An 82863-nucleotide genomic window follows, 5' to 3' on the forward strand; every position below is an offset into this window, starting at 1 on the left:
TGGGGCATGGCGTCGTTAGGGTTCGTTTATTTAGCTCGCTAAACCGCACTCACCCTGCCTCGCCCTGCCCCAAAACTCGGCCCGGCGCGACCGGAAACAAAACGTCAACAGAGCCTAGGCATCATGGAAAGCAAAAAAGAACGAATGAAGCGAGTGCTGGACGAATGGCGACGTCAGCACCCAGCGCAGTGCCATATCTGTGCTACGCATAAACAACCGTTGGTTCTGCGTCAAAGTCGATGGCTGTGTACCAGCCATGCCATGGAAGCGCATCCTGCCAATGGCCGCCGCGATGATCGTCAGTGGATATAAGCGCGGCTGCAAACCATATTTGATCAGGGGTTTAAACAATGCATCACGATCGTAGCGTAGATCTTTCAGGGTTGAATTGCCCGCTACCGATTCTGCGAGCCAAAAAAGCGCTGGCAGATATGACGAGTGGTCAGGTTCTGCATCTGATATGTACCGATCCGGCAACGCCAACTGATTTTTCAGCTTTTTGCGAGCAAACCGGCCATCAATTGCTGGAGCAGCGCAGCGAAGACGGAAAGTTTCTGTTCTGGTTGCAACGTCGCTGAGCCAGGGGCGATAACGCGCCCACAGAGCTTATTGGCCAGGTCTGGTGATCGGTCATAGGGCTTATGGGCCGGAACGGCTTATCACTTGTAACGGGCGGGGTGCCTGCTAGGCTGAAAGAGGTTTTTTCAGGTAGCCGTTTATGCCGTTCCCCGGTTCTCAAGGCAAGGAGCAGGTCTATTCGCCTGCGCTTTGCTCATCTCCCGTCACGCCATTGCCGTCGCACGAGATGCTGGCGGAGGGCATGCGCCTGCTGCATCAACCTTGCAGCGACCATGAAGATGTCCTGCAGCGATTTGTGGTGCAGGCCCGCGAGGGCTTGGGGCTGGCGGCTTGTGTCGTCTTCCGTTTGAGTCGCAGCGATGAGAGTCTGATTGAGCTGGCGGTGTCAGTACGGCCGGCAGAGCCGGATCTGGTGATTCCCCTAGCGCTGGTGCAGGCTGCCGTGGCCGCAGGCGTGGCACAACAATGCCACGCGGATGAGCATTACTGGCTTGCGTTGCCGCTGATATTTGAGGGTCAGCTGATCGGCGCTTTCGGCGTCGCTTCGACGGTGCAGGCGCTGGCGGCAGATTCGCTGGCAATCTTGCAATTGCTGACTTTGCCGCTGGCCGAGCGGCTTGGACGAAAAGAGCTGCTGCGCAGCGTGCAGCAACGCGACATGCAGCTGAAGCAGTTCGATGAAAACATCCACGATCTGATTGCCGTCATTGATCTGGGCGGGCGGCGCATCTATGCAAATGCTCCCTATCGCAAGCTGTTTGGCGGTGCGCACGAGACTCGCTACGAGTCGGCTTTCAATACCATCCATCCTGACGATCTGCAGAAAGTGACCGAGCGGTTTCATCTGGCCATGCAGACGGGGACGGTGGTGGTCGGCGATTACCGCTACGTTCTGCCCGACGGCAGCGTGCGACATATCCATGCCCAGGGCTCGCCATTGCCTGACGAACAGGGGCGGCCGTGGCGGATGCTGGTGGTGGGGCGGGACATCACGGAGCGCAAAGAAGCAGAACTGGCGCTTAAACGCAGCCAGGAGCACCTTGAGCATGCCCAGCGGCTAGCCAATATCGGCAGCTTTCAGCTCGACTGCGTGCAGCGCAAGGTTTTCTGGTCGGCCACCATGGCCAAGCTGTTTGCTGTCGAGCAGGCGGACGATCCGCGCCTGACCAATCTGGACTACCTCGAAGCCGATAATCCCTGGCTGCAGCGCATACATACCGATGATCGTCTACGCGTGCTGGCGCGTTACAAAGCCAGCCTGCGCGGTGAATGCGCTTATGTGATGGATTACCGGATCGTGCTGCCTGGCATCGGCCTGCGTCATATCCATGCCGAAGCGCTTGCTGAATGCGACGTGGATGGAAAGCCCCTGCGGCTGGAAGGGTTTGCCCAGGATGTGACCAGCCGGCATCTGGCCGAGCTGCGCTCGCAGGATATCCAGGAGGAACTGGAGCGGCGGGTGGCAGAGCGGACGCATGCGCTGGAGCAACTGAACAACCAGCTCAAGGCTGAAATCGCCCAGCGTGGGATTGTTGAAGAGGCTCTGGAGCAGAGCAGCGAACGCCTCGGGCGTATTCTGGAATCGGCGATTGATGCGGTGGTGTCGATTGATGGCCAGGGGCATGTGGTGGACTGGAATCGCCAGGCGGAGCTGACCTTTGGCTGGAATCGCGACGAAGCCTTCGGGCAAGACATCGCCGAGCTGATCATTCCGATGCGCTACCGGTCCTTGCATGCGGCAGGGTTGGCGCGCATTGCCCATCGCGACATTACGGCGATGCGGCCGCAGCAGTTCGAGTTGGAAGCCATTCGCCGTGATGGCAGCGAATTTCCAGTCGAAATCAATATCTGGCCAATTCGAGTGGGCGGTAACGTACTGTTTTCCAGCTTTATCCGCGATATCAGCGACCGCAAGCAGCTTGAAGCCGAGTTGCAGGCCAATCTGGCGCAGCGAGAGGCGATTCTGCAGACCGCGCAGGTCGGACTGCTGCATTTCCGGGCCGGGCGGCTGGTCTGGTGCAACCATATTGTTGAAGACCGGTTTGGCTACACCGCTGCAGAATTGGTCAGTCTGGAGCTGGATTGCCTGTTCGAAAACCGGCAGGAATTCGAGGCATTCAATGCTGCGGTGATGCCTGCCTTGCTGCGTGGCGATACGGTGCAGGTTGAGCATACGTTTTATCAGCGCAATCGTGAGCCGGTGTGGTGTCTGGCTACGGGGCGCTTCATTGATCATGACGATCAGCAGAAAGGCACGATCTGGGCGCTGGTCGATCTGACCTGGAAGAAACATCTGCAAGACACCCTGCAAGCCAATCTGGCTGAGCGCAAAGCCATTCTGGATACCGTTCAGGTGGGGCTGCAACTGGTGCGCCAGGGCTACCACGTCTGGTGCAACCGGCAGATGGAAACCATCATGGGTTATCAGAATACCGACCTGCAGGGGCGCCATATCAGCGAGTGGTTTGGTGATCCTGAAGGGTTGCCGGCGATTCTGGCCAACGAAGTCCGGCGCATGGATCGTGGCGAGACCGTACAGTTCGAGCACGCCTATCAACACCCGGACGGCAGGCTGCGCTGGCATTTGGTCACTGGGCGTCGCATCGACAGCAACGATCCGGCCAAAGGGGCGATCTGGTCACGGGTGGACCTGTCATCGCAAAAGCAGGCCGAGGAAGAAATCAAGCGGGCGTTGGCCAGGGAAAAAGAGTTGTCCGACCTGAAAACCCGCTTTGTCAGCATGGCCTCACATGAATTTCGCACGCCCTTGTCGACGATTCAGTCCTCGGTCGAGCTGTTGTCGCATTACCGTGATGAGTTGCCGGCTGAAGAGCAGGCTGAGCTGTTCACGGCGATTGAGGATGCGGTGCGGCATATGACGCAAATGATGGAAGACGTGCTGCTGCTCGGCAAAACTGCAGAAGGCAAGCTGCGACCCAACCCGGCGCCGATGCCGCTGCGAACATTTTGCGAGAGCCTGATCCACACCCAGCAACGTTTATGCAATGGCAGTCACCTGCTGCAGCTCGATTACGCCGGGCCGGAAGGCCTGGTCATGCTCGACCAGAAACTGCTGCATCTGGTGCTGAACAATCTGCTGCGCAATGCAGTGAAGTACTCACCGGGTGGGCGCGAGGTCGAATTCAAAGTCTGGCAGTCCGATGCTTGGCTGCGGCTCTCTGTGCGAGATCGGGGGATAGGCATTCCGGCTGAAGATTTACCGCATCTGTTTGAGAGCTTTTTCAGGGCCAGCAATGTGGGGCGCATTTCAGGCACCGGCCTGGGTTTGCATATTGTCAAAAGTGCAGTAGAGGCCTGCGGTGGCCAGATCGACGTGGACAGCGTTGCCGGGGAGGGCACCCTGTTTACCGTGCAATTCCCGCTGATTCCGGCTTGACCCGGCTGCCGGTCGCGGCGATAGTCGGCGCTTTGTCCGTTACCGAGTCATCCATCATGAGCCTGACCCTGATCCGTCCTGACGACTGGCACCTGCACCTGCGCGATGGTGCTGCCCTGGCTGCCGTCCTGCCCGATACCGCCCGCCGTTTTGGCCGGGCCATCGTCATGCCCAACCTCAAGCCGCCGGTCCGTACGGTAGAAGAAGCCGCTGCCTACCGTGAGCGCATTCTGGCAGCGCTGCCTGCCGGCATGTCATTTGAACCTTTGATGACGTTATATCTGACCGACGTCACCCCTCCTGAAGAGATCGCCAAGGTCAAGGCCAGTGGTTTTGTCAAAGCGCTCAAGCTGTACCCGGCCGGTGCGACCACCAATTCCGATGCGGGGGTGACGGATATCAACAAGGTTTTGCCAACACTCGCCGAGATGGCCAGACAAGGCATCCCGCTGCTCGTTCATGGTGAAGTCACCGACCCCTCGGTCGATGTGTTTGATCGCGAGGCCGTCTTTATCGAGCGGGTGATGAAACCCTTGCTGGGCAAACTGCCAGATCTGAAAGTCGTGTTCGAGCACATCACCACCAAACAGGCTGCCAACTTTGTCTGGAGCGCCGGTGCCAACGTGGCGGCTACCATTACCGCGCACCATCTGCTGCTCAACCGGAATGCCTTATTTCAGGGCGCTTTACCCCAGCATCACTACTGCTTGCCGGTGCTGAAGCGGGAATTGCACCGCGAAGCCTTGATGGATGTCGCGATTTCCGGGAATCCGCGTTTCTTTCTAGGCACAGACAGCGCCCCTCACGCCCGAGGCATCAAGCAAACTCTGTGCGGTTGCGCGGGCATCTATACCGCCCACGCAGGAATCGAGCTGTACGCCGAGGCGTTCGAGTCGGTCAATGCGCTGGACCGGCTTGAAGGATTCGCCAGCCGCTTTGGCCCGTTGTTCTATGGACTGCCTGCCAATGCCGACACCATTACCCTGGTGAAAGAGCCAGTGGCCGTGCCGGCCGAGATTCCGTACCTGGCGGACGATGTTCTGGTGCCTATGCGGGCGGGCGAAACCGTGGCCTGGCGTCTGCTGGATTGATTCTGCCTGGGGTCGGTTGGCGCGTTATGGCGAGACCGCAAGTCGACTGCCAACCGGGCCGGAAGTGGATAGGGCTGCCGCCGGCAGCGGGGCTGAATCGCTGTCTATACTCATGAAACCGTGGTCGGCGCCTCCTCGCGTCGATCGCCTTCCTCTGATCGTGCTTTGATCCCGCCGCATTGCAACCGTCGGGAAACTGAGTCGTTTGCCTGTGCCACAACTGGCCGGCGGAACCTCAAACGAAGCGGATCAGCATGCCAACCACGCATCTGGAGGTTTCATGAGCAAGCCACTTGTAGTGATTACCGGGGCCAGTTCCGGCATTGGCCAGGCAACGGCCCAGCTGTTCTCGCGTTTGGGCTATCCCCTGTTACTGCTGGCTCGGCGTATTGAGCGCATGGAAAAACTCGGCTTGCCGAATACCCTGTGCCGGGCAGTGGATGTTACCCAGCGTGACCCGTTGCGGGCTGCAGTCAAAGAGGCCGAGGCGAAGTTTGGCCCGGCTGATCTGATCGTCAACAACGCTGGCGTGATGTTGCTCGGCAACGTCGCCAGACAAAGCCCGGAAGAGTGGGATGCCATGCTGGATGTCAACGTCAAAGGCTTGCTCAATGGCATCCATGTGGTACTGAGCGGCATGGTCGAGCGTCGTCACGGCACCATCATCAATATCAGCTCGATTGCGGGGCGCAAGACCTTCCCCAATCACGCGGCTTACTGCGGCACCAAGTTTGCCGTACACGCCATCTCGGAAAACCTGCGGGAAGAAGTTGCCATGAGCGATGTGCGGGTGATTACGATTGCACCGGGAGCGGTTGAAACCGAATTGCTATCCCATACCACTGATACCGACATCAAATCCGGTTACGAATCCTGGAAGGAAGGCATGGGGGGCGTGATCGCCGCAACCGACATCGCCGAAGCCATCCGGTTTGCTTACGAACAACCCCAAAATCTGTGCATTCGCGAAATTGTGCTGGCTGCCACGCGCCAACAGCCATAGCGCTTTTACTGTTGCGCAGTTGGCGTCTCCACTGCTGCAATCCTCACCAAAAAGTGTATCGGTCAGCGTCGAATCGCCAGTCACCGGCCGTGGCATGGTAGAATTCACTTGCGAAGTTGGCCGGACAGTCGCTGCTCAGCTTGCTGGGGAGAGGAAAGTCCGGGCTTCATAGGGCAGGATGCCGGTTAACGGCCGGGCGCCGCGAGGCGACGGAAAGTGCAACAGAGAACAGACCGCCGAACTCCGGGTAACCGGGGTGGCAAGGGTGAAACGGTGGGGTAAGAGCCCACCGCGGACGTGGTAACACGGACGGCATGGTAAACCCCATCCGAAGCAAGACCAAATAGGCAGGCGTTGAGGGGGCCCCCGGAGCCTGCGGGTAGGTTGCCTGAGGCGTGCGGTAACGTACGTCCTAGAGGAATGACTGTCGGTGGCGGCGCAAGCCGCCATGTCACAGAACCCGGCTTACAGGCCGACTTCGCAAATCCCCCCGATTCTTCCCGCAATATCCCCTAGGCAAATCACACGGACCCCCGCCCAGTACCGCTTGGCGAGGCATTGGCCCGACTGGCTGATCTGGCTTGGCGCCAACGCTTGGCGAAGCGCATCGCCGGAGTTTCGACCAGATGGTAGCTAAGCGCAGAGGCGCAAAGCACCATCGTCAGTATCAAAGTGAGGGCGGTCAGCCCCTTCAGGCTCCAGTAGTGAAACACCAGAGAGATGATCGGTACGTGGTACAGATAGGTGGAAAACGAAACCTTACCTAGCCAGACGAGGGGGCGCGGCACAGGCAGGGGTTGACGCAAAGCCAGCAGCAATAAGGCGCCCAGGCCGATGGCTACCGCCAGCACCGCCCATGGGGTGATACGAGTCCAGACAGCAATCGTCCCCAGGCTGCCTGCCAATGGCAGCAACAACCACATGGGCAGACGCTGTAGTGCGGGGCGATAGTGCGCGATCGCCACTCCCGTGATGAAAAAGGGCAGTTGTCCAATCACATTGAGTTGCAGAAAAGACGGGCGATACCACGCTATGCTGCGGCTGGGGTCGGTTTGCAGCACCTTTTCAATGCCGAACATCAGCCAATCCAGCTGCCCGGTTCCGGCGGCACTTCCCCACACCAAGCCAGCGGTAACCAGTAGCGGCAAGATTGGCCAGTAGCCTCGTCGCAGCCCGACCGCCACGAAGGGGGCCATGCCGTACCACAACACCTCGCTGGTCAAGGTCCAGCTGACATGGATGGAATCCAGGCGCATCAAGGCTGGCAAGTAATGCAGCTGCAGATTTGCGAGATTGACGAGCAGCAGTAACGGCTGTTCTATCAGCGAGGCCCGCCATTCCGGCTGCAGCAGGCCGGCACCCAGGAGCGCCACCCAGTAGGCAGGGTAGATGCGTAACAGGCGGGCCATTGCATATTCGCTCAGTTTGGCTTTGCTGGCGCTCAGGTGAATCAGATAGCCGCTTAGCACAAAAAACAGCTGCACCCCCAGCACATTGCCGTGGTTACCCAGAAATGGCGTGTGAAATCCGGTCAATACCTCCAGGTGATAGAGAAAGACGGCTAGGCAGGCGAGGCCACGCAAGGCATCAATTGACGCGAGGGGCTGATCCACTGCGGGAGTATTGGGGGTGGGGAGGGGGGAGAGGGGCTCGCGAAGTGGGTCTGGACGCTGTTGAGGTTTCATTTCTGGCGTGCGTTTGGTTGGAGTGGGGCCCGGTGTGCGGTAAAGCGCACCGCAGCGATGCTACCGCAAACCAAGCATCCACAGCGCCTGGCGGCCTACCGGACTTTCGGGGGAAGGTCTGACCGCTATTGGCGGCTGCCTGAGCTTTCCACTGGCGTGACCATTTTTTCCTCCGTCACGGCTTTATCGGTCGGTTGCTTGCGGCTGTGCGCACGCAGTTCGGCTTCGGTAGGTTTGAAGTCAACGCCATACCAGGTTTGCATCGCAAATTTGCATTCCCGATAGTCCTCGGGTGTCGGGCTGGCGGCGCTGGGGTTCATGCCACCTTGCCAATAGCTCATTACTGAAGACTTATCGAGATGGTTATGGGGCATGCCGAGGGTGTGGCCCATCTCGTGCAGGATCATGTGCTTGAACCAATTCTGGTTATAACGGCCACCCGGCCGCATGCGGATGCCATCGAGCATGCCGCCCGTCGCAGGCAGGGCGCTGCCACCCACTGTGGCAGGGTGCGACATGTCCAGATAACTCTTGTCCCACCGCACAATCAGGCCCTGCTCGGGCTTGATTGCCCTGAGGGATTTTCTCCCGCCGTATTCAATCACTACCGGGCAGCCGCGCATCCACTGGCTGGCTGCCAGTTTGATTGCCTGCTCGACATCTTCAGGCGGGATGTCCGGGTGGGCGTCCTCAGTATCGTAAAAAAAACGGATGACCGGCGGCTTGCCGCCGTTGTAGAGCGGCAACCTGCCTGCGGCTGGGGCGGCGGGGAGGGGTGCTGCAGCAGGGCGATTGGTGGGTGCGGCTTTGGTTGGCGGTGGCGCGGCTGGCGCTAACGGTATTTCCAGCGTTGATTCCTTGCCCTGTACGCCGATCTTGTTGCAGGGGCTATCACTGAACGTGGTTTTCCCCTTGGCATCGGTACACCGATAGACCGTTTGCACCTCGGTTGCGGCACAGGGCATGCACAGAGCAAGCAGGGCAATCAGCGGGAGCGGATGGGGTGGCGTGGGCCGTGTCATCGTCTGCGTCTCGGAAATCGCGGTTCGGGAGGGGGCGGACCGCAGGGTGGAGGTCGGGTGCTCGGGAGGTAATGATTTGAATTTTAGACGCTGTTGACGCATTTCCGGCGAAACCCTTCGAGCCGGATCGGCTTTTGCGGCATGCCAGTGTTGCAAAGCCCTTGCCTGGCGTGACAGTGCGGCCGGCCTTGGGCGGGGAGTAGCGGTCGAGGCGGTTGTCTGTCGATCGGCTGCCGTGGCGTGATGTGCCAGACCATTCATGGCTGATTGTCAGCGCATTGTCAGAAAAAGCTTGCTTTGATCTACATCAATTTTTAGAATTCCAGTAATTACTGGAAATCAAAGAAATGAAACTGACACCGCTTGCAGAACGATTTGTCCTTCACTTTGGCGAGATGGGCTCGCGTTGGGGGGTCAATCGCACCGTTGGCCAGATCTACGCCCTGCTCTATATCAGTGCCAAACCGCTCAATGCCGACGAGATCGGCGATGTTCTTGAATTTTCTCGCTCAAATGTCGGTATTGGCCTGAAGGAGCTGCAAGCTTGGCGTCTGGTGAAGCTTGTCCACCTGCCAGGGGACCGACGTGACTACTTCGAGCCACCGAAAGACGTCTGGGAGATCTTCAGGGTGCTGGTGGAAGAGCGGCGCCGCCGTGAGATCGAACCCACCCTGTCGTTGTTGCGTGACGCCATGCTGGAGCAGCCGGGGTCGGAGGAAGATCGCGTTGCCCAGGCCAAGATGCGGCAGATGTATGAGTTGATTGAACTCACCACGGGCTGGCTGGATGAAGTGCAGCGGCTGTCGCCCGAGACGGTGATCAATCTGATGCGAATGGGGGCCAAGGTGCAGAAACTGCTGGATTTTGCCGACCGGCTGAAGTTTGGCCGCAAGGACGATGGCAAAGGAGACCTGCCATGAAGCCACCCCTTAACCGCAGTCTGCTTGGCGCAGCTGGCCTGGCGGGGCTGACTGCGCTGGTTCATACCTTTGCCGGGCAGGCGGATGTGGTGTCGCCCTTCCTGGCGTCATCGCTCGATGCCACCCTCAAATACACCCTGCTGGCTTGCTGGCATATGGTGACGGTGGCTTTGTGGTTGAGCACGCTGGGTCTGCTATGGGCCAGCCGCGCCCAAGCCGGAGCGGCCCGGCCACTCGTGCTGTTGCTGGCTACCGCCTGGTTGGGCTTCGCGCTGGTATTCGGGCTGGTGAATGTCTGGTTTGCGGGCCAGATTCCGGCCTGGGCCTTGCCGCAGTGGATATTGCTGCTGCCCGTGGGCGCGCTCGGCTTGTATGCCGGGCATCGTCTGGAGGCGCAGACATGAACCCCGACCCCGACGGACCCCGACTTTCGCCGACGCTGGTCATTATTGTCCTGATAAAAATTGCGCTTTTGCTAGTGGCTAAACATCTGTGGTTTAGCCAGCCCATTGCCCACCATATGAACGTCGAGCCGCAACGGCTTGACCAGCAGTTCCTGAACACTGCGCCCACCCCGATTTCAGCACCCTCCGGAGAACATCATGCTCGCCCCCTCTGACGTGGTCGACCTGTCACGCCTGCAATTTGCGCTGACGGCTCTGTTCCACTTCCTTTTCGTGCCGCTCACGCTGGGCTTATCGTGGATTCTGGTGATCTGCGAAGCCGTGTATGTGATGACCGGGCAGACCATTTACCGCGACATGACCCGCTTCTGGGGCAAGTTGTTCGGCATCAATTTTGCGATGGGCGTTGCCACCGGCCTGACGCTGGAATTCCAGTTCGGCACCAACTGGGCTTACTACTCCCACTACGTCGGCGACATTTTCGGTGTGCCTCTGGCCATTGAAGGGCTGATGGCGTTCTTTCTGGAGTCCACCTTCGTTGGCCTGTTCTTCTTTGGCTGGGATCGCCTGTCCAAGGTCCAGCACCTTGGGGTGACGACGCTGCTGGCGCTGGGCACCAATCTATCGGCGTTATGGATTTTGATCGCCAATGGCTGGATGCAAAACCCGGTCGGGGCGGAATTCAACTACCAGACGATGCGGATGGAGCTGACCAGCCTGAGTGCGGTGTTCTTCAATACCGTGGCACAGGTGAAGTTCGTGCATACCGTGGCGGCCGGGTATGTAACCGGCGCCATGTTCGTGCTGGGCATCTCGGCCTGGTATTTGCTCAAGGCCCGCGACACGGGCTTTGCCTTGCGTTCGTTTGCGGTGGCGGCCGGGTTTGGTTTGGCTTCGGCGGTATCGGTAGTCGTATTGGGGGATGAGTCCGGTTACAGCACCGGTGAAGTGCAGAAGGTCAAGCTGGCAGCGATCGAAGCAGAATGGGAAACCCACCCGGCGCCAGCGGGTATTACCGTCATCGGCTGGCCCAATCAGGCGGCAGAACGCACAGACTACGCACTCAAGATTCCGTATGTGCTCGGCTTGATTGCCACCCGTTCGACCGACACCCCGGTCATCGGTATCAAAGATCTGAAAAAAGGCCACGAGCTGCGCATCCGCAGTGGTATGCAAGCCTATGCAGCGCTGGTTCGATTGCGGGCGGGCGACCGTTCGGATGCCGTGCGGCTGCAGTTCGAACAGCACAAGGCGGATCTGGGCTATGGCCTGCTGCTGAAGAAGTACACCCCTGCGGTTGTCGATGCCAGCGAGGTGCAGATCATGCAGGCCGTCAATGACACCATCCCCAAGGTCTGGCCGCTGTTTTTCGCCTTCCGTGTCATGGTCGGGCTGGGTTTGCTGTTCATCTTCATTTTTGGGGTGAGCGCCTGGTCGCTGGCCCGCAAGCAGCTCGCGCCCCGGCGCTGGCTGTTGCGGCTGGCGGTGTTGTCGGTGCCGCTGCCCTGGGTAGCGGCCGAGTGTGGCTGGATCGTTGCCGAATATGGCCGTCAGCCCTGGACCATCTCGGGCATTCTGCCCACCCATCTGTCAGCTTCCAGCATTGACGCCAGCCAGGTCTGGGCCAGCCTGATCGGCATCGGCAGCATCTACCTCGGTCTGTTCGTCGTCGAGCTGTATCTGATGCTCAAGTACATCCGCCTGGGGCCGGCCTCACTGGCGACCGGCCGCTATCACGGCGAAATGCGACCGCAAACCTAACGTCAATAGAACCTGGGAGCCCGCTATGCCCGACTATTTCACGCTCAAACTGATCTGGTGGTTGCTGATACTGGTGCTGCTGATCGGCTTTGCCATCATGGATGGCTTCGATATGGGGGTCGCCATGCTGCTGCCCTTTGTGGGACGGACCGATGAAGAACGGCGGGTCGCGATCAACGTTGTCGGCCCGACCTGGGAAGGCAATCAGGTCTGGCTGGTGCTGGCTGCCGGCGCGATATTTGCCGCCTGGCCACTGGTTTACGCTGCAGGCTTCTCCAGCTACTACCTTGCCCTGTTGCTGGCCTTGTGCGCGCTCTATCTGCGCCCGGTTGGCTTCGATTACCGTAGCAAGCTGGCGAATCCGCGCTGGCGGGCATTCTGGGACTGGGCTTTGTTTACTGGCGGTCTGGTGCCGGCGCTGATCTTCGGCATAGCCATTGGCAATCTGTTTCTGGGCCTGCCATTCCGCTTTGATCCGACAACCCTGCGTGTCAGCTACGAAGGCGGCCTGTCAGGGCAGCTGAACCCGTTCGGCCTGGTCTGTGGCGGGCTTGCCGCAGCCATGCTGGCATTACAGGGAGCGGCCTATCTGGTGTTGCGCAGCGAAGGCCTGGTCTGGCAGCGTGCGCGTCGCTATCTGCACGGGCTGGCGATACTGGTCAGCAGCCTGCTGCTCGGGGTGATGATCTGGCTGAATTTTCTACCGGGGCTGCAACTACTGCAGCATGGTGACCTGAACACCGCCTTGTCTCCGCTAACCAAGCTGGTCGGCCAGCAGGCGGGGGGATGGCTTGCCCATTACCAGCACACCCCTTGGCTCAAGGTCGTACCGCTACTGGCATTGCTGGGCCCCGCCATCGCCAGTCTGTTTGCGGCACGCAATCTGCGCTGGGGCGCCTTTCTGGCCACCTCGGTCACCTGTGCGGCAACGCTGGCCTCGGCGGCGATTGCCCTGTTTCCATTCGTGTTGCCCTCCCGCATTGACCCAGGCAGCAGTCTGACCTTATGGGATGCCGCCTCCAGCCAGCGTACCCTGCTGGTGATGCTGGTGGTTACCACTTTGCTGCTGCCCATCGTGCTGATGTATACGGGGTGGGTGTATCGCGTGCTGCGAGGCCCGATCACGGTCGAAGCGATTCGCGCCAACAGCAAGAATCTCTACTGATGCCCCGCGAGGGGAAAGGAAAACGCCATGTGGTACTTCAACTGGATTCTGGGTCTTGGACTCGCCCTGGCGGCGGGCATTATCAATGTGCTGTGGCTGGAGTCGAATTACGCATTCGGCCAGCGAGATGAAGACCAAACCCGCCGGCGGTTTGAGGAACACCGCGACAACGATTGACGCTGGCCGGGCAAGGGGCTGGGAGCCCCTGCCTGGGGCACCCAAACACCTAACGACCCGTCTTGTCGATTTCAGCCAGGGCGGCTGCCACCGCAGCCTCGTCCAGCCCGGTGGTGTCGAGCACGGCCTGCCGCACTTCGGCCGGCAGAATGCGCTGTGCCTGATTGCCGGCATGCGTCAGCTGTTCACCAAAGCAGATTTTGCCGGCTTCATCCAGCGTTACCATGCCAGATTCTCGCAACGTGTCGATAAAGTTGCGGAACACGGTTTTATCGAAGAAATCGGGCGATCCTGACTCGAACAGCAGCGACAACCGCTGCGCCAGCAAGTGGCAGAGCGCTTCCAGCTTGCGGGGTTCCAAGGTGCTGCTGCCTTGCTGGATCAGCACCGAAATTGCCATGAAGTAGCGTTCCAGAGTATGCCGGAGCGTCTGTCCCAGCAGGTCGAGCTGGCTGTATTCAGGCGTCAGCAGCGGTGGGGCCACATACACGCCCTCACCACGGTGCCGCAACAGGCCCATTTCGGCCAGCGTGTCGATGACATGCAACACCGTCGGTTCCAGGCCGTCGGTCGCCCAGGGCAGGAACAGCTCCGACCGGAGGAAGGGGTAGATGGTGCGCACACCGGCAATCACCTCCTGTTGCGACAACTTCTCGCCGCTGACAAACAGGCAGGCCACAATTGCCGGTAGAGCCACCAGATGCAGCACATTGTTGCGGAAATAAGCCAACAGGATCGCCTGATCACTGCTGGTGCGCAGCACGTCACCCAGCGGATGCTTGACCCGTTCGATCAGGCGCAAGGCTTCACCATGGGCAATCACCGCATCGGGGGCATGCGCGGTGCGTTCCACGCGCTGGCTGTAGCCCCCGCCGTCAATCAGCTTCTGGAACAGGCGAATCTGCTGCGCCAGGCGGCTGGCGTCGATACTGTGCTTGGGGGTGGAAAGCAGAACCAGTGCCAGCAGGTTGATCGGGTTGACCACGGCGGCGCCATTGATATGCGTGACAATGCGGTTGGCCAGTGTGTCCACGCTGTCGGTAAACCACTTGGGCCGCTGCTCGCCAATCGTTTCACCCCGCCAGTTCTCGTGAACGCTATCCAGAACATTCGACAGCAGGATCGGCTCGCCAAAGTTCACATAAACCTTGCCGAATGTTTTCTTGATCTGACGGACTGTGGCCAGCAGTCCGAACAACGATTCCTTGCGTTTGGGGCGTCCCGACAATTCGGCCACATAGCTGCCGCCTTCCATCAGCTTTTCATAACCGATGTAAACCGGCAGGAACAGCAGAGGGCGGCGTGTATCCCGCAGATAGCTCATCGTGGTCATGGCCAGCATGCCGGCCTTGGGGGGCAGCAGGCGGCCGGTACGGCTGCGTCCGCCTTCGATGAAATACTCAATCGGAAACCCGCGCGAAATCATCATATGCAGGTATTCGTTGAACACCGCCGCATACAGCGGCTCTCCCTTGAAGCTGCGCCGCAGGAAGAAAGCGCCGCTACGCCGCAGGAATGGCCCGACGACGGGCAGATTCAGGTTGGCGCCTGCCGCAATGTGCGGGGGCAACAAGCCGTTCCGGTACAGCAGATAGGACATCAACAGATAGTCGATATGGCTGCGATGGCTGGGGACGTAGACAATTTCGTGGCCGTGGGCGAGGGCGGCTACCTCATCCAGCCGGCTGATTTCCACGCCATCGTATAGCCGGTTCCAGAGCCAGTTCAGAAAGCGGTCGAATATGCGGATCGTGGAGTGCGAGTAGTCCGCAGCGATTTCCATCGCAAATTTGTGCGCGTTGGCCTGGGCTCGCTCCAGCGAGATCTGCTTGGTCGCAGATTCATCGAGAATGGCCTGCCGCACATCCGGTGCGTTCAGAATCAGATCAACCTGGGTGCGACGGTGCGATAGATCCGGCCCGATGGCCTGTTCCCGCTGGCGGCGGAAGTGGACGCGCAACAGACGGCCGGCTTTGCGCAGGGTTCGCGCCGGGCCGAGCTTCTCATCAACCATCTCACGTACCGACACCGGCCGACCGAACTTGATCATGGCCTGCCGGCCATGCAGCAGGACGGTAAAAAACTGGCTCAGGCGGCCCGTATTGGCCCAGCCATCGGCAAACAACAGCTTGAAGATCGAGTCCTGCTTATCTGGGGCGCGACCCCACAGGATCGTCACCGGCACGATTTGCACGTCCAGCGCCGGATCGCGCTCAACCTTGCCGATCAGGCGGGACAGACGCGGTGAATAGCCGGGTCTGGGGCGTGGCCATCCGCCTTCACCCCGATTCAGAAAGAAAAATGACCGCTTTTCGAAAACGCTGCCGCCACTCATGGCACTCAGCGGCCGAGGCAATCCCAGTCGTTGGGTTTCGGTTTCGAGCACCAGCAGGTTCGACAGGAAGCGCTGGTGCAGGACATAACAGACGGGCTGCGAGAGATCGAGTTCCAGCGACGCCGGATCAAGTGGCAGTACCTTGGGCCGCACCCAGACGTAGAGCAGGCGTCGGAACAGCAGACTGAAAAGTTGTTCAAGACCTAAAAACTTGAGCATGGATGCTCCGTAACAATCAATCAGGGGCGCGATTGTCCACAAGATTGCCCCGAACACCAAACCCGCCGGGCTGCCGAGCGGACCTGACATGGGCCTTGATCTGCCTGAATGCCTGATCCAGCAAGGGTCTCACCACATTAGGGCCGACTGTGGGGAAAATGAAAATTTGACTGAAAGTCAGTCGCTTAAGTCTCGCAAGGCTCGTCTGTAATCTATTCTGGGGTGAGGTAGAAACACAATCGGTCCGTTTGAGTAAGCACCTAATCCGGCGAAGTTCATTGCTGCCAGAGTTGAAAAGGCTATCAATCAGCCCTCAGGCCGGCAGATAGGGAATACACGAGTTATCCATGCACGGTGCCGTTCGGCCGAGCACTTGGATCGGAAGAGAGGAAATACGCCATGATCAATTTGCTCGCCGTCTGGATGCGGCGCCAGCGTTATCCAACCCGGTTCGGGGTGATTGGGGTAATGGTGGCATTGGCCCTCGCCTACCTCGGTTACGGTCTGTACCGCACCAATCAGACACAGGTTGAGTTTTCGGCAAAGGAGCGGGTAGGCGTGGCCTATCTGACGGCCATGTTGCCTTTGCTGGATGCGATCGGACAAAGGCGGCTCGAAGCGGCCAGCAAAACGGGCGATCTGGCCGCTAGCAGCAAAGCGATCGACGAAGCGCTGACGGCGATTGAACGGCTACAGACCCAGCCGGTGGACGAGCTGGATCTGGCCGCCACGCTGATCGCCACCAAACAGGCATGGCAGGCGGCAAGCGCGGCGGATACCGCTGAGCCGGCCAAGCGGGTGGCCCTGTATGGTGCAGCGGTCGATGCCGTGCTGGCGCTGATCGGGGCGGCGTGTGACAACTCCAATCTGACTTTGGACCCGGACATCGACTCGTATTATTTGATGGACACCGTGTGCGCTCGCCTGCCAATGCTGGCAGCAAGGCTGGGCGAGAGCGGCGCCAGGCAAGTGCTGGCACTGGAAGCCCGGCAGCTCGATTCTGTAGTGCAAACCCGTTTGGTGGAGTTGCGGCCTCTGACGTTTGATGCCCAATCTGCCATTCAGACCAATATCGCCAAGGCGGCAGCTGCCAATGCTGGCCTCAAACCGGCATTGGAGGCCCTGCTGGCCGAGCAGCTGAATCGCAATCTGGCGGTGGCGGGGCAGGTTGATCAGGCCCTTGGCGGCAATCTCGATACGGCACCAGCGTCAGTCCGCGCAGTCAGCAAGGAGGCCAGCCGCTCGGCCATTGCCTTTGCTGAAAAGGGCCGCGTTCTGCTTGATCAGTTATTGCAGAATCGCGTCGAGCTGTATCAGCAACAACGCAATGTCTATGTCGGACTGGTGTTACTGGCGTCGCTGGCTACGCTGGTGCTGTTTCTGGCGCTCTACCGTTCGATTACCGCGCAGCTTGGCGGTGAACCCTTCTATGTGGAGTCGGTGGTCAAGCGGCTGGCGGATGGTCGGCTGGATACCGAGGTGACGCTACGCCCACATGACACCGAAAGCCTGCTCGCTGCCATCGTTGCCATGCGGGACAGCCTGCGCCGTATGGTGGCCGATATGCTCAAGATGTCCGACGCCGTCGCGCAGACATCCCGTCAGCTCAGCATCTCGGCGAATCAGGTGGCCGATTCCAGTGCCTCGCAAAGCGAGTCGGTGACAAACGCCGCCGAGGAGGTCAAACAGTTATCTCAGTCGATATTTGCCAGCGCCAGCAATGCGGAGCTTGCCAGCGGCCAGGGGGAGTCAGCAGGCCGGATTGCCCGTCAGGGGGGAGAGGTCGTCAGGCAGTCGATTGCCGACCTCTCTCATATTGCCCGGCAGGTTGAGGAAGTGGCCGTCACGATTGATGAGCTGGGCAAGCAGTCGCAGTCGGTGACGCAGGTTTTGCATGTCATCCGCGAAGTGGCCGACCAGACGAATCTACTGGCATTGAATGCCGCCATTGAAGCGGCTCGGGCCGGTGAAGTTGGGCGCGGATTTGCGGTAGTGGCCGATGAAGTGCGCAAACTGGCCGAGCGTTCCGCTAATGCCAGCGGCGAAATCGCTGCAACCATCAGCCAGATTCAGCAGGTGTCAGATAAAGCCGTCAGCCGGATGCGGGCGACAGTGGATACGGTGGCGCGCGGCCGGCAAGGGACTGACGCAACCGCAGGGGCGATGACGGAGATCCATACCGGCACGCAATCGCTGGTTGAGACCATCCGTGAAATCGCCCAAGGCCTGGTGGCGCAGCGCACGGCCAGCCAGTCGCTGGCTGGGCATTTCGAGACGATTGCCGAAAAAAGCGAAGCCAACGCCCAAGCGGCGCAGCAGGGGGCAACGGCATCGGGCCAGCTGCAGTCGCTGGCGGTACAAATGGCAGAGACCGCCAGGCGTTTTTCAGTTTGAACCGGGTGAGGGCTGGTGGGAGTCGCCAGCCCTTCACGACCTTCCTTGCTACGACGCGGCAGCGGTTTTCGCTTGAGCCAGCTGTGCCGGCACGAACTGTTCCAGCACCGCTTTTTTCATCAGGCGCGGGGGCAGGATGCCCTGGGCGATGACGAAATCGTGGAAAGCCTGCTGGTTGAAGTGCTTGCCAAGCGCCAGTTCTGCCTGGGTGCGGAGCGAACGCAGGTTGATGTAGCCATAGAAGTACGCCGTGGCCTGGCCGGGCATGTTAAAGGTGTAGCGGTCGATTTCCTGCTGGGCGAACGGTTCGGACTGATTGACGTCTTCCATCAGAATGCGTTTGCCGGCTTCGGGTGACAGCCGTCCCAGATTGATCATCGGGTCCAGCATGGCGCGGGTGATGCGCAGCAGGCGTTTCTGCAGCGAGATCAGCTGGGCTTCGGGCGGCATATAGGGCAGTACCAGTGCTTCTGCATACAGGGCCCAGCCTTCGGTGTTGGCGCTATTGCGCGAGAACAGCAGGCGTGGCTGCGATACGCCCCGTTCCACCATGGCAGCGAATTGCAGCTCGTGGCCGGGGCGGGCCTCGTGTGCCGCCAGGGTCCAGGTGGCGGCATCGTAGCTGTAGTCATCCATCTTGGCGGCCGTCTTGGCATGCGGGTTGTTCAAGGGGATGAGGAATTCGCCGTATTCACCGGTGTTGCCGATCAGTCGCGGGGCGCGCATTTGCGGAGAAGGGGTGCTGGCGGCCTCAGCATCGGTCGCAAGGCGGATGATGGCGTCGCGCTTGGGCAGGGTCAGCAGCTTTTCACGCTGGATGATGGCTTCGATTTCCCGCAGGCGTTTCCAGTAAAGCTGCAACATGGTGCTGGCATCCACCTGGTCCTTCTTCAAAAACTCGCTGACCTTGCGATAGTCGGCTGCGGGTAATTTACGGTCGGCCGCAATCTGGGCCGCCAGCACCTGCATCTGGTCGCGAACTTCCTGAAACTCGGCACTGGCACGCTCGATCAGCTCTTCTGGCGTGAAGTCCACGCCAGCCTGCCGTAGCGAGTCGGCATATAACTGCGGCGGCTGCTTGACCTCGGCGCGGGTGCGCGGCATCAGTGTGTTGCGACTCCAGTCGCGGTAGTCACGTAGCTGCTGTGTCAGCGTGGCGTAATGGGCTTCCCAGCCTGTCAGCTTGCTCTTGCGCAGCAGTTCTTCAATGCCCTTCAGATAGAAATCGACATTCGCAAGCTTCTGCTTCAGTTCTTCAACGTAAGGGCCGGTCAGGCCTTGGCGGGCCAGATCTTCTTCGATGCGGGCGCGTGCCTGTTGTACCAGTGGCTGGTAGCCGGCCTCAGCGCCGATATAGCGCTTGAGCCGGATCAGCGCGCGGGCCTGTCGTTCCGGCTTGTTGCGGGTGTCCAGCAGGTTTTCCAGCCCCCGGTAAACCAGCTGCGGAATATCAATGTATTCGAGCAGATATTGCTGCTCCAGCAATCCGCGCTGGTAGTCGCTTTCCAGGCGGTCGATCATGATCTCCAGATCCTGTCTGACCTGGATGTCGGTTTCCTTGGCCAGCTGCTGTTTCAACCAGGTCTGGCGCTCCCGATTGGCGGCTTGCATCCGTTCACGCATCTTCGGGCCGAAATCGGCGACAGCGCTATCGAATTCCTCGACACCGGCAAACGAGGCGTATTCGGGGCGAAATTGTCCCTGACTCTTGATGACGGGGGCGGCAAGGGTATTGCTGCGCTCGACCCAACTGGCCGTGCTGGCGAAGCCGGTGGCAGGTAGTACCAGCAGGGCTGCCAGCATGGCCCGGCGGATTGGGGTGGCGACAAATCGGAACATGGTTTGCTCTTCCTGGATTGGCTGCGGCTGACTCGGATGGTCCGCCGCAGCAGGGTGGTTGTTTGTTTGATGGGGTCAATCAGGTGGTACAGACCTCAGCAGCGCCTAGTTCTGCAAGGCAACGGTTTCGCCCTTGGCCTTGGCAGCGGCCAGTTGGGCCGGGACGAATTCCTTGAGCACAGCCTGCTTCAGCAGCTGCGGGGGAAGCATGCCCTGGGCGACTACAAAGTCGTGAAATGCCGCCTGATTGAAATGCTTGCCCAAGGCTAGCTCGGTCTGGGTGCGCAAGGCGCGCAGGCTCAGATAGCCGTAGAAATAACCGGTTGCCTGACCGGGCGCGTTGAAGGTGTAGCGGTCGATTTCCTGCTGGGCAAAGGGTTCTGACTGGATCACATCCTCCATCAACAGGCGTTTGGCTTCTGCCGGGGAGAGACGCCCCAGATTCACCATCGGGTCGAGGAAGGCGCGGGCGATGCGCAGCAGACGGTCTTGCAGCGAAATCAGCTGGGCCTCGGGGGGCATATGGGGTAGCACGATGGCTTCGCTGTACAAAGCCCAGCCTTCCACATTGGCGCTGTTATAGGCAAACCAGGCGCGTGGAAGCGACACGCCGCGCTCGACCATTGCAGCAAATTGCAGCTCGTGGCCAGGGCGCGCCTCGTGTGCGGCCAGGGTCCAGGTGGCGGCGTCGTAGCTGAAGTCGTCCATCTTCTCGGTGGATTTGGCATGTGGATTGACGGTGGGGATCAGGAACTCGCCATATTCGCCGGTATTACCTATCAATCTGGGGGCCTTCATCTGGGGCGATGGTACGGCCGCTGCCTCGGCTTCGGTGGCCAGGCGAATCTTGGCGTCACGGTTTGGCAACGTCAGCAGGTTTTCCCGGCGGATGATGGCTTCGATGTCCTTCAGGCGCTGCCAGTAGCGCTGCAGCATGGCATTCGGTTCGATCTGTTCCTTTTTCAGGGCGCGGCTGACATCGCGGTAATCCGACGATGGCCATTTTCGCTCGGCGGCAATGCGGGTGGCCAGCATCTGCATCTGGTCGCGTACTTCCTGAAATTCGGCCGTGGCGCGGTCGATCAGCTGATCGGGCGTCAGATCAACACCGGCACCGCGTAGTGACTCGGCATAGAGGGCTGCAGGTTCTCGTGCCTCCTTGCGAGCCTTGGGCAGAATGGTGGTACGTGCCCAGTCCCGATAATCGTGCAATTGGCGGGTCAGCTTGGCGAAGTCGGCCTGCCAGCCTTTGAGCTGACTTTGCTTGAGCAGCTTTTCGATGCCTTTCAAATAAAAATCAACGTTGTCGAGCTTCTGTTTGAGTTCCTCGACATACGGCCCGGTCAGACCTTCGCGTGCCAGCATTTCTTCGGTGCGCGCACGCGCTTGCAGGGTCAAGGGCTCGTAACCAGGTGCATTGCCGACATAGCGCTTGAGTCGGGTCAGCGCCCGGGCTTTGCGGGCGGGGGTGTTCTGGGCATCGAGCAGGGTGTCGAGGCCGAAGTAGATGGTGGCCGGCACATCTCGGTATGGCAGCAGCAAGGCGTGACGCAATTCCCCTTCGCTGATGTCGCTGCTTATCCGTTCAATCATGATGTCCAGGTCTTGCAGGACTTTAGGATCGGTTTCCTTGGTGCGCTGGGTTTTCAGCCAGTCCAGCCGCTGCCGGTTGGCTTCCTGCTTGCGCTCATACAGGCGGGGGCCGAAGTCGGCCGTGGCGGTATCAAACTCTTCACGCCCCGCCTGTGAAGCCGCTTCGGGATAAAACCGGGCTTGGTCGTTCATCACTGGAGCGGCGAGGGCGTTGCTGCGTTCCACCCAGGCAGGGCTTGCGGCCAGGGCCAGACCGGGCAGAGTCAGCAAGGCAGCAAGCACAGCACTGCATAGTAGGGTGGGGCGTGGCAGCTTCATGGTGAGAATCCTTAGGCTCTGTTGAGGGGTCTTTCAAGACTGGATAGGGCGCAAGCACAGATCACCCGCCTGCGCGTGATCGCGACAACGTGGTCAGCAGTGGCCGGCGGCAGCATCTTAGCGGAATCTGTTCTGCGGAGCAGGATGGTATAGGGAGGTGTCAATTAGGGGTATCGGCAAAAGGGCTGATTGCGGCGGTGTGGCTGCCGATTTCGGGTAAGCGCCCCAAGGCGCTTACCTCACCGCGATGTGCGCGCGCGTCTTATTGCGCTGATGCTGTTTGGGTGGCTGGATTGCCTGCGGCAGCAAGTTGTGCAGGAACAAACTCGTTCAATACTGCCTGTTTCAGCAGCGGCGGAGGCAAGGTGCCCTGAGCGATCACGAAATCGTGAAAGGCTTGCTGATTGAAGCGTTTGCCAAGTGCCAATTCGGTTTGGGTGCGCAGGGCGCGCATATTGATGTAGCCATAGAAGTAAGAAGTAGCCTGTCCGGGCTTTCTGAAGGCATAACGATCAACTTCCTGCTGGGCCATCGGCTCGGACAAGCCGACTTCTTCCATCAGCAGGTGCTTGGCGGCTTCCGGGCTCATCTTGCCCAGATTGATCATCGGGTCAAGAAAGGCTCTGGCTACGCGATGCAGGCGCAATTGCAGTGAAATCAGCTGGCCTTCGGGGGGCATGTAGGGAAGCATCATCGCTTCTGCATAAAGCCCCCAGCCTTCGACGTTGGCGCTATTCATGGCGAACAGGGCGCGCGGTAGCGAGACGCCGCGCTCGACCATCGCAGCAAATTGCAGCTCGTGGCCGGGGCGGGCCTCGTGTGCGGCCAGGGTCCAGGTGCTGGATTCGTGCGTGAAGTCGTCCATTTTGGCATCGGACTTGGCATGCGGATTGGTCAGCGGAATCAGGAATTCGCCGTACTCCCCGGTATTGCCGATCATGCGCGGTGGCCGCATCTGCGGGGCGGGTACGCTGGCGGCCTCTGCCTCGGTTGCCAGCCGAATCTGGGCATCGCGTTTGGGGAGGGTCAGCAGGTTTTCGCGCTGGATGATGCCTTCAATCTCTTTCAGCCGTTTCCAGTAAGTCTGCAGCAGTGCTGTCGGTTCGATTTGTTCCTGCTTCAGGTGACGGACGACAGCCATATAGTGCGATGACGGGAGTTTGCGCTTGGCGGCAATCTGGTTGGCCACCATCTGCATCTGGTCGCGGACTTCCTGATATTCCATGCTGGCGCGGTCGATCAGTTGCTCGGGGCTCATGTCCACACCGGTTTCCCGCAGCATTTCGGCATAGATTTCAGCCGGCGGACGCACCTCTTTGCGAGCCTTGGGCAAGAGCTGGGTCTGCAACCAGTCGCGGTACGCGTGCATTTGTTTGGTCAGCTTGGCAAAGTCCGCTTCCCAGCCGCTTAGTTTGCTGGCCTTGAACAGGCTCTCGATGCCCTTGAGGTAGGGGTCGATGGTGGATAGCTGCTGCTCAATCTCATCGCCATAGGGTGTCGTCAGGCCCGGCTTGGCCAAGCTTTTTTCCATCATTGCCTGAGCCCGTTCGGTCAGGGGCTGATAACCCGACTCACTGCCGACATAGCGCTTGAGTCGCGTCAACGCCCTGGCCTGTCGCTCCGGCGGGTTTTGCTTATCCAGCAATCCTTCCAGGCCAATAAAGATCACTTCCGGTACATCGCCGAAATCCACCAGCAATTTGTGCTGCAGGTCTTCCATGCGGATCTGGCCGTCAATCCGGTTGATCATGATCTGGATGTCCTGGCGGACGTGTGGATCACTCTCTTTTGCCAGCGCCTGCTGCAGTGATGCGTTCTGCTGGCGGCGTGATGCCTGATTACGCTCGTAAAGATCCTGCCCCAGATCAAACACCTGCTCGTCGAACTGTTCCATCCCCTGCCGTGAGGCCATCTCCGGAATGAACTTGGCCTGTTCTTTCAGAATCGGTTTGGCCAGCGCATTGCTGCGTTCGACCCAGCTTGGGCTGGCGGCAAACGCATTGGCGGAAAGGGCCAGCATGGCTGCCAGCACGGCACTGCGTAACACGGTAGGACGAGATGTCATGGGGTCTGTCTCCTGAGTATTGGTATTGTTGGACTGGCAAACGCCAAGCACTGTTGATTCGCCTTTACGCCGCCCGGAGGGTTTCACCGGATTGGGGCCTGCTGCCGCGTTAAAAGTCGCTTGCTTGGTCCACCAAGCGGCGCGCTTTTTACCTGGCACCAGGCCGCAATTCGACGAAACGCGATCCGGAGATAAAACGTCAACAGCACCTGGTTGCGAGCGGGCATCCTAACCGAGAGGCATTGCTGACAAAGGGGCTATGCGATAAAGCGCACCAATGACGGCGTGTATCGCAATAAAGCCGGCATGAGACGCAGGCGGGCGGTAGCGTTAGTGGGCCGGAGACAGTTCGAGGCTGAAGAATTTGCTGACCTCACCATCGACCGGATCAACGATCTGTTCGATAAAGCGCATACCCAGCGCTTCAAGCAGGCGGATCGACGGCTGGTTGGCGGGGTCGGTAATGGCGACCAGTCGCTGCAAACCCAGCTGCTGTCTGGCGTAGTGCAGCGTGGCATGTGCCGCCTCTCGGGCATAGCCTTGCCCCCAGTGGCGTTGGAGCAGGGCGTAGCCCAGATCAATGTCGGCCAACGACGGGCGTTTGACCAGTCCGCAGATGCCGACGGGCACACCATCGGCCTGACGCTCGATGCAATACAGACCGAAACCGTTATTGTGATAACTGGCGGTGAATTTATCGGCAATGTAGCGGCGGGCATCGTCGGGAGTGCGTACGCCGCGATCACCGATATTGCGCAGGTAGTCCGGCTCATTCATCAGCTCACAGATAAAGGCAGCGTCGGCCGCTACAACGTGGCGCAGGGTCAGGCGTTCAGTCTGGTAAAGCGGTGGGGGCAGTTGGCTCATCGTGAAGGGTAAACCGGTGATGTGGTTGCAAGGCGGGCGGATGGCCCGCCGACGGATGGCGCCGGGCGCCTCAGAATGCGGACAGGCCGCTACGAATACGTTGCAGTTCTACGCAGCGACGGGCGGCTTCGTCGTGGTGGCATTGGCAGATATCTGCTGGAGCCGAGGGCTGCAGAGCCTGGCTGCTGTCCGCAGGAGTGAAAAGTGATGCGAGTAAAGACAACATGCTGACCTCCAGTCTTGAAGGCACCTCAAACAGCCTGGTGAGGTGCTGGCAGAAAAATATCAACAGAACCTAAAGGGTTTGGTGATATGCGACACATTTTAGGCAGTCTGGTCCTACGCGGTTAGATGCAGGCAAGGGCGGGATGAGTCGATACAATCCAGAAAATCTGCATTCTGTACCTATCGAGAAATGTCATGTCTGTATTGATGTCGACTGGCGACCTTGGCCCGGTGGATGCGCGGCCACGCTACGAACAATTGGCGGATACGCTGGAGCGCTGCATCCGCGATGGTCTGCTGGCGCCGGGAGATCGTCTGCCTTCGGTGCGCGCCTTGTGTGAGATGCACGATGCCAGCCCGGCCACGGTCACCCATGCCTTGCATCGTCTTGAAGATGCCGGGTTGATCGAGGCGCGACCCCGTTCGGGCTTTTTTGTCCGGCGTCAGAGCCGCAATCTGCTGGCGCCGCCGAGTCAGTGTGTCGATGCGCTGACCGCCCCCCAGCGCATCGAGTTGGGGCCGCATCGTCAGCTTTTGATGGAGTTTGCGCACGATCAGGTTGGCAATACGCTGGGCCGTGCCCGGATTGATCCGGGTCTATACCCGGTGGAAAGCCTGCGCAAGCTGCTGGCGCGGCAATTGCAGCGGGAGCCATCGTTGCTGACGGATTATGCGTTTGATGCCGGCGATCTGGCGCTTAGGGAGCAGGTGGCGCGGCGCGCCATCCAGGCAGGCAGCCACTGGCTGGCCGATGATGTGCTGGTCACCCATGGCAGCAGCGAAGGTTTGGCGCTCTGTCTGCGCCTGCTGACCCAGCCGGGAGAGGTGGTGGCGATTCCAACGCCGACTGACCCGATGTGGCTGGAGATTCTGAATGCGCTGGATCTGCGGGCGCTTGAAATCCCTGCTCATCCTTGCGATGGCTTGTCGGTGGATGCGCTGACGCTGGCTTTGCGTCAGCAAAAGATCGCTGCCGTGCTGGTGGCGCCGAACTTTCCCAATCCCACTGGCAGTTTGATGAGTGATGAGGCCAAGCAGCGACTGGTAATGCTGACGGCTGAATATGGCGTGCCCCTGATCGAGGATGATCAAGGTGGCGAGCTGGGGCATCTGGCGGTGCGGCCCAAGCCCTGCAAGGCGTTCGACCAGACCGGCCAGGTGCTGCTGGTGGGGGATCTCGGGCTGGTGGTTGGTCTGGGGCTGCAGGTGGGGTATGTGATAGCCGGGCGCTACCGCGAAGCGCTGGAGGCGCTCAAGCACGTACTGTACGAACCGGTGCCAAGGCTGATCCAGCGGGCGGTGGCGGCCTTTATGGCCAGTGGCCAGTTCGAGCCGCATCTGCGCCGCCTGCGACGCGGGATTGCAGACCATCTGGCGACGCATCATGCGCTGGTTTGCGAGCATTTTCCGCCGGCTTGCCGACTCGCCTGTGCGCCGGGGGGCTATATGCTGTGGATTGAATTGCCCCGCCATATCGACACCGCAGAACTGCGCCGCCGTACCTTGATCGAAGGCATAGAGTTCGCGCCGGGCGCTCTGTTCAGTCTTGGCGATACCTTTCGCAACTGCCTGCGCCTGAATGCCGGTCTGCCGGTCACCCCCAGTGCCGAGCAGGCGATACGCCGTCTTGGCCAGCTGGTGGCAGCTTCTTTATAAAAGGCCGAGAAACCGGCTTGGTATGCAAACTCGGCCCGACGCGCCCTGAGTCTTGTTCCAGGCCGCATTCCGGCAAAACGCGATCTGTAAACCTAATGTCAACAAAACCTAACCAACCAGGAAACCAAACCGCCGTGGAAGATCGCATTACCGAACTTGAAATCCGACTGGCCCTGCAAGATGACTTGCTGGATGAGCTGAATCGCGTGGTGAGTCGCCAGCAGCAACAGATGGAGTTTTTAGCGCAAGAGTTGCGGCGATTGCAGCAAATGGTGCGCACCATCGAGCCTGGCAAACAACCCAGCCTGCGTGACGAGATACCACCGCACTACTGAGCGGCAGATACCGTAGGGGTGCCAGAGCGGCTTTCCTCGCGCAAAAAAACGGCCACCTGTCAGGTGGCCGTGGGAGAGTTTCCTCATGCAGAGGAAACTTGAGGGATGGGGTGCTGAACAAATTCCTGGTGCTGCATTGAAACAATGACAAACAAATTAAACATCCATTCTGGCGCGGTTGATTATAGGTGACTTGCTAAGGGCTTGCACTTGTCTAATCGAATAATATTGGTCTGTGTTAAGTATATTTAAATGATCAATAAAGTTGTCTTCTGCCGTTGCTTGAGAATCGACAAGGTTTTTACGCGTTTTCTGGTTGAATCTTTCGTGTTTGTTCGTCAATCAAAGTGTTTCTGATTCGAAAAATTAAATCTTGTCGAGAGTCAATATAGCACCGGATTTCTGACTGCCAAGGACAGATTGCAACCGGCACAAAGTTTTTTCGTGGCGGATGGGAGACGCAGCCTGGCCCGGTACGGCCGGAAACGAAACGCCCATCGCGCCTGGAGTGATGGTGATCTTGTGGGCGGGCCGGGCGCGAAATCTTCCTGCCCGGCGCAATCTGCAAACCTGACGTCAACAGCGCCTAGGCTCTGTTGACGTTTTGTTTCCGGTCGCGCCAGGCCGAGTTTTGGGGCAGGGCTAGGCAGGGTAAGCGAGGTTTAGCGGGCTAAATAAGCGAACCCTAACAACGCCATGCCCCAAAAATCGACCTAGCCCGGAGGGTTTCGACGGATTTGGGCCTGCTGCCGCGTTAAAAATCGCTTGCTTAGCCCACTAAGCGGCGCGCTTTTCGCCTTGCATCAGGCCCAAATCCGGCGAAACGCGATCCGGAAATAAAATGTCAACAGAGCCTAGAACTTCATTTCCCAACTCACGGTCCAGCTGGCTGCGCTGCTGGTGCGGGTAAGTTCGCTTTGCTGGAGGGGGCCGCTATCGACGCGGCTGCTGCTATCCCATTCCTCTTGCAGCAAATTGCCGCCAGCCAGCCGCAGCTGGCTGCCATCCTTGAGTTTCCATAACGCGTACAGATCCAGCAGCCGCTTGCTGGCGCTACGCTTCTGCTGTGTGTCGCTTAGCTGCACCGAGGTAGCTGGCGTCCAGTTGAAGTTTCCGCCGAGGGTTAGCGGCAAGCCCGGCAAGCGATAGTCGAGGCCCAGATTTGCCGTCTGGCTGGGTTGTTCATCCAGACGGTTATCCGGACCGGTAATGCCTTCAACGGCGGACCAGAAGCGGCTGTAGTTGAGTCGTAGATCGACGGGAGGGGCTGCCTGCCACCATTCGTTGAGTTTGGCTTTGGCTTCGAATTCCAGCCCCCAGACCCGGGCGTGCGCCAGATTGACCGGCTGCGATTGCCAGCGATCTGCCACCAGCGAGGTCTGTCGGCGGATCAGGTTGTCAATGCGGCGGTGGAACAGATTGGTGCTGATCAGGCCACCTTGCTCCAGATAATGCTCGTAAGCCAGTTCCAGGCCCCAGGCCAGTTCTGGTTTGAGCGAGGGGTTACCGATCCGGTCCGGGCTGGTGGCGCCGTTGAGGTTGGAGCGGCTCGGGCGGGCAATCAGATCGGCCGTGCGTGGGGCTTTGTAGCTACGGCTCAGGCTGGCGCGGATCTGGTCCTTGTCGGTGTCGGGCAGCCGCCAGACCGTGTGCAGCGATGGGCTCCAGACGTTGCTGCGGTGATCCACCGCCGTGCCGGATGGGTGGTCGCTGCGCGTGTTCAGACCTTCCCAGCGCAGGCCGGCATAGGCCGACCAGCGTGGATGGACTTCCCACTCATCCTGCAGGAAAACCGCCAGTCGCTGCGTCTGCGCGGCCAGCTCGTCACCAAACTCCAACAGTTGGGGCACGCCATTTTCCAGCGTACTGCGGTCTTCGTTACGGCGATTGAATTCGCTTTCCCAGCCAAGAGCCAGCGTGTGTTGCTCGCCTAGCGGCCGCGTGTACTTGCCACCCCCTGCGAGGCTGCTATCCCGAATCGAGTTGTCATCCTGCCGGCGACGCACGACCTGACCGGATGGGTCCCATTCCAGTCGATCGGTATCGCCACGCTGCCGATGCAGACCAAGGCTGATCCGGCCATTCAGCCTGGCGCCTTCTTCCAGCCTGCGCTGCCAGTTGGCCTGGGTTCGCAGCATCGAAAACGTCCCCTCGCTGCGCCAATGTGCCTGGGCATACGGCGCGGGCTGCCCGATCTGGCGATCCAGCGTCACGTCGCCAGTGGTGCGGGACTGGCTGTAAATAAGAAATGGCTGGATGTTCAGGCTGTCGCCATTGTCCAGGCGCCAGGCAAAGCGGGGAGAGAGTTGCAGGCCGCTGCTGCGCTGGCTGCTGCGCTCCTGCTGCTGTTCCTGCAAGTGAAGCAAACCTTGCGTATCGACCGAGCGTCGCGCAATACGGCTGTCGTCGGCCTGACTGCCGGTGCGTACCGATCCCGCCAAGGTGTAAGACAGGTTACCGCTGCGATCCCCGTGCTGCAGTGACAGGCTGGTCTGTGCCCGCCCACCTTCCTGGCTGATACTGGCTTTCAGCTGTGACGGGCGTTTGCGCTGGTCTTCAGTCAGGATGATGTTGATGGTGCCAGCAATGGCCTGCGCGCTGTGTTCGGCTACCGGGGCACGCATGATCTCGATGCGCTCGACCTGCTCGGGAGCCAGCGAACCCAGCGAAAAGCCGCGTGGTGCGGGTTCGCCATTCAGCAGGATCTGGGTATAGCCATTGCCCAGCCCGCGCATATGAATCTCCCCGCCGCGATTGGGGCGCCCGCCCAGCGTTACCCCTGGCAAGCGTTTAAGGACATCTGCCAGGTTGCTGTCACCGTAGCGATCCAGCTCATCCCGGCCGAATACCAGGCGTGAGGCGGTGGACTGGCGGCGTTCCTCGGTGTTGCTGGTGCGGCCGGCATTGACGGTCACTGCCTCCAGTTTGGCGGCCGGTGCGGCAGGCTGGGGGGGCGCCTCCTGCCGGGTGTCGCCGGCAGTTTCCGGCAGGGCATCGGCCCAGCCTGTGGGCGTCAGCAGCCAGCACAGACTTAAGCACAGTAGCGAATGGTGTCGGGTCGGAATGGAGGGCATGGGCTTTTTTGACATTTCAATTCCGGTTACGAGGCGGAAGGGGCTGGCGGCAGGCTGTTCCGCCACGGGCGTGGTCGGCAGCATTGTCGCCGATTTGCCGGGTGCGAATCGTCACGATACGCACTTGTTTACATCATTTATTGCGGATACCTGCCCAAATTGTACGCAGAAGCCAGACAAGCGCAGTGTGCGGGGGTGTCTGCTGTGGATTGTGCAGTTTGGGTCGGTATTCCACTCAAAAAACTGCGTCAAACGCATGGCGGGGCTGTCTAGGTTCTGTTGACGTTAGGTTTACCGTCGCGCCGGATCGAGTTTTGGGGCAGGGCTAGGCAGGGTGAGTGCAGTTTAGCGGGCTAAATAAGCGAACCCTAACAACGCACTGCCCCAAAAATCGATCCGGCCCGAAGGGTTTCACCGGAAAACGGCCTGGCCCTGTGTTGCAGCGCGCTTGCATAGAATGACTATGCGGCGCGCTCTGCGCCTTGTTCCAGGCCGTTTTTCGGTGAAACGCGATCTGCAAACCTAACGTCAACAGAACCTATACTGAATCGTTCGGCGGTGTCGTGGAATGGGACGGTTGGATGTGGGGCATGGGTTTGTGGGCCTGTGCGGCAGCACCTTGAAGGCTTGATCAGGCAGGAGGAAGCCATGAGCAAAGCAGAAGTCGGACTCGGCTTGTCATTGTTGCTGTCGGCGGTGCCGGCGACGGCGATTGTGCTGGTGGATGGCCGTCAGCAACCAGAACGACGACCGCCAAGCATGCTGGCGCCGATGCAGGCCGCCCTGACCTGTGCTGAGCGGCTGCTTCCCGATGTCGCAGCGGACAGGCGCCAGCTGCAAGGTTCCGTTCGAGGCGCTTTCAGTGCGGCCGGGCGTGACCAGATCGGTGTGGCCGTGTATTGGCAGGATCTTCGCGGTGGCCGGCAAGCCGTTGGCCAATGGTTGATCGGCTTGTGCGAAGGCGGGCGGGTGCTTAGTCGCAGCCAGGGGCAGGGCGGGCCGCTCAAGGTGCTGGGTGCGCAGGATGTCGATGGCGACGGCCGACTTGAACTGCTGACAGCAGAGCATCAGGATGCCAGCGGAAAGTCAGCCGTGAATCTGCGGCTCTGGCGGATTCAGGCCGATAAATGGCTTACCGCCTATCGTGCCCCGCTGCGAGAAGGGCCGGACCATGGCGAGGTTGATGAAATCCGCTACCTGATCAGCTATCAGCAAGGGCCGGTGGATGACCCGTGTTCCTACCGCAGCCGTGCTTTCCGGCGCCCCCTTCCCGCCAGCGAGCGCCCCGGTACACCTTGGATGCTGGCGCCGCTGGTCATGGTGTGACTCTGGCCGGAAACCAAATGCCAACAGAGCCTAATACTTCATCTCGAAACTGGCCGACCAGCGGGTTTCCGCCTGACTCTGGTATCGCTCGCTGAGGTAACCCCCTTGTGCCAGCTGACTGTCGCGGCGGTTGACGAAATCGTCGAGCGCCGGCGTGTAGCTGAGTTTGAAGCGGGCATCGTTACCGAAGCGCCATTGCAGATGGCTGCTGACGCTGCGGTTGCTACCCACCTGCCGCCACTGGCTTTCGCTGGTGCGAACCCGGAACTCCGGAGCCCAGTTGTACTGGATGCCAGCTGTCAGCGGCAGGCCGGTAAAGCGGTAGTCCAGCCCCAGATTGGCGCTTGCTGTGGCCTGATCGCTCAGCCGGTTATCGGGGCCGGGGATGCCATCCACCCGTGACCAATAGCGGCTGTAATTGGCTTTTACCTCCAATGGCGGGGCTGCTGCCCACCACTCAGCCAGTTTGAACTTGGCTTCAAGCTCGATCCCTCGTACATGCGCCTTGCTGAAGTTGCGTGGCGTGCTGACCCAGCGGCCATCCACCCAATCGGTCTGCCGCCGGATAACGTCGTCGATTTCGCGTGCAAACAGATTGGCACTCAGCACCCCGCCTTCGGGCCGGTAGTGCTCGTAGCCCAGTTCCAACCCCCAGGCCAGTTCAGGCTTCAGCTGCGGATTGCCGACGCTGTCGGCATTGAGTGGCGTATTGAGGTCGGAGCGACTGGGCTGCTCCAGCAGATCACTCAACCGAGGCGCCTTGTAGCTGCGGGCAAGGCTCGCCCGGAATTGATCTTTCTCGCTGCCGGGAACTCGCCACAGTAATTGCAGACCGGGGCTGAAAACGCTGCTGCGGTTGCGCAACGAACGCAGTGCCTCACTACGGGTTTCGATCATTTCCCACCGTAAGCCGGCGTACACCGACCAAGCGCTGCCGACCTGCCACTCCCCCTGGCCGAATAAGGCCAGGCGCGGGATATTGACCGTTTGCTCGACGTTGTCGCCGGCAGTCTGGGGCTGACCATTTTCCAGCGTACTGCGCTGGCGGGTCTGCCGGACCCAGTCACCATCCCAGCCCAGCGCCAGGGTCTGGGTATCGGCAAGTGGGTGAGCATACTTGCCGCTGCTGGCCAGCCGACGTGTGCGGGTATGGCCATCGTCGCTGATCCGCCGGCTTTGCAAGCCCGAGTCGGCGTACTCGCTGCGATCACTGCGATTACGCTGGTGGCTGAAATCGAGTGACACCTTGACTTCGAGCTTGCCGGTATCGTGCTTGCGCGCCAGCGAGCCATTCAGCCGCGCGCTCTGATGCTGGTCTTCGCTGACATCGTGTGCCTTGCGGTAAGGCGCAGGCCCCTGGCCCAGGTGATCCAGCAGGCTGTCTGTGCGGGACTGGTGGCGGCCCAGGCTCAGATAGGGTTGCAGGCTATAACTGGTGCCGGCGGCTGGCTTCCAGGCAAAGCGCGGGGCCAGATTCAGGCTGGCATGACGGGTAAGGCCGCTATCGGACTCGCTATTGCGCAAGATCTGCATGCCGTTGCCGTCGAAATGGGCGCTGACAGTCTCAGCACTTTGCGGCTCTTCGCCTGCCATTGCGGTTGCCAGCAGGGTGTAGCTCAGATCGCCGTTGCGGTCTGATTTTTGCAAGCTGGTGGTGGCGCCGGCCCGGCTGTCTGCAAACGCCAGATTGGCCGATAGCTCGTTGCTGCGCTTGCGCGGCTGTTCGCGCAGCACAATGTTGAGCGTGCCGGCAATCGCTTGCGCGCTGTATTCGGCAACGGGTGCCCGCAGTAATTCGACACGCTCAACCAGATCAGGTGACAGGGATTCGAGCGAAAAACCACTGGGCACCGGTTCGCCATTGAGCAGAATCTGGGTATAGCCGCCCCCCATGCCCCGCAGACTGATTGTGCCCTTGCGCCCGCCGCCCAGCGTTACCCCCGGCAGACGTTTGAGCACCTCGCCCAAAGTGCTGTCGCCATAGCGCCGGATTTCCTCGCGGCTGAAAACCTGCCGGGCGGCCGTCGATTGCTGCCGGGTTTCGCTATCGCTGGCCTGGGCGCCGTTGATGGTAATAGCCTCAACCTTGGCTGGGGCTGGCTCGGTGCTGGGCTTGTCGGTCTCTGCCCAGGCCAGCTGCAGAAAGCATGACAGTGCCGTCGCAAGTGGCATCCAGCTTTGCCGGAAGTGCCTGTAAGACCACGGTATTCCGCCATTCCTGGCGTGATCGACAGACGGGTAAGCGGAGGCTTTGGCAGGGCGGGGAGATTGGTTTTGGATTTTGTGTCGGGAGCGGCCTGACGACATGAACGAACTCCATGGAAGGGAATGCACCGAATGCTGGTGGCTGAGCCGAACGCAGTGAGGGGCAGCGCTACGGGCATCCTGCCAGGTAAGGGTTTGATTGGCTTCTCAGCGGACGCTGCCGCCGGGCAGCAGGATTTTAAAGCCTTGCCGATGCGCCTGGCCGGGTTAACGCAGCTTGGGGAGGGTGAACAGCGCTTGGGGGGCAGACCAGTCGCGGCTGGGCGCGACTGGCGTATTGTGCGGAGCCGCCGCTGGCGGCTGCCGGTGGGTCAGCTGTGTTTGGCCAGTTGATGGCTGATCGCCATCACCAGTGTGCGCAGGTTGGGGATGGTGGTCATATCGACGCTGAAAATGCTCATCAGCTTGCCTTTTTGAACGAACTTCAGCTTGTCACCAACGATTTCCAGTTTTTCCAGCACGGCAATGTCGAGTGATTTGTTCTTCAGAAATACTGTATCGGCCGTCAGCTCGATATTGCCGAATTCGACGACACGGCCGACTTTCAGGGCGTTCAGTGTCTGCGGCAGCTTGGTTTTTTCTTCAAACTCGATCAGCGCCTGCCGGATTTCGTATATGCCTTTAACGTTGCTATCGAGCTTGATCTTCTTGCTGCCGCTTTCGATCACGATGTCCAAATGGTTGGCAGCGGCCTGGCCCAGGGTTTTCTTTACGGCAAAGGCCACCAGATTGCCGGCAAGCTGGGCTGCCATCTGGCCGATATTGGGGCTCAGAATCAGCTTGGCACGCGCCGGATCTTTGATTTCGTAATAGATATTGGTCCGCGCATCGAGCTTGATCTTGCAGGTGCCGAAGTAGCTGGATTGGATGATGCGATCTGGCCTTAGCATGACTTTGGCGCTGCCAAAGTAGATCAGTACGGCCAGCCAGCCAAAGAAGGCCGCCATGCCGGCTGTCGCGGCGGTAAAGCCGAGGGCGTAGTCCTTGTGCTCGAAAAAGATCAGCATCAGGCTCAGTCCGACACCGACTACGGGCAGAAGGAGGAGTGAGTAAAAGATGCGGGTAGCCCATGTCATGCGGTAAATCTTCATACGCTGTCCTGAAAAAATCTGTTTTGCGGCTTGCTGCAGTCGTCGTCGCGGCGTGTGACTCTTATTCATTTAGAGTGCGCGATCATGCGGTGATCAACGGCGATGGGCGTTGCCCTCTTGCGGGGTTTCTCAATCTGCCAGATAAACGCTGCAGAGCCTGCTTAGTTACCAGAGGTGATGATCTGTTCCTAGTGGTTTTCCCTTGGCCTTGAATTACTTAGGCTCTGGCATGGTTTTTTTACTTGCTGAAAGCCCCACTGGCGAATGTTTGTTTTTCTCAAGGGGTGGGATGGTAACCCAGGTGCCAGAGTCTGTTGTGTGTTTGTCGGACAATTGTCGCGGAATCGAAACAGACTGTTGCAGCGGCAGCAGAGCATTAATGTCATCTAGACGTCACGATGATGTAATGCGTCCGCTTTAAGGTATGCCCCTGTTGATTCCCAGTCTCCAGGAGCTGCCATGTACCCGAACACACTGCTCAAGCCTTTTGCCTTGCTGCTGGCCGGTCTTGCCGGCATGGCTCAGGCCAATACCACTCTGACGGTCTACACCGCGCTGGAAGCGGATCAGCTGAAGGCGTATCAGGAACAGTTCGAAAAAGAGCATCCCGATATCAAGCTCAAGTGGGTGCGCGACTCGACCGGCGTTATCACGGCCAAGTTGCTGGCAGAGAAAGCCAGTCCGCAAGCTGATGTGGTGATGGGCGTGGCGGCATCGTCGCTGCTGGTGCTGGAAAAGGAAGGCATGTTGCAGCCTTACTCGCCCAAGGGTATCGAGAAATTGAGTCGCCAGTATGTCGATAGCGCCAGTCCACCTGCCTGGGCCGGGATGGATGTGTGGGGGGCGGCCATCTGCTTCAACACGGTCGAGGCCGCGAAGCTGGGTTTGAAGAAACCCGAAAGCTGGGCCGATCTGGCCAAGCCGGAATACAAGGGTCGTATCGTCATGCCTAATCCGGCTTCATCCGGCACGGGTTTTTTCGACGTGACCGCATGGCTCGGGCTGTTTGGTGAAAAGGAAGGCTGGTCTTATATGGACCGCCTGCACGACAACATTGCCCAGTACACCCATTCGGGCTCCAAGCCCTGCAAACAAGCGGCCGCTGGCGAGTTTCCGATCGGCATTTCGTTTGAATACCGTGCTGCCAAGCTCAAAGCCGGTGGCGCGCCGATTGATCTGATCTTCCCGAAGGAAGGGCTGGGTTGGGATCTGGAAGCCACGGCGCTGCTCAAAGGCGGCAAGAATCCTGAGCAAGCGCGCAAGCTGGCCGACTGGGCGGTATCCCGTACGGCCAACGAGCTGTATGAAAAGAACTTTGCAATCGTGGCCATGCCCGGTGTTGCCAAGCCGAATGAACACATTCCGGCGAATTACGAACAGCGGCTGGTCAAGCAGGATTTGCGCTGGGTGGCCGGTAATCGCGACCGGATTCTGGCGGAGTGGACCCGTCGCTACGACGCGAAATCAGAGAAAAAGTAAGCAGCCATGGCCTTGACGCTGCTTCAAGTCGAAACCCTGCTCACGGCCGCCGGCAGCCGCCTGTATGGCGGCGAGGCCGTGAGCCAGCTGCAACATGCTCTGCAAGCAGCGACGCTGGCGCAAGCCGATGGCGCGGCAGACAGCCTGATCGTCGCCAGCCTGCTGCACGACCTTGGCCATGTGCTGTTCGAGCAGGGGGATGATGATCTGGCCCAAGGGGAAGACGATCTGCATCAATACCGGATCTTGCCCTTCCTGCGGGGGCTGTTCGATGACGTGGTGTTGGCGCCCATTGGATTGCATGTCGAGGCCAAACGCTATCTGTGCTGGCAGAACACTGCCTATCGCAGCAGCTTGTCTGCCGCTTCTCAGGCCAGCCTGGCCTTGCAGGGCGGGCCGATGTCCGACATCGAGGCCGCCGACTTCATTGCCAGACCCCATGCCCAGGCGGCACTGGCTCTGCGCCGCTATGACGATGCGGCCAAAGACCCGACCGCCAGTACGCCAGCGCTGATCCACTTCATGCCGCTGCTCCACGCCCTTGCAGGACAAGCCTGAGATGCTACTCAAACAACCCCAGCTGCCTACTCCAGCCGCGACAGGCGCCGTGCCCGACTGGCTGCGCTTTGATCGCATCAGCAAACGATTTGGCGCGTTTACGGCGCTCAATGGTGTTGATCTGACCATCCGGCGTGGTGAATTTGTCTGCCTGCTGGGCCCGAGTGGCTGCGGCAAGACCACGCTGCTGCGGGTGCTGGCGGGCTTGACCGCGCAGGATAGCGGCCAGCTGTATCTGGGGGGGCGTGATATCAGCCGGCTGCCGCCGGCGGCCCGCGACTACGGCATCGTGTTTCAGTCGTATGCCTTGTTTCCGAATCTCAATGTGGCCGATAACCTGGCCTATGGCTTGCGAACGGATCGGGCGAGCAAAGCCCGGCGGGTTGGCGAACTGCTGCAACTGGTGGGCCTGCCCGGTTGCGAGCATAAATACCCGGCCGAGTTATCGGGTGGACAGCAGCAGCGCGTAGCGCTGGCGCGTGCCTTGGCCCAGTCGCCTAGCCTGCTGTTGCTGGATGAACCGCTGTCAGCACTCGATGCCCAGGTGCGCGAACATCTGCGGCGCGAGTTGCGGCAACTGCAGCAGAAGCTCGGCGTGACCACCTTGATGGTGACGCATGATCAGGATGAGGCGCTGACCCTGGCAGACACGATTGCCGTGATGAACCACGGGGTTATCGAGCAGGTAGGCAGCCCTGAGATGATTTATCACCAACCTGCCAGCCGTTTTGTCGCCAACTTCGTCGGCCGCGCCAACTGGCTGCCGGTCGAAGTCAGCGAGCAGGGAGAGGTAAGGCTGGCGGGTATCACGCTGGCGTTGCCGGCAACAGCCCTGCCACAGGGCTGGGCTGATATGGGCTGGCCCAGTACGGCCGAACTGTTCTGCCGGCCGGAGGATGTGCAGGTGGCCCCGCATTGGGCGCCCGGTGACAACGGCTTGATGGCCTTTGTTGAAAGGGTGGATTTTCTTGGCAATGTGCGGCGCGCCTTGCTGACCCTGGTGACTGCCCGCCAGATCTCGCTCTGGGCGGAGCTGGGGCCGAATGACGCTGGCCTCGAAGCACTGGTGCCTGGGCAGCTGGTTCCGCTTCATTTGCCGGCTAATCGCTTGCGGCTGTTTGCGGAGGCCGCATGAAAGCGCTGCGTTTCTGGTTGGAAGCGGGGGAGGCCGCCGTGCCGCTGTGGTCGCCCGACCAGCGGGTTGCCCGTGGTCTTGGCTGGCTGGCCGCCATCGGCTTGACGCTGTTCATTGCCCTGCCATTGCTGGCCATTCTGCTGCAGGCCGTTATCGACAGCGAAAGCGGGCAGTTGAGCCTGGCCCCTGTGCAGGCGGTACTGGCCTCGCCGGGGTTTCTCGATAGTCTGCTGGGCAGCCTGACGGTATCGCTGGCAACGGTGGCGCTGGTGCTGCCGACGGCGTTGGTCTTCGCTTTTGCTCTTACCCGCAGTCGTATGCCGGGGCGTGGGCTGTTCAAACTTCTGGCCTTATCGCCGTTGCTGGCGCCGTCGCTGATGCCGGGGATCTCACTGGTCTACCTGTTCGGCAACCAGGGCTTGCTCAAGAGCTGGCTGGGCGATGCGTCGATCTATGGCCCCATCGGCATTGTGCTGGGTGAGGCGTTCTACACCTTCCCGCACGCCTTGTTGATTCTGCTGACGGCGTTGGCGGTGGCGGATGCCCGCTTGTATGAAGCGGCTGAGACACTCGGCGCCAGCCGGCTGCGGCGACTGCTGACGGTGACCTTGCCTAACGCTCGCTATGGCCTGATTTCGGCCGGGCTGGTGGTGTTCACGCTGGCGATGACTGACTTCGGTGTCGCCAAGGTGATAGGCGGTCAGTACAAGGTGCTGGCGCTCGAAGCCTACAAACAGGTGATCGGCCAGCAGAATTTCGGCAAAGGTGCGGTCATCGGCCTGATGCTGTTGTTGCCGGCCGTATTGAGCCTGCTGGTCGAGCGCTGGGTGGCCGGCAGCCGCAGTGCCAGTCTGGGCGGACGCTCGGTGGCCTTCCATCCGCCCGAAAACCGTTGGCGCGACGGCGCGCTCTGGCTGTTCTGCGGAGGGGTGCTGATCGGGCTGCTAGCCCTGCTGGGCGTGGCCATGGCGGCGTCGTTCATCAAACTCTGGCCCTATTCGCTGGAGCTGACGCTTGCCCACTACGATTTCGACCAGATGGATGGTGGCGGCTGGCAGGCCTTCCGCAACAGCGTGCAAATGGCCGCCTGGACTGCGCTGGTCGGCACCCTGGGGGTGTTCGGGGTGGCCTATCTGCTGGAAAAAATGCCCCTGCCGCCACTGGCCCGTCAGATCTGCCGCACGCTGGCGCTGCTACCGATGGCGGTGCCGGGGTTGGTGCTGGGGCTGGGCTATATCTTTTGCTTCAACCATCCCGCCAACCCGCTGCATGGCCTCTACGGCAGTCTGGCGATTCTGGTGCTGGCCACGGTGGCGCACTTCTACACCACAGCCCATCTGACGATCAGTACCGCACTGCGCCAGCTCGATGGCGAAATCGAAGCGGTATCAGCCACCTTGTGCCGGCCGTTCTGGGTGACGGTCTGGCGGGTAACGCTCCCCATCTGCCTGCCCGCCCTGTTCGACGTGGCGCGCTTCTTTTTTGTATCGGCCCTGACCACGGTCAGTTGCGTGATCTTCCTCTACACCCCCGATACCGTACTGGCCGGCGTTGCCGTGCTGAATATGGACGACGCTGGCGAAACGGCGGGTGCCGCAGCCATGGCCACGCTGATTGTCGCCACGGCACTCCTTGCTAGCCTGCTGCTGAGCGCGGCAGGTAGTTTGCTCAACCGTCGCGCCCAAGCCTGGCGTGGCCAACCTCACTAACCGAAACGCGAAAGTCTGACCATGCGAGATCCGATCCTCCTGACTCCCGGCCCGCTTACCACCACCTTGCAAACCAAGACCGCCATGCTCAAGGACTGGGGCTCGTGGGATGCCGACTTCAACGCGGTGACGGCCGATGTCTGCCAGCGCCTGACGGCACTCATCGACGGCGAGCGGGATTTTGTCTGCGTGCCGCTGCAGGGCTCCGGTACGTTTGCGGTGGAGGCCGCTGTCGGCACGCTGCTGCCGCGAGACGGCAAATTGCTGGTGCTGGTGAATGGGGCGTATGGCAAGCGTCTGGCCCGCCTCACCGAGATGATGGGGCGCGCCGTCAGCGTGCTCGACTTCGGTGAGACTGCGCCGGTGGACCCGGCTCGCGTGGCGGCGGCGCTGGCTGGCGATGCGACGATCAGCCATGTCGGCGTGATCTACTGCGAAACCAGCACCGGCATTCTCAACCCGCTGGCAGAGATTGCCGGGGTGGTGGCACGGGCGGGGCGTCGCCTGATCATCGATGCCATGAGCGCACTCGGTGCCTTGCCGCTGTCGGCGCAGGAAATCGCTTTCGATGCGGTCATCGCTTCCAGCAATAAATGCCTGGAAGGCGTGCCGGGCATGGGCTTTGTGCTGGCGCGACGTGAACGCCTGCAGCAAGCGATGGGCAACGCCCATTCGCTGTCGCTCGATCTGCATGACCAGTGGACGTATATGCAGAAAACCGGCCAATGGCGCTACACACCGCCGACGCATGTGGTAGCCGCCTTGCAGGCAGCGCTCGACCAATATGACGCCGAGGGCGGCCGGCCGGCGCGACTCGCCCGCTATCAGGCCAACTGCGAGGCGCTGATTCAGGGTCTGCGCGAGCTGGGCCTGCAACCCTTCCTGCCAGCCGAGATCCAGGCGCCCATCATCATCACCGTTCATGCCCCTGCTGTGCCGGCTTACCGTTTCGGCGACTTATACCAGCGCGTCAAGGACCGGGGCTTTGTGCTGTATCCGGGCAAGCTGACCGAAGTCGAAACTTTCCGTGTCGGCTGTATCGGCGCTATCGGCAGCGCCGAGATTGCTCAGGCTGTCCATGCGATTGGCGATGCCCTGGCCGAGCTAGGCGCCGCCTGCGGCCGGCCAAAATAAATATCTGACTGAAAGAGCTGCCATGTATCACTACCAACGACGTTATACCGGCCCGCTGGAGGCCATTATCTTTGACTGGGCGGGAACGCTGGTCGATTACGGCTCATTTGCGCCGACGCAGGTGCTGATAGATGCCTTCGCCGGCCTGGGCGTGGAAGTCTCGCTGGCGGAAGCGCGGCTGCCGATGGGGCTGGCCAAGTGGGACCACATCCAGGCGCTGGGGCAACAAGCTGCCGTGGCGGCCCGCTGGCAGGCCCGGCACGGTCGCCCGATGCAAAAGGAAGATGTTGATGCGGTCTACGCCCGTTTCATGCCGCTGCAGGTCGAGCGGGTGGCCCAGTATTCCGACGCCATCGAAGGCGTTGCGGCCTTGCTGGAGCAGTTGAAGGCACGCGGGCTCAAGATAGGCTCCTGCTCGGGTTACCCGCGTGTGGTGATGGACCGCCTGCTGCCACATGCGGCGGCACAGGGCATCCGCCCGGACTGTGCGATTGCCACGGATGACCTGAAACCCGGCGGCCGGCCCGGTCCGTGGATGGCTCTGGCCAATATGATCGAGTTGGGCGTTCGTCATGTCGCGGCCTGCGTCAAAGTCGATGACACCGTTCCCGGTATCGACGAAGGACTGAATGCCGGCATGTGGACGGTGGGTCTGGCGCTGTCCGGTAATGAAATGGGGCTGACCTCGGCCGAGGTAGCGGCGCTGTCGCCAGCCGAGCGGCAGGCGCGGCGGCAGCGGGCCGCCCAGAAGCTGGCACAGGCCGGTGCCCACTTTGTGATAGATACCGTGGCCGATCTGCCAGCCGTTCTGGCCGAGATCGAAGCCCGGCTGGCGCGTGGCGAGCAGCCGTGAACCTGCGCCACTGCGATCTGGCGATCGTTGGCGCCGGCATCATCGGCCTGGCCCACGCGCTGGCGGCGGCCCGGCAGGGCCGGCAGGTGACGGTGTTTGAACGCGATCGCTGCAGCAACGGTGCCTCCATCCGCAATTTTGGTCTTGGCCTATGTCTGGGCCAACCGCCTGGTGAGTTACTGGAGCTGGCGCAACGGAGCCGTGAAGTCTGGCTGGAAGTGCTGGCAGCCACCGGCTGCTGGCATAAGGCTGAAGGCAGCCTTATCGTCGCCCGCACCGCGCGGGAGTGGTCACTGCTGCAGGAATTCCAGGCTCGCTATGGTGAGGTCTACCAGAGCCGCCTGCTGACCGCGGCCGAGGTGGCGCGCATCGGTGCCGCAGGGGTTGGCGGGCTCTATGGCCCGCACGAAATTGCGCTGGAGTCGCGACGGGCTGTGCCGCAACTTGCCCGTTGGCTGGCCGAGCACTGGGGGGTGCGCTTCGAGTATCAGACCCAGGTTCTGGGGGCGGATCTGCCCCGCCTGCAGACCTCGCGTGGCGAGTGGCGGGCAGAGCAGCTGATGGTGTGCAGCGGCCACGATTTCCAGACCTTGTTCGCGGATGCCTTCAGCGCACTCGACCTGCAATGCTGCAGTCTGCAGATGCTACGGCTGGCCAACCCCGGCCGGCTGCTGGGGCCGGCGCTGCTGACGGGGCTGTCGTGCCTGCACTATCCTTCGTTTGCCGGATTGCGTGGCGTGGCGGCCGTGCGGGCAGAAGTTGCCGAGCGCGAGCCGGCGCTGCTGGCGCATGGGATACATCTGATCGTGCAGCAGGTGGGCGAGACGGGTGAACTGATCGTTGGCGACTCGCACCACTACGCCACAACGCCCGCACCGTTTTGCTCGGCAGCGGTTGATGACCACTTGCTGCAGCTGGCGCAAACCCTGCTGGGGCAGGATCTGACCGTGCTGGAGCGCTGGCAGGGTGTCTATGCCAGTGGTCCCAAACCTTATGAACGACTGCAGATGGCCGAGGGGGTCAGTGCGCTCGCCATGACTTCCGGTATCGGCATGAGCATCGGCTTTGCTCTGGCGGAGGCGACCTTGCGGTCGGGAGAATGAAAGATCGACATGACTTTGCAGAATCGCCCTGAAACCTTGGTGGAAACCCCCGTGTCGCGTCGTACGGGCACCGCCGTATGGCGGCAGATCGAAGAAGTGCTGGCGGCCGACATTGTGGCGGGGCGCCTGAGTGGTCGTCTGCCCAATGAAACCGAGCTGGCGGGCCGTTTCGGGGTGAATCGCCACACCGTGCGACAGGCGGTCAAAGCGCTGGCCGAGCGGGGGGTGCTGGACGTCGTGCATGGCAAAGGCACGTTTGTCCGTGATGAGGTGATTGATTACCAGGTGGGCCGCCGTAGCCGGCTGGCGCATAGCGTGGCCCGGCAAAGGCGGGTGGGCAATAGCCGCTTGCTGGGAAGTCAGGTGCGGGTGGCGACTGCCGACATCCAGAAGCTGCTGGAACTCCCGGCAGGCAGCGAAGTGGAGCAGATCGACTCGTGGGACGTGGTGGATGGCCGGGTGATCGGTGTCTGTACCCAGTACTTTCCGTTACCCCGCTTTGCCGGCTTTGCCAGCGTCTACGCCCGGTTGGGCAAAACCCACGAAGCGCTGGCCGAGTTTGGGGTGACCGACTTCCAGCGCAAACTGAGCCGGATCACCGCCCGTCTGCCAGATCGCGATATGGCCGAACAACTGCAGCAACCTGCCACGCTGCCGGTGCTGGTGGTGGAGACGGTGTATGTCGATGAAACCGGCCAGCCGATTGAATACGGCCTCTCGTATTTCTCGGCGACGTCGGTACAGCTGGTGATAGAGCCAGAAATGACGGCTTGAAAGCAATTTGCAAACTGGCGGCACGGCCGCTCAGTTTGCAAATTGCTGGTCGAGGTGGTTGAGGTTTGTGGAAGGGTGCGAGTTCAAGACCTTCAGAGCCTAGCGCACCCTTGGTTTGGTTCCACTGGTCTTTTTTCCTTTGCCGTTGCCCAGCTTGGGCTGACTGCCCCGCGCCAGCGGCTGCCGGGGTTGCGGCTGACGCGGCATCGGGTTGGGTGTGCCAGGGCCACCACCGCCACGGGCATTGCCACGCGGGGCTGGTTGCAGCTGTTCACCGGGGCGGGCCGGGGGTACCAGATGGTGCGGACTGTTGCCGATCAGATCGGCACGACCCATCGCAAACAGGGCCTCACGCAACATCGGCCAGCTTTCCGGGTCGTGGTAGCGCAAAAAAGCTTTATGCAGCTTGCGTTGCTTGGCATCGCGCACGACTTCGACCTTTTCTGAACTACGCGCCAGCTTCTTCAACGGATTACGACGGGTGTGCCACATCGTTGTCGCCATCGCCATCGGTGTGGGCGTGAAGGCCTGCACCTGATCTGGCCGGAAATTATTCTGCTTCAGCCACAGTGCCAGGTTCAGCATGTCTTCATCGGTGGTGCCGGGGTGAGCGGCGATGAAGTAGGGAATCAGATACTGCTTTTTGCCAGCCTGCTTTGAATAACGGTCGAACAGCTCGCGAAAGCGCTCGAAGGTATCGACACCGGGCTTCATCATCTTGGCCAGCGGGCCGGATTCGGTGTGCTCCGGGGCGATTTTCAGATAGCCGCTGACGTGGTGAGTGACCAGCTCCTTGATGTATTCCGGCGAGCGCACGGCGATGTCGTAACGCAAGCCCGAACCGATGGTGATCTTCTTCACGCCCGGAATGGCACGTGCCTTGCGGTAGAGCTGGACCAGCGAGGAGTGATCGGTATTGAGGTTCTCGCAAATGCCGGGGTAGACGCAGCTGAGCCTGCGGCAGGCGCTTTCGATTTTTGGATCTTTGCAGGCCAGCCGGTACATATTGGCTGTGGGGCCGCCCAGATCGGTGATATGGCCGGTGAAGCCACGGGTCTTGTCGCGGATCTCTTCGACCTCACGCAGGATGGATTCTTCAGACCGGCTCTGGATGATGCGACCTTCGTGCTCGGTAATCGAGCAGAAGGTACAGCCGCCAAAACAACCCCGCATGATGTTGATCGAGAACCGGATCATCTCCCAGGCCGGGATATGCGCGTCGCCATAGCTTGGATGCGGGTTACGGGCGTAATGCAGACCATAGATGTAATCCATCTCGGGCGTGGTCAGCGGAATCGGTGGTGGGTTGATCCAGACATCGCGTTCGCCATGCTGCTGCACCAAGGCGCGGGCATTGCCGGGGTTGCTTTCAAGGTGCAGCACCCGGCTGGCGTGGGCATACAGTACCGGGTCGTAGGCCACTGCCTCGTAGGCAGGCAGGCGTACCACGGTTTTCTGACGGGCTTCGAGTTTGGCACGCAGGCGCTCGGCCTTGCTGATAAGGCGGATCGGCTGGGTGCCTTCCGGCAGCTCTGCGCCTGCCAGCTGCTTGGGCTGTTCCGGCTCCATCGCATACGGGTCGGGGTGGGCATCGACACGACCGGGGGTATCGACCGTGGTTGAGTCTTCCTCGCTCCAGCCGGCATCGGGCCGCCAGCCCTGCGGCACGATAAAGGCCGTGCCACGCAGATCCCGCATTTCCCGCAGCTTTTCGCCGGCAGCGGCACGATGGGCAATATCGACCAAGGCGCGTTCGGCATTGCCAAACAACAGAATGTCGGCCTTGGCGTAGATCAGCGCGGATTGACGGACCTTGTCGCTCCAGTAGTCGTACTGGGCAATCCGGCGCAGGCTGGCCTCAATGCCACCGATCATGATCTGCACACCGGGGAAGGCTTCACGGCAGCGCTGGGAATAGAGGGTGACGGCACGGTCCGGGCGTTTGTCGGGGGCGCCGTGCGGGGTGTAGGCATCATCCGACCTAGGCCGACGGTCAGCCGTGTAGCGGTTGATCATCGAATCCATATTGCCGGCCGTCACCCCAAAGAACAGCCGGGGTTTGCCCAGTGCCTTGAAGGGTTCGGCGCTATGCCAGTCGGGCTGCGCCAGGATCCCGACGCGAAATCCCTGAGCCTCCAGCAGTCGGCCGATCAATGCCATGCCAAAACTTGGGTGGTCGATGTAGGCATCGCCAGTCACCAGAATAATGTCGCATTCGTCCCAGCCCAGCTTTGTCATCTCCTCGCGGCTCATCGGCAGGAAGGGGGCAGGACGTTTGATCGGATTACGGGCCAGATCTTGAATCGGAGTCGGTGAATTCATTCGGTTCAGCAAAAAACGCAGAGCAATCGGCTATTGTCTCAGAGTTGACGGTTGCTGCAGATAAATAATGTTTGATTTTCATCGGGATAAGCGGCTTTACGATGTGAGCGGAGCGGCCGGCAGTCGTGTCAGCCTGGGTGAGGTGAAGAAAATCTGCCGTCTGGCAGTTTGGACCTTCATTGCGGAATTTCAGCTGCTAGGCTGATAGCGGGTTCTGCAACATGAGGCTCGTCATGTGCATTCTTCGTTGGCAATGGCTGGTGTGGGCGGGGCTGTGTGTCAGTTCGCCGGCTAAGGCAGCCAGTGAGCTGATTCATGTTTATGTCGATGCGCTGACGCCGCCGATGGTGATTCTTAGCCAAGGTAACCAGGCGGAGGCCGGGGCGCTGATCGAAGTGGTGGATGCGCTCGGGCAGGAACTGGCGGTCAAGGTTCGGCATATGGCTGTCTCGCGCAAACGGCTGGAGCCAACCTTGCTGGGTGGCAAGGCGCATATTGGTTGCTATTTCAATCCGCAGTGGGCCCAGGCGCGGGATGCCCTGCTCTGGTCTGATCCGGTCATGCCGCAGGTAGAGCGGGTCGTTACGCTGACCCGGCAGGGGCTGCAGATTAATCAGATCGAAGATTTTCGTGGCCGGAGAGTCGCGCTGATGCTGGGGTATGTGTACCCATCGCTGCAATCGCTTGAGGCCAATGGGGCGGTAACCCGCCTTGATGAAACCAAGGTCGATGCCCAGTTCCGGCTGGTTATACGTGGTCTGGCTGACCTGCTGGTACAGGCAGAACCGGTTATTGCCGACTATCTGCACCGCAATCCGGGGCATGAAAAGTCATTTACGGTGCAGCCTATGTTGTTCTCCGCTACCCCAACCTATTGTGCGGTCTCGCCACAGTCACCGTATTCCCTCGACAAGATCAATGCAGCGCTGAAACGACTGGTGGTCGCAGGTCGGATCGACGCGATTCTTGACCGTTACCAATTAAGCCGGATGCCGCGATGAGTGGCGCTGGCGCCTTGTTGTCCCCATTCAAAAGGAGTTTGACGTGAACGCCATGACCAAGTGCCTGATTGCTGTGCTACTGAGCGGCAGTGTCGTGTTTGCCCATGCCGAAGTCAGATTGGTGGCGGGAGAAGTGCCACCGTTCGTCTATCGGGACAATGGTGTCGAAAAAGGGGTCGCGTACGATTTATTCAAGGAGATGGCCAAGCGGGTGGGGCATTCTGGCAAGATCGAGATGGTGCCTTTTGTCCGGGCTATCGAGATGGGTAAAACCGAGCCGAACATGCTGTTGATTCCGATTGGCCGCAATGAGGCCAGAGAGAAGTCTTATGGCTGGGTGACCGGCTTGGTAGAGGAAGAGTTTTTACTGTTTGCCGCCAGTAATTCCAAGGTGGATATCTCAAGCTTCGAGGCTGCCAAAGATCTGCGGATCGGTGTCATGCGTGCATCGGTTGGGGAGCGGATCGCCAAAGAGAAGGGCTTGGCCAAGATTGAGGACGTGACGCAGGAAGACGTCAATGCCAAGAAGCTGGCCGGTGGGCGGATTGATGCCTGGATTGGTGCTCGCAACTCGGTGATGCAGGGGCAGAAGGTGGCTGGTCTGGATCGCAAGCTGTTGCGTAGTGGTGCAGTCGGCAGCCGCATCAATATTTTCCTGGCGTCATCGTTGAACTTCGATGCTGCTGAGGCCGCCAAGTGGAAAGGGGCGCTGGAAGCTATCAAGAAAGATGGCACCTATGCCCGGATTTTAAAAAATTACGAATACGATTTGCCGGATTGATAGGTGACACCGCGCCTGCCTCCGGCAATGCCAACGAGGGGAATACAGGCTATGCGTGTGGTACTGGCGCCAGATTCATTCAAGGGTTCATTGTCGGCGACGGCCGTTTGCCGTGCGATGGCAGAGGGCATTCTGCGGGCTTGGCCCGCAGCGGAGTTGCTGTGGCGGCCGATGGCAGATGGCGGGGAAGGTACGCTGGAGGCCATTGCTGCTGCCGGGCATGTGGTGTGGCGGCAATCCTGCGTCAGCGGTTTTGATGGCAAACCGGTCGAAGCCCGCTGGCTGTGGCGGGAGGGAATCGCCATTCTGGAGACGGCCGAAGTAGTGGGTTTGCATCAGGTGGGTGATCTGCCCTTGGCCGAACGAAGCAGCCGGGGTGTGGGCGAGTTGATTACCGCAGCATTGGATGCAGGCGCCCGGGAAATCTGGCTCGGCTTGGGTGGAACAGGGTGTAATGATGGTGGTGCGGGATGCCTGGCTGCGCTGGGCTTGCGTCTGCTCGACGCACACGGCCAGGCTCTGCCGGCAACATTGGCGGGCTTGGCTCATCTGGCGCGGCTCGACTGGCACCTGCTGGACCCGCGTCTGCAGCATGTACGTCTGGTGTTGATGTCGGACGTGACCAGCCCCCTGTGTGGCCCGCAAGGCGCGACCTTCGTATTTGGGCCGCAGAAAGGCGCAGATGCTGCCGATCTCGCGACCTTCGATGCGCGATTGGCGCATTGGGCGCAGCAGGTGATGCCGCATTCCGGAGCGCCCTGGCATGAATCGGCTGGCGCCGGCGCTGCTGGAGGGTTGGGCTTTGCCCTGTTGACCTTGGGCGGGGAGTATCGCAGCGGCAGTGCCGCCGTGGCGGCTTTGAATGGTCTGGCTGAGGCGCTGACTGGCGCGCAATGGGTGCTTACGGGCGAAGGCCGGACCGACCAACAGACAACCCTCGGCAAAGCACCCTGGCGCGTGGCCGAACTGGCCGCCGAGGCCAGGGTACCGGTTACGCTACTTAGTGGTGCAGTAGATCGCCAGGCTCGTACGGTGCTCGCCCAACGTTTTGCTGGATATTTCTCTATCTGCAACGGCCCGCAGACGCTTGATCAGGCCCGGTCTGAAGCGGCTGTACTGGTTGCCGATGCAGCCGAGTCGCTGACCCGGCTGTTCATGCTTGGCGGCCGCTATCACATGTACTTGTCGTAAAGCTTTTCGTAGGTCTTGTCGGCCTGAATGGCTTTGAGCGCCTTGTCGAACTCTGCGGCCAGTCCGGCATGGCCCTTGGCTTTGTTGAAGATCAGAAAGGTCGGGGTTGATTTGACCGGCGGCGATAGCGGCATGATGTTGCTGATCTTCAGCTGGCCTGCGGTATAACGGCCTACGTCCTGATTGGTGAGGATGGCGTCGATACGGCCGCTCGATAGTTTCTGCAGGTTCTGCTCATCCTTGTCGATTTCCTCTACCTTGATCTGGCCGGATTTCACGGCTTCTTCAAATTCGGGAGGGGCCTTGAAGCCACGCCGCAGACCGACCGATTTGCCTTTCATATCAGCCAGGCTCTTGTAGGCGATATTGGCATCCTTGCGGGCAAACAGCGTGTAAGCCGTAACGTGCAGCGGTACGGTGGTGAAGTCCATATAAGCTTCACGCTCGGGTGTGCGGCCATAGGCATAGGCGCATTCCACTTCGCTGCCAGCCCCTTTCTTGATGTCTTCTTCCAGCCTTACCCACGGTAACAGCTTGAAATTGATCTTCACGCCAATCCGCTTGCCCACCTCGTCGATAGTATCGACATCAATACCCGTGATCTTGCCATCTGCGCTCAACACATAGGGCGCGAAGGTATCGGAATAGCAGGTGATTTCCTTGGGTTTGCCAGCAGCCAGAACACTGGTGCTGCAGCAAAGGGCCAGCAGAGAGAGGGCGTAGCGAGCGGTCATTGCGAGGTCTCCTGTGCAGTAAGGGGGTGAACAGCTCACCCGTATTACTCCAGCTTAGAAGCTGCAGGCAAAATTGCTGCCAGCCGTGAGGTAGGGCCAGGGGAGTGCCGGTTTTTTCAGCACTCCCTTCGCGCTTCACTGTGCTCAGGCGGTGCCTTTGATCAGCTGGAAGTTGAGCCGCGCGTATTTGATCAGCAAGGTGCCAGTCCACTTGCTCAAATAGTAGTTGAGGATCGTCCAGGCGCTGCCGACGAATACCAGAATCAGACCGACAAAGGCGGCCGAGTCTTCGCTGGACATATCCAGATCGGGCAGATTGATGGTGACCAGCTGATCAAGCCCGGAACCCGGTGCGGCGACCAGCAAGGCCGCTACCCCGGCGATCAGCAGCGCAATCGACGCGACGAATAGCGCAAACAGCACGGTGATGATTGCCAGCACCGGTCCCAGCAGTATCAGATTGAGAAACCCGAGGCCGACCAAAGCCCCCAGCATGCGGACAAAGTTTCCCCCTGACTTGCGCTCTTCCCACTGCTTGATGCTGGACTCTGCCCGCAATTCGCGCACCAGATGCCGTGGGTTGCCCAGCGAGCTGGCAATGTCTTCTTCGGTGCGGCCGCTCGCGATGCCATCGCGGAAATACTCGCAATAGTCAGCCACGATATCTTCGATCTCATGGGGGTCAAGGCCCTTCAGCTCGCCGCGCAAGCTCCTGATGAAACTGTCCTGATTCATGATTTGTTTGCTCCCACGATCTTGTTGACCTCTGCCAGAAAACCAGACCACTCCGACTTCATCGCCTGCAGGGTTTCCAGCCCCTTGGCCTCCAGCCGGTAATACTTGCGCGGCGGACCTGCATCGGATTCGACCAGATAGGTGCTGACCAGCCCATCATTCTGCAGGCGTCGCATCAGCGGGTAGATGGTGCCTTCGCTCATTTCCACGCTATCTGCCAGCGTCGAGACAATTTCGTAGGCGTAGCTATCGTGCTGTTCCAGCAGCGCCAGCACGCACATTTCCAGCACGCCCTTTTTCAACTGAGTTTTCACCTGGCAGACCCTCCCGCTTGATCAGGACTCCAGTGTATAGACAGGTACTTTGCTATGCAAGGTACCTTCTTATGAATTGAACTGGCAGGAGCTATTGATGCTGCGAAGTAGGTATTTGATTTTTAATAAATGTTTGACTGTTGATTACAGGGGTATCTTTTTGATCAGGCCCAAATCCGGCGAAACGCGATCCGAAAATAAAACGTCAACAGAGCCCAATATCGTGATTGAGGCTGACTTCAATGCGCTCTTTGCCCTTGCCGACGTTACGGCGCTTGAGTGAGAGCGGGCCGATTTCGGCTGTGCTGCGCACATGGGTTCCGCCGCACGGGACGCGTGCGAGCCCGGTGATTTCCCAATAACGGCGACCGGTTGCTTCGTCGCTGAAGCCCGTACGGATCGGGTGGTCGGCTGCGACGATGGCTGCGATGGCAGCGCTGAGTTCGGGAAACAATGCGCTGACATTCTCGTGCCAGGCAAAGTCGATGCGGGCTTTGTCTTCAGCAATATGCGCGCCGATTTTTTCAACGCCGGGTAGCCGTTGGCAGATCAATTCCAATACCAGCTCGGCAGCGAAATGCAGTCGCATCAAGCGATAACGGCGCGGCCAGTCGATTTCCACCTCAACCCGCTGGCCGGTTTGCAGGCCATGGGGCATCGGAAGGGTATAAACAATGCTGCCATTTTCCTGCTTGCGGGCAGACTCGACTGTCAGCCCGGCAATACGGCCGGTATCGCTTTCCTGGCCGCCTGAAAAGGCAAAAAAGATGGTGCGGTCGAGCACAAGGTCGGCTCCGTCAACCGCAATGACTTGGGCGGTCAAGCGGGTTAAGTAGGGGTCTTGCCAGAAAATGCGCTCAGTCATGGCTTGGCGAAAGGCGTTTGGGATGAGCTGGCAGTATGCACTCGCCTGGCGCATCCAGCGCAAGCGGTTGACTAAAAGCCCCATCTGGCGGGGCGGTGATCAAACCGGTTCAGCCGTAGATATTCTCGGCAAAGCAATGCTGGATATGCTCGATTTCATCCTGGCAGCTTAGCAGGGCATGGATGCAACGGGGGTCGAAGAGCCGGCCGGACTGCTGTTGCAGCCAGTCAAAAGCTTGCTCATTGGGCCAAGCCTGCTTGTAGGGGCGTTGGCTGGTGAGAGCATCGAAGACATCGGCAACGGTCACGATGCGCGATTCCAGCGGGATGTTGTCACCAGCGAGCCCGTCCGGGTAGCCGCTACCATCGAAAAGCTCGTGGTGATGCAGGATGATATTGCGCAGCAGGTGGATCTGACCGACACCTGCCAGGCCGAAGTTCTCCAGAATCTGCTCGACCAGTGTCAGCCCGGCACGGGCGTGCTCGCGCATGATGACTTGTTCTTCGGCGTTGAGGGGGCCGGGTTTGAGCAGAACCTGGTCGGGGATGGTGATCTTGCCCAGATCATGCAGGGGAGCAAATAGATAGACATGCTCGACAAAACTATCGTCCTGGCCGAACGCTGCGCCGATCTGCTGGGCGATCAGTCGGGCATAGCGCGACATGCGTTCCAGATGGTTGCCGGTTTCCGGATCGCGCGCCCGGGCCATGTTCATGGCGGATTTGAGCGTTGCCAGCAAGGTACGGACATTCGCGTGTTCGTTGTAGACGAGCAGGCTGGCAAAGTGCGCCAGCATGTCCAGCTCGGCCAGCAGCGCGCCTTGAAACAAGCCGGGCGTGCATGAATTGAAGAACACAAAGCCAAAGAACTGGCCGTTCACGCACATTGGCACCGTGTAGCTGGCACGATAACCAACGGCCAGCAGGGCCTGGACGTGACGCTTGTTGCTGTCTTCGAGCACCGAGAAATCGTTGATGACCCGCGGGGACTGGCTGGTGGCAACGGCTTGCAACCACGTCGTGTCCCTTAGCCGGGCATGGTAGAACGGCAAAGGATTGGCTTCCCTTTCGATCGCTACAAAGGTCTTCACCCAATCGCTGCCGGGGTCATAGAGCGCAATGGCGAGTCGCTCAACCGCCGGATACTTCTTCTGCATGGCGTGCAGCAGATAGTGCAGCTTGGCAGACAAGGGACCGGGCTCTTGCAGCTCATGCAAGCCAGACATGGGCTCTCCTCTCAGCGTTGCGCGCTACCCATGACATCGCCTGCAAGGGGGGATGGGATCGTGCCGCATCAGGCGGATACGCCGACGTCCGCATCGCGCAAGGGTCAGGTGTGACGCACTCTTTTATTTATATGCGATGAAAACCGGGTGAACCAGCTTGCCGTGTTACGGCGGGCAATCCGAGGGGGCGGGGCGTTTACACCAGAAACAGCCAGCGCCAGCCGAAGTAGATCAGCATGCCACCGCCAATGGCGGCCAGCAGGTGACGGGTGCGCCAGACGATGAGGGCACTGGCCAGCGAACCAATGATGGCGGGATTGCGCCAGCTGAGCTGCCAGTGGCTACCATCGGGCAGCAGGACAGTGGGCACGATGATCGCAGTCAGCACCGCCACGGGCACATAGCGCAAAGCGGCCTGCAGCGCCGGCGGAAACACCAGTCTGCCGCCGAAGGCATATGGCAGGTAGCGAATGGCGAAGGTCAACACCGCCATGCCAACAATGGTCAGGAATTCGGTCATCCGGCATGGTCCTGTCTGGGGGTTTGCCGGCTTTCACACCAGACGCCTGTGACGACGCCGGCCAGGGCGGCCAGCATCAAACCGAGTTTGTAAGGAAGCCCGTGCGCGGCAAGGGCAACGACGGCGGCTGCCAGGGCAGCCCAGCGCATGGCAGGAGTCTTCAGCATGGGTACGACGATGCCGACAAAGGTGGCGACCATCGCAAAATCCAGCCCCAGATTTTCCAGCCCCTTCACCGACTGACCCAGAATCAGACCGGCGGCCGTCCAGAGCTGCCAGTTGCTGTACATGGCCAGCACAGAACCCAGGTAATACCAATGCTTGTAAGGGGAGGGATCGTGGCTGTTGTAGCGATGCTGGACTACCGCGAAGGTCTCGTCGGTCAGGCCGAACGCCAGAGGCAGCCGCCAGCGCTGTGACAGCTTGCCCACATGCGGCAGCAAGGTTACCGAATACAAGGCGTGCCGCAGATTGACGATGAGCGTGGTGAGCCAGATCACCCCCAGTGCGGCATGACCCTTGAACAAGGTCAGAGCAATGAACTGCGAGGAGCCGGCAAAGACCAAGGCCGACATGGCCAAGGCACCCAGCGTCGAGACACCAGACTGTTCGGCCAGCGCACCAAAGATCATGCCGAACGGTGCGGCGCCGATCAGCATGGGCAGCGAATCACGGGCTCCTGCCAGAAATTCGCTGCGGCGGCTTGCCTGCAGGCTGGTGTGGTCACTCATAGCTTGGCCAGAGGGCCGGCGGGTTGCTGCTGCGTGATGCAGTGGATGCCACCCCCCCCACCGAAAATCTCGGCAACAGGCAGGGTGATGACCTTGCGCTGCGGAAACAGCTCGCGAATCACGCCGACAGCTTCGTCATCAGACGGGTCACCGAACACCGGCATCACGATGCCGCCATTGGCGGGGTAGAAGTTGACGTAGGACAGCGAGACGTAATGGTTCTTGGCATCTGCCAGATGGCGGGGTGCCGGCTCGGGCAGGGTGACAACCTGATAAGGTTTGCCCTCTACGTCACGCGCCGCCGCCAGCCGACGCTGGTTGTCCTGCCAGGCGGCGTAATTGGGGCGGAACGGGTCGTCGCAACGCTGGGCCAGAATCGTGGTCTCGTTGACGAAGCAGGCGATGTCATCGACGTGGCCATCGGTGTGGTCATCAAACAGACCATTACCCAACCAGATGATATTGCGCACGCCCAGATAGCTGCACAACATTTGCTCGATCTGCTCGCGGCTCAGGCGTGGGTTGCGGTTAGGGTGCAGTAGACATTGCGCGGTGGTCAGCAGGCTGCCGCGACCATCGACATGGAACGCACCGCCTTCCAGTACCAGCGGCGCTTCAAACCGGCTGGCACCGATGGCGTCCAGCATGCGGCCCGCGACGGCGGCATCGTTTTCAAAATCGGGGAACAGGCCGCCCCAGCAGTTGAAAATCCAGTCCACGCCAGCGACTTCGCCTTTGGCATTGGTGACGAAGGTCGGGCCTTGGTCGCGCATCCACGAGTCGTCGATCGGCAGCTCCATGACTTCGATATTGCTCCCGCAGAGCGAACGCGCCAGCGTGGCATCTTCGGGGCGGGCCACCATGCAGACAGCTTCGAACTCATTGATGGCTTGCGCCACTTTGGCATAGGCCACTCGGGCGCGGGTCAGCTCGGCCTCCCCTCCCCACAGCTCTTCCCGGCAGGGAAACGCCAGCCAGCAGCGCTCGTGGGCGGTCCACTCGGCAGGCATGGAAAAGCCAAGGCTGGCCGGGGTAATGGGACTCAACATGGAAATCTCCGTCATCAATGCAGGCAAGGATATTTTTGGGCTGGCGCCCAATTCATTCAAGTAACTGGCCGACCAAAGTTGGCGGCCAGGTATCGGCTTAACTGGCGGCGTGCGGGTGGCTGCCATCCAGGGTCAGAATAGGCCAGTACAGATCTGGCCGGCGGTCGCGGAACACGCCCCAGGATTGGCGCACCTTGCGGATCGCATCCAGATCAAAGGTATGGGTCAGGATGGTTTCGTCGGTACGGTTGGCTTGCTGCACCAGTGCGCCGGTATGGTCGGCGATGAAAGAGCTGCCGTAATACGTCTGGGCAAAGTTCTGGCCCTGTTCGGTACCGATCCGGTTGCTGGCGATCAGCGGCATGACGTTGGCGGCGGCATGGCCTTGCATGGTGCGGGTCCAGTGGGCGGCCGAATCCAGGCTGGCGTCTTGGGGCTCAGACCCGATTGCAGTGGGGTACAGCAGGATTTCGGCGCCCATCAAGGCCATGCAGCGGGCGGTTTCCGGGAACCACTGGTCCCAGCAGATGCCGACGCCGATGATGCCAAAGCGGGTAGACCAAACTTTGAAACCGGTGTCGCCGGGGCTGAAGTAGAACTTTTCGCTGTAGCCGGGGCCGTCAGGAATATGCGACTTGCGATAGACCCCGAGAATCGAACCGTCAGCATCAATCATGGCCACCGAGTTGTAGAACACGCGACCGGCCTGCTCGAAGAAACTGACCGGCAATACTACCTGCAGCTCTTGTGCCAGGCGGGCGAAGCGGGCGATGGTCGGGTTGCCTTCGAGTGGGCGGGCGTGCTCGAAGTGGCCGGCAAACTGCTCGGTACAGAAATAGGGCAGCTCGAACAGCTCCTGGATCAGGATCACATTCGCACCGCGCTTGGCGGCTTCCCGTACCAGGCGCTCCGCGCGCTGGATATTGAGTTCGCGATCCCAGTCGCCTGCTGTCATCTGGGTGGCCGCTACGGTTACTTGACGCATGGTGGTGTCTCCTGGAAATGAAATCAGAATTCCGCAAAGAAAATGGGGGCTGGCGGGTTTACTCCGACGACCAGCCTCCACCCGGAATGGCGGCATCTTCAAAACGTGAATAATGGCCCAGAAAGGCCATCCGTACCCGGCCTGTGGGGCCGTTACGGTGCTTGCCGATAATCACCTCGGCCAGCCCTTTATCGGGAGAGTCGGGGTTGTAGTATTCATCGCGGTACATGAACAGGATCAAGTCAGCATCCTGCTCGATCGCACCGGATTCGCGCAGGTCAGACATCATCGGTCGTTTGTCGGTTCGCTGCTCCACACTCCGTGACAGCTGCGACAGGGCGATGACCGGCACCTGCAGTTCCTTGGCCAGACCTTTGAGCGAGCGCGAAATTTCGCCCAGCTCGGTTGCCCGGTTCTGATCCCGGCCCGAACCGGACATCAACTGCATATAGTCAATGACGATCAGGCCGAGCTGGCCACCGAACTGCCGTGCCAGCCGTCGGGCCCGCGCTCGCAGTTCCAGCGCGGTGAGCGCTGCGGTTTCGTCGATGAACATCGGGGCTTCCGACAGTTTGCCTACGGCATAGGTCAGTTTCTGCCAGTCATCATCTTCGAGCCGGCCGGTTTTGATTTTGTGCTGATCCAGCCGGCCAATCGAGCCGATCATCCGCATGGCCAGCTGGGCGCCGCCCATTTCCATCGAAAAAATCGCCACCGGCAAGCCCGAATCAACTGCAATGTTCTCGGCAATATTGATCGAGAACGCCGTCTTACCCATCGACGGGCGGCCGGCGACGATGATCAGATCGCCTTTCTGCAGGCCGGAGGTCATCGCATCCAGGTCGGTAAAACCTGTCGGAATCCCGGTCACGTCGTTGGGATTATCCCGGCTGTAGAGCATGTCGATACGCTCGACCACCTCTTTCAGAACGACCGGCATATCCAGAAAGCCCTGCTTGCCTCGGGCAGACTGCTCGGCAATCTCGAAGACTTTCGACTCAGCCTGATCAAGCAGCTCGGCCGCTTCGCGTCCGGCCGGGTTGTAGGCCGAATCGGCAATTTCGGCACCCACCGCAGCCAGCCGCCGCATGATCGAGCGTTCCCGCACGATTTCGGCATAGCGGCGGATGTTGGCCGCCGACGGGGTGTTCTGGACCAAGGAGCCGAGATAGGCCAGGCCGCCGATATAGGCCAGCTCGTTGGCGGTGTCGAGCGATTCCTGCACCGTGATCACATCTGCCGGACGGCCGTGCTCGATCAGACGGGAAATGTGGCGATAGATCAGCCGGTGGTCTTCTCGATAAAAATCCGCCTCGGTGACGACGTCTGCGATCTTGTCCCAGGCGCTGTTTTCCAGCAGCAGCCCCCCCAGTACCGACTGCTCGGCTTCGATGGAATGCGGGGGGGTCCGCAGGTTTTCAAGTTGCGGGTCTGGCACGCTGGCGTTAGGATGCTCGGTCATTTTTACGGTGCCTTGGGTAATTCCGGGGGGCCGACATTCTAGCCCGTATGGGTCATGAGTTCACGAGATCAATCGCTGCTATGGGGCGCTAAGCCCGTTAGTGCTGGCAGCGTCGTGAGCGGAATCCACTTCCTGACCACGTTGTTCCATGCCTCAAATCAAAAAGTTGGTACTGGTCGAATTTTCGGCTGCCCAGATGTTCGAACTGGTAGACCGGGTGGAAGATTATCCCGGCTTCCTGCCTTGGTGTGGCTTTTCCGAAGTTCACTCGCGCGATGATCTGTGGACCGTCGCTACACTGGGCATAGACTATCTGGGGCTGCGGCAACAGTTCACCACTGAAAACCGCAAGTCAGACAACCAGATCAGTCTGGAGTTGAAAGACGGGCCTTTCCGTAATCTGACCGGGGCCTGGCGTTTTGTGCCTCTGGCCGAGAATGCCTGCAAGGTGGTCTTCGAGCTGGAATACGAATTCGCCAACCGCACACTGGAAAACCTGGTGGGGCCGGTTTTCAACAAGATTGCCAACAGCTTTGTCGATGCCTTCGTCAAGCAGGCAGAAAAGCGCTTTATATGAGTCAGCCATGAGCAAGCAATTCGAAGTGGAAGTGGCCTATGCCCGGCCAGAGCGGCAATTGATCATCAAACTCATGGTTGACGAAGGCTGTACCGCCGAGATGGCGGTACGTCAGTCCGGGATGCTGCAAGAGTTTCCCGAGATTGATCTTACCCAGAACAAGCTCGGGATTTTCAGCCGGGCGGTCAAACCCGATACCCTGCTGCGTGCCCATGACCGGATTGAAATCTATCGCCCGCTGCAGGCCGATCCGAAGGAAGTGCGGCGTCAACGTGCCACTGCCGCCAAGGAAGGCCGGCGTAGCGACGACGACTGAGTCGCGCCGGGTCGATTTTTGGGGCAAGGCGTCGTTAGGGTTCGCTTATTTAGCTCGCTAAACCGCGCTTACCCTGCCTAGCCTCGCCCCGGCGCGACGGTAAACCTTACGTCAACAGAACCTACAGCAGTGTCTGACAGCCACTTAGCCCGCCGGATTCCCCATTCCGCCACGCTTCAATGTGCGCGCCACCACCCAGACTTCGACCTCCGCCGCGCCTGCGGCCTTGATTGCCGCTGCGCACTCGTTGGCGGTGGCACCGGTTGTCATCACATCATCGACCAGAACCACGCGCTGCCCGGATAAAGGTTGCCTGAGGCGGAATGCCCCTTTGACCTGCCGTGCCCGGTCTTCCCGATGTGCCCCGGCGGCCGATGGGGTATCGACCAGTCGCTCAATGGATGGATGAATCGGCCGTCGCCATTGTCTTGCCAGCACTTTGGCGATTTCGAGTGACTGATTGAATCCTCGCAACTTTTGCCGGGCCGGATGCAGCGGCATGGCGATCAGGCAGTCCGGTGCGCAATGATCAGCCGTGGCGATGTGGGCAAGCCAGGCGCCCAGAGGATGCGCCAATGACCAGTCCCCGCCGTATTTGAGATGTCCGATCAACGCATCCACCGGCCATTGATAGCAGAGCGCGGCGTAGCTGCGGTCGAAAGCCGGAGGGTGTTGCAGGCAGTCGCCGCAGACTTCGCCCAGCGGTGTCGGGATGGCGCAGCGCGGGCAATGCGGGCCGTCTAGCCAGGGCAGATCGGCATGGCAGTCCAGGCACAGACCATCGCGCGCTGCCTGGTCGCTGCATAGCAGGCAACTGGCCGGCAGAATCAGATCAATCAAGGCAGTAGCTTTCAGCATGAGGCAATGTCAACGGCGCTGGCGAAGGAATGCTTCCTGAGTTTCGTTATATATGGGCCGCTTCAACAGAACCCAGGTTTGGGTTACCGCAAATTTCACCTACCTTGAAAGTTGACGCTTGCTGATTGATGACCATGCCGCTGCCTTTGTTATCCCCACAGTGGACAGGTCTGCCTGAGGGGGACTTCGGGCAGACCCTGCCGTTCAGTGCCGTAGCGCCGGTAAGCTGGCGCTGGCTGCCGCTGTCGGGCGAAGTCCAGTTTGGGGCGGCCTTGGCAACGATCCTTGGCTGCGGGCCAGCACAGCTGCCGACGAATCGGCAGGGCTGGATGGAATGGGTGCATCCTGCTGATCGCGCCGGGGTTGAGCTTGCTGGTGCGGATTATGCTGCCGGGCGCCGTAACGACTACTGTGTGCAGTACCGCTTGCAGCACGCTGCGGGCGGCTGGATCTGGGTCTACGACGCCGCGCTGGCGGGGTCTGCTTCTCATCCCGCTGTCGATTGGGCGGTAACAGGCTGCATCATTGATATGTCTGCCTCAATGCGCCAGGCGCAGGAGGCATCGTTCGGTCATCGGTACTTTCATGCGCTGTTCGATGCGACACCGGATGCGCTGATCACCGTCAATCCGCATATGCGGCTGCAGTTTGCCAACGTGGCTGCTTGCCATCTGCTTGGGTACACCCAGGCGGAAATCCGGGGCTTGGCTTTGTACGCGCTGCTGCCTGAGGCCGACCAGCCCGAGTACTGGCGATTTCTGGCCAGGACCGGGTCTTCGGCCCAGAGCCTCCACGGCCAGGCGGTATGCCGCGATGGGCGGCGCCTGCCGGTGGAACTGTCGGCGCAGTTGGTGATGGCCGGCATGGAAGCGGGCCACTATGTACTGACCATCCGGCCCGCTAGCCCGGTGCAGGAAGCGGAGACCCATCTGTATGCACAGGCACTGGCACAGGCGCCATCCGGCGTGTTTCTGACGGATGTTCATCACATTGTGGTCTATGCCAATCATGTTGGCTTGGCGATGACGGGCTATCGCTGGGATGAGCTGGTTGGCCAGTCGCTGGAGCTGATCCATGTGCATTCGCGCACCCTGGTCACCTGGCGCGATATTTATGGTCAGGCTCTGCAAGGCCGGGCCTGGAGCGGCGAGGTTACCGCCCGCCGCAAGACAGGCGGGGTCTATGTTGATTTTCTGACGATTGCGCCATTGCGCGATCAGTCCGGCAAGATCACCCATGTCATTGGTCTGCACGAAGACATCACCGAGCGGAAGCAGCTTGGGCAGGGGCTGGATCGCTATCGCACCCAGCTTGAAGACATGGTGGTCAACCGGACGCGTGAGTTGTTGCGGGCCAAGGAAAGCGCCGAAGCAGCGGCCCGTGCCAAAAGTGCATTCCTGGCCAATATGAGCCACGAAATCCGCACGCCGATGAATGCGGTGCTCGGCTTTGCCGATTTGTTGATGCGGGAGGCCCGCTCAAAGCGGCAACGTGATCTGCTGGGCAAGATTGCGTTTGCTTCCCGCCAGTTGCTGGGCATTCTGTCCGATATTCTCGATCTCTCGAAAATCGAGGCCGGCAAGCTTGATCTGCACCCGGAGCGGGTAGCACTACGGCCATTCCTGCAAGACAGCCTGGCCATGATTCAGCCGATGGCGGAAGAAAACGCCCTGCAGCTCGAAACACAAATCGACAGGCGCCTGCCGGAATTCGCTTTGGTGGACCGGGTGAGACTGGGCCAGGTTCTGCTGAATTTGCTGAGCAATGCCGTCAAATTCACCCATCAAGGCACGATTCTGCTCCGGGCGCGGCCCCTGCCGATGGCGGGTGGCTCGAACTGGCTGCGCTTCGAAGTCTGCGATAGCGGCATCGGCCTGACTGAGGAGCAGTGCTCGCGCTTGTTCCTGCCCTTCGAGCAGGCCGATGTCAGCATTACCCGCCGCTTTGGCGGCACCGGCCTGGGGTTGGCGATCTGTAAACGCCTGATCGAAATGATGGGTGGCCGGATTGGTGTCGATAGCGTGGAGGGCCAGGGAAGTACCTTCTGGATTGAAATGCCGGACCAGTCGCAGACCGCCAGCCCACATATCGAAGACAGCAATGCCGATGAAACGGTGCTCAATGATATTGCGGTCGAGGTGTCCCGTTCGCTGGATGGCAAGTCCATCCTGATCGTCGAAGACAACAAGCTCAATCAGGAACTGATCACACTGCTGCTGGATGGGTTCGATTGTCATACCAGCGTTGCCAACAATGGCCTGGAAGCCCTGGCAATGGCCAGCAAGCAGCCCTTCGATCTGGTGCTGATGGATATGCAGATGCCCAAGATGGATGGCCTGACTGCGACACGGGCACTACGCGCCGAACCTGCTTACGCCACGATACCGATTGTCGGGCTCACCGCCGATGCGTTCGAACAGGATCGGCAAGCCTGCCTGCAAGCCGGTATGAACGATGTGGTGACCAAACCGATACAGCCCGAGCGCCTGTATGCCTTGCTGGCAAGCCTGCTGCAGGGAACGCTGCTCCCCGCGACGCAGGCGTCGGGCTTGTTTGCACCGTCCGACCAGCTGACCGGGCTGGCTGCCTTACGGCAGGCACGGGGCCTGGATATTGAAACCGGCCTGCAGCTGATCGGCGGCAAGGAGCAAAGCTACCTGCGTCTGCTGCGGCTGTTTGTTTCCGAACACTACGGCGCGGCGCAGACCATTCGCAGCGCTTTGGTTGAAGGCGATCAGAAGCGGGCGCTACGTGAAGCGCATTCACTCAAAGGCGCGGCGGCGTCAATCGGGGCGGGCGAGGTGGCCGACTATGCCGGGGCACTCGAAGCGCGTTTGCGGCGTTGCGCAGAAGATCTGCCACCTGGGGAGAGTGTGGAGCCGATCGAGGCCGCGATTCGCCATCTGGTAGGCGTTTTATGTGCCGCCCTGGAATTGCCGCTTCCTTCCGAGTTGCCCACCCGAAACTGAATGCTGTCTGCCAACAGGCGGTCTTGCCAGACAGCTTGCCGGATGCACCGGCTATCAGTCCGGTGTCTCGGCGGCAGCGTCTGGCTGGGCGTTGGTGAGATCCTGTTGCAGGATGGCCAGATGCTGATCGACTTCCAGCCCTTCTTCCAGCAGCTGATTCAGGGAATCCGCCGTATCGCGCAGCGATAGTGCAATCAGCTGCTCCTGCGCATCGGTGAGACCCATGCTCAGGAAAGACTGCTCGGCTTGGTCAATCATCTGCATCAGCAGACGCTTCACAACCCCGCGCTGCAGCTGGTTACGACGGTCGATGGCCTTCAGGGTATCGACGCTGCGCGTCAGCAGTTCACGGATTCTTGTCTGATGCCGGCGCTCGGCTGCATTCATTTCCAGCACTGCCGCCTTGGCATCCACGCCTTCGGCAATCAGCGCCAGATTGTCGCGCATCCGCCCGGCCCGGTCGGGGTCGTCCAGCGGCATATTGCTGACCATCAACGTCACGCGGCCATAATTGAACGCCGCATACTGCTTCATGCTGACAATGCGGCCGCAACTTTGCAGGGTATGCAGGGTTCCTTTTTCCAGCTCGGTGGCCTCTCCATCCAGATTGCGGCTATAGATCGCCTCTTCGACACGGATCTGGATGCAGGCTTTCAGGCCATACTCGGCGCAGGTCTGCAAAGCTGCGTTGGCGAGGGGGTGCATGTCCTCACAAGCCATCACGATGCGCAGGCATTGCAGCACCTGTCCCAGTTCTCCCGAGGTGGACATCGCCGACATGGCGGTATCGAACGCCATGCGGGCATCCGAGCGCAGCTGTTTGCGTTCACGGGTCAGTCGGAGCGTCGATTCCACCTTGGCCAGCAGTTCGGTCGGATCGAAGGGCTTGCCGATGAAATCCTCACCGCCCACGGCATAGGCAGCCAGGCGGTCTTCCAGCGTGACTTCGGTAGACAGAAACAATACCGGGGTTTCGCCAACGATCGGATCATCCCGAATGAGTTCACACGCCTGCAGGCCGTTCATCTGCGGCATCAGAATATCCATCAACACCAGATCGGGCTGATGATCACGCACCATCTCTATCGCCTCCAGACCGCTGGTGGCTTCCAATACCCGGTAGTAATCCTCCAGCAAGGCGACCGCCCGCATTCTTTGTACGGGTTCATCCTCCACCAGCAAGATGCAATCTTTGTCTGCCATGACTTTCCCCAGTGCTCGACAACCTTCCCAGACTTTCAGGATAGGTCTCCCAGCCGGCAAAGCCAAAATGTCACTTGCCCTGCTGCGGCCGGTCGCAGACAGGGGCTGTGGATAAACTGATAAAGCTGTGGTGCAACCCGGAAGCCAAATGGATTGAATTCCGTTAAACAAGCTTATTGCTCGCTTGCTGTAATCACTGGGTAAGGTGGGAGGTCTGAGCGTTGATGGTTTATTATGTAATTGTTTTTAATAAATAATTAACAAATTTACCAGCCGGTCTGACGAGCGGTGGCGGGGTATTCAAGCGAGCTAATACAGTTATTGCTTATTTAATTGTGAATTGTTGGATTGCTGCGAGAGATAAATTGACGTTTGCATAGAGTGGGTGCTAGTTTCAATGGTGAGCTTGGGCTCTGTTGACATGCCATCCCCTCATCTGACGCTGACGAGATCCTTGTATGCGCCCCCTCCGCCTCCACACCCCGCTGGGCGATGACGCCCTCCTGTTCCGCAGCATGACCCTGCGCGATGCGCTCTCCACCGTGTTCGAGGCCGAGATCGAAGTCCTGTCGAAGAAACCCGACATCAACTTCGAAGCGCTGCTCGGGCATCCAGTCTCGCTCGACATCGAACTGCAGGATGGCAGCGAACGCCAGATCTGCGGCCACGTCACCCGCTTCGCCCTGATCGGCCGCGAAGGCGACTACCACCGCTACCATGCCTCGGTCCGGCCCTGGCTCTGGTTCCTCTCCCGCACCACCGACTGCCGGGTGTTCCAGAACCTGACCGTGCCCGAGATCATCAAGCAGGTGTTCGGCGATCATGGCGTCGCCGTGTTCAAGGATCGTCTCACCGCCAGCTATCCGCAGCGGGTCTACACCATCCAGTACCGTGAATCCGACCTGAACTTCGTGTCGCGGCTGATGGAAGAAGAAGGCATCTACTACTACTTCGAGCACGGCGGCGGCAAACATACGCTGGTCCTGGCCGATGGCATCGCCAGCCACAGCCCGGCCCCCGGTTTTGAACAAGTCCCGTTCTATCTGGGCGGGCAGGATGGCGGCATGACCGTCAACCGCGAGCATATGGCCCACTGGCGCACCGAGAAATCCGTACAGCCGGCCGACTATGTGCTCAACGACTACGACTTCCTCAAGCCCAAGGCCGACCTCAAGGTCAAAGCCATCGTGGACCGCGAACACCCCCAGGCCAAGCACGAAATCTACGACTACCCCGGCCAATACGTGGACCCCGGCGTCGGCGAGCACTACGCCCGCGTCCGCATCGACGAACTGCAGGCGCGGCATGAACGCGTGGTCGGCCAAGGCCCGGTACGCGGCCTGCCGGTCGGCTATCTGTTCAGCCTGACCGAGCACCCGCGTGGCGACCAGAACCGGCAATATCTGGTGGCCCAAGCCACCCTGCACCTGTCCGAATCCGACTACCGCTCCGGTGGCGGCGAGTGGGAAGCCCAGGTCGATATCCAGGCCCTGCCGTCCAACCTGCCGTTCCGGCCCGAGCGCACTACGCCGAAACCCATCGTGCAAGGCCCACAAACGGCCGTCATCGTCGGCCCGGCTGGCGAAGAGATCTGGACCGATGAACATGCGCGGGTCAAGGTGCAATTCCACTGGGACCGCCGGGGCAAGAAGAACGATCAATCCAGCTGCTGGGTGCGGGTGTCGCAACCCTGGGCCGGCCAGAACTTCGGCATGGTGGCGATTCCGCGCATCGGTCAGGAAGTGGTGGTCAGCTTCCTCGAAGGCGACCCGGATCAACCCCTGATCACCGGCCGCGTCTACAACGCCGACCAGATGCCGCCGTGGGACTTACCCGGCAACAAGACCCAGTCCGGCATTCTCAGCCGCTCCAGCCAGGGTGGCCACTACGACCACGCCAACGCCCTGCGCTTCGAAGACAAGAAGGGCGCCGAGGAAGTCTGGCTGCATGCCGAGAAGGATCAGCGGATCGAGGTCGAGCATGATGAGAGCCATTGGGTCGGCAATGACCGGCGCAAGACCATCGACCGCGACGAGACCACCATTGTCCACCGCCACCGCACGGAGACGGTGGATGGCAATGAAACCATCACCGTTCACCAGAACCGGACGGAGACCGTCGATCACAACGAGACGATCAGCATTGGGGATAACCGGACCGAGACCGTCGGCAAGAATGAAACCGTCACCATCGGCAAGAACCAGACCTTTGACGTGGGCCAGAGCCGCACCAAAAGTGTTGGCAAGCATGAAGTGGATTCGATAGGTCGCAACTGGTCGATCAATGTTGGCCGCTTCAAGACCGAGACGGTGGCCTTGGCATATATGCAGAACGTGGGCCTGGGCAAGATGGTGAATATTGGCGCGGCTTATAACCTGAATGTCGGCGCGATGATGATCACCAATGTCGGCATGTCACGCTCGGATAGCGTGGGGGCCGATCATAGTCAGAGTGTTGGCGCCAACAAGACGCTGACGGTGGGCAAAACCCTGACCGTCGCAGCAGGGGGCGGCGGCGAGGCCGGAGGATCGTCTGGCGGGGCGGCGAGCCAGCTGGTGATGAATGATGAGTCGATTACCTTGCAGGTAGGGCAATCGAAGTTGCAGCTATTAAAAGATGGCACGGTTCTGCTCAATGGCACCAAGGTCCATATGGAGGCCAAGGGGGAGTTCGTCGTTATTGGCAGCCCGGTTCAGCACAACCCCTGATCCCTCACGTCAACGGAACCTGACCGTATTCAAATTCCCGCTGGAGTTGCTTTCATGTCCGCCAATCGCCAACTTGCTTCCCTGCCTGCGCCAGATCTGGCATTCGCCAAACCGCTGGCGCTGTATCGTGGTCAGGTGCTGGCCTGGGATGCGGCAGGCGTTGCCTCGGTGGCGCTGGCTGATTTGCTGATTCCATGCGTGCTTGCGGCCGGATTGGCGCGACCGCCGGTTGATAGCAGCGTGCTGGTGGCGCGCGAAGGCGATAGTGGTGTCATCATCGCGGCATTCCCTGCCCCGGCCAATGGGCAACGGGCACTGCAGTGGGATGGCGAGACCTTGAGCCTGTCGGCGCAATCCCGCATCGAACTGCGCTGTGGCGATGCTCGCATGGTACTGACGGCGGATGGCCGTATCGAGTTGCATGGCGTCAATCTGCTGTCGGACATGCGTGAGCAACAGCACTTCGAGGCGGGGCGCATCTCGTTCAACTGATGGCCTACCAGCTCCCCATTCCTACCGATCTGCTCGAAGAGAGCATCCAGACCGTGGTGCGCCGCTATGGTCGCCGGCGTTTTGCCTTGGAGCAGCCAGATCAAAGCCTGCAGACCCTGCGCGAAATCGACACCTCGATTGCCAGCCATCTGCAGCATATTTCGCGCTATGCCGACGAGGTGGATAGCGCTATCCAGCGCCTGCGCCAGCAAGCTGAGCCCAGCAAGTTGCCTGCCTACCTCTACCTTGATCTGGCACGTCCGCGCCAACTTCTGGACCAGGCTGCCTATGCCGGGCGCCTGCAACAATACTGCACGCAAGATTACGAAGCCTGCCGCGATGCCCTGTGGCACTACCGCAGTGCTCAATCCGAACAATGGCTGGCCAATACCCTGGATGCGGAGGAAAGCAGCCTGCTGCGATTGGGGTTCGAGTTGGGGGCGCGCTATCTGGAGCCACGCTGGACAAAACGACTGCTGCGCTGGCGCCATTCGGCGTGGCATGTGGCGGCGTGTCTGGCACTGGCACGCCATGAGCTGAGCGCCGAGGACGAAGCCGATCTGCTGGAGACGGCGCGTGGTCTGCTGGACCAGCCGGATACCGAAGTGCGGCGGATTGGATTACGGCTTCTGGTTGATCGTGGTTGCGAGCAAGCCATTCCGATTGCGCTGGACTGGTTGGATCGGGGCAGGGCACCGGCTGTGGCCTGGGCGGTGGCCACACTGGCGCCCGCGGAGGTGATGGACCGGTTAAACCACCATCCCGAATGGCTGCAGGGGGCTGATGCGGTGCGTTGTCTCGGGCAGATCGGCACGCTGCCGGCCCTGAACCTGCTGCATACCGTGCTGGAGGGTGAAGCCGGGCTGAAGCTGCTGCCGTGGATCAATGCCAGCTGCAAGCTGGCGCTCGATTGCGATCTGGAACGCTTGCAGGCGCTGACCTCGGTGGCCGCCGGGCACGCGGCGCTGACCGAGGCACTGTCGGTAATCCGCGAGGCACCTGCCCAGCAGCGTTGGCGAGGAGGCCAGCCGCTGAACGACTTGAAGGCCAGCCTGCCGGCGGCAGCGGCCCGCGCGCCGGCACTGATCCGGCAACTGCTGTACTGGGAATTTGGCATGGTCATGCGGGCGCCGTTTGCCCTGCGCGCCGCCGATGTCTGCCACCGGCAGGATATGGCGCTGGATTTTATCGGCAGCATGGCGCGTCAGCGCGAGTGAGAGTCCGCTATGTACCTCAACAATCTCAGCCCCTTTCCTGCCGATTGCCGTCCTGATCTGGACCTGCAGGGACGGGTTTGCCTGAACCTCGCACTGAAAGCCTCGTTCCGACTCGACAACGGTCTGTTGTTACCGGCAGAGCGGCAGTTGCCGATTCACGATGCCCCGGTGCTCTGGCCAGACACCGAGCCGGAACAGGATGGGCCGCGTTACGAAGACGACCTGACCCCGCCCAAGCTGGCAACCGATCTGCTGATCAACGCCGTTGCCTATGCACCCGGTAGCCAGCCTTTGACGCAGTTTGAAGTGGGATTGCGAGTGGCGGGGCGAACCGAACGTTTGCGGGTGTTTGGTCCGCGAGTCTGGCGGCAGTCGGCGTTATTGGGTGGAGGGGGGCGGGCTGTCATCGAAACCCTGGCGCCCATCCGCCATCTGCCGCTACGACTGGCCCTGGCTTTTGGTGGTGAAGTACGGCGCGAGGGCACGGTGCAGGCACTGGATGCGCGTAATCCCTATGGGCGTGGCTGGTGCGGTGACGATGGGCAGGTCGATGGCGTCCTGCTGCCGCAGCAAGAGCGGCCGGATACCTTGATTGAGACGCCGCATGATCATCCCGTGCCGGGTTTCTGGGGGGGGTATCCGGCGGATTGCCTGCATCGACGCAAGTTGTTTGGCACGCAGGATGCGGAGTGGCTCAGACTGCGTGCCCCCCGGCAAGCTGCCGATTTTGACCCCTATGCCTACTGCACCAGCGACCCATCTTTGCGTTTCTCTCCCCATTGGCAGGGCGGTGAGCACCTGACGCTATGGCGGCTGACGCCGGACGGGGAATGTCAGGTGCAGATTCCACGCTGGCATTGCTGGCTACAGCTGCGCTACGCCGGCGCCGAGCCGCTACGCCAGCGCTTGAAGCTGGATACGGTGCTGGTCGAGCCTGATGAAGGGCGGCTCTGCCTGACCTGGCGAGCCCAGCTGCTGCGTTGGCAACATCAGCGCCCGCTGGCTGAGTTGAGCGTCATGGCGGAGGAAGCATGAAGCCACTTTTGATTGCTGGCAGCGGCGCGGTCGCTGCCACGGGCACCCGCAGCTGGCAGGTTGCCACCACGCTTGAGGCAGGATTGTCCCGCGTGCAAAAGCTGGCGCGGGGGGCGCATGCCCTGTGGGCGAATCCTTGCCGTTCGCTGCCACAAACCGTTCGGGTCGAAACCCGGCTGTTTGCGGCGTTGGCTTCGGCAATCGAGGAAGCGCTTGCCGGGTTGGCCGGTCAGAGCCGACGCCGGGTGCTTTATCTGGCTTTGCCATCGCCCAGTCTGGGCTGGCCGGCCAATCTGGCCGAACGGATGCGGCCCATGCTTGATGACCTGTGCCGTCAGCTACTGATCAGCCAGTGGTTGTATGTCTGCGAAGGCGCGGCTGGCGGTTTTTCTGCGGCTGCTGCTGCATTTGAACTGCTGCAGGCCGAGCCGGAATCCGTGGCCGTGATTGCCGGTGCCGATAACTGGCTGGAGCCGGTTGTGCTGCAACGAGCCTTTGACGCCGGTTGGCTGGTGACCGACACCGACGATAGCGGCTTCATTGCGGGCGAAGCCGCAGCGGCAGTGGCGTTGTGTGCCGTTGCGGAGCCCCACCGCCAGCGACGGCAGGCATTGCTGCACCGGCCGGTCTGTTCTCATAGCACCGGCAGGCATCCTCCACCCCAAGGGGAGCTCGGTGAGTACGCACGTTGGGCAGAAACGTTGCGACGAGCGATTACCGAGGCGGGCCTGCGTGGCGAGCACCTGTCGGATAGCTGGTCGGATCAGGATGGGGACCTGTGGCGGGTACAAACCGAAAGGGCGGCTTTGGATGCCGCGCAGATCCCGACTTCGCAAGTCGAACTTCGCCGGCCAGGAGCGCTGCTGGGGAATGTGGGGGCGGCCTGGGCGCCGTTGCTCTGGACTCTGGTGACCGAGCAGATCCGCAACCAGCCCTTGCCCCCTGGCGCTGCGCTGACTACCGCAGCCTCGCTGGGCGGCAGCCTGATTGGCGCAGCGGTGATCGAGCGTAGTGCGCCACCACCCGAAGCCGCACTCGATTGAGTGCCAGAACACCGGGTAGACATTGAGGAACACAGCATGGCAACGCGAGTTTTTGCCAATAACCTGAAGATCGTCAGCGAGGTATCCGGCGCGACGGTAACCGGCTTACACCCTGCGTTGCTGGCCCCCAAGGGCGATCCGGGGGTGAGTACCTATAAAGGCAGCGCCAACAAGCTGGCCTTGGCGGTTGAAACCGTGCTTGATCAGCGGCGGCCGGTGGGTAATCAGGCCTCGGCCATGACCTGGGTGTCGCATTCCCCTGAAATCATCATCGGTCCAATCAGCAATACCCGCATGGGTTGGGGCACCTTCATCAACGGCTCGAAGAATGTGTTTCACGGCATGTATGCAGCAGTGCGCCATGTCGAGCTGATGATGGTCAATTCCTTGCAGCGCTTTATTGATAACGTCAGCAAGATCGCGGCCAATCTTGGCGAAGGGTTTGCCCAGATCAGCAAGCAGGATCTCGAAGAACTGGCCGCACAAATCGGCGAAGAAGCCTTGGCTGATCTGCTGGCCATGCTGAAAGATCCAGCGACCTACGGCAGTCTGGCGCTGGACGTCGGCACCGTTGTGGTATCGGGCGCGCTGGATGTGACAGGCGTCGGGGCACCGGCTGGCGTTGCCCTGGCCGCCTGGCGCTTCGGTGACCGGGCGGTCGCAGTCATGGACCAGGCCAAAGTCCTGGCTGGCGATATGCAGCGGGTGATGGGGGCTGCGCAGACCGCCAGCACCCCGGCCCAGCAAAAAGCGCTGGCGCTGGATTTTCTGAAGAGTGCCGGTTCGCGTGCGCCTGCCCTGTTGATGGCCCTGATTGCCAAAGTCAAAGCCGGCCGCAAGCTGTCGAGGGAAAAAACACCGCCCGCTCCGAAAGCCGATGCGCCATCGGTCGCGAATGTGCCGGGTTCTGCGCCCGCCTCCCAGAAACCCAAATGCGATTGCTGAGCCATGACTGCGACACCTCCTCATCCGCCTGCCGTGCTTGAGAGCCATTCCGCTTATCCGGTTGTCTACAGCACGGGCGCCAAAATACTGTCTGAAACGGACTTTGCGTTGCCGGGCGCGATCCCCCTCAACTGGTCGCGCTTCTACCGTTCAACCGAGCGCGAGCGCAATGGCTGGCTGGGTCATGGCTGGACCGTGCCCTATGCGGTGGAATTGCGGCTATCGGCCAGTGCCATTCTTTTTTTTGACGAACGCAACCGCCAGATCAGCTGGCCGCTACTGGCAGAGGGCGAAGCGCACTTTGATGTGCGCGAGGGGCTGACGCTTAAACGCGAAACGGCGGATCGTTATGTGCTGCAAGCCAAGGATGGCGAATGCCGTATCTTTGATCGGCGCTTTGCAGGCCAGTGGCGCCTGCCGTTATCCGCGTTGGAAGACCGCCACGGCAACGCGCTGCGATTTGACTACCCGGCCACCCCCCAAACCGGCTTGGCCCGACCTGACCGTATCCACGATGCGGACGGTCGTACCTTATGGTTGACATGGGGCCAATATGGCCTGGAACAGGTGCGGCTGACGGCGGTAGCTGCCAACGACGGTATCGCCGCCCGCCTTGATGACGGACCACGCCACCCCCCGTTTGAGTTGATCCTGGCCCGCTACCACTACGCTGCGGCCGGCGATCTGGAACGGGTGGAGCTGCCGGGCGGCGCGGTCTGGCGCTACACCTACGACGCTGAACACCGACTGGTGGCCTACACCAACCCGCTGGGCATGGAATACCGGCAGGAATGGCAGGGCGAACGGGTAGTGCGCAGCATTGCCGCCGACGGCAGCCGCGAGTTGCGGCTGGAATTTGCCGCCCGCCAGACCCGCGTGACCGACGCTACCGGCGCCACCAGCACCTATCTGCTGAACGAGCGGGATGAAGTCATCGGCTACATCGACCCGCTGGGCGAACAGATCGCCTCGCCGTTCAACCCGAATGGCCGCCCGGCCGCCGAGACCGACCCCCTCGGCCGCAGCACCCGCTACCACTACGACGAACGCGGCAACCTGACCGAGCTGACCGACGCCGCCGGCCAGCGCACCCGTCTGCACTACGACGCCAACGACCGGCCCATCGAACTGATCGACCCTATGGGCCAAAGCTGGCGCTATGAGTACGACAACCAGGGCAAGCCCCGCATCACTATCGACCCCTTGCAACAGACCACCCAGCTTGACTACGACCCACGCGGCCGCGTCATCCGCATCGTCGATGCCAAGGGCGGCAGCAAACACCTGGCCTACGACCGTTGGGGCAATCTGGCCACTTACACCGACTGCTCGGGTTACCGCACTCAGTTTGAACACGACCCGCTGGGCCGCCTGCTGGCGGTGATCGATGCCGAAGGCCAGACCGCCCGTTATCGCTACGATGCCGCCGGCCGCCTGGCCGAAGCCATCGAACCTGATGGCGCCAGCCACCATTACCACTACGACCCAGCCGGCAACCTCATCGCCTACCGCGACCCTCTGGGCCACACCACCCACTACCGCTACGACGGCCACGGCCAGCCCATCGAACGCATTGATGGCCTGGGCCACCGCCTGCGCTACGACTACGACCGGGCCGGGCAATTACTGGCGCTGATCAACGAAAACGGCGACCGCTACCACTTCCACTACGATGCCGCTGGTCAGCTGATCGAAGAAATCGGCTTCGATGGCCGCCTGCAACGCTACCAATACAACGCTGCCGGCGAACTGACCCATCTGATCGAGGCCGGCGGCAGCGATGCCGGCCCTGGCAAGATCACCCACTTCGAACGCGACAAGCTGGGGCGCCTGCTGCGCAAACGCCACGACGACGGCAGCTCAGCGGAGTACGACTACGACCCGCTCGGCCGGCTGATTGCCGCCCGCAACCCAGCCGCTAGTCTGGCCTTCCGCTTCGACCCCTTGGGCCAGCTGCTGGAAGAAAGCCAGACCCATGCCGACGGCCACGCCTTTGCCCTCAAACACCGTTACGACCCCCTCGGCAACCGGTTGGGCACCCAACTACCCGACGGCCGCCAACTCGACTGGCTCTACTACGGCTCGGGCCATCTGCACGGCATCCTGCTCGACGGCCAGCCGCTGGCCGACTTCGAACGCGACAAACTGCACCGCGAAACCCGCCGTCAGCAAGGCATGCTCAGCAGCCATAGCGACTACGACCCGGCCGGCCGCCTGCTGCGCCAACGCGCCATGCGCGCCAATGGCAGCGAAGTGCTACGGCGCGACTACCTCTACGACCGCGCCGGCCAGCTCACCCGCATCACCGACCGCAGCCGGGGCGAAATCAACTACCGCTACGACCCCCTGGGCCAACTGCTGGCCGCCGAACGCTATGGCCCCCAAGGCCTGCAGGCTGAGCAGTTCGCCTTCGACCCCGCCCATAACCTGCTGCCCGCCAACGAACATGGCCGGGCCTGGGGCCAGGTTGAACACAACCAGCTCTACGTGTTCCAGGACCTGCGCTACCAATACGACCAGCACGGCAACATGGTTGAACGGCGCAAAGGCAGCCACACCACCCAGCACTTTACTTACGACGCCGACCACCAGCTGACCCAGGCCCAAGTCGAACGCCACGGCGTCAGCCAGACCACCCACTACCGCTACGACCCCCTGGGCCGCCGCATCGCCAAACAGGATGCGTTTGGTACTACCTACTTCGGGTGGGATGGGGACCGGATGAGCCACGAACAGCGTGGCAGCAAACAAACCACCTACCTCTACGAACCCGCCAGCTTTGTGCCCCTGGCCAAGCTCACCGACAACGAGGTCTACCACTACCAGACCGACCACCTCGGCACCCCGCTCGAACTGACCGACCAATACGGCTATATCAGCTGGCGCGCCGAATATCGGGCCTGGGGCAATACCCTGAAGGTGGAAGAAGTCGCCACCGACCAACCGCTGCGCTTTCAAGGCCAATACTTCGACACCGAAACCGGCCTGCATTACAACCGCTTCCGCTACTACGACCCCGAGGCAGGGAGGTTTGTGACGCAGGATCCGATTGGGTTGAATGGCGACGATAATGTGTACGCCTATGTTGCCAGCCCATCGGGATGGCTGGACCCACTCGGCTTAGGTCCGCACCCGAATCGGGGAAGGAGTGGCAGCAATAGCGGTGGGAGCCAAAATCAAAACAAGGCGCCGCCCTGCCAATCGCGGGCGATGATTCAGCGTGCGGTGCAAAATGTTATGGCGAAATATAAGCCGCAGATTCAGGCACTTGATCCGCAAGCTAAAGTTGGTTACCGAGGAAGCTTGGCGCGGGGACGTAAGGGGCCGCATAAAGGCGGGGGACCGTTTACGCCAACAGACTTCGATATTGATGCGTTTATTGTGAGTGATAAGTTGAAACGAGAGGGTGGGTGGGGTTCCGATATAAAAGAGGTCATTCCAATTCAAGAGGCTATGGATGCTGAGTTAAGAAAAATTCCTTGTTTAGGAGGAATGCGTAGCGATAAATTTGGATTCAAAATTTTTTCCAGCGCAGAAATGAAACGAACTATTAATTTGCCTGACGAAGTGCAGGTGAGATTTTGAGGAGTGCTATATGGGAAGTTTGACAATTTTACTGGATAATTCGGACCCCTTGGATGAGGTTGCCAATAGTATTGGTCTAGCTTTTAATATCCCTTTGATAGAAAATCCAACGGGGGCATACAACGAATATCCTGGGTATGAAGTTAAATTTGAAGGTTCCGAAGGTGGACATATTAGACTATTGGGGTCTCCTGCTGATGCGTATTTAATGGAGGAGATTAATAGCCCTTACTCTGAAGAGGAAATGCAATATTCTCTTGTTTTGGTTTTTTATGGGGATCTACCTTGTCAAACACAGAGCAGTATGATTTTCTCATCATTGGCTGCGGATGAACTTTGCATGCAAATTATTAATTTATTAATTAATAAAAAAGTAAAGATTTACAAGAAAAAGAACCCTCGCTGGGTAGGAGGTGGAGGGCAATATATAGAGTATCCCATAGCATAGAGTGCGGAGAAACTAGGAGAGATCAGGCTTGCCAGCTCCGAAATCGTGGCTTAGGGGCGCAAGGAACCCTCAAAAGACTTACTCCCAGATAAAAGTAGCCTTAAAGCTATTTCAATAGTGAGGTAGAAATGAAGGAGTTAATTGAAAAATTTTCAGATTTATATGCTCAACTTTATGAGGGTGCGCGATCAAATTCTGGCATTGACGAAGATTTACTAGATAAAACAAAACAGGCATTGTTAGAGATACGGGAGGTTAGTCGATATTTGGATTGCCTTCCGAAATCGCTTGTGAATCTTTTTGTAGATATGCAGGCAGCTTTAATGTCCTGTGCGGATCGACATGAGCCCGAAATGGCAAAGAGAATATTTCGAGCTGCCGATGTGCTGTCGGATATTGCCAGGGATATTGCAAGTTAATGCGCGGGAGAGAATGTTGGAGAAATTTTCTTTACAAAGTAAGCGCTTGAATATAGTTCGACTGCAAGAAAAATATCCAACCTCAAGGATTATTGACCTTACGTCCAAGGCAAACATGCCATGGGTAAAATTCAGTCCGTTTTACCCGCATGGAAATATTCCTATTCCATTAAGCAATGATGCTTATGGGAATTCTGTCGAGGGGATATGGCAGGGGCTGAAGGTTTTTGAGCGTGAGAGCATTGATCCTTCAAAGTTCCTCCTGACAAAAATGGCGGGAATCAAACGTACCAGCCGCACATTCGGAAAGGTCATTGGGCATCAAGCTGGGTTGGATTGTCAGCAATTGCTTGGCTATATTGAGGCTCGCAAGAAAATTTATCTTCCGGCGTACCGGTGGGTGCTGGATCATTACTTACAAGCCGAGTTAACTGAGTTGAAAATAATGGCCGAGCAACGCCCAATTATTTTCTTGGACTATGAAACCAATCCTGATATAGAAAACCCCGCAAAACCGCTATCTCACGCCAGCTTGGTAATTTCCTACCTATTAAGCGAGTGGCCTGATTATTCTACTGAGGCATTTTAATTATGAACTGCCTGTTAGAGTTTCAGCATTCTCCGCAAGTGTTGAACTCCATCGAGTTTAATAAATCGAGAGCTGAGGAAGGTTTCATGCCTTGGGGGGTGAAGCCAAAATTCGGATTTAAAATATTCGGCAAGAATGAAGTGGAGTCAATCAAGAGACCTCTCCAGGAAATTCTGGCACTTTTTAGGAGAGAACAATGGGATGCTTGACGCTCTGGATTGAACCCATAGCTACATTAAGCGAAATTGCCAAACTGATTGATGAGGCACTTAATATACCCCTTTCTGATCATTCAACAGATCAATTTAATGAGAGTCCCGGATATGAAATTGATTGGGATGGAGGGAAGGGCGCGATTATTAATCTAATAGGTATCCCGGAAAATTATAAAGAGCTGCAACAGCTAGGGTTTGTTTATGCGGAAGAGGACCTTAAATACACATTGGCTATTATTTGCGATGATCTGCCATATAGATCGGATGATGGAACGTTGAGCCTGCCTTTCTCAACGCCAGAAGAGCTTTGTACCTTTGTAAAAAATAAAATGGATCAAGTGGGTGTGAAGTTATTCGCTAAGAAAAAATGTAGATGGGTTGGCAAGGGGGATGATTGTAGGGAATATTAACTCTATAGAACAGATCTAAACATTAATTGGTTATTGCGTTATTTTAATGCGAGAAAAATATTGTGATTGCCACTAAGAATAAGATAAATTCAAGGGATGGCCTAATTTCTCTACTTAAGCAAATGGCGCTGGACCTGAGAGAAAATCCCGATGAGTGGGAGAATAGAAATCTGGAAGATTTTCTTGAGGCTATGGCTAGCTGGATTGAAGACATGGATGGGTATTATGAAAATCTTGGGATTTCCAAAGAGGTGGGTTTAGAGGATTTCAAGTGGCGTATTTTGGCAGACGTGCTATTGGCTGCGCGTGTTTACGAGTAGCAGGTTTAGTCTAGGAGGCTGCTGAACCTGACCGCCGGGCCATGCTTGGCCGTTCTCTACCGCGCCTATTAATCGGCTCCTCCTTCAAGAAGTGGACGATCTGTGAATCCACGTCTTTGCTCGGTTAGCGCTAAAGACCAATGTTGATAGGCTGATTACGGTGGGGTGTTGATAGGGGATTTGCTTATTTTTTGGGCGGATATGTAGTTTTTGCGGTGCTGAAAATTGACAACGATGACGACGATCATCGAAGATGCGGCGATATTTGAATCAGCCGGGGACTTGCTATGAATACTCCTACTCAGACCGTGCAGTTCCATCGTCAGCCTGAGCCGCATGCGCGGTCGGAGCAATGGAGTGTCGAGGCGATCGAAGCGCTGTTTGATCTGCCGTTTAACGACTTGCTGTTTCAGGCGCAAACCGTGCATCGGCAGCACTTTGACGCTAACAAGGTGCAGTTATCGACGCTATTGTCGGTAAAGACGGGCGGGTGCCCGGAGGATTGTGGCTATTGTCCGCAATCGGTTCGTTATCAGACCGGTGTGGATAATCAGGACATGCTGCCTTTGGAGGATGTGGTGGCGGCCGCCAAACGAGCCAAGGATGCAGGAGCTTCACGTTTTTGTATGGGCGCTGCCTGGCGTGGGCCGAAGCAACGGGATCTGGATGAGGTCAAAGCCATGATTCGCGAGGTGAAGGCGCTGGGAATGGAGACTTGCGCTACGCTGGGCTTGCTTAAGCAGGGTATGGCAGATCAGCTGAAAGACGCGGGTCTGGACTATTACAACCACAATCTGGATACCTCGCCCGAGAAGTACGGCGACATTATTTCAACTCGCCAGTTTGATGACCGTCTGGATACGCTTCGTCAAGTGCGGGATGCGGGTTTGAATGTCTGTTGCGGCGGGATTGTCGGGATGGGGGAGACGCGGGCGGACCGTGCTGGCTTGATTGCGGAACTGGCAAATTTGTCGCCGCAACCCGAGTCTGTGCCGATCAATAATCTGGTGCAGGTGCCTGGCACGCCCCTGGCGAACAGTGAGTCGTTGGATTGGACCGAGTTTGTGCGGACGATCGCGGTTGCGCGTATCACCATGCCGCATTCCTTTGTCCGTTTATCCGCTGGCAGACAGGAAATGCCGGAGGCGATGCAGGCATTGTGTTTTCTCGCTGGCGCAAATTCGATTTTCTATGGCGAAAAGCTGCTGACGACGGGTAATCCAGAGTCTGATCGGGATCGACAGTTGTTCAAAAAGCTGGATCTCGCGCCTCTGTGAGGGCTTGATTGGTCTGTACCTGCATCGAAAAAACAAAAGCCCCGTTTCGGGGCTTTTGTTTTGGGTGTGCTTATTTAGAGCGCTGGGGCGGTCTGGCGGGCTCCTGCTCAGATTTGAAGCTTTCGATGTTGGTCTTGATTTTATCCGGCGGTGCCATGGTCACGGCTTGCTTGAACTGATTCATGCTGCGCAGAAGGGTGGCTTGGCCAACCGTCTGTCCGAGATCTTTGTTGAGGCCGTTAACGACTTTCATGAATCGCTCGGTGCGTGAAGGTAGCTTCTTGCCGAGCTTGCTGGCCTCTGTCTTGAGGGTTTGGTCTTCTTGGCCGGCGGCGAGCTTTTCCTGTTCAAGGGCTTGCCTGGTTTGCGGCGTCCAATATTTACCAAGCTCAGGGTCGTTGAGCATCTGCTCACTCAAGGTGATGGCACTTTGGGTATCAAAGCTACGAATCATCAACTGGCTTGCCGCTTCTTTCTGGCCTTGTTCCAGCGCTTTCATATCAGCTTCGGTCAGCCCCTGGCATACCTTGATCGCGGCAGAGATCCAGTCTGGTGCAGTCAACGGGCCGTACTTCGTTTCGTAATCTTTTAAATACTGTTCGTATTCAGCGACGGATTTGTCATACCACTTGTTGCCGGGCTTCCAATTGTCTTTCAGCCCTGCGGCTTTGCCCGTCTGATCGGCAAGCATGTGGGGAAATGCCTGACGCAGTCCGCTGTACATCGTATCCAGAGCGGCGCGAGTATGGTTGATTGGCAAGCTTTCGGTGAACTTGCTCAGGCGAGGTGGACAGGCCTCGCCCCACTTGGCGGCAAAGACCGGCGAGGCAGTGGCGAGGGCGATTGCTAACGACAGAGAACGAATCAACATACGTGGTTGGCAACGGAAATAAGCGAGGATCTGCATTCTAGCCCGGAAGGTTCTCAAACTTCCGCCTTCGGTCCGACATTTGTGTCGGAATCTTTCTTCCCGCCGTGGTTGCGACAAGGCGGCCCCCATGAGTTTCTGCTAACGGATACGTAGCGCCCTGATAGGCAACTACGCGATTGCCTGATGTTGAACCGTCCGGCAATGGGGTGAGTGTAGGTCTCCATCGCTGCGCTAATTCTCTGAAAAGAAAGAAAACTACTTGTTTTTGTGTCGGTATTGTTGACCGGCCTTGCTGAATGCCCCATAAAAATCACAGCTCTGCTGATATTTAAGTAATTGCACTACGCGTATTACAGGACTGTGGCGATGAACTGTTCGAGACATGGTTTGGCGTAAACCTGGTGACTGCGGCTCGGCAAACCTGCCTTGATGGCTTTGCCGCTTGAACAATCTTCATGCAGCACGAGTATTCGGCAGCTTTGGGGCTGCCTGGGCAGCAAGATCACAACGAGAAGAGGAACGGCATGCAATCAGATCATCAGACAAGCCTGTGGCGTTGGTTGCGCATGGGGTTGGCCTTTGCTGGCGCCCTTGCGCTGGCGGCCTGCAATAGCGATGGCGGTGGGGAGCCGGCGTCGTCAGCAATACCTGACAATGTTGTCAGGATTCACTATGCCCGTACGCAGTCGGATTATGCTGATTGGGGTTTGCACTTGTGGGAGGATGCCAAGGGTAGTCTGGATCTGACGCGAGCAATTGAGTGGGCAAGCCCCTAGCTTTCAACCAGAAAAGATGATTATGGGGCGATATATGATATTCCGCTGAAAGCAGGGGCCAAGGCATTCAACTTCATCTTGCATAAGGGGGATGAAAAAAATTGCCCGAGTGATCAGCGCTGGGATGCGGCAGCGGCAGGGCGGGAGCTTTGGCTACAGCAGGGTGATTGCACGCTATATAAAGTACGTCCGGCCGTCAGGGTGGGGGATGTGTCCCAAGCCAAGGCTCATTGGTTGACTCCGAGCATCATCGTCTGGCCGGGGGCGGCGGTGACGGATCGATATGCTCTCGTTCATGCCGCCGAAGGGGGCATTACCTCTGGCAGAGAAGGGATTAGTGGTGGCACCTCGGTTGGACTGCAGGTGGAGTCGGCGGGGCTGGCTGATGATTTGAAAGCCCGCCATCCCCACTTGGCCAATGCCACGGCCTTGCGTCTGCCGGCTGAGCTGAGTGCGAAAGCACCCGAACTCCTGAAAGGTCAGCTGGTAATGGCCCGGTTTGATGTGACAGGCCGCTTGCTGGATTCGACCGCTTTGCAAACCGCTGGAGTGCTGGATGCGCTTTACGCAGGCGCGGCACAGGCTCAGGTGTTGGGTGCGGCTATCCAAGGAGGTGTGCCAACGTTCAGGCTTTGGGCGCCGACGGCCCGATCCGTAGAGCTATTGGTATTTGATGCTCCAAGCGGAGGCAGTCCCGATATTCGACCGATGCATCAGGATGCTGCCAGCGGCACCTGGTCTGTGGTCGGCGATGCCGCCATGACCAATCGCCAGTATTACCTGTATCGGGTCAAGGTTTATGTTCGATCAACAGGCAAGGTCGAGACCAATGTGGTGACCGATCCTTATAGTCTGGGACTATCGGCAAACAGCGAACGTAGCATGGTTGTTGATCTGGAATCCGCCCTCAGCCAGCCTGCAGGCTGGTCTGCCCACGCTATTCCATCCTTGGCAGGCATTGAAGACATCTCTTTATATGAACTGCATGTGCGGGATTTTTCAGCCTCCGACTTTTCGGTGCCTGTTGCAGACCGTGGCAAATTCCTGGCTTTTAGCCATGCCTCGTCAGCGGGCATGCGGCATTTGAAGACTCTGGCTGCGGCAGGATTGACGCATGTACACCTCTTGCCTGTGAATGATCTGTCGTCGATTCAGGAGCTTCCAGCCTTGCAGCAGCTGCCAGCAATCAGTCTTGCAGATGCTGCCGATTCCGAAAATCAACAAGCCGCAGTTGCGGCGGTGGCGGACCGGGATGCGTATAACTGGGGATACGATCCCCTGCACTACACCGTGCCTGAAGGTAGTTATGCCAGCGACCCAAATGGTCTGGCGCGGATTCGTGAACTTCGGTCTGCGATTGTAGCCTTGCATAACGCAGGGCTGCGCGTAGTGCTCGATGTTGTCTATAACCATACCCCGGCATCCGGGCAAGATGGCAAATCCGTGCTGGATCGGATTGTGCCCGGCTATTACCACCGCCTAAGTGCCAACGGTAGTGTCGAGACCAGTTCCTGCTGCGCCAATACTGCAACCGAAAACATCATGATGGCCAAGCTGATGATCGACTCGACCAAGGTTTGGGCGGCTCAGTACAAAGTCGATGGTTTCCGGTTTGACCTGATGGGGCACCAGCCATTGTCAGTCATGCAGCAGTTGCAGCGGGAAGTGAATCAAGCTGCCGGTCGCGACATATATATATATGGAGAAGGCTGGAACTTTGGAGAGGTGCAAAACAATGCCCGATTCAAGCAGGCTAGCCAGCAGAATCTGGCAGGGACAGGGATCGGTTCGTTCAGTGATCGTTTGCGTGATGCCGTTCGTGGCGGCGGACCATTCGATGGTGGAGATGCGCTGATACGCAATCAGGGTTTCGTCAACGGCTTGTGCTTTGCCCCGAATGATGGCTTTGCCTGCGATGCGGTACGTCGTACTGCGGCATTGCACCAACAGGACTTGATACGCCTCGGCCTTGCAGGCAATTTGCGTGACTTCACCTTGCAGGATCATTCTGGCAATTCGCGTAGAGGGGCAACGTTTGACTATAACGGCGTGCCAGCGGGTTACACGCAAAGACCCCAAGAGCAGATTGCTTATATATCCGCTCACGACAATCAGACTTTGTTCGACATCAGCCAGTACAAGCATGATCGGTCCGTCAGCTCGGCAGAGCGGGCGAGGGCGCAGGCGGTAGGTTTGTCGTTGATCGCATTCTCTCAGGGCATTCCCTTCTTCCATGCGGGTGATGAACTACTGCGCTCGAAGTCGTTGGAGCGTGATTCCTATAACGCCGGGGACTGGTTCAATCGGATCGACTGGACATACCAAGCGAACAATTGGGGCGTGGGGCTGCCTAGTAAGGAACGAAATGGTGACAACTGGTCCATCATGAAGCCATTGTTGGCCGATACTACGTTGGCCGTAAAAGCGGCAGACATTACCTTTACCTGCGAACGCTTTCTGGACTGGCTGAAAATCCGCCGTAGCTCAAGCCTCTTCCGCTTGGCGAGTCTTGAGCAGGTACAGTCACGAGTCTCGTTTCCAGATGTGCTAGCTAACCGGACGCCCGGTGTCATTGTTATGCGCCTGGATGGGAGGAACCTGTCTGGTAGCCAGTACAAGGCAATCTATGTGGTATTCAATGCCAGCACTTCGGCTGTTACATCCTCATTGGGAGGCGGTATTGGGAATTTGACGCTGCACCCAACCCAACAGTCCTCATCCGACCCGATTGTCAGAACTGCGACCTACTCGGCTGAACGGCAAATTGTGGTTGTGCCAGCCAGAACAACGGCGGTATTTGTCGAGACGGATGCATGATCCATACAGAAAAGGGCATGAAAATGCCCTTTTGCCCCGTATTGGGAGATTTTTATAGAGTGAAGTAATCTGTTTGGATGGCTTTTGTTACAGAAATTCAAGCTGCTATCAAAAATCTTCCTGATAAATTTCGTTATAAATCAGGAATTTGATGAATTGTTGAAAGATATTTTGGTGTGAGGTGTTGACGAGTTCAGGGGTGGGGCGTATAGTTCGCTTCCTCTGCTGCTGACGCAGCGAAACGAAACGGGCAACCGGGAAGTTTAGCGATAGTTAGTCAGGCCAGCAAGTGTTCTTTAACAAGATA

70 protein-coding genes, 1 other RNA gene and 1 pseudogene are annotated in these 82863 nt (G+C 59.5%); 46 read left to right on the forward strand and 26 right to left on the reverse strand.

What is annotated here, in order from left to right; translation table 11 throughout:
• Nucleotides 1-114: 114 nt before the first annotated feature.
• Nucleotides 115-483, reverse strand: a complete 369-nt coding sequence (locus PZA18_RS16030) for a hypothetical protein (protein ID WP_284101947.1) — start codon at nt 481-483, stop codon at nt 115-117.
• Between PZA18_RS16030 and PZA18_RS16035 the strand changes: the two genes are divergently transcribed.
• From PZA18_RS16035 to rnpB, 5 genes are all read left to right on the forward strand, one after another.
• Entirely contained in the window at nt 423-578 is a 156-nt protein-coding gene (locus PZA18_RS16035) for a sulfurtransferase TusA family protein (protein ID WP_308447405.1), read from the forward strand. The genes PZA18_RS16030 and PZA18_RS16035 overlap by 61 nt on opposite strands.
• Before the next feature lie 140 nt (nt 579-718).
• The gene (locus PZA18_RS16040; RefSeq protein WP_284101877.1) at nt 719-3976 is read left to right on the forward strand and encodes a PAS domain S-box protein; all 3258 of its coding nucleotides are present in this window, start codon (nt 719-721) and stop codon (nt 3974-3976) included.
• Between the two features lie 56 nt (nt 3977-4032).
• Nucleotides 4033-5067: a dihydroorotase gene (pyrC, locus tag PZA18_RS16045; RefSeq protein ID WP_284101878.1), complete on the forward strand. Its 1035-nt coding sequence runs from the start codon at nt 4033-4035 to the stop codon at nt 5065-5067.
• Between the two features lie 280 nt (nt 5068-5347).
• Complete coding sequence (locus PZA18_RS16050; protein WP_284101879.1) at nt 5348-6070, forward strand: SDR family oxidoreductase; 723 nt, start codon at nt 5348-5350, stop codon at nt 6068-6070.
• 112 nt (nt 6071-6182) lie between these two features.
• Nucleotides 6183-6554, forward strand: an RNA gene (gene rnpB, locus PZA18_RS16055) — RNase P RNA component class A.
• Between the two features lie 37 nt (nt 6555-6591).
• Here the strand turns inward: rnpB and PZA18_RS16060 are convergent.
• Nucleotides 6592-7755, reverse strand: a complete 1164-nt coding sequence (locus PZA18_RS16060; protein WP_284101880.1) for an acyltransferase family protein — start codon at nt 7753-7755, stop codon at nt 6592-6594.
• A 125-nt stretch (nt 7756-7880) separates the two neighbouring features.
• Nucleotides 7881-9038: a DUF4124 domain-containing protein gene (locus tag PZA18_RS16065; protein WP_284101881.1), complete on the reverse strand. Its 1158-nt coding sequence runs from the start codon at nt 9036-9038 to the stop codon at nt 7881-7883.
• 86 nt (nt 9039-9124) lie between these two features.
• Between PZA18_RS16065 and PZA18_RS16070 the strand changes: the two genes are divergently transcribed.
• The 6 genes from PZA18_RS16070 to cydX are packed head-to-tail and all read left to right on the forward strand — an operon-like array spanning nt 9125 to nt 13204.
• Nucleotides 9125-9697 (forward strand): GbsR/MarR family transcriptional regulator, encoded by a 573-nt coding sequence (locus tag PZA18_RS16070; protein WP_284101882.1) that lies wholly within the window; start codon nt 9125-9127, stop codon nt 9695-9697.
• A complete protein-coding gene (locus PZA18_RS16075; RefSeq protein ID WP_284101883.1) occupies nt 9694-10101 on the forward strand; it encodes a hypothetical protein in 408 nt (135 codons plus the stop codon). The genes PZA18_RS16070 and PZA18_RS16075 overlap by 4 nt, the downstream gene beginning before the upstream one ends.
• On the forward strand, nt 10098-10316 hold the full coding sequence (gene cydP, locus PZA18_RS16080) for a cytochrome oxidase putative small subunit CydP (protein ID WP_284101884.1): 219 nt from the start codon (nt 10098-10100) through the stop codon (nt 10314-10316). Before PZA18_RS16075 ends, cydP begins: the two co-directional genes overlap by 4 nt.
• Entirely contained in the window at nt 10300-11862 is a 1563-nt protein-coding gene (locus PZA18_RS16085) for a cytochrome ubiquinol oxidase subunit I (RefSeq protein WP_284101885.1), read from the forward strand. Before cydP ends, PZA18_RS16085 begins: the two co-directional genes overlap by 17 nt.
• Nucleotides 11863-11887: 25 nt before the next feature.
• On the forward strand, nt 11888-13027 hold the full coding sequence (gene cydB, locus PZA18_RS16090; protein WP_284101886.1) for a cytochrome d ubiquinol oxidase subunit II: 1140 nt from the start codon (nt 11888-11890) through the stop codon (nt 13025-13027).
• A 27-nt stretch (nt 13028-13054) separates the two neighbouring features.
• Complete coding sequence (gene cydX, locus PZA18_RS25480; RefSeq protein ID WP_284101887.1) at nt 13055-13204, forward strand: cytochrome bd-I oxidase subunit CydX; 150 nt, start codon at nt 13055-13057, stop codon at nt 13202-13204.
• 49 nt (nt 13205-13253) lie between these two features.
• On the opposite strand, the gene plsB is transcribed toward cydX, so the two are convergent.
• A complete protein-coding gene (gene plsB / locus PZA18_RS16100) occupies nt 13254-15758 on the reverse strand; it encodes a glycerol-3-phosphate 1-O-acyltransferase PlsB (RefSeq protein WP_284101888.1) in 2505 nt (834 codons plus the stop codon).
• Nucleotides 15759-16157: 399 nt separating this feature from the next.
• Here plsB and PZA18_RS16105 point away from each other — a divergent pair, with 399 nt between their 5' ends.
• A complete protein-coding gene (locus PZA18_RS16105) occupies nt 16158-18152 on the forward strand; it encodes a methyl-accepting chemotaxis protein (protein WP_284101889.1) in 1995 nt (664 codons plus the stop codon).
• A gap of 48 nt (nt 18153-18200) precedes the next feature.
• On the opposite strand, the gene PZA18_RS16110 is transcribed toward PZA18_RS16105, so the two are convergent.
• From PZA18_RS16110 to PZA18_RS16130, 5 genes are all read right to left on the reverse strand, one after another.
• On the reverse strand, nt 18201-19991 hold the full coding sequence (locus tag PZA18_RS16110; protein ID WP_284101890.1) for a DUF885 domain-containing protein: 1791 nt from the start codon (nt 19989-19991) through the stop codon (nt 18201-18203).
• A gap of 105 nt (nt 19992-20096) precedes the next feature.
• Complete coding sequence (locus PZA18_RS16115; protein WP_284101891.1) at nt 20097-21902, reverse strand: DUF885 domain-containing protein; 1806 nt, start codon at nt 21900-21902, stop codon at nt 20097-20099.
• A 262-nt stretch (nt 21903-22164) separates the two neighbouring features.
• Nucleotides 22165-23967, reverse strand: a complete 1803-nt coding sequence (locus tag PZA18_RS16120; protein WP_284101892.1) for a DUF885 domain-containing protein — start codon at nt 23965-23967, stop codon at nt 22165-22167.
• 330 nt (nt 23968-24297) lie between these two features.
• Entirely contained in the window at nt 24298-24834 is a 537-nt protein-coding gene (locus tag PZA18_RS16125) for a GNAT family N-acetyltransferase (RefSeq protein ID WP_284101893.1), read from the reverse strand.
• 70 nt (nt 24835-24904) lie between these two features.
• Nucleotides 24905-25060: a hypothetical protein gene (locus tag PZA18_RS16130; RefSeq protein WP_284101894.1), complete on the reverse strand. Its 156-nt coding sequence runs from the start codon at nt 25058-25060 to the stop codon at nt 24905-24907.
• A 194-nt stretch (nt 25061-25254) separates the two neighbouring features.
• Between PZA18_RS16130 and PZA18_RS16135 the strand changes: the two genes are divergently transcribed.
• Both PZA18_RS16135 and PZA18_RS16140 read left to right on the forward strand, forming a co-directional pair.
• A complete protein-coding gene (locus tag PZA18_RS16135; protein ID WP_284101895.1) occupies nt 25255-26715 on the forward strand; it encodes an aminotransferase-like domain-containing protein in 1461 nt (486 codons plus the stop codon).
• 134 nt (nt 26716-26849) lie between these two features.
• Nucleotides 26850-27050, forward strand: a complete 201-nt coding sequence (locus tag PZA18_RS16140) for a SlyX family protein (RefSeq protein WP_284101896.1) — start codon at nt 26850-26852, stop codon at nt 27048-27050.
• Between the two features lie 854 nt (nt 27051-27904).
• Here the strand turns inward: PZA18_RS16140 and PZA18_RS16145 are convergent.
• The gene (locus tag PZA18_RS16145; protein ID WP_284101897.1) at nt 27905-30139 is read right to left on the reverse strand and encodes a TonB-dependent receptor plug domain-containing protein; all 2235 of its coding nucleotides are present in this window, start codon (nt 30137-30139) and stop codon (nt 27905-27907) included.
• Between the two features lie 633 nt (nt 30140-30772).
• On the opposite strand from PZA18_RS16145, the gene PZA18_RS16150 reads away from it, so the two are divergent.
• Nucleotides 30773-31450 (forward strand): hypothetical protein, encoded by a 678-nt coding sequence (locus tag PZA18_RS16150; RefSeq protein WP_284101898.1) that lies wholly within the window; start codon nt 30773-30775, stop codon nt 31448-31450.
• A 30-nt stretch (nt 31451-31480) separates the two neighbouring features.
• On the opposite strand, the gene PZA18_RS16155 is transcribed toward PZA18_RS16150, so the two are convergent.
• Complete coding sequence (locus PZA18_RS16155) at nt 31481-33622, reverse strand: TonB-dependent receptor plug domain-containing protein (RefSeq protein WP_284101899.1); 2142 nt, start codon at nt 33620-33622, stop codon at nt 31481-31483.
• Nucleotides 33623-33778: 156 nt separating this feature from the next.
• Between PZA18_RS16155 and PZA18_RS16160 the strand changes: the two genes are divergently transcribed.
• Nucleotides 33779-34048: a hypothetical protein gene (locus PZA18_RS16160; RefSeq protein WP_284101900.1), complete on the forward strand. Its 270-nt coding sequence runs from the start codon at nt 33779-33781 to the stop codon at nt 34046-34048.
• Here PZA18_RS16160 and PZA18_RS16165 read toward each other — a convergent pair.
• Nucleotides 34027-34806: a DUF6585 family protein gene (locus PZA18_RS16165; protein WP_284101901.1), complete on the reverse strand. Its 780-nt coding sequence runs from the start codon at nt 34804-34806 to the stop codon at nt 34027-34029. The genes PZA18_RS16160 and PZA18_RS16165 overlap by 22 nt on opposite strands.
• 459 nt (nt 34807-35265) lie before the next feature.
• Between PZA18_RS16165 and PZA18_RS16170 the strand changes: the two genes are divergently transcribed.
• The 8 genes from PZA18_RS16170 to phnF are packed head-to-tail and all read left to right on the forward strand — an operon-like array spanning nt 35266 to nt 43551.
• On the forward strand, nt 35266-36285 hold the full coding sequence (locus PZA18_RS16170) for a putative 2-aminoethylphosphonate ABC transporter substrate-binding protein (RefSeq protein WP_284101902.1): 1020 nt from the start codon (nt 35266-35268) through the stop codon (nt 36283-36285).
• A 12-nt stretch (nt 36286-36297) separates the two neighbouring features.
• Nucleotides 36298-36843 carry a phosphonate degradation HD-domain oxygenase gene (locus PZA18_RS16175; RefSeq protein ID WP_407951195.1) on the forward strand — a complete coding sequence of 182 codons (546 nt, stop codon included), beginning with the start codon at nt 36298-36300 and terminating at the stop codon, nt 36841-36843.
• Between the two features lies 1 nt (nt 36844).
• A complete protein-coding gene (locus PZA18_RS16180; protein WP_284101904.1) occupies nt 36845-37978 on the forward strand; it encodes a putative 2-aminoethylphosphonate ABC transporter ATP-binding protein in 1134 nt (377 codons plus the stop codon).
• Nucleotides 37975-39687, forward strand: a complete 1713-nt coding sequence (locus tag PZA18_RS16185; RefSeq protein WP_284101906.1) for a putative 2-aminoethylphosphonate ABC transporter permease subunit — start codon at nt 37975-37977, stop codon at nt 39685-39687. The genes PZA18_RS16180 and PZA18_RS16185 overlap by 4 nt, the downstream gene beginning before the upstream one ends.
• 21 nt (nt 39688-39708) lie before the next feature.
• The gene (locus PZA18_RS16190) at nt 39709-40821 is read left to right on the forward strand and encodes a 2-aminoethylphosphonate--pyruvate transaminase (RefSeq protein ID WP_308447403.1); all 1113 of its coding nucleotides are present in this window, start codon (nt 39709-39711) and stop codon (nt 40819-40821) included.
• A 22-nt stretch (nt 40822-40843) separates the two neighbouring features.
• Entirely contained in the window at nt 40844-41674 is an 831-nt protein-coding gene (gene phnX, locus PZA18_RS16195; protein WP_284101907.1) for a phosphonoacetaldehyde hydrolase, read from the forward strand.
• The gene (locus tag PZA18_RS16200; protein WP_284101908.1) at nt 41671-42777 is read left to right on the forward strand and encodes a TIGR03364 family FAD-dependent oxidoreductase; all 1107 of its coding nucleotides are present in this window, start codon (nt 41671-41673) and stop codon (nt 42775-42777) included. The genes phnX and PZA18_RS16200 overlap by 4 nt, the downstream gene beginning before the upstream one ends.
• Nucleotides 42778-42786: 9 nt before the next feature.
• Nucleotides 42787-43551: a phosphonate metabolism transcriptional regulator PhnF gene (gene phnF / locus PZA18_RS16205; RefSeq protein WP_284101909.1), complete on the forward strand. Its 765-nt coding sequence runs from the start codon at nt 42787-42789 to the stop codon at nt 43549-43551.
• A 99-nt stretch (nt 43552-43650) separates the two neighbouring features.
• Here the strand turns inward: phnF and PZA18_RS16210 are convergent, their stop codons facing one another.
• Nucleotides 43651-45873 (reverse strand): YgiQ family radical SAM protein, encoded by a 2223-nt coding sequence (locus PZA18_RS16210; RefSeq protein WP_308447404.1) that lies wholly within the window; start codon nt 45871-45873, stop codon nt 43651-43653.
• A 67-nt stretch (nt 45874-45940) separates the two neighbouring features.
• Between PZA18_RS16210 and PZA18_RS16215 the strand changes: the two genes are divergently transcribed.
• From PZA18_RS16215 to PZA18_RS16230, 4 genes are read left to right on the forward strand one after another with little or no spacing between them, the layout of a single operon-like run.
• Nucleotides 45941-46078: a hypothetical protein gene (locus PZA18_RS16215; RefSeq protein ID WP_284101910.1), complete on the forward strand. Its 138-nt coding sequence runs from the start codon at nt 45941-45943 to the stop codon at nt 46076-46078.
• A 28-nt stretch (nt 46079-46106) separates the two neighbouring features.
• A complete protein-coding gene (locus PZA18_RS16220; protein WP_284101911.1) occupies nt 46107-46874 on the forward strand; it encodes a substrate-binding periplasmic protein in 768 nt (255 codons plus the stop codon).
• A gap of 52 nt (nt 46875-46926) precedes the next feature.
• A complete protein-coding gene (locus tag PZA18_RS16225) occupies nt 46927-47655 on the forward strand; it encodes a substrate-binding periplasmic protein (RefSeq protein ID WP_284101945.1) in 729 nt (242 codons plus the stop codon).
• Nucleotides 47656-47706: 51 nt separating this feature from the next.
• Nucleotides 47707-48846 carry a glycerate kinase gene (locus PZA18_RS16230; protein WP_284101912.1) on the forward strand — a complete coding sequence of 380 codons (1140 nt, stop codon included), beginning with the start codon at nt 47707-47709 and terminating at the stop codon, nt 48844-48846.
• Here PZA18_RS16230 and PZA18_RS16235 read toward each other — a convergent pair.
• From PZA18_RS16235 to dnaB, 10 genes are all read right to left on the reverse strand, one after another.
• A complete protein-coding gene (locus tag PZA18_RS16235) occupies nt 48828-49580 on the reverse strand; it encodes a substrate-binding periplasmic protein (protein ID WP_284101913.1) in 753 nt (250 codons plus the stop codon). The genes PZA18_RS16230 and PZA18_RS16235 overlap by 19 nt on opposite strands.
• 144 nt (nt 49581-49724) lie before the next feature.
• The gene (locus PZA18_RS16240) at nt 49725-50315 is read right to left on the reverse strand and encodes a DUF1700 domain-containing protein (protein ID WP_284101914.1); all 591 of its coding nucleotides are present in this window, start codon (nt 50313-50315) and stop codon (nt 49725-49727) included.
• Nucleotides 50312-50629, reverse strand: coding sequence for a PadR family transcriptional regulator (locus PZA18_RS16245; protein ID WP_284101915.1), 318 nt, complete (start codon nt 50627-50629; stop codon nt 50312-50314). Before PZA18_RS16245 ends, PZA18_RS16240 begins: the two co-directional genes overlap by 4 nt.
• Nucleotides 50630-50834: 205 nt before the next feature.
• Nucleotides 50835-51494 (reverse strand): alanyl-tRNA editing protein, encoded by a 660-nt coding sequence (locus PZA18_RS16250; protein WP_284101916.1) that lies wholly within the window; start codon nt 51492-51494, stop codon nt 50835-50837.
• Nucleotides 51495-51603: 109 nt separating this feature from the next.
• Complete coding sequence (locus PZA18_RS16255) at nt 51604-52719, reverse strand: HD-GYP domain-containing protein (protein WP_284101917.1); 1116 nt, start codon at nt 52717-52719, stop codon at nt 51604-51606.
• Nucleotides 52720-52915: 196 nt separating this feature from the next.
• Nucleotides 52916-53239, reverse strand: coding sequence for an AzlD domain-containing protein (locus tag PZA18_RS16260; protein WP_284101918.1), 324 nt, complete (start codon nt 53237-53239; stop codon nt 52916-52918).
• Nucleotides 53236-53970, reverse strand: coding sequence for an AzlC family ABC transporter permease (locus tag PZA18_RS16265; protein WP_284101919.1), 735 nt, complete (start codon nt 53968-53970; stop codon nt 53236-53238). The genes PZA18_RS16260 and PZA18_RS16265 overlap by 4 nt, the downstream gene beginning before the upstream one ends.
• Entirely contained in the window at nt 53967-55019 is a 1053-nt protein-coding gene (locus PZA18_RS16270; protein ID WP_284101920.1) for an agmatine deiminase family protein, read from the reverse strand. The genes PZA18_RS16265 and PZA18_RS16270 overlap by 4 nt, the downstream gene beginning before the upstream one ends.
• Nucleotides 55020-55116: 97 nt before the next feature.
• The gene (gene aguB, locus PZA18_RS16275; RefSeq protein WP_284101921.1) at nt 55117-56004 is read right to left on the reverse strand and encodes an N-carbamoylputrescine amidase; all 888 of its coding nucleotides are present in this window, start codon (nt 56002-56004) and stop codon (nt 55117-55119) included.
• Nucleotides 56005-56062: 58 nt separating this feature from the next.
• Nucleotides 56063-57466: a replicative DNA helicase gene (gene dnaB, locus PZA18_RS16280; protein ID WP_284101922.1), complete on the reverse strand. Its 1404-nt coding sequence runs from the start codon at nt 57464-57466 to the stop codon at nt 56063-56065.
• A 148-nt stretch (nt 57467-57614) separates the two neighbouring features.
• Between dnaB and PZA18_RS16285 the strand changes: the two genes are divergently transcribed.
• Together PZA18_RS16285 and PZA18_RS16290 are read left to right on the forward strand one after the other, a co-directional pair.
• On the forward strand, nt 57615-58043 hold the full coding sequence (locus PZA18_RS16285) for a type II toxin-antitoxin system RatA family toxin (protein WP_284101923.1): 429 nt from the start codon (nt 57615-57617) through the stop codon (nt 58041-58043).
• A gap of 7 nt (nt 58044-58050) precedes the next feature.
• Complete coding sequence (locus PZA18_RS16290) at nt 58051-58359, forward strand: RnfH family protein (RefSeq protein ID WP_284101924.1); 309 nt, start codon at nt 58051-58053, stop codon at nt 58357-58359.
• Between the two features lie 144 nt (nt 58360-58503).
• Here the strand turns inward: PZA18_RS16290 and PZA18_RS16295 are convergent, their stop codons facing one another.
• Nucleotides 58504-59217, reverse strand: a complete 714-nt coding sequence (locus PZA18_RS16295) for a ComF family protein (RefSeq protein ID WP_284101925.1) — start codon at nt 59215-59217, stop codon at nt 58504-58506.
• Between the two features lie 134 nt (nt 59218-59351).
• Between PZA18_RS16295 and PZA18_RS16300 the strand changes: the two genes are divergently transcribed.
• A complete protein-coding gene (locus PZA18_RS16300) occupies nt 59352-62186 on the forward strand; it encodes a PAS domain S-box protein (protein WP_284101926.1) in 2835 nt (944 codons plus the stop codon).
• Between the two features lie 54 nt (nt 62187-62240).
• Here PZA18_RS16300 and PZA18_RS16305 read toward each other — a convergent pair whose 3' ends face one another.
• A complete protein-coding gene (locus tag PZA18_RS16305; RefSeq protein WP_284101927.1) occupies nt 62241-63389 on the reverse strand; it encodes a response regulator in 1149 nt (382 codons plus the stop codon).
• 458 nt (nt 63390-63847) lie between these two features.
• Between PZA18_RS16305 and PZA18_RS16310 the strand changes: the two genes are divergently transcribed.
• The 13 genes from PZA18_RS16310 (at nt 63848) to bioB (ending at nt 78092) form a co-directional block, all read left to right on the forward strand.
• A complete protein-coding gene (locus PZA18_RS16310; protein WP_284101928.1) occupies nt 63848-66097 on the forward strand; it encodes a type VI secretion system Vgr family protein in 2250 nt (749 codons plus the stop codon).
• A 54-nt stretch (nt 66098-66151) separates the two neighbouring features.
• Complete coding sequence (locus PZA18_RS16315; protein ID WP_284101929.1) at nt 66152-66589, forward strand: hypothetical protein; 438 nt, start codon at nt 66152-66154, stop codon at nt 66587-66589.
• On the forward strand, nt 66589-67806 hold the full coding sequence (locus PZA18_RS16320) for a hypothetical protein (protein ID WP_284101930.1): 1218 nt from the start codon (nt 66589-66591) through the stop codon (nt 67804-67806). Before PZA18_RS16315 ends, PZA18_RS16320 begins: the two co-directional genes overlap by 1 nt.
• Before the next feature lie 9 nt (nt 67807-67815).
• The gene (locus PZA18_RS16325) at nt 67816-68841 is read left to right on the forward strand and encodes a DUF2169 family type VI secretion system accessory protein (RefSeq protein ID WP_284101931.1); all 1026 of its coding nucleotides are present in this window, start codon (nt 67816-67818) and stop codon (nt 68839-68841) included.
• Nucleotides 68838-69884: a hypothetical protein gene (locus tag PZA18_RS16330; protein WP_284101932.1), complete on the forward strand. Its 1047-nt coding sequence runs from the start codon at nt 68838-68840 to the stop codon at nt 69882-69884. The genes PZA18_RS16325 and PZA18_RS16330 overlap by 4 nt, the downstream gene beginning before the upstream one ends.
• 36 nt (nt 69885-69920) lie before the next feature.
• Nucleotides 69921-70829, forward strand: coding sequence for a hypothetical protein (locus PZA18_RS16335; protein WP_284101933.1), 909 nt, complete (start codon nt 69921-69923; stop codon nt 70827-70829).
• Nucleotides 70830-70832: 3 nt separating this feature from the next.
• Nucleotides 70833-74414: an RHS repeat-associated core domain-containing protein gene (locus PZA18_RS16340; protein WP_284101934.1), complete on the forward strand. Its 3582-nt coding sequence runs from the start codon at nt 70833-70835 to the stop codon at nt 74412-74414.
• 10 nt (nt 74415-74424) lie between these two features.
• The gene (locus PZA18_RS16345; protein WP_284101935.1) at nt 74425-74862 is read left to right on the forward strand and encodes a hypothetical protein; all 438 of its coding nucleotides are present in this window, start codon (nt 74425-74427) and stop codon (nt 74860-74862) included.
• A 128-nt stretch (nt 74863-74990) separates the two neighbouring features.
• Nucleotides 74991-75281 (forward strand): hypothetical protein, encoded by a 291-nt coding sequence (locus tag PZA18_RS16350; protein WP_284101936.1) that lies wholly within the window; start codon nt 74991-74993, stop codon nt 75279-75281.
• 13 nt (nt 75282-75294) lie between these two features.
• Nucleotides 75295-75870 (forward strand): DUF6939 family protein, encoded by a 576-nt coding sequence (locus tag PZA18_RS16355; RefSeq protein ID WP_284101937.1) that lies wholly within the window; start codon nt 75295-75297, stop codon nt 75868-75870.
• Between the two features lie 196 nt (nt 75871-76066).
• Nucleotides 76067-76495, forward strand: a complete 429-nt coding sequence (locus PZA18_RS16360) for a hypothetical protein (RefSeq protein WP_284101938.1) — start codon at nt 76067-76069, stop codon at nt 76493-76495.
• Nucleotides 76496-76557: 62 nt separating this feature from the next.
• Nucleotides 76558-76815: a DUF7660 family protein gene (locus PZA18_RS16365; protein ID WP_284101939.1), complete on the forward strand. Its 258-nt coding sequence runs from the start codon at nt 76558-76560 to the stop codon at nt 76813-76815.
• A gap of 287 nt (nt 76816-77102) precedes the next feature.
• Entirely contained in the window at nt 77103-78092 is a 990-nt protein-coding gene (gene bioB / locus PZA18_RS16370) for a biotin synthase BioB (protein WP_284101940.1), read from the forward strand.
• A 70-nt stretch (nt 78093-78162) separates the two neighbouring features.
• On the opposite strand, the gene PZA18_RS16375 is transcribed toward bioB, so the two are convergent.
• The gene (locus tag PZA18_RS16375; RefSeq protein ID WP_284101941.1) at nt 78163-78999 is read right to left on the reverse strand and encodes a hypothetical protein; all 837 of its coding nucleotides are present in this window, start codon (nt 78997-78999) and stop codon (nt 78163-78165) included.
• Between the two features lie 530 nt (nt 79000-79529).
• Here PZA18_RS16375 and PZA18_RS16380 point away from each other — a divergent pair.
• Nucleotides 79530-79907 (forward strand): annotated as a pseudogene (locus tag PZA18_RS16380) (pullulanase-associated domain-containing protein); the annotation flags it as partial.
• A gap of 42 nt (nt 79908-79949) precedes the next feature.
• The gene (gene pulA / locus PZA18_RS16385) at nt 79950-82556 is read left to right on the forward strand and encodes a pullulanase-type alpha-1,6-glucosidase (protein ID WP_284101946.1); all 2607 of its coding nucleotides are present in this window, start codon (nt 79950-79952) and stop codon (nt 82554-82556) included.
• The last annotated feature ends 307 nt before the right edge of the window (nt 82557-82863 follow it).

It is taken from the genome of Parachitinimonas caeni (assembly GCF_030129945.1).
Lineage (GTDB): Bacteria > Pseudomonadota > Gammaproteobacteria > Burkholderiales > Chitinimonadaceae > Parachitinimonas > Parachitinimonas caeni.

Bases quoted from the DNA above. Each gene is read 5' to 3' on its own strand.
- dnaB (WP_284101922.1), bottom strand. From the start codon at position 57,466: ATGACCGAGCATCCTAACGCCAGCGTGCCAGACCCGCAACTTGAAAAC.
- PZA18_RS16345 (WP_284101935.1), top strand. From the start codon at position 74,425: ATGGGAAGTTTGACAATTTTACTGGATAATTCGGACCCCTTGGATGAG.
- PZA18_RS16230 (WP_284101912.1), top strand. From the start codon at position 47,707: ATGCGTGTGGTACTGGCGCCAGATTCATTCAAGGGTTCATTGTCGGCG.
- PZA18_RS16135 (WP_284101895.1), top strand. From the start codon at position 25,255: ATGTCTGTATTGATGTCGACTGGCGACCTTGGCCCGGTGGATGCGCGG.
- PZA18_RS16260 (WP_284101918.1), bottom strand. From the start codon at position 53,239: ATGACCGAATTCCTGACCATTGTTGGCATGGCGGTGTTGACCTTCGCC.
- bioB (WP_284101940.1), top strand. From the start codon at position 77,103: ATGAATACTCCTACTCAGACCGTGCAGTTCCATCGTCAGCCTGAGCCG.
- PZA18_RS16255 (WP_284101917.1), bottom strand. From the start codon at position 52,719: ATGTCTGGCTTGCATGAGCTGCAAGAGCCCGGTCCCTTGTCTGCCAAG.
- PZA18_RS16290 (WP_284101924.1), top strand. From the start codon at position 58,051: ATGAGCAAGCAATTCGAAGTGGAAGTGGCCTATGCCCGGCCAGAGCGG.
- PZA18_RS16120 (WP_284101892.1), bottom strand. From the start codon at position 23,967: ATGACATCTCGTCCTACCGTGTTACGCAGTGCCGTGCTGGCAGCCATG.
- PZA18_RS16155 (WP_284101899.1), bottom strand. From the start codon at position 33,622: ATGCCACTTGCGACGGCACTGTCATGCTTTCTGCAGCTGGCCTGGGCA.
- PZA18_RS16110 (WP_284101890.1), bottom strand. From the start codon at position 19,991: ATGTTCCGATTTGTCGCCACCCCAATCCGCCGGGCCATGCTGGCAGCC.
- PZA18_RS16300 (WP_284101926.1), top strand. From the start codon at position 59,352: ATGCCGCTGCCTTTGTTATCCCCACAGTGGACAGGTCTGCCTGAGGGG.
- PZA18_RS16355 (WP_284101937.1), top strand. From the start codon at position 75,295: ATGTTGGAGAAATTTTCTTTACAAAGTAAGCGCTTGAATATAGTTCGA.
- PZA18_RS16240 (WP_284101914.1), bottom strand. From the start codon at position 50,315: ATGAATCAGGACAGTTTCATCAGGAGCTTGCGCGGCGAGCTGAAGGGC.
- PZA18_RS16185 (WP_284101906.1), top strand. From the start codon at position 37,975: ATGAAAGCGCTGCGTTTCTGGTTGGAAGCGGGGGAGGCCGCCGTGCCG.
- PZA18_RS16310 (WP_284101928.1), top strand. From the start codon at position 63,848: ATGCGCCCCCTCCGCCTCCACACCCCGCTGGGCGATGACGCCCTCCTG.
- PZA18_RS16125 (WP_284101893.1), bottom strand. From the start codon at position 24,834: ATGAGCCAACTGCCCCCACCGCTTTACCAGACTGAACGCCTGACCCTG.
- PZA18_RS16060 (WP_284101880.1), bottom strand. From the start codon at position 7,755: ATGAAACCTCAACAGCGTCCAGACCCACTTCGCGAGCCCCTCTCCCCC.
- PZA18_RS16270 (WP_284101920.1), bottom strand. From the start codon at position 55,019: ATGTTGAGTCCCATTACCCCGGCCAGCCTTGGCTTTTCCATGCCTGCC.
- PZA18_RS16320 (WP_284101930.1), top strand. From the start codon at position 66,589: ATGGCCTACCAGCTCCCCATTCCTACCGATCTGCTCGAAGAGAGCATC.
- PZA18_RS16305 (WP_284101927.1), bottom strand. From the start codon at position 63,389: ATGGCAGACAAAGATTGCATCTTGCTGGTGGAGGATGAACCCGTACAA.
- plsB (WP_284101888.1), bottom strand. From the start codon at position 15,758: ATGCTCAAGTTTTTAGGTCTTGAACAACTTTTCAGTCTGCTGTTCCGA.
- PZA18_RS16210 (WP_308447404.1), bottom strand. From the start codon at position 45,873: ATGAATTCACCGACTCCGATTCAAGATCTGGCCCGTAATCCGATCAAA.
- PZA18_RS16225 (WP_284101945.1), top strand. From the start codon at position 46,927: ATGACCAAGTGCCTGATTGCTGTGCTACTGAGCGGCAGTGTCGTGTTT.
- PZA18_RS16325 (WP_284101931.1), top strand. From the start codon at position 67,816: ATGTACCTCAACAATCTCAGCCCCTTTCCTGCCGATTGCCGTCCTGAT.
- PZA18_RS16315 (WP_284101929.1), top strand. From the start codon at position 66,152: ATGTCCGCCAATCGCCAACTTGCTTCCCTGCCTGCGCCAGATCTGGCA.
- PZA18_RS16375 (WP_284101941.1), bottom strand. From the start codon at position 78,999: ATGCAGATCCTCGCTTATTTCCGTTGCCAACCACGTATGTTGATTCGT.
- phnF (WP_284101909.1), top strand. From the start codon at position 42,787: ATGACTTTGCAGAATCGCCCTGAAACCTTGGTGGAAACCCCCGTGTCG.
- PZA18_RS16235 (WP_284101913.1), bottom strand. From the start codon at position 49,580: ATGACCGCTCGCTACGCCCTCTCTCTGCTGGCCCTTTGCTGCAGCACC.
- PZA18_RS16190 (WP_308447403.1), top strand. From the start codon at position 39,709: ATGCGAGATCCGATCCTCCTGACTCCCGGCCCGCTTACCACCACCTTG.
- PZA18_RS16070 (WP_284101882.1), top strand. From the start codon at position 9,125: ATGAAACTGACACCGCTTGCAGAACGATTTGTCCTTCACTTTGGCGAG.
- PZA18_RS16285 (WP_284101923.1), top strand. From the start codon at position 57,615: ATGCCTCAAATCAAAAAGTTGGTACTGGTCGAATTTTCGGCTGCCCAG.
- PZA18_RS16075 (WP_284101883.1), top strand. From the start codon at position 9,694: ATGAAGCCACCCCTTAACCGCAGTCTGCTTGGCGCAGCTGGCCTGGCG.
- PZA18_RS16335 (WP_284101933.1), top strand. From the start codon at position 69,921: ATGGCAACGCGAGTTTTTGCCAATAACCTGAAGATCGTCAGCGAGGTA.
- PZA18_RS16295 (WP_284101925.1), bottom strand. From the start codon at position 59,217: ATGCTGAAAGCTACTGCCTTGATTGATCTGATTCTGCCGGCCAGTTGC.
- cydX (WP_284101887.1), top strand. From the start codon at position 13,055: ATGTGGTACTTCAACTGGATTCTGGGTCTTGGACTCGCCCTGGCGGCG.
- PZA18_RS16050 (WP_284101879.1), top strand. From the start codon at position 5,348: ATGAGCAAGCCACTTGTAGTGATTACCGGGGCCAGTTCCGGCATTGGC.
- aguB (WP_284101921.1), bottom strand. From the start codon at position 56,004: ATGCGTCAAGTAACCGTAGCGGCCACCCAGATGACAGCAGGCGACTGG.
- PZA18_RS16180 (WP_284101904.1), top strand. From the start codon at position 36,845: ATGCTACTCAAACAACCCCAGCTGCCTACTCCAGCCGCGACAGGCGCC.
- PZA18_RS16215 (WP_284101910.1), top strand. From the start codon at position 45,941: ATGTTTGATTTTCATCGGGATAAGCGGCTTTACGATGTGAGCGGAGCG.
- PZA18_RS16165 (WP_284101901.1), bottom strand. From the start codon at position 34,806: ATGAAGATTTACCGCATGACATGGGCTACCCGCATCTTTTACTCACTC.
- PZA18_RS16160 (WP_284101900.1), top strand. From the start codon at position 33,779: ATGCACCGAATGCTGGTGGCTGAGCCGAACGCAGTGAGGGGCAGCGCT.
- PZA18_RS16250 (WP_284101916.1), bottom strand. From the start codon at position 51,494: ATGACTGAGCGCATTTTCTGGCAAGACCCCTACTTAACCCGCTTGACC.
- PZA18_RS16130 (WP_284101894.1), bottom strand. From the start codon at position 25,060: ATGTTGTCTTTACTCGCATCACTTTTCACTCCTGCGGACAGCAGCCAG.
- cydP (WP_284101884.1), top strand. From the start codon at position 10,098: ATGAACCCCGACCCCGACGGACCCCGACTTTCGCCGACGCTGGTCATT.
- PZA18_RS16220 (WP_284101911.1), top strand. From the start codon at position 46,107: ATGTGCATTCTTCGTTGGCAATGGCTGGTGTGGGCGGGGCTGTGTGTC.
- PZA18_RS16085 (WP_284101885.1), top strand. From the start codon at position 10,300: ATGCTCGCCCCCTCTGACGTGGTCGACCTGTCACGCCTGCAATTTGCG.
- PZA18_RS16115 (WP_284101891.1), bottom strand. From the start codon at position 21,902: ATGAAGCTGCCACGCCCCACCCTACTATGCAGTGCTGTGCTTGCTGCC.
- PZA18_RS16065 (WP_284101881.1), bottom strand. From the start codon at position 9,038: ATGAATGGTCTGGCACATCACGCCACGGCAGCCGATCGACAGACAACC.
- PZA18_RS16105 (WP_284101889.1), top strand. From the start codon at position 16,158: ATGATCAATTTGCTCGCCGTCTGGATGCGGCGCCAGCGTTATCCAACC.
- PZA18_RS16170 (WP_284101902.1), top strand. From the start codon at position 35,266: ATGTACCCGAACACACTGCTCAAGCCTTTTGCCTTGCTGCTGGCCGGT.
- cydB (WP_284101886.1), top strand. From the start codon at position 11,888: ATGCCCGACTATTTCACGCTCAAACTGATCTGGTGGTTGCTGATACTG.
- PZA18_RS16350 (WP_284101936.1), top strand. From the start codon at position 74,991: ATGAAGGAGTTAATTGAAAAATTTTCAGATTTATATGCTCAACTTTAT.
- PZA18_RS16150 (WP_284101898.1), top strand. From the start codon at position 30,773: ATGAGCAAAGCAGAAGTCGGACTCGGCTTGTCATTGTTGCTGTCGGCG.
- phnX (WP_284101907.1), top strand. From the start codon at position 40,844: ATGTATCACTACCAACGACGTTATACCGGCCCGCTGGAGGCCATTATC.
- pyrC (WP_284101878.1), top strand. From the start codon at position 4,033: ATGAGCCTGACCCTGATCCGTCCTGACGACTGGCACCTGCACCTGCGC.
- PZA18_RS16330 (WP_284101932.1), top strand. From the start codon at position 68,838: ATGAAGCCACTTTTGATTGCTGGCAGCGGCGCGGTCGCTGCCACGGGC.
- PZA18_RS16040 (WP_284101877.1), top strand. From the start codon at position 719: ATGCCGTTCCCCGGTTCTCAAGGCAAGGAGCAGGTCTATTCGCCTGCG.
- PZA18_RS16340 (WP_284101934.1), top strand. From the start codon at position 70,833: ATGACTGCGACACCTCCTCATCCGCCTGCCGTGCTTGAGAGCCATTCC.
- PZA18_RS16360 (WP_284101938.1), top strand. From the start codon at position 76,067: ATGGGATGCTTGACGCTCTGGATTGAACCCATAGCTACATTAAGCGAA.
- PZA18_RS16145 (WP_284101897.1), bottom strand. From the start codon at position 30,139: ATGTCAAAAAAGCCCATGCCCTCCATTCCGACCCGACACCATTCGCTA.
- PZA18_RS16265 (WP_284101919.1), bottom strand. From the start codon at position 53,970: ATGAGTGACCACACCAGCCTGCAGGCAAGCCGCCGCAGCGAATTTCTG.